Consider the following 115,343-nt stretch of genomic DNA (forward strand, 5'->3'; position numbering starts at 1 on the left):
CAGATGTGGAAGCCCGGTAACGGGTGGAGCTGACTGGTACTAATAGGCCGAGGGCTTGTCCTCAGTTGCTCGCGTCCACTGTGTTAGTTCTGAAGTAACGAACTCGCCAAGTTCCGGCTTGAGTTCAACTTCATAGTGTTTCGGTGGTCATAGCGTTAGGGAAACGCCCGGTTACATTCCGAACCCGGAAGCTAAGCCTTTCAGCGCCGATGGTACTGCAGGGGGGACCCTGTGGGAGAGTAGGACGCCGCCGAACAACCCGCCCTTTTAGCTCAGTCGGTAGAGCGTCTCCATGGTAAGGAGAAGGTCAACGGTTCGATTCCGTTAAAGGGCTCCAGACAAAAAGGCCCCCGCCATCAGGCGGGGGCCTTTTTGCGTTTCCGGGGCCGGTCGTGCACGAGCCGGCGCTTCCGGGCCGCCGCCGAGGCGGCCCGGACACCGGACAGGGGGGCGTCAGGAGCCCTCGCGGGGGTGGGGGACGCGGAAGGCCAGGATGGCCATGTCGTCCGAGGCGGGTTCCGCCGCGAAGCGTTCGACCGCGCGCAGGACGCGGGCGGCCACCGCGCCGGCGGTGAGGCCCGTACAGGTGGTGAGGACGTCGGCCAGGCCGTCGTCGCCGAGCATGCGGGCGCCCTCCCGGCGCTCCGTGACGCCGTCCGTGACACAGAGGAGGACGTCGCCCGGATCCAGCGACAGCGTCTGCTCGTACAGGTCCAGGTCGTCGATCACGCCGAGCAGCGGCTGCGGTTCGGCCGCCGCGGTGACCTCCCCGTCCGGGCGCAGGCGCAGCGGGAGCGGGTGCCCCGCGCAGACCACCTTCATCAGGGCGCCGCCGTCCGACTGCGGATGCAGTTCGCCGTACAGGAGCGTCAGGAAGCGGCTGCGGGCGCCCTCGTCGAGGATGGCCGCGTTCAGCCGCTCCAGGACCGCCGGGCCGCCCAGCCCCTCGCGGGCCAGCAGGCGCAGCGCGTGGCGGGCCAGGCCGGTGACGGCCGCCGCCTCCGGACCCGTACCGCAGACGTCGCCGATGGCGAAGCCGTACGCGCCGTCGCGGATCGGGAAGACGTCGTAGAAGTCGCCGCCCACCTCGTTGCCCTCGCCGGCCGCGCGGTAGATGACCTCGACCTCCATGCCGGGGATCGCGGGGGAGCCGGGCGGCAGGAGGCTGCGCTGGAGGGAGCGGCTGATCGCCGTGCGCTCCGAGTAGAGGCGGGCGTTGTCGAGGGCCAGGGCCGCCCGGCGCGACAGGTCGTCGGCCAGCTCCAGGATCTCCTGGCGGAAGTGCTCCTCGCTGGGCTTGCCCAGGGTCAGCATGCCGATCACCCGGTTGCGCGCCAGGAGGGGCAGGACGACCGTCTCGCCGCCGACCGCCGCGGCCGTGGCCGGCCAGGGGCGGGCACCGGCCTCACGGACCGGCTCGGGCGGCTCCACCCGCGACAGCAGGTCCTTCAGACCGTCGATCCGCTCCTCGTCCTCGTGCAGGACGTAGGCGAGATAGGGGTCCGACGCCTGGTCGGCGATGGTGTAGACGGCGCACCAGGTGGCCAGCGTCGGGACCGTCATCTGGGCCATCAGCGCCAGGGTCTGGTCCCGGTCGAGGGTTCCGGCCAGCAGGTCGGAGGCCTCGACGAGGAAGGACAGGGAGCCGCGGCGCAGCCGCTCCAGCTCGCCGAGGCGCGCGGACTCGACGGCGAGGGCGATGCGGTCCGCGGCGAACTGGAGGCGCAGGGCCTCCTCGTTGGTGTAGCGGCCCGGGTTCTCGGCGGCCACGCCCAGGGAGCCGGTGAGGCGGCCCTCCACCTTCAGGGGGACGGTGACGACGGAGCGCATGCCCGTGGACTCCAGGAGCGGTACGGCCCCGGGGACGGCGGAGAGGTCGTCGTGGACGGCGGGCAGGCGGGCGGAACCGTAGCGGCTGGTGCCGGCCTCGACGGGGACGCGGGCGAAGCGCTGCCGGGTGGAGGGCAGGCCCGTGGTGGCGCGGACCTCCAGCTCGGTCTCGTCGTCGGTGGCGAGCAGCAGGAACGCGGCGTCGGCGTCGAGCATGTCGCGGGCCCGCTCGACGGTGCGCTGGAGCAGGCCGTCGAGGTCGTCGGGGGCGGGGGAGCCGATGAACACCTCGAAGGGGTCCGCGGGGCGCGGCTCGGAGAGCTGGCCGTCGGAGGCGGGGGCCCGTACGGGGGTCTGGAGCAGGGCGCGCTCGTCGTCGTGGACGAGGAGGCAGACGATGGACGGCTCCCCGTGGGCGTCGCGGACGCGCAGGTGGGAGGCGTAGACGGGGATGACGCGGCCGTCGGCGCCGCGGATGCCGTAGCTGCCCTCCCAGCGGGACAGGCGCAGGGCCTCGGCGATGCCGGTGCCGGTGCCGGGGGTCTGGGGCCAGGCGGCGAGTTCGGCGAGGGGGCGGCCGACGACCTTCTCGGCGGCGTAGCCGAAGACGTGCTCGGCGTCCTCGTTCCAGGCGGAGATCGCGTCGGCGGCGTCGATCTGGAGGACGGCGACGCGGACCCGGCTGTCGGCCAGGGGCAGGAACCGGTCCGGGACGACGGGGCCTGCCGAGCGGGTACCGACCGGCCGGTCCGGGAGGTCGAGGCGGAACCACACGTGCTTGCGCGTGCCGGTGTACTCGACGCCCCAGCGGGTGGCGAGGGCGGCGCAGAGCATCAGGCCGCGGCCGCTCTCGCGGTCCGGGTCGGCGTACGGCCGCTCGTCGGGGTGGCGCAGGGGGAGCTCGCGCTCGGGGTACCGGTCGGCGATCTCGACGCGTACGCCGTCCTCGGCGCGCAGGCACAGGACCTCGGCCTCGGTGCCGGCGTGGACGACGGCGTTGGTGACGAGCTCGCTGGTCAGCACCACCGCGTCGTCGACGATGTCCGCGAAGCCCCAGCCCTGGAGGGTGTCGCGCACGAACGCGCGGGCGGCCGCGACCGACCGCCCTTGCGGGGTGAAACTGGCAGCCGCCCGTGCCGTGATCACGAGTCTCCTTCGACGCGGTGGGACATCGGATGCCAGGTTACTTACCTTCGCGGTGGCCGTGAGGCCGTCGTACGGGATTCCACCCGCAGGGTGCGGACGGTGTGCGAAGGTGCCGAAGTGTTATGGCCGCGTTCGGCCGGGGTGAAACACTGGGCAGGCTTGGAGAGCCGGCTCTTGGACAGCCGGACATCCGGTGGAACACAGGTCGACCCTTTCGGGAGGGACACGGTGGAGTCTGGCGCAGCGGTGCGGCGTACGGGAACACGCCCCAAGGGCGGTAGGTCCCGGCGGAGCGGGACGACGGAGGTCGACACCGCCGCACTGAACCGGCTGCTCACGGCCCTGGTGTCGATGCGGGACGGCAACTTCCGCAAGCGGCTGACGGTGTCCGGCGACGGTGTGATGGCGGAGATCGCCGCCGTCTACAACGAGGTCGCCGACCGCAATCTGCACCTGACCGGGGAGCTGTCGCGGGTCCGCAGGATGGTGGGCCGCGAGGGCAAGCTGGGCGAGCGGCTGGAGACGGGGGCCTGCGAGGGCTCCTGGGCGGCCGCGATCGACGCCTCGAACCAGCTGGTGGACGACCTGGCCCGGCCGGTGTCCGAGGTGGGCCGGGTGCTGTCGGCGGTGGCCGAGGGCGACCTGGACCAGCGGATGGACCTGCGGACGCAGACCCAGGACGGGGCCGGGCACCCGCTGCGCGGGGAGTTCCTGAAGGTCGGGCGGACGGTCAACAACCTGGTCGACCAGCTGTCCGCGTTCACCGACGAGGTGACGCGGGTGGCGCTGGAGGTCGGTACCGAGGGCAAGCTGGGCGGTCAGGCCCAGGTGCGCGGGATGTCGGGTTCCTGGAAGGACCTGACCGATTCCGTCAACACGATGGCCTACCGGCTCACCGCTCAGGTGCGTGACATCGCCCTCGTCACCACGGCCGTGGCCAAGGGCGATCTGTCGCGCAAGGTCACGGTGCACGTGGCCGGCGAGATGCTCCAGCTGAAGAACACCGTCAACACGATGGTGGACCAGCTCTCCTCCTTCTCCTCTGAGGTGACGCGGGTCGCCCGCGAGGTGGGCACCGAGGGCGAGCTGGGCGGCCAGGCCAAGGTGCCCGGGGTCGCGGGCGTCTGGAAGGACCTGACCGACTCCGTCAACACGATGGCGGGCAACCTCACCGCCCAGGTGCGCGGGATCGCGCAGGTCACGACGGCCGTGGCGAACGGCGACCTGTCGCAGAAGGTACGGGTCAGCGCGCGCGGCGAGGTGGCGCAGCTGGCCGAAACGATCAACCAGATGACGGAGACCCTGCGGACCTTCGCGGACGAGGTCACGCGCGTGGCCAGCGAGGTCGGTGCGAAGGGCCTGCTGGGCGGTCAGGCGCAGGTGCCGGGTGCGGCGGGGACCTGGAAGGACCTCACCGACTCGGTGAACACGGTCTTCCGCAACCTGACCACGCAGGTGCGGGACATCGCGCAGGTGACGACGGCGGTGGCGAACGGCGACCTGTCGCAGAAGGTCACGGTCGACGTGGCCGGCGAGATGCTGGAGCTGAAGAACACCGTCAACACGATGGTGGACCAGCTCCAGTCGTTCGGTGCGGAAGTGACGCGGGTGGCCCGTGAGGTCGGCGTCGAGGGCGAGCTGGGCGGCCAGGCCCAGGTGCCCGGGGCGGCGGGGACCTGGAAGGACCTCACCGACTCGGTGAACACCGCGTTCCGCAACCTCACCGGCCAGGTGCGCAACATCGCGCAGGTGACGACGGCGGTGGCCAACGGCGACCTGTCGCAGAAGGTCACCGTGGACGTCTCCGGCGAGATGCTCCAGCTGAAGAACACCGTCAACACGATGGTGGACCAGCTGTCCTCGTTCGCCGACCAGGTCACGCGGATGGCGCGGGACGTGGGGACGGAGGGCCGGCTCGGCGGCCAGGCGAGGGTCGAGGGGGTGTCCGGGACCTGGAAGGAGCTGACCGACTCCGTCAACTTCATGGCCGGGAACCTGACCTCCCAGGTGCGTCAGATCGCCCAGGTGACGACGGCGGTGGCGCGCGGCGACCTGTCGCAGAAGATCGACGTGGACGCGCGGGGCGAGATCCTGGAGCTGAAGAACACCATCAACACGATGGTCGACCAGCTCTCCGCCTTCGCGGAGCAGGTGACCCGGGTGGCCCGCGACGTGGGCACGGAGGGCCGGCTCGGCGGCCAGGCGCAGGTGCCCGGGGTGGCCGGCGTGTGGCGCGACCTGACGGACTCGGTGAACGGCATGGCCGGGAACCTGACCTCCCAGGTCCGCAACATCGCCCAGGTCGCGACGGCGGTGGCGCGCGGCGACCTGTCGCAGAAGATCGACGTGGACGCGCGCGGGGAGATCCTGGAGCTGAAGAACACCATCAACACGATGGTCGACCAGCTCTCGAACTTCGCGGAGCAGGTGACCCGGGTGGCCCGCGAGGTGGGCACCGAGGGCATCCTGGGCGGCCAGGCGGAGGTGAAGGGGGTCTCGGGCACCTGGAAGGACCTCACCCAGTCCGTCAACTTCATGGCGAACAACCTGACCTCGCAGGTCCGCAACATCGCCGAGGTGACGACGGCGGTGGCCATGGGCGACCTGTCGAAGAAGATCACCGTCGACGCCAAGGGCGAGATCCTCGAACTGGTCACCACGGTGAACACGATGGTGGACCAGCTGTCCTCGTTCGCCGAGCAGGTGACCCGGGTGGCCCGTGAGGTGGGTACCGAGGGCATCCTGGGCGGCCAGGCCCGGGTGCGCGGGGTGACCGGCATCTGGAAGGACCTGTCGGACAACGTCAACACGATGGCCGGGAACCTGACGGCGCAGGTGCGCGGGATCGCCCAGGTGTCCGCGGCCGTGGCCAACGGCGACCTGACGAAGAAGGTCACCGTCGAGGCGCGCGGCGAGGTCGCGCAGCTCGCCGACACGGTCAACACGATGGTGAAGACCCTGTCCTCCTTCGCGGACGAGGTCACGCGGGTGGCCCGCGAGGTGGGCACGGAGGGCCGCCTCGGCGGTCAGGCGCACGTCCCCGGGGTCTCGGGCACGTGGAAGGACCTCACCGACTCGGTGAACTTCATGGCCTCCAACCTCACCGGCCAGGTGCGGCAGATCGCCATGGTCACGACGGCCATCGCCAAGGGCGACATGACCAAGAAGATCGACATCGATGCGCGCGGGGAGATCCTGGAGCTGAAGACGACCATCAACACGATGGTCGACCAGCTGTCCTCCTTCGCCGACCAGGTGACGCGGGTGGCCCGTGAGGTGGGTACCGAGGGCATCCTCGGCGGGCAGGCGCGGGTGCGCGACGTCGACGGCACCTGGCGGGACCTCACCGAGTCCGTGAACGAGATGGCCGGCAACCTGACCCGCCAGGTGCGCGCCATCGCGGCGGTGGCCACCGCGGTGACCCGCGGGGACCTGAGCCTGAAGGTCGACGTGGACGCGGCGGGCGAGATCCAGGCCCTCCAGGACAACATCAACACGATGATCGTGAACCTGCGCGACACCACCCTGGCCAACAAGGAGCAGGACTGGCTCAAGGGCAACCTCGCCCGGATCTCGGCCCTGATGCAGGGCCGGCGGGACCTGGACGACGTGGCCGGGCTGATCATGAGCGAGCTGACGCCGGTGGTCGCGGCGCAGCACGGCGCGTTCTTCCTCGCGGTGCCGACGGGCGGCAGCCCCGAGATCGGGACGGACGGCGGCGCGGAGGGCTCGTACGAGCTGCGGATGCGCGGGAGCTACGGGTACGCGGGCGGCCAGATGCCGATCTCCTTCCGGCCGGGGGAGGGGCTGATCGGGACGGTCGCCGAGGAGAAGCGGACGATCCTGGTGGAGAACACCCCGCCGGGCTACCTGAAGATCTCCTCGGGGCTGGGCGAGGCGCCGCCGGCGCACGTGATCGTGCTGCCGGTGCTGTTCGAGGGGAAGGTCCTCGGCGTCATCGAGCTGGCCGGCTTCCAGCCCTTCACGCAGATCCAGAAGGACTTCCTCAGCCAGATCGCCGAGATGATCGGCACGAGCGTCAACACCATCTCCGTCAACTCGAAGACGGAGATGCTGCTCAAGCAGTCCCAGGAGATGACCGAGCAGCTGCGCGAGCGTTCCGACGAGCTGGAGAACCGTCAGAAGGCGCTCCAGGCCGCGAACGCGGAGCTGGAGGAGAAGGCGGAGCTGCTGGCCCAGCAGAACCGGGACATCGAGGTGAAGAACACCGAGATCGAGGAGGCCCGGCAGGTCCTGGAGGAGCGCGCCGAGCAGCTCGCGGTCTCGATGCGCTACAAGAGCGAGTTCCTCGCGAACATGTCGCACGAGCTGCGCACCCCGCTCAACTCGCTGCTGATCCTGGCGAAGCTGCTGGCGGACAACGCGGACGAGAACCTCTCGCCGAAGCAGGTGGAGTTCGCGGAGACCATCCACGGGGCGGGCTCGGACCTGCTCCAGCTGATCAACGACATCCTCGACCTGTCGAAGGTCGAGGCCGGGAAGATGGACGTCTCCCCGACGCGGATCGCGCTGGTCCAGCTCGTGGACTACGTGGAGGCCACCTTCCGGCCGCTGACCGCGGAGAAGGGCCTCGACTTCTCGGTGCGGGTCTCGCCGGAGCTGCCCGCGACCCTGCACACCGACGAGCAGCGCCTGCTCCAGGTACTGCGCAACCTGCTGTCGAACGCGGTGAAGTTCACCGACAACGGGGCGGTGGAGCTGGTGATCCGGCCCGCCGGCGCCGACGTGCCGACGGCGATCCGCGAGCAGCTGCTGGAGGCCGGGTCGCTGCGCGACGCGGACGCCGACCTGATCGCCTTCTCGGTGACCGACACCGGCATCGGGATCGCGGCGAGCAAGATGCTGGTGATCTTCGAGGCGTTCAAGCAGGCGGACGGCACGACGAGCCGCAAGTACGGCGGCACGGGCCTGGGCCTCTCCATCAGCCGGGAGATCGCCCGGCTGCTGGGCGGGGAGATCCACGCGGCGAGCGAGCCCGGGCGCGGGTCGACGTTCACCCTGTACCTGCCGCTGCACCCGAGCGAGCTGCCCCCGCAGGGGTACGCGCCGCCCACGCCCGGCGGGGCGCGCGGGGAGTACCGCAGGGCGGCCGAGGAGGCGCTGCCCGCGCCGCAGCCCGTCCCGGTGGCGGCGCTGCCCGCGGTCCCGGGGAACGCGGTCCCGGTGCGGCAGGCCCTGCCGGTGGCGGAGCCCGCCGGACAGGGCTCCCCGTCGCTGTTCCGGCGCCGGCGCAAGCCCGCGGCCGGTCCTCTGCCGCGCACCGGGGTGCCGGGGCAGCCGGACGCGGTGGCGTGGGAGGAGCAGGAGCCGCTGCCGGTGGCGCCGCGCACGTACGGCTTCCACGGCGAGCGGGTGCTCATCGTGGACGACGACGTGCGCAACGTCTTCGCCCTGACCAGCGTGCTGGAGCAGCACGGGCTGGCGGTGCTCTACGCCGAGAACGGCAGGGAGGGCATCGAGGTGCTGGAGCAGCACGACGACGTGGCGGTCGTGCTGATGGACATCATGATGCCGGAGATGGACGGGTACGCGACGACCTCGGCGATCCGGCGGATGCCGCAGTTCGAGGGGCTGCCGATCATCGCGCTGACGGCGAAGGCGATGAAGGGGGACCGGGAGAAGGCCATCGACTCCGGGGCCTCCGACTACGTCACCAAGCCGGTCGAACCCGACTACCTGCTGTCGGTCATGGAACAGCACATGCGCGGGGACTGACCGGCGGCCGGGGCGCGGCGGGCGGGCGGGCGCGGGGGAACCTTCCGCTCTCCCGCCGCGTTTCCGGTTCGTGCACAGTGACATCTTGGTGACAGGGTGTGGCGATCTCGGGACTGGGGCTACGATGACCGGCACAAGGACGGACGGCGCGAAGACGCCGTCCTCTGGGGCGGGCCCCGGCACACAGGCCGGCGCCCGGAGCCGGGGAGGCCCCATGCCGGGGCGAGGAGGACAGGGCATGGTGCAGAAGGCCAAGATCCTCCTGGTCGACGACAGGCCGGAGAATCTGCTGGCGCTGGAGGCCATCCTCTCCGCGCTCGATCAGACACTGGTCCGGGCGTCGTCGGGGGAGGAAGCGCTCAAGGCGCTGCTGACGGACGATTTCGCGGTCATCCTGCTGGATGTGCAGATGCCGGGAATGGACGGGTTCGAAACCGCCGCGCACATCAAGCGGCGCGAACGGACCCGGGACATCCCGATCATCTTCCTCACCGCGATCAACCACGGTCCCCACCACACCTTCCGCGGGTACGCGGCGGGCGCGGTGGACTACATCTCGAAGCCGTTCGACCCGTGGGTGCTGCGCGCCAAGGTCTCGGTCTTCGTCGAGCTCTACACCAAGAACTGCCAACTGCGGGAGCAGGCGGCCCTGCTGCGCCTCCAGCTGGAGGGCGGCGGTTCCAACGGCGACGGCAGCAGGGAGGCGGCCGGACTGCTGGCCGAGCTCTCCGCGCGGCTCGCGGCGGTCGAGGAGCAGGCCGAGGCGCTGACCAAGCAGCTCGGCGAGGACTCCGCCGACGCCGCGGTGGTGGCGACGGCCGCGCACCTGGAGCGCAAGCTGACGGGCCTGCGGCGGGCGCTGGACGCGCTGGAGCCGGGAGCCGGCGGGACCGCGCCGGTCCTGCCCGCCCAGGGCTGAGGGACCGCGCCGGGACCCCGTCCCGGCGCGGGCGCCGTCGCCGGCCGCCCCGGGCGGGCGGCGGAGCGGGGCGGTCCGGGGCCTGATGGGGGACCGTCAGGTCTGCCGGTGCGTCAAAGAGCGTACGGACGGGGCGACACGAACGGGTGAAGGGGTGGGCACGCGTGTCCACCGGCGCGCGCACCGGTAACCTCGGCCCCATGGCCTCACGTACGTCCGGCAAGGGTTCCCAGAGCACCGCGGGCACCGCGAAGGGCCGCCCCGGCCGTACGGCGGCGCCGGCGAAGAAGACGGCCCCCGCGCGCAAGCCCCCCGCGAAGAAGGCCGTGGCGGCCAAGCGCGCCCCGGCGAAGAAGACGGCCGCCAAGGCGGCGCCGTCCCCGACCGGCGGCGTGCTGTGGGTCGTGCGCGGCTGCTGGCTGGGGCTGGCGCACCTCGTCGGCAAGGCCTTCCGGGGCATCGGCCGGGGGGCGAAGAACCTCGACCCCGCCCACCGCAAGGACGGCGTCGCGCTGCTCCTGCTCGCCCTGGCCCTGATCGTCGCCGCCGGGACCTGGTCCAACCTGAGCGGGCCCGTGGGGGACCTGGTCACCATGCTGGTCACCGGGGCCTTCGGGCGCCTGGACCTGCTCGTGCCGATCCTGCTCGGCGTCATGGCGGTGCGCTTCATCCGCCACCCCGAGCAGAGCGACGCCAACGGGCGCATCGGCATCGGCCTGTCCGCCCTGGTCATCGGGGTCCTCGGGCTGGTGCACATCGCCTGCGGGGCCCCCGGCCGCGACGAAGGCACCACCGCCATGCAGAACGCGGGCGGGCTCATCGGCTGGGCCGCCTCCAAGCCGCTGATCTTCACCATGGGCGCGCCGCTGGCCGTGCCCATGCTGGTGCTGCTCACCGTGTTCGGCCTGCTGGTCGTCACCGCGACCCCGGTCAACGCGATCCCGCAGCGGCTGCGCCGGCTGGGGATCCGGCTCGGGATCATCGCCCCGAACGAGTACGACGAGGGGTACGGGCAGGCCGCGGGCGCCGACCGGCACGACGCCGAGCAGTGGCGGGCCCGCACGGAGGGCGCGGCCGGGCCGGGCGACCCCGCGGACGCCGCCGAGGAGGCGGCCCTGGCCAGGCGGCGCCGCCCCCGCCGGGCCGCCGCGCGGCCGGGGGAGCGGGAGATGGACGCGGTCGACGTGGCCGCTGCGGCCGCCGCCGCGCTGGACGGGGTGGTCTTCGGAGGGCTGCCGCCGTCCCCGGTGGTCGCCGACCTGACGCAGGGGATCACCCCCCGGCGGGACGGCGTGGAGGTCACCGCCCCCGTGCCGCCCGCCCGCGAGGAGCGGCCCGCCGCCCCGGCGGTTCCCCCGGCCCCGGCGGAGCCGGAGCCCGCAGACGTGCCGCACGAGCCCACCGCGGCCGCCTCGGGCACGCTGTCGGTGCCGGACCTGACCAAGGCCCCGCCCGAGAACCAGCCCCTGCCGCCCCGGGCCGAGCAGCTCCAGCTGCGCGGGGACATCACGTACTCGCTGCCCTCGCTGGACCTGCTGGAGAAGGGCGGCCCCGGCAAGACCCGCAGCGCCGCCAACGACTCGGTGGTCGCGGCGCTGACGAACGTGTTCACCGAGTTCAAGGTGGACGCGCAGGTCACCGGGTTCACCCGGGGCCCGACGGTCACCCGCTACGAGGTCACGCTCGGCGCCGCCGTGAAGGTCGAGCGGATCACGGCGCTGGCGAAGAACATCGCCTACGCCGTGGCCTCTCCGGACGTGCGCATCATCAGCCCGATCCCGGGCAAGTCGGCGGTCGGCATCGAGATCCCGAACACCGACCGGGAGATGGTCAACCTCGGCGACGTCCTGCGGCTGGCGGACGCCGCCGAGGACGACCACCCGATGCTGGTCGCGCTGGGCAAGGACGTCGAGGGCGGCTACGTCATGGCCAACCTCGCGAAGATGCCGCACGTGCTGGTCGCCGGCGCCACCGGCTCCGGCAAGTCCTCCTGCATCAACTGCCTGATCACCTCGATCATGGTCCGGGCCACCCCGGAGGACGTGCGGATGGTGCTGGTCGACCCCAAGCGGGTCGAGCTGACCGCCTACGAGGGCATCCCGCACCTCATCACGCCGATCATCACCAACCCCAAGCGGGCCGCCGAGGCCCTCCAGTGGGTGGTGCGCGAGATGGACCTGCGCTACGACGACCTGGCCGCCTTCGGGTACCGGCACATCGACGACTTCAACCAGGCGATCCGCGACGGCAAGATCAAGCTGCCGCCCGGCAGCGAGCGGGAGCTGAGCCCGTACCCGTACCTGCTGGTGATCGTCGACGAGCTCGCGGACCTGATGATGGTGGCCCCGCGCGACGTCGAGGACTCCATCGTGCGGATCACCCAGCTGGCCCGCGCGGCCGGCATCCACCTGGTGCTCGCCACCCAGCGGCCCTCGGTGGACGTGGTGACCGGTCTGATCAAGGCGAACGTGCCCTCCCGGCTCGCCTTCGCGACCTCCTCGCTCGCCGACAGCCGGGTCATCCTGGACCAGCCCGGCGCCGAGAAGCTCATCGGCAAGGGTGACGGACTGTTCCTGCCGATGGGTGCGAACAAGCCGGTCCGTCTCCAGGGCGCCTTCGTCACCGAGGACGAGATCGCGGGCATCGTCCGGCACTGCAAGGACCAGATGGCCCCCGTCTTCCGGGACGACGTCACGGTCGGGCAGAAGCAGAAGAAGGAGATCGACGAGGAGATCGGCGACGACCTGGACCTGCTGTGCCAGGCGGCCGAGCTGGTGGTCTCCACCCAGTTCGGCTCCACCTCGATGCTCCAGCGCAAGCTGCGCGTGGGCTTCGCCAAGGCGGGGCGGCTGATGGACCTGATGGAGTCCCGGGGGGTCGTGGGCCCCAGCGAGGGCTCCAAGGCCCGCGACGTCCTCATCAAACCGGACGAACTGGACGCCGTGCTCGCCGTCATCCGGGGCGAGGCTCCCTAGAACGGGCATCCGCCCGCCTCACCCGACCGCAGGGGGTTCGGCGGGCAACCGTTTCCCCTGGGCGCGCGTCAAGTTGAGGGAGGCGGCGGCGGGTGGCGCCCTCGCCATACGGATGGCGTAGGAAGCGGACCCTCCGGTTGCCCGACCCTTTCGTCACCCCCCTAGACTGGACATCCAGCAGGTGGCTACACGCTCGAAAGGCGCCCTTGTGTCCATCGGCAACTCCAACTCCCCCGAAGAAGAGCGGCCTTCGACCGACGACCGGTCCGAGGACCGGCTCGTCGAACGCTCCGTCGAAGGACCGTCCATCGGGACGGCCCTCAAGAAGGCCCGGATCGCCGCCGGGCTCACCGTCGACGAGGTCTCGTCCACCACGCGCGTGCGCATCCCGATCGTGCACGCGATCGAGGAGGACGACTTCACGCGCTGCGGCGGCGACGTCTATGCCCGCGGCCACATCCGTACGCTCGCCCGCGCCGTTCACCTCGACCCGGTACCCCTGGTCGAGATGTACGACGCGGCACACGGCGGCCGGCCGGCCCCCACCCCCGCCGCGCCGATGTTCGACGCCGAGCGCATCCGCCCCGAACGGCAGCGGCCCAACTGGACCGCGGCCATGGTCGCCGCCATCGTCGCCGTGATCGGCTTCGTCGGCTTCACCGCCTTCAGCGGCGGCGACGAGAAGGCCAAGCGGCCGGTGGCGGAAGGTTCCGCCTCCCCGCAGCCCGCGCCCAAGCAGTCGGCGGGCCAGCAGCCCCCGGCGAAGACCCCGCAGGCTCCGCCGGCCTCCAAGCCGGAGCCCTCGGACAGCGCCATCGCGGCCGCGCCCAAGGACCTCGTCACGGTGGTCCTGACGGCCGACGTCGGCGAGAGCTGGATCTCGGCGAAGGACCACAGCGGCCGGCTGCTCTTCGACGGCACCCTCGCGCACGGCGAGTCGAAGACGTTCACCGACAAGGAGTCGGTGGACCTCGTCCTGGGTGACGCCGGGGCCGTCAAGCTGTTCGTGAACGGCAAGGAGATCAAGGACCGGTTCGAGTCGGGCCAGGTGGAACGTCTCACCTACACCAAGGACGACCCCCGCCAGGGCCAGGCCCAGGCGGGCTGACCGGCCCCGATCGGCGGCGAATGGCGCGGAATAAAAAATTCCAGATCCCCGGGACCCGTGCGGCACCTGCCGCCGGCCCCCGGGGATCTTGCTGTGGGGGGACGTGGGGCGGGGGCCGGCGCCGGGACGAAGTAGTCTTGAGTCCATGCCCGAACGCCGTACCGTCGCCCTTGTCACTCTTGGCTGCGCCCGTAACGAGGTGGACTCGGAGGAGCTCGCAGGCCGCTTGGCGGCGGATGGCTGGGAGCTCGTCGAGGACGCCGCCGACGCGGACGTCGCCGTCGTCAACACCTGTGGCTTCGTCGAAGCCGCCAAGAAGGACTCCGTAGACGCCCTGCTGGAAGCCAACGACCTCAAGGACCACGGCCGCACCCAGGCCGTCGTCGCCGTCGGCTGCATGGCCGAGCGCTACGGCAAGGAGCTCGCCGAGGCCCTCCCCGAGGCCGACGGGGTCCTCGGCTTCGACGACTACGCCGACATCTCCAGCCGTCTCCAGACCATCCTCAGCGGCGGCAACGTCGAGGCCCACGCCCCGCGCGACCGGCGCCAGCTGCTGCCGATCAGCCCGGCCGAGCGCCAGAAGGCCTCCGTGGCCCTGCCCGGACACGCCCAGGACGGCGCCGAGGCGCCCGCAGAGGCCCCCGCCGACCTCCCCGAGGGCGTCGCCCCCGCCTCCGGCCCGCGCGCGCCGCTGCGCCGCCGCCTGGACAAGAGCCCGGTCGCCTCGGTGAAGCTGGCCTCCGGCTGCGACCGCCGCTGCTCCTTCTGCGCGATCCCGTCCTTCCGCGGCTCCTTCATCTCCCGCCGCCCCTCCGACGTGCTGGGCGAGACCCGCTGGCTCGCCGAGCAGGGCGTCAAGGAGATCATGCTGGTCTCCGAGAACAACACCTCGTACGGCAAGGACCTCGGCGACATCCGCCTGCTGGAGACCCTGCTGCCCGAGCTGGCCGCCGTCGACGGCATCGAGCGCGTCCGCGTCAGCTACCTCCAGCCCGCCGAGATGCGGCCCGGCCTGATCGACGTGCTCACCTCGACCCCCAAGGTCGCGCCGTACTTCGACCTGTCCTTCCAGCACTCGGCCCCCGACGTGCTGCGCGCCATGCGCCGCTTCGGCGACACCGACCGCTTCCTGGAGCTGCTGGACACCATCCGCTCCAAGGCCCCGCAGGCCGGCGTCCGCTCCAACTTCATCGTCGGCTTCCCCGGCGAGACCGAGGAGGACTTCGCCGAGCTGGAGCGGTTCCTCACCCACGCCCGCCTCGACGCCATCGGCGTCTTCGGCTACTCCGACGAGGACGGCACCGAGGCCGCCACCTACGAGAACAAGCTGGACGAGGAGACCGTCGCCGAGCGCCTCGCGCACATGCAGCGGCTCGCCGAGGAGCTCACCTCCCAGCGTGCGGAGGAGCGGATCGGCGAGACCCTTGAGGTACTCGTCGAGACGGTCGTCCCGTTCGACGAGGCGGAGGAGGGCGAGGGCGCCTACGGGCGCGCCGCCCACCAGGCCCCCGAGACCGACGGCCAGGTCGTCTTCACCGACGGCACCGGCCTGGTGCCGGGGCGCATCGTCACGGCCAAGGTGGTCGGCACGCTGGGCGTGGACCTGGTGGCCGAGCCCCTGGGCACGGAGTTCTCGGACACGCAGGAGGCGGCCGGATGAGCGGAGTCCCGGCATCGGCGGCGGGCGGGACCGGCCGCCGGCCCGCGCCCGGCGCGAAGCTCGGGACTGCGGCCGTCAACCAGGCCAGCCTCTGGAACATCGCCAACATCCTGACGATGGTCCGGCTCGTCCTCGTGCCGGGATTCGTCCTGCTGCTGCTCGCCGACGGGGGCTACGACCCCGTCTGGCGGGCGCTGGCCTGGGCGGCCTTCGCCGTCGCCATGATCACGGACATCTTCGACGGGCACCTGGCCAGGACGTACAACCTGGTCACGGACTTCGGGAAGATCGCCGACCCCATCGCCGACAAGGCGATCATGGGGTCGGCGCTCGTGTGTCTCTCCTGGCTCGGGGACCTGCCCTGGTGGGTGACCGGCGTCATCCTCGGGCGGGAGCTCGGCATCACGCTCATGCGGTTCTGGGTGATCCGCTACGGGGTGATCCCCGCCAGCCGCGGGGGCAAGCTCAAGACGCTGGCCCAGGGGACGGCGGTGGGCATGTACGTGCTCGCGCTGACCGGCCCGCTGGCGACCCTGCGCTTCTGGGTGATGGCGGTGGCCGTCGTGCTGACCGTGGTCACCGGTCTGGACTACGTCCGGCAGGCCCTGGTGCTGCGCCGGGCGGGACTGGCCGCGGAGCGGGCCGCGAAGTGACGGACGGGGCGGGGGAGGCGCCGGAATCCGCGGGAGCGGGGTACGGCGCCGTGCGCGTGGCCGAAGACGTGCTGCGGCTGCTCGCGGAGCGTGACCAGAGCCTGGCCGTGGCGGAGTCGCTGACCGGGGGGATGGTCGCCGCCGAGCTGACGGCGGTGCCGGGGGCATCGCGCTCCTTCCGCGGGTCGGTCACGGCGTACGCCACTGAACTCAAGCACCGCGTCCTCGGGGTGGACGCGGCCCTGCTCGCGGCCGAAGGCGCGGTGAACGCCCAGGTCGCCGCCGAGATGGCCGACGGGGTCCGGCGCGTGATGGGCGCTTCGTGGGGGATCGCGACGACCGGGGTGGCCGGTCCGGACCCCCAGGACGGGCAGCCGGTCGGCACCGTCTTCGTCGCCGTGGCGGGTCCGGGGGGCAGGAAAACGGCCCGGCTGCGGTTGAACGGCTCCCGTACGGAAATCCGTAGGGAGAGTGCACGCACAGTGCTCGAACTGCTCTCGAGCGAACTCCGCGAGAATCTGCGGGGGCAGGATACGGAACAGAACGGGGGGATTTGATGTTTGCAGCCCTGAGTGAACACGACATCGCTCCCCGCACGGCCGCGGCGCGAGGCGGTACGGTGGGGCGTGAAGGTTACGGCTACACGGTCAGAGGAGGGAGCCACCGATGATTCTGCTCCGTCGCCTGCTGGGTGACGTGCTGCGTCGGCAGCGCCAGCGCCAGGGCCGTACTCTGCGCGAAGTCTCCTCGTCCGCCCGAGTTTCGCTCGGCTATCTCTCCGAGGTGGAGCGGGGGCAGAAGGAGGCATCCTCCGAGCTGCTCTCCGCGATCTGCGACGCGTTGGACGTACGGATGTCCGAGCTGATGCGCGAAGTCAGTGACGAGCTGTCGCTGGCCGAGCTCGCGCAGTCGGCAGCCGCAAGCGAACCGGTGCCGGCACCGGTGCGCCCGATGCTCAATTCGGTCTCCGTGGCCTCGGTCACGGGCGGACCCGAACGGGTGACCATCAAGGCACCCGTGGAAGCGGTGAACGTCGTAGCCGCTTGAGCGCGCGAGCTGGACACGTGGGTGTGGCGGAGCCCCGGGTGGTGCGTGGAGCACCGGCCGGGGCTCCTTGCCGTCCACGGCTCCCCCGCCGGCCGTGCGCCCGCCGTTCTGGGTGCGGGGGCCGGGGGTGTGGGGGAGGATGGGCGCGACCGGGAACCGGCCCTCTGGGAGGTGGCCGTGCGGCTGTTACTGCGCATACCTGTGGCTCTGTCCGTCGTGCTGGCCCTGCCCCTCGTGCTCGCGGCGGGCGCGCTGTGGTGGTGGGCGGTGATGAGGCTGGCGGCGGCGCCGGCCGACTCGGGCCCCGTGGAGGGGGCGATAGCCATCGGCGGCTGGGGACTGGGGCTGCTGCCCGTGCACTGCGCGCCGGGCCCCGCGCGCCGGGCCGGGGGCCGGACCCCCGCCGCCGTGGGCGCGGAGCGCGCTACCAGGGCATCGCCACCCCGCCGTTCGGCCGAAGGATCTGTCCCGTCATGAAGGACGAGGCGTCCGAGGCCAGGTAGAGCACCGCGTGGGCGATGTCCTCCGGCTCGCCGACCCGGCGCAGCGGGGACATCCGGACCATGGCGGCCTCCGTCTGCTCTTGGGCCTCGGGAGTGTGGCGGGCGGTCATGGGGGTGCGGACCCACCCCGGGGCGACGGCGTTGACGCGGATGCCGTGCGGGCCGCTCTCGGTGGCCAGGGTCCTGGTCAGCTGCACCACGGCGGCCTTGGCGGCGCTGTAGCAGAGCAGGCCGGGCTGGGCGGCGTCCACGGCGCCGGAGGCCATCGTGACCACCGAGCCGGGGCGGCCGGCGGAGATCATCGATCTGACGGCCTCCTGGCAGGTGCGCAGGACCCCCTTGAAATTGATGTCCAGGATCCGGTCGAGGTCCTCGTCGGTGGTCTCCAGGACGCTGCTGGTGTGCATGACCCCGGCGACGGCGGCGGCGATGTCGAGCGGCCCGGCCGCGGCGACGGCGGCCCGCAGGGCGGCGCGGTCGGTGACGTCGAGGGGGTGGGCGGTGGCGGTTCCGCCGGCCTCGGCGATCAGGGCCGCGGTCTCGGCGAGGCCCTGCTCGTCGCGGTCCGCGCAGTGCACGGCCGCGCCCGCGGCGGCGAGCAGGAGCGCGGTGGCCCGGCCTATGCCGGCGGCGGCTCCGGTGACGAGAGCGGTCCGGCCCGTGAGGTCGTACGCGGTGATGGGTGTGGGCATGGCAGGACCGTACGAGTGGAGCTGACGGGCCGTCAATTGGTGGGGGCGTCCGGGCCGGGACCGGACTGGCAGCGCGGGCACCAGTAGGTGGGGCGGTCGTCCTGCGGGGCCGCGCGCACGGGGGTGCCGCAGCGCAGGCAGGGGCGGCGGGCGCGGCCGTAGACGAACAGCTCCTGGCCGGGGCGGCGGCTGCCGGTGGTGTTGCGGGGGCCGCCGTGGCCGGTGTTGGCGGCGAGCAGGCGCTGGGCGGCGGCCGCGATGCGGACGGCGGTGACCTCGGGGTCGGGGAGCGCGCCGACCGGGGTCCAGGGGGTGGCCGCGGCCAGGAAGCAGAGCTCGCACTTGTAGATGTTGCCGATCCCCGCCAGGTTGCGCTGGTCCAGCAGGGCCTCGCCTAGGGGGCGGCCGGGGGCGGCGAGGAGGTTCGCGGCGGCCCGGTCGGGGTCCCAGTCCGGCCCGAGGAGGTCGGGGCCCAGATGGCCCACCGCCCGGGCCTCGTCGGCGGTGCGCAGCAGTTCCAGGACGGGGAGGCGGTAGCCGACGGCGGTGGCGTCCGCGGCGGCCAGGACGGCCCGGATCTCGTGGTGGGGGCCGCCGCGCCACTTCTCGGCGGGGGCGAAGACGTACCAGGCGCCGTCCATGCCGAGGTGGCTGTGGAGGGTGAGGCCGCCTTCGAGGCGGGTGAGGAGGTGCTTGCCGCGCGGGGTGACGTCCAGGGTGGTGCGGCCGGTGAGGTCGGCCGTGGCGAACCGGGGGACGCGCAGGTCGGCGTGGGTGAGGGGCTTGCCCGCGAGGGCGGCGTGCAGCCGGGCCGCGACGCGGTGGACGCTGTCTCCTTCGGGCATGGGGCCATTGTCACGCCGCCGGGGCGGGGAAACGCGGAACCCCCCGGGCGGGACGGCCGCCGCAGGGGGTTCGCGCGATCAGGAGGTGCGGGGGCCCGGCGGGCCGCTCGTCACTTCCAGGTGAGGCCCTTCTGGGGCGGGCTGCTCAGGTTGTTGTACGGGTCGCCCCAGTACTCGGCGCCGGTGACCTTGGTGCCCGTCGGGGCGAGGGCGATGGCGCAGGAGGTCTGGGTCTGGCCGTTGGTGAAGCCCTTCGGCAGCGAGTCGCTCGGGCACTTCTCGAACTTGCCGATGGTCAGGACGGTGTCGGCCTCGCTGCCGCCGTCCAGCAGGCCCTTCATGTGGCCCACGCTGGTGAACGACAGGTCCGTCGTGCCGGTGTTCTTGATCGTGTAGCGGATGTAGAAGGGGGACTTGCCCTTCGCCTTGTCGCCGAGGTTCAGCGCCGACAGGTCGGCGGGGGTGCCCGCCTCGATGCCGGTGACGGTGAGGGCGATCTGGCCGCCCTTGTTGTTGCCGTAGCTGAACGGGACGGTCGCCGTCTCGCCCATCTTGAACGCCTGGCCGGACTTGGCCACCGCGCCGCCGCCGGCGGCGGGGGCGCCGGAGGCGCCGTCGTAGCCGCCCGCGGCCGGGGAGCTCGGGGCTCCGGCCGGCGGGGTGGCGTAGCCGCCGGGCTGCGAGGGCTGGGCGGCCGGGGCGGACGGGGCCGCCGGGGTGAGCTCCTCGTTGCCGTCCTTGCAGCCCGTCAGGACCAGGGTGCCGGCGACGGCGAGGCCGGCCGCGGCCAGAGTGGTCTTGCGCATGCTGATGCTGCTCACTTCTGTTCTCCCCCATGACTGTGCACCGCCCATGCGGTGCCTGTGATCACCTTTGATAAGGCATGGATAAGCGCCGGTGCCAGCTCAGGAGCGGCTGGCAGCGGTTTCGTGACATGGCCAAGACATACGTGGCTGAGTCGAGACCGGAGCGGGTTCAAACCGTTTCCCGGACGCGGACGGCTACTTGCGCAGCCTCAGCCCCCTCGGGGTGGCGTGGAAGCCGGCCGCCTCCAGGGCCCGGCCGAGCGGGGAGGTGAGGGCCGCCGCGGTGTTGATGCGCTCCACCGTCAGGTCCGGGAGGGTCCCCGCGCGGGAGGCCGCCGCCAGCGCCTCCGTGGCCGCCGCGAGGCGCGGATCGCCCGCCTCGGGCCAGGCCAGCAGGGTCTTGCCGCCGCGCTCCAGGTAGAGGGTGAGCTCGCCGTCGACCAGCACCACCAGGGAGCCCGCCTTGCGGCCCGGCTTGTGGGTGGCTCCGGCCGGTGGCTCCGGCCAGGGCAGGGCCGCCCCGTACGCGTTGGCCGGATCGGCGGCGGCCAGGACCACCGCCGCCAGCGGGGGCGGGTTCTTCTCGGCCGCGCGGAGCCGGTCCACCGCGCCGTCCATCGCGAACTGGGCCGCGCCCAGCCCCTCCACCACGTAACCGCGGCGGGTCTGCCCGCTGTCCTCGAAGGCGGACAGGACCCGGTACACGGCGCTGAAGCCGCCCTCGACGCCCTCCGCCGCCACCGCCCCGCGCGTCACCACCCCGTGCCGGTCGAGCAGGGTGCGGGCCAGCGCGTGGGCGCGGTGGGTCGGATCCTGGGCCGGCGCCGGGAGGAGCGACCAGCGGCCCGAGACCGTGGGCGGACCGGTCCGGGAAGCGGTCGCGCCCAGGCTGCCGTACCGGCCGCGCGGGGCCGTACGGCGGGCCCGGTGGGCGGTGGCGCCCGCCGTGCGGCCCGAGCCCAGCAGGGACCGCAGCGGCGCCAGGGTGTCGTTGGTCAGCCGGCCCGACCAGGCCAGGTCCCACAGGGCCGAGGACAGCTCCAGGTCGCCCGTCTCCGGATGGCGGGCCCGGACCGCTTCCGTGAGCTGGCGGAAGAACAGGCCGTACCCGCCCGAGAGGGCGTCCAGCACCGCCTGGTGAAGGGGGCTCAGCTCCAGGGGATGCGGTGGGGGGAGCAGCAGCGGAGCCGCGTCCGCCAGGTAGAGCGAGATCCAGCCGTCCTTGCCCGGCAGGGCCCCCGCCCCCGCCCACACCACCTCGCCGGTGGTGGTCAGTTCGTCCAGCAGGGACGGCGCGTACCCCGCGACCCGGGACGGCAGGATCAGCCGCTCCAGCGCCGACGCCGGCACCGGCGCGCCCTGGAGCTGCTCCACGGCGCGCGCCAGGCCGTCGATCCCGCGCAGCCCCCCGCCCAGGTGCTGCCACTGCGGCAGGAAGGTGGCCAGCGAGGCCGGCGGGACCGGCTCCAGCTCCTGCCGGAGCGCCGCCAGCGAGCGGCGCCGCAGCCGGCGCAGCACCGCTGCGTCGCACCACTCCTGGCCGATGCCCGCCGGATGGAACTCGCCCTGCACCACCCGGCCCGCCGCCGCGAGACGGTGCAGGGCGCCCTCGGTCACCGCCGCGCCCAGCCCGAAGCGGGCGGCGGCGGCGGTCGTGGTGAACGGGCCGTGCGTACGGGCGTGGCGGGCCAGCAGATCGCCCAGCGGATCCTTGACCGGCTCGGTGAACGCCTCCGGGACCCCCACGGGCAGGGCCGTCCCCAGGGCGTCCCGCAGCCGGCCCGCGTCCTCGACCGCCGCCCAGTGCTCCGCGCCTCCGATCCGCACCCGGATCGCCCGGCGGGCGGCCTCCAGGGCGGGCGCCCAGCCCGGCTCCGCGCCCCGCTCCGCCAGCTCGGCGTCGGTCAACGGGCCCAGCAGGCGCAGCAGATCGGCCACCGACTCGGCGTCCTTCGCCCGCCGGTCCTCCGTCAGCCACTGGAGCTCCCGCTCCAGTTCCTCCAGCACCTCGGCGTCGAGGAGCTCGCGCAGCTCCGCCTGGCCCAGCAGCTCCGCCAGCAGCCGCGAGTCCAGCGACAGCGCCGCCGCCCGCCGCTCGGCCAGCGGCGAGTCGCCCTCGTAGAGGAACTGGGCGACGTACCCGAACAACAGCGAGCGGGCGAACGGGGAGGGCTCGGGCGTGGTGACCTCGACCAGGCGGACCCGGCGCGCCTCCACGTCCCCCATCAGCTCGGTCAGGCCCGGCACGTCGAAGACGTCCTGGAGGCATTCGCGCACGGCCTCCAGAACGATCGGGAAGGAGCCGAACTCGGAGGCCACCTGGAGCAGTTGCGAGGCCCGCTGGCGCTGCTGCCACAGCGGGGTGCGCTTGCCGGGGCTGCGGCGCGGCAGCAGCAGGGCGCGCGCCGCGCACTCGCGGAACCGGGAGGCGAACAGGGCCGAACCGCCGACCTGGTCGGTGACGATCTGCCCGACCTCGCCCCGGTCGAAGGCGACGTCCGCCGCGCCCAGCGGGGCCTGCCCGTCGTCGAAGCCGAAGGACGCGGGCCGGGCGGGATCGTGGTCGAGGAGGTCCAGCTCCATGGAGAGCAGGTCGGCGTCCGGCAGGCGCAGCACGATCCCGTCGTCGGCATGCATCACCTGGGCGTCCATGCCGTACTTCTCGGCGAGCCGGGCACCCAGCGCCAGCGCCCACGGGGCGTGCACCTGGGCGCCGAAGGGGGAGTGCACGACGACCCGCCAGTCGCCCAGCTCGTCGCGGAACCGCTCGACCACGATCGTCCGGTCGTCCGGGACGTGGCCGCAGGCCTCCCGCTGCTCCGCGAGGTACGCCAGGACGTTCTCGGCCGCCCAGGCGTCCAGCCCCGCCGCCAGCAGCCGCAGCCGGGCGTCCTCCTCGGTGAGCCCGCCGAGCTCGCGCAGGAACGCGCCGACGGCGCGGCCCAGTTCGAGGGGGCGGCCCAGCTGGTCGCCCTTCCAGAACGGCAGCCGGCCGGGCACCCCCGGAGCCGGGGTGACCAGGACCCGGTCGCGGGTGATGTCCTCGATCCGCCAGGAGGTCGTGCCCAGGGTGAAGACGTCGCCCACGCGGGACTCGTAGACCATCTCCTCGTCGAGCTCGCCGACCCGGCCGCCGCCCTTCTTCGGATCGGCGCCCGCCAGGAAGACGCCGAACAGCCCGCGGTCGGGAATGGTGCCGCCCGAGGTCACCGCCAGGCGCTGCGCGCCGGGCCGGCCCGTGACCGTCCCGGCGACCCGGTCCCACACCACCCGGGGTCTGAGCTCCGCGAACGCGTCCGACGGGTAGCGGCCCGCCAGCATGTCCAGCACCGAGGTGAACGCCGACTCCGGCAGCGCCGCGAAGGGCGCCGCCCGCCGCACCAGCGCCAGCAGGTCGTCCAGCTGCCAGGTGTCCATCGCGGTCATCGCGACCAGCTGCTGGGCGAGTACGTCGAGCGGGTTGGACGGGATCCGCAGGGACTCGATCGCCCCCGTCCGCATCCGCTCCGTGACCACGGCCGCCTGGACCAGGTCCCCCCGGTACTTGGGGAAGACCACCCCGGTGGAGACCGCCCCCACCTGGTGGCCGGCCCGGCCCACGCGCTGGAGCCCCGAGGCCACCGACGGCGGCGACTCCACCTGCACCACCAGGTCCACGGCGCCCATGTCGATGCCCAGCTCCAGGCTCGACGTCGCGACCACGGCGGGCAGCCGGCCCGCCTTGAGGTCCTCCTCCACCAGCGCCCGCTGCTCCTTGGACACCGAGCCGTGGTGCGCGCGCGCCAGCAGCGGCGGGGCGCCCCGCGCGGCGCCCGCCTGGGCCATGATCTCGGCCGGGGGCGGCGCGCCCTCGCCGAGCGGCTCGCCGGTGGCGCGCTCGTAGGCGATCTCGTTGAGCCGGTTGCACAACCGCTCCGCGAGACGGCGGGAGTTGGCGAACACGATCGTGGAACGGTGGGCCTGCACCAGATCCGCGATCCGCTCCTCCACATGGGGCCAGATCGACGGCTTGTCCCCGCCCTCGCGGCCCTCGGTGGCGGGGGAGCCGCCCAGCTCGCCCATGTCCTCCACCGGAACGACCACCGACAGGTCGAACTCCTTGGCCGACGGCGGCTGCACGATCTCCACCCGGCCGCGCGGGGCCAGGTAGCGGGCCACCTCCTCCACCGGGCGGACCGTCGCCGACAGCCCGATCCGGCGGGCCGGGCGCGGCAGCAGCTCGTCCAGCCGCTCCAGGGAGAGCGCCAGATGGGCGCCGCGCTTGGTCCCGGCGACCGCGTGCACCTCGTCCAGGATCACCGTCTCGACCCCCGACAGGGCCTCGCGGGCCGCCGAGGTCAGCATCAGGAACAGCGACTCCGGAGTGGTGATCAGGATGTCGGGCGGGCGCAGCGCCAGCGCCCGGCGCTCGGCGGCCGGGGTGTCGCCGGAGCGGATCCCGACCCGGACGTCCGGCTCGGGCAGGCCCAGCCGGGCCGACTCCTGCCGGATGCCCGTCAGCGGGCTGCGCAGATTGCGCTCCACGTCCACCGCGAGGGCCTTCAGCGGAGACACGTACAGCACCCGGCAGCGCTTCTTCGGCTCGGCCGGCGCCGGCTGCGAGGCCAGCCGGTCCAGGGCCGCGAGGAAGGCGGCGAGCGTCTTGCCGGAACCGGTCGGCGCCACCACGAGCACGTCGGCCCCCTCCCCGATGGCCCGCCAGGCGCCCTCCTGCGCGGAGGTGGGCGTACGGAAGGCCCCCGTGAACCACGAGCGGGTCGCGGGGGAGAACGAGTCGAGCGCAGCGCCTGCCATGCCCCCATCGTGCACCCGGCCACTGACAACCGGCCGGACCTGGGCGAACGCCCGGCGGCGCGGGGGCGCAGAATGAGGGGATGGGGAAGGACGACACGGGCCGCGAGTGGGCCCGGCACTGGCGCTACCCGCACCTGCCCAGGCTGGACCTGCTGCGCGCCCACTACGTACGCCACACCTTCCCCCGCCACGCCCACGACGGCTACGTCATCGCGGCCGTCACCGGCGGCATCGAGGAGATCGGCATGCCCGGCGGCACCCTGCGGGCCGGGCCGGGCAGCGTGGTGCTGATCAACCCCGAGGTGCCGCACACCGCGCGGGCCGGGGAGCCCGGGGGCTGGGCGTACTCCACGCTCTACCCCTCCCGGGAGCTGATCACCGAGGTCGCCGCCGAGCTCGGCACCCTGCGCGGCACCCCCGGCTTCACCGCCGAGATGGTGCTCGACGCACGGGGCGCGAAGCTGATCACCGAGGTGCACCGGGCCGCCGAGGCGGGGAACGCGCTGGCCGCCGACACCCTGCTGCGCGCCGTCGTGGCCCGGATGCTCGGCCGGCACGCCGCGCCGCTGCCCGCCCGCGCGGTGTCCCGCGCGGGCGCCTCCGACGCGGAGCGGGCACGGGCCGTCCTGGAGGAGCGGATGGCCGGGCCGCCGTCCCTGGAACAGCTCGCGGCGGAGCTGGGGACCAGCCCGTTCGCCCTGCTGCGGGCCTTCCGCGAGCGGTACGGGATGCCGCCCCACACCTGGCTGACGGACGCGCGGGTCCGCCGCGCCCGCAGGCTGCTCGACGCGGGCGGCGCGCCGGCCGAGGTGGCCGTCACCGTCGGCTTCACCGACCAGCCGCACCTGAACCGGCACTTCACACGCATCGTCGGCGTCCCCCCGGGCGCCTACCGGCGGGGGCGCACGGCGTAGGCCCGCCGGCGCGCAAGAACGTACAAGACCCGGCCGGCCGTTCCCGCCTACCTTCGCCGGGTGGGAACAGAACAGATGGTCGTACAAGAAGCCCCCGACGGCGTCGGCGGGCGGACGAGGGCCGCGGTCGTGCGGGACGCCCTCGGCGTCGGGGTCGCCGTCGGGCTCTCCGGGTTCGCGTTCGGGGTGACGGCCGCCGGGGCCGGGATCAGCGTGCTCCAGGCCTGCGTGCTGAGCCTGCTCGTCTTCACGGGCGCCTCCCAGTTCGCCCTGGTCGGAGCGCTCGCCGCCGGCGGCAACCCGTTCACCGCCGCCGCCGGTGCCTTCTTCCTCGGCACCCGCAACGCCTTCTACGGCCTGCGGCTCTCCCAGCTGCTCGCCCTCCCGAAGTCCGTCCGGCCCCTCGCCGCGCACTGGGTCATCGACGAGACCACAGCCGTGGCCCTCGCCCAGCCCGACCGCAGGTCGGCCCGGCTCGGGTTCACCGTCACCGGGCTCAGCCTGTACCTGCTGTGGAACCTCACCACCCTGCTCGGCGCGCTCGGCGCCGAGGCCATCGGCGACACCGCCGCCTGGGGGCTGGACGCCGCCGGGCCCGCCGTCTTCCTCGCCCTCCTCGCACCCATGCTGAAGGGCACCACCGAGCGGGCCGTCGCCGGGCTCGCGCTCGTCCTCGGGCTGGGCTTCCTGCCCGTCCTGCCCGCCGGGGTGCCCGTACTGATCGCCGCGCTGGCCGCACCCGCCGTGCTGTGGCTGAAGGGACGCCGCTCGTGAACGTCTGGATCGCCATCGGGCTCACCGTCGCCGGATGCTACGCCGTCAAGCTCGCCGGACTGCTCGTGCCCGCCGGGGCCCTGGAGCGCCCGGCGGTGCGCAGGCTCTCCGCCCTGCTGCCGGTCGCGCTGCTCGCCGCGCTCACCGCCCAGCAGACCTTCAGCACCGGCCACGAGCTGGTCCTCGACGCCCGCGCCGCCGGGCTGGCGGCCGCCGCCGTCGCGCTGCTGCTGCGCGCCCCGTTCCTCGTGGTGGTCGGGGCGGCCGTGGTGGTCACCGCCGGCGTGCGGGCCCTCGCCGGCTAGGCCGCTAGGCCAGGGGCCGCCCGTACGCCCTCAGGGTCAGCAGGGCCTCGACGGTGGCGATCGGGCGCCGCTCCAGGGTGCTGCCCGGCGCCCAGGCCCGGCGGCGCACCGGCCAGCCCCCGTCCGGCTGCTGCTCCGCCGCGAGGAAGTCCAGCGAGCGGCCCACCTCCTCGTCGGTGAACCAGCCCCGGGCCAGCGACTCCGGCCGCCGCGCGTAGTCGTGCGGGAACAGCCGCTCGCCCGGTGCGTAGCCGGGGGAGATCGGGTACTCCTCGCGCCGGGCCGGGTCGAGCACCGCCAGGCGCCGCTCGCGCACCAGCCGGCCCAGCCGGTCCGCGGCCGCCGCCGCCCGGGCCCGGTCGGGGACCCCGTCGAGGAAGGCCACCGCGCCCTGGACCTCGTACGGATGCGCGTGGCGCAGGGTCTCGACCCGCTCCCAGCAGAACTCCGTGGCCCGGAACAGCCAGGCGTCCCAGATCCGGTTGCGGTGCAGCACCCCGACGACGGGGCCCGTGGTCACCAGCTCGCCCGGCGGGTCGTCGCACACCGGGTGCCAGGGCGCGGCGGGATGGCCGCGCGGGGCCGGGACGGCCAGCGGGAGCGCGCCCTCCGGGGTGGAGATCCGGGTCAGGTGGCGGCAGAGCCGCTGGATGCGCTGCCCGGCGCAGCGGCCGAGGCCGTCGAGGATCCGCAGGGCGTGCGCGGTGTGCAGGGGCTGGCTCAGCGGGCCGCGCAGATCGGGGTCGAGGGCGTGGCCGTAGCCGCCGTCGGCGCCCAGGTAGGAGCCGAGGGCGGTGTCGACGGCGTCGGCGTCCCCGCCGAGGAAGTGGTACGCGAACCGGTGCTGCTCCAGCACCCGGGCCGTGAGCCAGATGAACTGCTCGGCGCGGGCCAGCGGGGCCGGGGCGGCCGCGGGGGCCGGCGCGGGCGCTTCGTCTCCAGGCATGCGAGCCACCGTAGGGCGCGCGGAGGGCGGCGGTGGGCGGCAACGGGAAGGGTGCACTCTCCGGGGCGGGATACTGGGGTCATGCGGTTGACGATTTTCTGGGAGCGGATGGCCGAGCACTTCGGCGCGGCCTACGCGGACTCCTTCGCGCGGGACCACGTCATGTCCGAGCTCGGCGGGCGCACGGTGCACCAGGCGCTGGAGGCGGGCTGGGAGACGAAGGACGTGTGGCGCGCGGTGTGCACGGCGATGGACGTGCCCGCCTCGCTGCGCTGAGGCCCTGCCGCGCACCGGGCGGCCCGGGCGGCTTCGTGGTTCGCGCGGCCCGTGGGACAGACTGGTCGGCGTGGCAGTGACAGACGAGACGACCGACCGGCCCGGGGACCCGCAGGACCCCCCGTTCCCGGGACGGCCCGCGGCAGCGGACCCTCCGGCCCCGGCGGAGCCCCCCGCCCCGGCGCGGGGCGGGCGGGCCGGGCCCGGGATCCCTTCCCCCGGTACCGCCCCGGCAGGGCCCGCGGACGGCGGGCCGGAGGCGCCCGCGCCCCACGGAGCCCCGGCCCGGGCGGACGCGCGGATGCCGCGCTGGCTGCCCCGCGCGGTGATCCTCGTACTGGCGCTCGTCGCCTGCTTCCAGCTCGGCAGCTGGGCCTTCCACCAGCTGATCGGGCTGCTCGTCAACATCCTGATCGCGTTCTTCCTGGCACTGGCGATCGAACCCGCGGTGGCCAGGATGGCGGCCCGTGGCATGCGCCGCGGGCTCGCCACCTTCCTGGTGTTCCTGGGCGTGTTCGTCGCGACCGCCGGCTTCCTCGCCCTGCTCGGCTCGATGCTCGCCGGGCAGATCGTCGACATGGTGGAGGGCTTCCCCCACTACCTCGACATGGTGATCGACTGGATCAACCGGACCCTGCACACCGAGCTGTCCCGGCTGGAGATCCAGGACAGCCTGGTGCACTCCGACTGGCTCCAGAAGTACGTGCAGAACAGCGCCAGCGGGGTGCTCGACGTGTCCGCCACCGTGCTCGGCGGGCTCTTCCGGCTGCTGACGGTCGGCCTGTTCTCCTTCTACTTCGCCGCCGACGGGCCGAGGCTGCGGCGCGCGCTGTGCTCGGTACTGCCGCCCGCGAAGCAGTCGGAGGTGCTGCGGGCCTGGGAGATCGCCGTGGCGAAGACCGGCGGGTACCTCTACTCGCGCGGGCTGATGGCGCTGGTCTCCGGTATCGCGCACTACGTGGTCCTGGCGGTCCTCGGGGTGCCGTACGCGCCCGCGCTCGCGGTGTGGGTGGGGCTGGTCTCCCAGTTCATCCCCACCATCGGCACCTACCTGGCGGGCGCGCTGCCGACGCTGATCGCCTTCACCGTCGATCCCTGGTACGCGGTGTACGTGCTGGGGTTCGTGGTGGTCTACCAGCAGTTCGAGAACTACGTCCTCCAGCCGAAGCTGACCGCCAGGACGGTGGACATCCACCCGGCGGTGGCCTTCGGCTCGGTCATCGCGGGGACCGCCCTGCTGGGCGCGGTCGGGGCGCTCATCGCGATCCCGGCCGTGGCCACGCTGCAGGCCTTCCTCGGCGCCTACGTGAAGCGGTACGAGGTGGCGGGCGAGGCCGGCGGCGCCGGCGGGGCCGCCGCCGCCGGCGGGGAGCCTACTGCTGCCCGTCCGCGCCGAGTACGGCTGCCAGGGCTTCGGTGACGGCCGCCTCGGCGGTGGCCTTGTCCAGGCCGAGTCCGCTGAGGGTGCCCTCGCCGTTCTCCAGTTCCAGCAGGGCGAGCAGGATGTGCTCGGTGCCCACGTAGCCGTGGCCCAGGCGCAGGGCCTCGCGGAAGGTGAGCTCCAGGACCTTCTTGGCGTTGGCGTCGAAGGGCACGAGGGCGGGCATCTCCGCCGCCGCCGGGGGCAGCGTGGCCGTCGCGGCGGCCCGCAGGGCGTCCGCCGAGACGCCCCGGGCGCCGAGGACGAGTCCGGCGAGGCCCTCGGGCTCGGCCAGCAGGCCCAGCACCAGGTGCTCGGTGCGGATCTCCGCGTTGTCGGCGGCGCGGGCCTCGTTCTGCGAGGCGATGACGACGTTGCGGGCGCGGGGGGTGAAGCGGGCGAAGCCGGCTTCGGGGTCGAGGCCGGGGTCGCCCTCCTTGTCGGCCTTGGGGACGAAGCGCTTCTGGGCGGCCTGGCGGGTGACGCCCATGCTGCGGCCGATGTCGGTCCAGGAGGCGCCGGAGCGGCGGGCCTGGTCGACGAAGTGGCCGATGAGGTGGTCCGCCACGTCACCGAGGTGCTCGGCCGCGACGACGGCGCCGCTGAGCTGTTCCAGGGTGTCGACGTGGGACTTCTTGATGGCCTCGATCAGGTCGTCGAGGCGGACGGGGTTGGCGATGCGGACGGGTTCCACGGAAGGGTTCGTCATAGGTGCAACCCTAGGTTGACACCCGAGGGGTGTCAACCATGGGTTGTCACTCATGGGGTGGAGGGGTTGGGGACGCGCCCCCTCCGCCCCGTTCCGCGGGCGGCCGTCAGGCGACCGGCTGGCCCTGGCCCGCCAGCAGGCCGAGCAGCTGGTCCATCTCGCCCCGCCAGATGCGGTGCACGTTCATGCGGGTCGGGCTCGCCTGGCCGGGGAGCTGCATGCGGAACGAGCTCCAGATGGCGTTGCGCTTGACCTCGGTGATGGTGCCGACGGCCTGGTGGGGCGGTATCGCGAAGACGATCTCCTGCGGGCGGTTGCTCATCCGGCTGGCCCGGTGGAGCACCACGGCCTGCTCGGTCACGGTGATGAAGTAGTAGCTGAGGAACGCCTGGCCGATGAGGCCGAGCATGCTCATCAGCCAGACGCTCGGGCCGGCGATGGCCTGGATGGTGACGAGGGGGCGGTCGGCGGGGTTGGCCTGGGCGAGGGCTTCTGCCACCTGCTGCTGGATCGTGGCCTTCTTGACGGCCATGGGTCCTCCTGAGCGGAATCTCACGGCCCCCGTCGTCGGGGGCACCGCAGAGTACCGGCCGTAAAACGGCTGTTTCGCGCCAGCCCGGGGGCGTGGGCCATGCGCCCTGGAATGGGCCGCCCCGTCCGCCTCGCGGGGTGTTGGAGGGGTTAATTCCGTTTACTGCCGCGGGCTTTCGGCCGCCTCGTTCCCCAACTCCCCACGCCCTATTGTGCGTTGATCCCGCTGGGCGAAGAATGCAGTGCACATGTCAACCGAAGGATCTTCGGTCGCATTCGTCACCAGAGGGGAACCCCCACATGAACAAGCCTCTCGCCGGCGCCGTGTTGTCCCTGCTCCTGACCGGAGCGGCGGCCACGCCGGCCGTGGCCCAGGCCCCGGCGCCCCGGCAGGCCGCCGCGGTCACCTACGCGGGCACGGTCGCGCTCAGCAACTGCTCCGGCTCCGTCGTACGCACGCCCGGCTCGCAGCCGGACGACCCCGCGCTCGTCCTCTCCAACGGCCACTGCCTGGAGACCGGCTTCCCTGCGGCCGGCGAGGTCCTCGTCAACCGCGCGTCCAGCCGGAGCTTCTCCCTGCTCAACGCCTCGGGCTCCAAGGTCGCGACCCTGCGCGCGAGCAAGATCGCGTACGGGACGATGACGGACACGGACGTCTCGCTCTACCAGCTGACCAAGACGTACGCGCAGATCCAGAGCCAGTACGGCATCGCCGCGCTCACCCTCAACGACACCCACCCGGTCCAGGGCTCGTCGATCAAGGTGGTCTCCGGCTACTGGAAGCGCACCTACAGCTGCAGCGTCGACGGGTTCGCCTACCGCCTCAAGGAGGGGGAGTGGACCTGGAAGGACTCGGTCCGCTACACCTCCTCCTGCAACACCATCGGCGGCACCTCCGGCTCGCCGGTGATCGACACGACGACCGGCAGGGTCGTCGCCGTCAACAACACCGGCAACGAGGACGGCCAGCGCTGCACGGACAACAACCCGTGCGAGGTGGACCAGGCCGGCAACGTCACGGTGCGCCAGGGCATCAACTACGCCCAGGAGACCTACGTCCTCGTCCCGTGCATCGGCCCCGGCAGCCAGATCGACCTGAACCGCCCCGGCTGCACCCTGCCCAAGCCGTAGCGCCACCGCCCCGGCGGGACCCCCGCGGCCCCGTCGCCACCGGCCCCCGGTGCGCGGCGGGGCCGCTGCGCGTCCCCGCGGCCGGGGATCCGGCCGGGAAGTGTGAGGTGCACCACGGGGCGGTGCCGGGCGGCCGGTCCCCTCGTTGGTCCCCGGGGAGGTCGCGGCCGGGGGCGGTGGGAAGCGTTCCGCCTTTGGCGGGAAGGGGTTGCCGGGGGCGGCGCGGTCGGCTTGACAGGGAAATCGAACATCCATTCTGATGAGTTATCCACAGCCGAAACGGGCGTGGAAGCGCATTGTCAGTGGCAGGCGTTAGCGTCAATGGCGTGAAGCGATCGACTCAAGCAAACCGGGTGGAACCCATGGCAGGCACCGACCGCGAGAAGGCTCTCGACGCCGCGCTCGCACAGATTGAACGGCAATTCGGCAAGGGTGCGGTCATGCGCCTCGGCGACAAGCCGAACGACCCCATCGAGGTCATCCCCACCGGGTCGACCGCCCTGGACATCGCCCTCGGCGTCGGCGGGCTGCCCCGCGGCCGCGTGGTCGAGATCTACGGCCCGGAGTCCTCCGGTAAGACGACCCTGACGCTGCACGCCGTGGCCAACGCGCAGAAGGCCGGCGGCACGGTCGCCTTCGTGGACGCGGAGCACGCGCTCGACCCCGAGTACGCCCGCGCGCTCGGCGTCGACACCGACAACCTCATCCTGTCCCAGCCGGACACGGGTGAGCAGGCCCTCGAGATCGTCGACATGCTGGTCCGCTCCGGCGCCCTCGACCTGATCGTCATCGACTCCGTGGCGGCCCTCGTGCCGAAGGCGGAGATCGAGGGCGAGATGGGCGACTCGCACGTCGGTCTCCAGGCCCGCCTGATGAGCCAGGCGCTCCGCAAGATCACGGGTGCGCTCAACCAGTCCAAGACCACCGCGATCTTCATCAACCAGCTCCGCGAGAAGATCGGCGTGATGTTCGGCTCGCCGGAGACCACGACCGGTGGCCGCGCGCTGAAGTTCTACGCCTCCGTGCGCATCGACATCCGTCGCATCGAGACGCTGAAGGACGGCACGGAGGCGGTCGGCAACCGCACCCGCTGCAAGGTCGTGAAGAACAAGGTCGCGCCCCCCTTCAAGCAGGCCGAGTTCGACATCCTCTACGGCCAGGGCATCAGCCGCGAGGGCGGCCTGATCGACATGGGCGTGGAGCACGGCTTCATCCGCAAGGCCGGCGCCTGGTACACGTACGAGGGCGACCAGCTCGGCCAGGGCAAGGAGAACGCCCGCAACTTCCTGAAGGACAACCCCGACCTCGCCAACGAGATCGAGCGGAAGATCAAGGAGAAGCTGGGCGTCGGCGTGCGCAAGGACGCCGAGGGCGACGACGCGGCCGCGGCCGCCGCGCCGGCCGACGCTTCCGTGCCCGCCCCGGCGTCGAAGGCCAAGCCGGCGGCCAAGGCCGCCGTGGCCAAGAGCTGACCGTGCGCGAGGAGCAGGAGAGGGGCGGCAGAGCGAGGGGCGGCCGTGAGGGCCGCCAGGAGCTGCCGCCCCAGAGTCCCGAGGAGCAGGCGCGGGCGATCTGTCTGCGCCTGCTCACCGGGATGCCGCGCACCCGGCGGCAGCTCGCGGACGCCCTGGCGAAGCGGGGCATCCCCGAGGAGGTCTCCGAGACGGTCCTCTCCCGCTACGAGGAAGTGGGCTTGATCGACGACGCCGCCTTCGCCGGGGCCTGGGTCGAGTCCCGGCACCGCGGCCGGGGCCTGGCCCGGCGGGCGCTCGCGCAGGAGCTGCGGACCAAGGGGGTGCACACCACCCTCGTCCAGGAGGCGCTGGAACAGCTGGACTCCGAGCAGGAGGAGCAGACCGCCCGCGAGCTCGTGGAGCGCAAGCTCCGCTCGACCCGGGGGCTGGAGCGCGACAAGCGGATCCGACGCCTGGCCGGGATGCTCGCGCGCAAGGGGTACCCGGAGGGCATGGCCCTGCGGGTGGTGCGCCGCGCCCTGGAGGCGGAGGGCGAGGACGCCGACGACCTGGGCTACCCCGGCGACTGAAACCCGCCCGGGGGACGGGCGGTGCGGCGGGGGTGGGGGTAGCCCCCCGCCGGGGACGCCGGGGCACTCCAGTGCCGGCGGGGGCGCCCGCCGACAGAGTGGAACGCATGATGCTGCGTTACGCCCTTCGGACCGTCCGGCACCGCACAGCCGGCTTCCTCGGAGCCTTCGTCGCCCTGCTGTGCGCGGCGGCCCTGATCACCGCCTGCGGCACCCTCCTGGAGACCGGGCTCCGCGGGAGGATCGCCACCGAGCGCTACGCGGGCACCCCGGTGCTCGTCTCCGCCGACCAGAACGTCCACGAGACCACGGTCACGGAGAAGAAGGGCACGACCAAGACCAAGCACAAGGCCAAGCCCGTCGCCGAACGAGCCTGGCTGCCGGCCTCCGCCGTGGACACCGTCCGCTCCGTCCCCGGCGTCGAACGTGCCGTCCCCGAACTCACCTTCCAGGCCGTCCCGCTGGTCGGGGCCGCAGGCCCGCCGAAACCCTCGTACGGGCACGCCTGGACCTCTGCCGAGCTCGCGCCCTTCACCCTGGCCACGGGCCGCGCCCCCGGGAGCGCGGACGAGGTCGTCATCGACCGCGACCTGGCCTCCCGTGCGGGTCTCGCGCCCGGAGCCCGGCTCACCGTGCAGGCCACCGGCGACCCGAAGACCTACACCGTCAGCGGTGTGGCGCACACCGCCCACGGCGGCCCCGGCCACCAGAGCGCCCTCTTCTTCACCGACGCCGAGGCCCAGCGGCTCGCCGCCCGCGCCGGCCGGGTCTCGGCCATCGGCGTACTGCCCCGGGCCGGGACGGACCCCGGCGAACTGGCCGCCCGGGTCGCACGGGCCCTCGCGCCCACCACCGCGCAGGTCTCCACCGGCGACGGGCGCGGCCCGGTCGAGTTCCTCGACGCCGCCGGCGCCCGGATCGGCCTGGTCTCCCTGGGCGGGGCGATGGCCGGCACCTCCCTCCTCGTCGCGGTCCTCGTGGTCGCCGGAACCTTCTCCCTGTCCGTCCGGCAGCGCCACCGCGAACTCGCCCTGCTGCGGGCCGTCGCCGCCACCCCGCGGCAGCTGCGGGGGATGCTGGGTCGCGAGGCGCTGCTCGTCGGCCTGGCCGCCGGAGTCGCCGGCGCCCTCGCGGGGCTGCCGCTGGCCGCCTGGCTGTACGGCCGGTTCGTCGCGAGCGGGGCCGTCCCGGCCACCCTGGAGCGCACCGCCGGGATCTTCCCGATGATCGCGGCCGTCGGCGCGAGCCTGCTCGGAGCCTGGGCCGCGGCCCGGATCACCGGCCGGCGGATCACCCGGATCCGCCCCGCCGAGGCCCTGGCCGAAGCCGCCGTCGAGCGGCCCCGCCCCGCCCGGACCCGTATCGCGGCGGGGCTGCTCCTGCTGGCCGGCGGGGCCGTACTGGTCGTCGTGCTCGGCTCCCTGCGCACCGAACCGGCGTCGACGCCGGTGACCTTCCTGGCCGTGGTGGTGCTGGCCGGTGCCGTCTCGCTGCTCGGTCCGCTGCTGGTGCGCGGCGCGGCCGCGCTGCTCGCCGGACCCCTGGCGCTGACGGGCCCGGGCGGCCGGCTGGCCACCGCCAACCTGCGCGGCAACGCCACCCGCATGGCCTCCGCCGTCACCCCCCTCACCCTGCTGATCGGGATGACCTGCACCGTGCTCTTCGCCACCCCGACCCTCGGCCACGCGGCCCGGGCGCAGGCCCGCGAGGGCGTGCGGGCCGCGTGGGTGCTCGGCGGGCGGGGACCGGGAGTGAGTCCGGAGGCGGCCGAACGCGTCCGCCGTACGCCCGGGGTCACGGCCGTGACCGAGGTCGTGCGCACCTCGGTACGGGTCGGCCTGACGAAGTACGCGGCGCAGGGCGTGACCCCGGCCGGACTCGCCCGCACCTGGGACCCGGGGGTCACCGGAGGCAGCCTGGAGGGCTTCGGCGAGGACCGGGCGGCGGTCAGCGAACTCGCCGCCGCACAGCTGGGGCTGAAGCCGGGCAGCCCGCTGCGGCTGACCCTCGGGGACGGGACGCCGGTGACGCTGACCGTCTTCGCCGTGTATGCGCGGGGGCTCGGCTTCGGTGACGTGACCCTGCCGCACGCACTCGTCGCCGCGCACGTGGACGACCCGCTGGCGAGCAGCGTGCTGGTGGCGGCGGAGCCGGGCGTCGGCCGGGAGCGGCTGGCCGCCGCCGCGGGCGTGCCGGTGCTGTCGGCGGCCCAGGCCGACGCGGCCCGGGCGCGGCGGGCGTCGGCTGGGGCGGAGGCCAACCTGCTGGCGATGGGCCTGGTCCTGGCCTTCACCGCGATCGCGGTGGTCAACACCCTGGCGATGTCCACGGCCGAGCGGTTCCGGGAGTTCGCTCTGCTCAGGCTGGCGGGGGCGCAGCGCCGGCAGGTGCTGCGGATGCTGCGCGCCGAGGCGGTGGGGGTGCTGCTGATGGGGGTGGTGCTGGGGTCGGGGATCGCGGCGGCGGTGCTGACGGCCTTCAGCGTCGGGATGACGGGGTCGGCCGCGCCGGCGGTCCTCCCGGCGGTGTGGGCGGGGGTGGTCGGCGCGGCCGCGCTCCTGGCCCTCCCGGCCGTCGCCCTCCCCGGCCGGCTGGCCCTCCGCCTCCGCCCGGTGGACGCGGCGACGTCGTCCTGACCCGGGAGAGGGCGGCGGTGCGGCTGCCGCTACGCGGAGCCGTCTCCCCGCCCCGCCCTTTTTCCGTTCCTCCCCCAGCCACCGCTGGGAGGTGCCCCCAGGGGCTCCGCCCCGGACCCAGGACGTGCGCTTCGCGCCCGTGCGCTCAACCGCACGGGCTGGAATGGCCGCGCGGCGGCGCCGTCCAGCCCCGCCGGCGTTCGAGGCGCGGGGTCAGGGGCGGAGCCCCTGGGAACGGTGGACGGGCGGGTGGGGGACCCCGCCCCGCGCAGCGGCCCGGCACCTCCAGCCTGCGGCCGGACCTCAGCCGGGCCCGCGCGGGCGGCGCGTCAGGAAGCGGTGGTCGTCGGGAGGCCCGCGGCGCGCCAGGCCTGGAAGCCGCCGGTGAGGTCCGTCGCCCGGCGCAGCCCCAGCGCGTGGAGCGACGCCGCCGCCAGCGAGGACGCGTAGCCCTCGTTGCAGATCACCACCACCCGCAGCTCGTGCGAGACGGCCTGCGGGAGGCGGTGCGAGCCCAGTGGGTCCAGCCGCCACTCCAGCTCGTTGCGCTCCACCACGACGGCCCCCGGGATCAGCCCGTCCCGCTCGCGCAGTGCCTGGTAGCGGATGTCCACGAGCAGGGCGTCCCCCTCCTGCCACGCCTCGTACGCGGACCGGGCGTCGACGCGGGTGTAGGTCGCCCGGATCCGTTCCAGGAGGTCGTCGATGCCGACGGGGGCGCTCACTGCCAGTCCGCCGGGCGTTCGACGTGCTCCAGCGTGAGGACCGGTCCGCTGCGGCTGTAGCGGCGGATCAGCGGGAGCGGCGGGTAGTACGCGTGCACCGAGACCGCGTGCTCGGTGGCGGACTCGTTCAGCACCTCGTGGACGTGGTGCTCGCCGAACGCCCGCCCGGTCACCGCGCCGAGGCTGCGGGTGCGGTCGACGTCCGGGGCCAGCTCCAGGTTCCGCCACCCCTCCGAGGGCAGCCGCACGGCCAGGGAGTGCTCGGTGAGCCGGCCCCGGGCGGTGGCGAAGGCCCCCCGGGACTCGGCGTGGTCGTGCCAGCCGGTGCCGGTGCCCGGCGGCCAGCCGATCAGCCAGGCCTCGCTGCCGCCCGGGCCCTCGAGCCGGATCCAGGTCCGGCCCTCCGGGTCGAGGGGCAGCGAGTCGACGACGGCGGGGTCGGCGGCGGTGCGCAGGGCGAAGGCGAGGAGCTCCGCCGCCGTGGGGGCGGCGGAACGGGCAGGGGCGTGCGTGGACACGGAAGCAGACATCGGGGAGTGACCGTCCTGGGGTTCGCGAAAAGGGCGCGCGGGCCCGGAAGGGCAGCGGGGCGCGCGGGGCAGGGGCGAATCAGCAGGAGGGGCGACACACGCAGCCCGCGTAGCGGAGCAGGTCCATGTGAACCCTCCGCCACAGGCGTACGTCGTTGCCGGTCATGTCGGCGAGTGAACCACGAGTGCCCGAGGGCGGTCAATCGATCACAGGGGCGGGTGTGGCGGGGGCGCCGGCCGGGGCACCCGCCCGGACCGCGTCCGCCGCCGCGTACAGCTCGGCCGGCCGGACCCCCGAGAAGGTCGCGGCGAGGTGCCCGTCGGGCCGTACCAGCAGCACGGTGTGCGCCGGAGCCCCCGGATAGCCGTCCGCCACCAGCAGGTCGGCCGGAACGGGCAGCGCGGTCACGGCCGCCGCGAGCCGGGGCATCAGCCCGGCCCCCATCCAGTGCCGCCTGTCCCACACCCCGGTGCCCGGGGCGACCAGCAGCACCAGCAGCCTGCCCCGCCCCAGCAGGTCCCGCAGCGGGACGGTGGACCCGTCGGGCGCGGACACGGGCACGTTCGCCACGGGCCCGCCCGGCTCCGTGTCCGTCGGGACCTCGCGCACGGCCACCGGAGGGGCGTAGACCGGCCGGCCGCCCAGCGGGCCCCGGCCCAGGTGCCCGTCGGTCAGCAGGGCCTCGGCGGACCTCCCCGACCCGGGCAGGAGGGTGCGCAGGCTGCCCCCGCCGCGCAGGGCGGACAGGGCCTGGTCGGCGGCGCGCAGCCGGGCGGCGACGGCGGTGCGCCGCTCGCCCTCGTAGCTGTCGAGCAGGGCCTCGGAGGCGCCCTGGTGCCAGTCCAGCGCCAGCTTCCAGGACAGGTTCTCGGCGTCGCGCAGCCCCTCCTCGACGCCCTGGGTGCCCAGCGCCCCCAACAGGTGCGCGGCGTCGCCGGCGAGGAAGGCCCGGCCGTCGCGCCAGCGCCGTGCGAGGCGGTGGTGCAGGGTGTGCACGCCGGTGTCGATGAGGTCGTACGGGGGAGTGCTGCCCCCGCACCAGAGCGCCAGGGTGTCGCGGACGAGGGTGACGAGGGCGTCGGGGGTGACGAGTTCCCCGCGCGCGGGCAGCAGCCAGTCCAGCCGCCAGACCCCGTCGGGCAGCGGCCGGGCGGTGATCTCCTCGGGCCCGGACGGCGGGTTGCGGTGCAGCAGCGCCTCGCCGGGCCAGGGAAGTTCGGCGCGCAGCGCGGCCACGGCGTGCCGTTCCACGGCGGTCCGGCCGGGGAAGCGGATGCCGAGCAGCTTGCGGACGGTGGAGCGGGCTCCGTCGCAGCCGACCAGGTGGCTGCCGCGCCACCAGGTGGTCTCGGAGCCCCGGGTGTGCGCGGTGACCCCGCGGCCGTCCTGTTCGAGGGAGTCCAGCTTGGCGCCGGCCACCAGCTGGACCAGGGGGTGCGCAGCGGCCGCGGCGCGCAGTCCGCGGGTGAGGGCGTGCTGCGGCAGGTGCAGGGGGGCGGGGTGGTCCTCGAAGGTGATCCGCCGGGATTCCTGACGGCGCCTCATGGTGCGCCAGGCGGCGTATCGCGCGCCCTCGTCGCGCAGGGTGGTGCAGCCCAGGCGGTGGACCATGGCCGCGGTGTCGGAGTGCAGCACGACGCTGCGGGCGGGCCGGGGCTCGTCCTTGCCGGGGCCCTCGTCGAGCAGGACGGAGGGCACGCCGTGGCCGGCCAGGGCGAGGGACAGGGAGAGTCCGACGGGGCCCGAGCCGACGACGATCACCGGGTCCATGATGCGGCTCCCGATGTCCGGTATGTGATCACAGAACGTATGCAACCCACTGGAGGTTCCGGCGTCAAGTGACCCCGGTCCGGACAAAGCCGTGTGGTGCGGCGGAGAGTTCCGCCGCACCACACAGGCTACGCATCACGCAGGGCTGACCGGACGTCAGCCCCCCGGGTCAGGCCGCCGCGCCGGCGCCGGTGGCCATGTCGTCGACCTCGGGGACGACGGCCGCGGCGCCGCTGCCCTTCTTCGACTTCCGCAGCCGGCCCTCCAGCCAGGAGGCGAAGGTGGTGAGGGCGAAGTTCAGCGCGATGTAGAGCAGGGCGATCACCACGAGCGTGGCGATGGTGTTGCTGTAGTTCGCCGAGATCTGCCGGTTGGCCGCCAGCAGATCGCCGACGCCGAGCAGCGAACCGCCGAGCGCGGTGTCCTTGAGGATCACCACCAGCTGGCTGACCAGGGCGGGCAGCATGACGGTGACGGCCTGCGGGAGCAGGACGTGGACCATCGTCTGGCCCTTGCGCATGCCGATCGCCTTGGCGGCGTCGGTCTGGCCGCGCGGCAGCGACATGACGCCCGCGCGGACGATCTCGGCGATGACCGCCGAGTTGTACAGGACCAGGCCGATCACCACGGCGTACAGCGGCCGGAAGTCCGAGGACACGGCGGGGACGAACTTCACGATGAACGCCGAGCCGAAGATCATCAGCATCAGCACCGGGATGGCGCGGAAGAACTCGACCACCGTGCCCACCGGTATGCGCACCCAGGCGTGGTCGGAGAGCCGTCCCATGCCCAGCAGGGCGCCCAGCGGAAGCGCGATCACCATGGCGATCACGCCCGCCTTCAGGGTCTCCAGCAGACCGGGGATCAGGAAGGTGGTCCAGATCCGGTCGTCGGTGACGAAAGGGGTCCACTTGTCGGCGTCCAGCTGGTGCTTGTCCGCCATGACGGACAGGATCCACCAGGCGGCGAGCCCGAACAGGACCAGGAAGACGGCCGTGTAGATCCAGTTGCGGGCCTTGGCCTTGGGGCCGGGGACGTCGTACAGAACCGAGCTCATCGCTTCACCGCCACTCGCTTGGCCACCCAGCCCAGCAGCAGACCGGTGGGCAGGGTCAGCAGGCAGAAGCCGAGGGCGAAGATCCCGAAGACGGCGAAGAGCGCGTCCGCCTCGTTCTCGATCATTTCCTTCATCAGCAGGGCCGCTTCGGCCACGCCGATGGCCGCCGCCACCGTGGTGTTCTTGGTGAGGGCGATCAGTACGTTGGCGAGCGGCGCGATCACCGCCCGGAAGGCCTGGGGGAGCACGATCAGGGTGAGTACCTGGAAGAAGCTCAGCCCCAGCGCGCGAGCGGCCTCGGCCTGGCCCACGGGCACCGTGTTGATGCCCGAGCGCAGCGCCTCGCACACGAAGGTGCCGGTGTAGGCGGTCAGCGCGAGGACGGCGAGCCGGAAGCCCGTCTCCTTGGAGGTGTCGCCGCCCAGGTTGATGGTGAGGGTCTGGTAGAGGCCGAGCGAGCTGCCGATGATCAGCAGCGTCAGCGGCGTGTTGCGGACCAGATTCACGTACGCGGTGCCGAAGGCCCGCATCAGCGGGACCGGGCTGACCCGCATCCCGGCCAGGACGGTGCCCCAGACCAGGGAGCCCACCGCCGAGTAGAGGGTGAGCTGAACCGTCACCCAGAAGGCTCCGAGCAGGTCGTACTGCCCGGAATCAAGAAAGTCGAACACGATGCCCTGCGCTCTCCCCAGGATGGCCGGCGAGGTGCGCCGCCGCCCGCGGACGGGCGGGCGGCGGCGCACCTCACCGGGAAATCAGCTGCCTTCGGTGATCTGCGGGGCAGGCTCGTTCTTGTAGTCGGCCGGGCCGAGGTTCTTCTTCACGGCCGCTTCCCAGCTGCCGTCCGAGACCATCTTCCGGAGCGCGGCGTTGATCTTGGTCTGGAGCTCCTTGTCGCCCTTCTTCAGACCGATGCCGTAGTTCTCGTTGCTCATCTTCAGACCGACGAGCTTGAACTTGCCCTTGTTCTTCTCCTGCGCGGCGTAGCCGGCGAGGATCGAGTCGTCCGTGGTCAGCGCGTCGACGGCCTTGTTCTCCAGACCGGTCAGGCACTCGGAGTAGCCCGGGAACTCCTGGAGGTCGGCGTCCTTGGCCAGGTCCTTCTTGATGTTCTGCGCCGAGGTGGAGCCCGTGACGGAGCAGAGCTTCTTCTTGTTGAGGTCCTCGACCTTGGTGATGCTGCTGTCGTCGGCGCGGACCAGCAGGTCCTGGTGGGCCAGGAAGTACGGGCCCGCGAAGTCGACCTTCGCCTTGCGCTTGTCGTTGATCGAGTAGGTCGCGGCGATGAACTTCACGTCGCCGTTGGAGATCAGGTTCTCGCGCTCGGCGCTGACGGCCTGCTTCCACTCGATCTGGTCCGGCTGGTAGCCGAGCTCCTTGGCGATGTACGTGGCGACGTCGACGTCGAAGCCCTCGTACTTGCCGTCGGGGGTCTTCAGGCCCAGGCCCGGCTGGTCGAACTTGATGCCGATGACGATCTTGTTCGACTTGGCGCCGCCGGAGGCGCCCGCGTCGCCCGCGCCGTCCTTCGAGCCGCTGCCGCCGCCACAGGCGGTCGCCGTCAGCGCGAGAACGACGGCCGTGGCCACTGCCGCGCCGGCCTTGAGAACCTTCATGGTGAACTTCCCTCGGGTGAGACGTTGTTGAACGACGAGCTGGACACGTCGTGTGCGACGGCGGGCGCCGTCGACCGGATCACTACCAGACGCGGGCGTCAGTGGTGCAGGATCTTGGACAGGAAGTCCTTGGCGCGGTCGCTCTTGGGGTTGCTGAAGAACTGCTCGGGGGCGGCCTGTTCGATGATCTTGCCGTCGGCCATGAAGACGACCCGGTTCGCCGCGGAGCGGGCGAAGCCCATCTCGTGCGTGACGACCACCATCGTCATCCCCTCGCGGGCGAGCTGCTGCATGACCTCCAGCACCTCGTTGATCATCTCCGGGTCCAGCGCCGAGGTCGGCTCGTCGAAGAGCATCACCTTCGGGTCCATCGCCAGGGCCCGGGCGATCGCGACGCGCTGCTGCTGGCCGCCGGACAGCTGTGCCGGGTACTTGTCGGCCTGGGAGCCGACGCCGACGCGGTCCAGGAGCGACTTGGCCTTCTCCATCGCCGCTGCCTGGTCCGTCTTGCGGACCTTGAGCTGTCCCAGCATCACGTTCTGCAGCACGGTCTTGTGCGCGAACAGGTTGAACGACTGGAAGACCATGCCCACATCGGCGCGCAGCCGCGCCAACTCCTTGCCCTCGGAAGGCAGTTCCTTCCCGTCGACCGTGATGGTCCCCGAGTCGATGGTCTCCAGCCGGTTGATGGTCCGGCACAGCGTCGACTTGCCCGATCCCGAAGGACCGATCACCACGACGACCTCGCCGCGGGCGATGCTCAGATCGATGTCCTGAAGCACGTGCAGCGCGCCGAAGTGCTTGTTGACGTTGCTCAGTACGACCAGGCCGTCCGCGGCGCCCGCCGCGTCCTGTGCGTCCTCGGCCACTGATACTCCGCTCATCGGCTTCTTGCTCCGTCCTCCGTCGGTTGGCAGGACAGTAGTGACGCGGCGCGCACAGCGTCATCACATCTGAGGGAGAATTGAGGATAACGATACGGCCTCGCACCGATACGCTCCGTGCGCTGCGACCATCTGTGCACGATGTACGCGTACCGGGTGCATAACGGAAGACCCGCCGGGCCGGAACACCCTTGACGTGGGACTCTTCATCGGCGTGGATGCATGGTGGCCATCTGCGCGCAAACCCGAGAGCGAGAGAAGGAGAGGGGGACGACCATGAGACTGCTGCTCGTCGAGGACGACGACCACGTCGCCGCCGCCCTGTCCGCGATCCTCGCCCGGCACGGCTTCCAGGTCACCCATGCCCGCAACGGCGAGGAGGCCCTCCAGGCCCTGCTGCCCGCCGGGGCCAAGCCCGCGGCCTCCCCGTACGGGGTGATCCTGCTCGACCTCGGCCTGCCCGACCAGGACGGCTACGAGGTCTGCGGCAAGATCCGCAAGCGCACCAGTACGCCCGTCATCATGGTGACCGCCCGCGGCGACGTCCGCTCCCGCATCCACGGCCTGAACATGGGCGCCGACGACTACGTGGTCAAGCCGTACGACACCGGCGAGCTGCTGGCCCGCATCCACGCCGTCGCCCGCCGCACCGGCACCGCCGAGGAACCGGCCGCACCCGGCGAGGCCGCCGGACCGGGCCTGGTCCGGCTCGGCCCGGTCGCCGTCGAGCTGCCCACCCGCCGGGTCACCGTGAACGGCGGCGACGTGCCCCTCACCCGCAAGGAATTCGACCTGCTGGCCCTGCTCGCGCAGCGGCCCGGCGTGGTCTTCCGCCGGGAACAGATCATCAGCGAGGTCTGGCGCACCAGCTGGGAGGGGACGGGCCGCACCCTCGAGGTCCACGTCGCCTCGCTGCGCGCCAAGCTCGGCATGCCCGCGCTGATCGAGACCGTCCGCGGGGTGGGCTACCGGCTCGTCACCCCGGCCGCGCCCTAGCGGGTCCGCCGTGCGCGCCCGTCTGCTCCCGCTCCTCGTCATCCTGATGGCGGGCGTGCTGATCGCCCTCGGCTTCCCGCTCGCCGTCAGCCTGGCCGCCGCCCAGCAGCAGCGGGTGGTGGTCGACCGGATCGACGACAGCGCGCGCTTCGCCGCCCTCGCCCAGTTCGTCATCGACGCCGAGGGCTCCGGCGCGACCGGCGCCGACGAGCGGCGCGACACCCTCCAGCTGGAACTCGCCCGCTACCAGGAGCTCTACGGCATCCGCGTCGGCATCTTCTACCGCGACGACAACGCCATGGTCCGCGCCCCCGGCTGGTGGCAGCTGCCGGACTCCGGCGAGGCCCGCCGGTCCTTCGAGGAGGCCCTGGCCGGACGCCGCAGCCACGACCCCGGACAGGTCTGGCCCTGGCAGGTCAACGGCAAACTCCTCGTCGTCTCCCCGGTCGTCCTCGACGGCGACGTGGTGGCCGTCGTCGCCACCGAATCGCCCACCGACCAGATGCGCGCCCGGATCCTGCACGGCTGGCTGCTGATCGCCGCCGGCCTCGCCGCCGCCATGCTCGCCGCCTTCGGCGCCGCGCTGCGCCTGACCGGCTGGGTGCTCAAGCCCGTCCGGACCCTGGACGCGGCCGCCCACGGCATCGCCACCGGACGCATGAACTCCCGCGTCGCGGCCGCCAGCGGCCCCCCGGAACTCAGACGCCTGGCCCGCTCGTTCAACGAGATGGCCGACAACGTCGAAGAGGTACTGGAGCAGCAGCGGGCGTTCGTCGCGGACGCCTCCCACCAGCTGCGCAACCCGCTCGCCGCGCTGCTCCTGCGGATCGAGCTCCTCGCCCTCGAACTCCCCGAGGGCAACGAGGAGATCGCCTCCGTGCGCACCGAGGGCAAACGCCTCGCCCAGGTCCTCGACGACCTCCTCGACCTGGCCCTGGCCGAGCACGCCTCCGCCGAGATCAGCCTGACCGACATCGGCGCCCTGGCCGCCGAGCGGGTCGCCTCCTGGCGGCCCTACGCCGAGGAGAAGGGCGTACGGCTCACCGAGACGGGCCGCTCCGCCGTCACCGGCTGGGCCGACCCCATCGCCCTGTCCAGCGCGCTCGACGCCGTCATCGACAACGCCCTGAAGTTCACCCCGGCCGGAGAGGAGGTCGAGGTCTCCGTCTCCGCGCAGGGCACCAGCGCCCTCGTCGTCGTCGCCGACCGGGGGCCCGGCCTGACCGAGGAGGAGCTGCTGCGCGTCGGCGACCGCTTCTGGCGCAGCGGCCGCCACCAGAACATCAAGGGCTCGGGGCTGGGCCTGTCGATCTCCCGCGCCCTGCTCGCCACCGGCGGCGGCACCCTCTCCTATGCCAAGAACCCGCCGCACGGGCTGCGCGTGACGGTGGCCGTGCCGCGCACCGACCCGCACGGCGCCTGAGCCCTCACCACGCGAATCCGGCCCGGGCCGGGGCCGACGCCGCGTACGTCTCGTCCACCGCCCGCAGCTCCAGCGCCGCCGCCCGCTCCCGGCCGGCGCGGGCCAGCCGGGGCAGGTACAGGGCGGTCCCGCAGGTGCCGGCCAGGAAGCGGCGGGTGCCGTCCGGCAGGAGGCGGTGCAGTTCGTAGTGCCGGACCGGCCCGGCCGCCCGCAGCCAGGACAGGCGGAGCTCGGCCTCCGCGCCCCGGCCGGCCGAGGCGTCGACCGTGAGGCGGGAGGGCGGGGCCGGGTGCCGGACGGCGGTGGCGTCGCGTACCGACAGGGCTCCGAGCCGCCAGGACACCGGCCCCTTCCCGCGCGCGGTGATCCGTACCGCCAGGGCGAACGCCGTCTCCCCGGCCAGCGCCCCGAGCGGGACCCGGGCGGTCCGCCAGCCCCCGGCGCCGCCCGGCCTGCCGGCCCGCAGCCAGGTGTACGGGACCGGGCCGCCCGCAGCGGCCGGCTCGCGCACGGCGACCCCGAGCTCGACGTCCACCGGGACCGGGCCGGCCGTGTGGACCAGCTCCGCCACGGCGGAACGGGTCAGCGGCAGCCGGGTGGAGTGCAGGCCGACGGCGGCGGGCGCGGTGAGTGCACCCGTCACCAGCAGGCTGGAGCCGCCGCGCCAGGCGTCCGCGAAGTCCAGCCGGACGTCGGGGCGTTCCCCGTCGGTGTCCACCACCCAGCGGCGCCCCGGGAGCCGGTCCTGGAGCCCGAGGTGGCTCCAGGGCTCCTCCGAGGCGACGGCCCCGCCCTCGTACCAGCGCAGCCCGTGACCGGTGTTGAAGGAGCAGGCGAACGGGAGCCCGGTGACGGTGGACCGGTCGGCGACGGCCGTGGCGGGCGCCCGCCAGACGGCATCGGGCGCGGGACGGGACGGGTCCAGGGACTCGCCCGTCCAGAACCGGTCGTCGGCCCGGTGGAAGGCGCCGGGGGAGCGGTCGGCGAGGTGGTTGCGGGTCCACTCGGGCCGGTAGAAGCCGAGGCTGACGACGTGGTCGCGGCCGCGCGGCACGATCGCGTCCCAGCGGACCTCGGAGTCCCAGCCCCGGGACTCCACGTCCACGGCCGCCCACAGCTCGTGGCGGGAGCGGCCCAGCCGCTCGGCCAGGGCCCCCGAGGAGGCCAGCGAGGCGGGCGTCCAGCGGAAGTCCACGAACAGCGAGTCCGCGACCCTGCCCGCCCGGTCCTCGAAGAACTCCTGGTTGAGCTCGTCGAGCGCTCCCCGCCAGCCCACCGCGCCGGTGCTGTTCATGGCGTCGTACCAGGTGATCCGCAGCCCGTGCGGCTCCCCGGCGGCCCGCAGCGCCCGCAGGAACCCCCGCATCCGGGTGGCGAGCGCGCTGTCCCCGCCGTCCGTCTCGGCGTTGACGAACCAGCCGTCGAACCCGTACGTCCGGGCCACCTCGGCCAGTTTCTCCGCGAGCGGGAACCGGCCGTCGGCTTCGGACCGGACCAGGTCCCGGGTCCAGCGCAGGTCGCCGCCGTAGGCGACGGGCGGCAGGAAGACGTTGCCCAGGACGCGGACCCCGTTGCGGTGGGCCGCGTCCACGACGGGCGCGTTCGGGGCGAGGACCAGGCCCTCGCCGGCCGAACCGCCCCAGAAGACCAGCTCGTCGAGGTACGCCCAGTGCGTCGGCGCGTAGGAGTCGGCGGTGGCCTGCCCCTGCGACGGGTTGCGGGAGGTGGGCCCGAAGGAGACGAGCGAGACGATCCGGGCCTGGCCGGCGCGGGCGTCCCGGTGCGCCGGGACCGGAGTGAACCGCGGGGCCAGCGGGACGCTCGCGGTGTTGTGGGCCAGGTCCGGATCCGACTGCGGGGTCCACTCCCTGAGGGAGCGCCAGACGATCCCGGGGCCGGGCGCGCCCTCGGGGAGGGAGTCGGGGAACCAGTAGCAGGCGTACGGGGCCAGGCGGGGCCCGGGCGCGGCCGGGGCCGCGGCCCGGGCGGGGCCGGAGGCGGGCAGCAGGACGGCGGTTCCGGCCCCGGCGCCCAGGGCCAGGACGGTACGCCGGGCGGGCCCCGGGGGGACGGCGGTACGGGGGTCGGCGCCGTCGCCGGTTCCGGACATGCGGGCTCCTCGCGGACGGGGGGAGGGCGGTCGGGTCGCATCAGGCCGTGACGTCGTGCACGTGCAGCACCTCGGTGATCCCGCGCGCGGCCAGCCGGTCCGGGTCGCCGGCCTCCTCCGCCCGCACCACCGCCGGACGCAGCCCCTTCGCCGCCAGCACCGCCCAGGCCTCGAAGAACGCACCGCCCGGGGCGCAGGAGGACCGGGCCCCTCCGGCTTCCAGGGCGAGGGCGGTGGAGCGTACGGCCGGGCGGTGCTCCCGGCCCCGCCAGGCCGCGGCGACCCGGGCGACGGCGGCCCCGGCGGGTTTGGTGCGGCCGTCGTTGGTGAGCAGGCCCAGCCCGTACTCCAGCTCGGGGAAGTCCGCCAGCTCCCGGGACACGTCGTGCGAGCACCACCAGGTCACCCCCCACAGGCCGGGGCAGTCCAGCGCCGCCGCCAGGGTGGCCGCGGCGAACTCCGCCGCGTGCTCGGGCGGGACCAGCGGCGCCGGCGCCCCGACCTCCTGGAGCCACACCGGCCGGTGCGGGTCCTCGGCCCAGGCCTTGGACAGCTCGATCAGGTAGGCGGCGTGCTGTTCGGTGGCCGCCCCCGCACGGCCGTGGCGCTGCGCGGTGCCGTCGAACACCCAGGAGTGGACGGCCGTGGCCGCGCCCAGCCGGGCCGCCTGCGCGGGCGTGAAGGGGTGCCCGTCCCGGTACCAGACGGCGTCGTACTCGGCGTGCAGGTGGAACCGGCCCGGCGCGCCCTCCTCGCAGGCGGCCAGCATCCGCTCCAGCCAGGCCTGCGCCTGGGCGGAGGTGATCCGGTCGGGGTCGGGGTGGGGCGCGTCGGAGAACTGGTTGACCTCGTTGCCGACGGTCATGCCCAGGAAGTTCGGCCGGCCGGCGAGGGCCGCGGCCAGGGTGCGCAGGTACTCCTCCTGCCCGGCCACCACCTCCGGATCGGTGAAGATACCGCGCCGGTGCCAGGTCCCCGTCCAGGCCGGCAGGAAGTCGAAGCTGGAAAGGTGCCCCTGGAGGCCGTCCACGTTCACGTCGAGCCCCCGCTCGGCGGCCGCGTCGGCGAGGGCGACGAGCTGTTCGACGGCGCGCGGCCGGATCAGGGTCCGGTTCGGCTGGAAGAGCGGCCACAACGGGAAGACCCGTACGTGGTCCAGGCCGAGCGCGGCGACCGCGTCGAGGTCGGCCCGCACCTCGTCGAGGTCGAAGTCCAGCCAGTGGTGGAACCAGCCCCGGGAAGGGGTGTAGTTCGCGCCGAAGCGCAGCGGGCGGGGGCGGGCGGCGCGGTCCATGAGGGGTCCCGGAGTTCAGGGGGATTCGCCGGACGCCCACAAACTGCCGGGCCGGTCCGCGGGAAGTCAACAGGGCCCCGGCGGGCCCCGTCCGGATTCCGGCGGGCACGGCACTTGTGCGCTTCAGCCGTTCCCGTGACCGGGAGAGGGGGAGCAACGGTCGCCGGAACCCATGCGGTTCGGTACGGGCGCGCGTACACGCGTCCGCGGGGAAAGAAGGAGAGTGGTTCAGGCCGTGCCGGGGGCGGCCGGTGCCCGCCGCCGGTGCTGACCACCGGGGCCGGATCGCGTACGGTCCGGCCCACGGGGTCCACGTCGACCGCGTCGCCGAGGGATGAGGAAGGCACGGCCATGGCCCGCAGACCCACCATCAAGGACATCGCCCGCCGGGCCGGGGTGTCGGAGAGCGCCGTCTCCTTCGCGCTGAACGGGAAGCCGGGCGTCTCCGAGGGCACCCGCGCCCGGATCCGCCGGGTCGCGGAGGAGCTCGGCTGGCGGCCCAACAGCGCCGCCAGGGCCCTGTCGGGGGCACGCTCGGGCGCCGTCGGGCTGGTCCTGGCCCGTCCTGCGCACACCCTCGGCACCGAGTCCTTCTTCCTGCGGCTCGTGTCCGGCATCCAGGAGGTGCTCTCGGCCGCCGGCACCGCCCTGCTCTTCCAGGTGGTGGAGGACGTCGGGGCCGAATGCGCCGTGTACCGCCGGTGGTGGGCCGAGCGGCGCGTCGACGGGGTCCTCGTCGTCGACCCCCGCACCCGGGACCCGCGCCCGCCGCTGCTGTCCCGGCTGGGCCTTCCGGCGGTCGTGATAGGCGGCGGGGCGGGGACGCCCCCCGATCCGTGGCACCCCGAGGACCCGGCACCGCCCGGCGCCGCCCGGCCCGCGGGGGCGGCCGGCACCGGGGCCGGGGAGGACGCCGCCCGCGGTCTCGCGGCGGTACGGGCGGACGACGCCCGGGCCATGACCGAGGTCCTGGACCACCTCCACGGGCTGGGCCACCGCCGCATCGTGCACGTCGCCGGCCTGCCCGGCCTCGCCCACACCGCCCGCCGGGTCGCCGCGCTGCGCGCCGAGGCACGGCGGCTCGGGCTCCCTCCCGGGCAGGTGCGCTCCGTGCCCACGGACTACTCCGACGCCGAGGGCGCCGCCGCCACCCGCCGGGTCCTCGCCGAGCCGCAGCCGCCCACCGCGCTGGTCTACGACAACGACGTGATGGCGGTGGCGGGCAGCGCGGTCGCCGCCGGACTCGGCATCCCGGTGCCCGGCCGGCTCTCGATCGTCGCCTGGGACGACTCGGCCCTGTGCCGGGTCACCCACCCCCCGCTGACCGCCCTCGTCCGGGACACCGCCGGCTTCGGCCGGCTCGCCGCCGAGGAACTGCTCTCCGTCCTGGCCGGCGCCCCGCCCCGGGTCCGCGAGAGCGAGCTGCCCCGGCTGGAACCCCGCGGCAGTACGGCCCCGCCGCCGACCGCATACTGAAGACCGACCCCTTCCAGGAGTGCTCCCGTGACCACCCCCACCCCAGCCTTCCCCACCCCGCGCCCGGTCGCGGCGGCGTACGGCACAGCCGGCGACACCGGCCCGACCGTGGCGATCGACATCGGGGGAACGAAGATCGCCGGGGCACTGGTCCACCCCGACGGAACGATGACCGCGGCCACCCGGCGCCCGACCCCGCGCGGGACGGACCCGGAGGCGGTGATGGCGGCCGTCGCCGAGGTGATCGCCGACCTGTCCGGTGACCCGCTGTGGGAGCGGGCCGTCCGCTGCGGCATCGGCAGCGCGGGCCCCGTCGACACCTCGCGGGGCACGGTCAGCCCGGTCAACATCGGGGCCTGGCGCGGCTTCCCCGTCCGGGCCCGGGTCGAGGCCGAACTGGCCGCGCGCGGCGCCCGGATCCCGGTGGTCCTGGCCGGAGACGGCGTGGCGATGACGGCGGCGGAGCACTGGCTCGGCGCCGCCCGGGGCTACGCGAACGCCCTGTGCATGGTGGTCTCCACCGGCGTCGGGGGCGGCCTGATCCTCGACAACCAGCTCCACGCAGGCCCCACCGGCAACGCCGGCCACATCGGCCACATCAGCGTCGCGTTCGACGGCGAGCCCTGCGCCTGCGGCGGCCGCGGCTGCGTCGAATCCCTCGCCTCCGGCACCGCCATCGCCCGCTGGGCCCTCGCCCAGGGCTGGACCGGCCCCGACCCGACGGCGGCGGGCGTCGCCGCCTCCGCGGCGGCCGGCGACCCGGTCGCACGGGCCGCCTTCGACCGCGCCGGGCGCGCCCTGGCCGCCGCCATCGCGGCCACCGCCACCCTCGTCGAGACCGAGATCGCGGTGATCGGCGGCGGGGTCGCCGCCAGCGGGGACACCCTCTTCGGACCGGTCCGGCGCCACCTGGCCTCGTACGCCACCCTGTCCTTCGTCGAGGACCTCCGGGTGGTGCCGGCCGCGCTCGGCACCCACGCCGGGCTCATCGGCGCGGCGGCCGCCGCGATGATGCTGGCGCCGGCCGGGGGGCTCCCTACGGCTTGACCGAGCGGTAGTACCGCCGGGCCCCCTCGTGCAGGTCCAGGGGATCGGTGTAGATCGCCGTCCGCAGGTCCACCAGCTGCGCCGCGTGCACCTCGTGCCCGATCCGGTCCCGGCTCAGGATCACCGTCTGCGTGAACTGCTCCGTCAGCCGGGCGTCCGTTCCCTCCTTGGTGACCAGGAGGTTGGGGACGGCCAGCGTGGCCACCGACGAGGTGTTGCGGGCCCGCGCGTACGCGTCCTGCGGCATCACCGCCGCACGGTAGTACCGCGCCGGGCTCCCGCTGGCCTGGAGCTGCTCCACCAGGTCGCCGAGCTGGACGAGCCGGATGTCGAAGCGCTCCGACAGCTCGCGCACCGCGTTGGTCGGCAGCCCGCCCGACCAGAAGAAGGCGTCGATCCGTCCCGCCTCCAGCTCCGCGGGCATGGTGTCGATGCCTATGGCGACGGGGGTGATGTCGTGGACCGGGTCCAGCTTGGCCGCCCGCAGCAGCCGGTCCGAGACCAGCCGCACGCCCGAGCCGTCCTGGCCGACCGCGACCCGCTTGCCCCGCAGGTCGCGGGCCGACTGCACCGGCGACCCGGCGGGGACCACCAGCTGGACGTAGTCGTCGTAGAGCCGCGCGCACCCGCGCAGCTGCTCCGCGCCCGGCTTGCCGTCGGCGCGGTACTTGGCGACGGCGTCCGCCGTCGCGATGGTGAAGTCGGCCTCGCCGGAGGCCACCCGCTGGAGGTTCTGCTGTGACCCCTCACTGGTCTCCAGCCGGACCTTCACCCCGGGCATGTCCTGCGCGAGGGCCTGCTCCAGCAACTGGCCGTAGCGGTGGTAGACGCCGGTGCGGACGCCCGTGCTGAAGGTGAGCCGCCCCGTGAGCGCGGGCTCCCCGAAGGGCCGCACCCACCACAGCAGCACCCCGAGCACGGCCAGCACGGCGGCCAGCCCCACGAGGAGGCGGCGCGGGGTGATGCGGGGTGGTACGAGGGGCATGCCCGCGATCCTCCCACCCACCCCGCCGTCCTGTCACGGCCCGCCCGCCCGGCCCCGGGCGCGACCCCGCCGCGGCGGCCTACCCGCGGGGCCGGGGCACCGGCGGCAGGGCGGACCGGAGCCGGGCCAGCAGGCTGCGGGCCGCCGGGCCGGCCGGGCCGTCCGCGCGCCAGGCCAGGGCCACCCGCCCGCTCAGCTCCGGGCCCGTGATCCGCAGCGCCACCAGCCCCGGACCCGCCTGCGCGTGCGCCCCGTCCGGGACCACCGCCACCCCCAGCCCCCGCGCCGCCAGCCGGGCCAGCACCGCCGGCGCGGCCGCCTCGAAGTCCACCCGGGGCGCGAAACCGGCCTCCGCGCAGGCCCGCTCCAGCACCCCGCGCAGCCCCGTCCCGCGCGGCAGGCAGATCAGCGGCCGCCCGCGCAGCGCGGCCAGCGCGACGCTCCCGTCCACGGCCTCCCGTACGAGGGGGTCGTCGGCCCGTACCGCCGCCACCAGGGGTTCGTCGAGCAGGAGCCGCACGGTGACGCCCGGCGGCGGCTCCCCGGCCAGCCCGACCACCGCCAGGTCCAGCCGCCCGCCCCGCAGCGCGGCCAGCATCCGCTCCGAGGTGTCCTCGGTGAGCGACATCTCCACCTGCGGGTGCGCGTCGTGGAAGTCGCCGAGCAGCGACACCAGGTCGAAGGAGTCCACCGGCGCCCCGGCCGCCCCGGGGATCAGCCCGAGCGCGACCCGGCCCCGCAGCAGCCCGGAGAACTCGTCGGCCGTCCGCCGCACCGCCTCCACCGCGGCCAGCGCCGCCCGCGCGTGGACCAGTACCGCCTCGCCCGCGTCCGTCGGCGTCACCCGCCGCCCCGACCGGTCCAGCAGACGCTGCCCCAGCTCCCGCTCCAGCTGCCCGACCTGCGCGCTCACCCCCGGCTGGGACACGTGCAGGCGCCCCGCGGCCCGGGTGAAGCCCCCCTCCTCCACGACCGCCACGAAGTACCTCAGCTGAGCCAGTTCCATGAGCGGTGATGCTAGATCGCGGGCACGTCCGGCTCCCCGGCCGTGCCCCACGGGGGACGGGGGGCTCTCCGGCACCGCCTACCCTTGTTCCATGACCAGCAGCAGCGACCGGAGCCCGGCAGTGGTGGACCCCAAGGGAACTTACGAGGTGCGCACCTACGGGTGCCAGATGAACGTGCACGACTCCGAGCGACTGTCCGGTCTGCTGGAGGACGCCGGCTACGTACGGGCCCCCGAGGGCTCCGACGGGGACGCCGACGTGGTCGTCTTCAACACCTGCGCGGTGCGCGAGAACGCCGACAACAAGCTCTACGGCAACCTCGGCCGGCTCGCCCCGATGAAGACGAAGCGCCCCGGGATGCAGATCGCCGTCGGCGGCTGCCTCGCCCAGAAGGACCGCGACACCATCGTCAAGAAGGCCCCCTGGGTCGACGTGGTCTTCGGCACGCACAACATCGGCAAGCTGCCCGTCCTCCTGGAGCGCGCCCGCGTCCAGGAGGAGGCGCAGATCGAGATCGCCGAGTCGCTGGAGGCCTTCCCCTCCACCCTGCCGACCCGCCGCGAGTCCGCGTACGCCGCCTGGGTGTCCATCTCCGTCGGCTGCAACAACACCTGCACCTTCTGCATCGTCCCCGCGCTGCGCGGCAAGGAGGAGGACCGCCGCCCCGGCGACATCCTCGCCGAGGTGGAGGCCCTGGTCGCCGAGGGCGTCTCGGAGATCACCCTGCTCGGCCAGAACGTCAACGCCTACGGCTCCGACCTCGGCGACCGCGAGGCCTTCAGCAAGCTGCTGCGCGCCTGCGGGCAGATCGAGGGCCTGGAGCGGGTCCGCTTCACCTCCCCGCACCCGAAGGACTTCACCGACGACGTCATCGCCGCCATGGCGTTGACCCCGAACGTGATGCCGCAGCTGCACATGCCGCTCCAGTCCGGCTCGGACCCGATCCTGCGGGCGATGCGCCGGTCCTACCGGCAGGAGCGTTTCCTCGGGATCATCGAGAAGGTCCGCGCCGCCATCCCGCACGCGGCGATCTCCACCGACATCATCGTGGGCTTCCCCGGCGAGACGGAGGAGGACTTCCAGCAGACGATGCACGTGGTCCGCGAGGCCCGCTTCGCCAGCGCCTTCACCTTCCAGTACTCCAAGCGCCCCGGCACCCCGGCCGCCGAGATGGAGGGGCAGATCCCCAAGGAGGTCGTCCAGGACCGCTACATGCGCCTGGTGGCCCTCCAGGAGGAGATCTCCTGGGAGGAGAACAAGAAGCAGGTCGGCCGCACCCTGGAGGTCATGGTCGCCGAGGGCGAGGGCCGCAAGGACGGCGCCACCGCCCGCCTGTCGGGCCGCGCCCCCGACAACCGCCTGGTCCACTTCACCAAGCCGGACGAGGAGGTACGCCCCGGCGACGTGGTGACCGTGGAGATCACCTACGCGGCCCCGCACCACCTGCTCGCCGAGGGCCCGACCACCGCCGTGCGCCGCACCCGGGCCGGCGACGCCTGGGAGAAGCGCAACGCCGCCCCGCCCCAGCCGCAGGGCGTCATGCTCGGCATCCCGACCCTCGGCGTCCCGGCCCCGCTGCCGGTGGCGACCTCGGGCTGCGCGATCGACTGACCCGGGACGGTTCCGCCCGCGGGTTCCGCCCGTGCGTCCCCACGGCCGTCGCCGGGGACGTGCGGGCGGCCCGGGGCCGCCCCGCCGGTCCTCTGGCCCGATCGGCACGGCACCGCCTAGGCTGCGGATCATGCTCGTAGCCGCCGCCGTCTGCCCCGCCCCGCCGCTCCTCGTGCCGGAGGTCGCCGCGGGCGCCGCCGCCGAACTCGACGCGGCCCGTACCGCCTGCTCCGACGCCCTCGCCGTGCTGGCCGCCTCCCGGCCCGACGTGCTGGTCGTCGTCGGCGCGGCCGACGACGACCACCAGGGGCCGTACCCGCAGGGCTCCCGGGGCGGCTTCCACGGTTTCGGGGTCGACGCCGAGGTCCGGCTCGGGGAGGGCGAGGAGGGGCCGCGCCTGCTGCCCGCCTCCCTGGCCGTGGGCGCCTGGCTGCTGGGCCGCGCGCGATGGGGCGCCGCCCCCGTCGAGGGGCTCGCCGTCGCCGCCTCGCTGGAGGCCGCGCGCTGCCTGGAGACCGGCCGGGAGCTCGCCGCGGCCGACGAGCGGGTCGCGCTGCTGGTCATGGGCGACGGCAGCGCCTGCCGCACCCTGAAGGCCCCCGGCTACCTCGACGACCGCGCCGCCGCCTTCGACGCCGCCGCCGGCCGGGCCCTCGGCTCCGCCGACACCGGCGCGCTGGCCGGACTGGACCCCGTACTCGCCGCCGAACTCCAGGTGGCCGGGCGGGCGCCCTGGCAGGTGCTGGCGGGCGCGGCCGAGGGGGCGGGCCTGGGCGGGCGGCTGCTGTACGAGGAGGCCCCGTACGGGGTCGGCTACTTCGTCGCCGCCTGGTCCTGACGGCGGGCAGGCGCGCCGGTGCGTGAGGGCGTACGGCGAAGGGGCGCGGGACCTCCGGTCCCACGCCCCTTGATCCCGCCGGCGCCCCGCGTCAGGAGGCCGCCGGCGGCGTCGGCCCGCCGGGGGCGTCCTTGTGCGCGACCTTGCCCAGGGCGTCCTTCGCCTTGTCCGTACTGCTCGTGATCCGGTCGCTGTACTTGCCGTGGGTCTTGGAGTCCACGGCCTTGGCGACCTTGTCCAGGCCCTGGCCGATCGTGCCCTCGTGCTTCTGCGCGAGGTCGCCGACCTTGTCCTTGGCCGGAGCGAGCTTGGCCTTCAGATTGTCGAGCAGGCCCATGGGTCACCTTCCTGGAGGTCCCCCCGGGCGGAGCCCGGGGAGGCGTTCGCTACCTTCGGGCGCCCTCGCCGGTCTCGCTGTCCGCCGCCACCTCCGCGGACTGCTGCTTCGGGATCTCCACGGCGGCCTCCGCCGCGGGAGCCCCGGCCTCGGCGGCCTCGGCCTCCCCGGCCCCGCCGGCCGGCTCGGTCTCCGCGGCCGTCGTCTCCGCCGTGGCGGCCTCGGCGGCGACCGGCTCGGTCACTACCTCTTCCTTACGGCGAAAAATCCGGTCAAAAACGCCCATGTCTACTCCCATAACGTTACTCGTGCGGGTGAAGTTCCGGCGGGGCCGGACCGGCCTCCACCGGATGTGCGCCTGGCGCACGCCGGGCCGGAACCTCTTCAGGGCAACGACCCCGGCCACACCCCGTCACCTCACCCGATCGGGTACATGCCGCCGGGTTTGCGAGACTGTGTCGGTGAGGAATGCAGCCCCCGCTCCGCGGGTCATCGCCGTCGTCGGTCCCACCGCGGCCGGAAAGTCCGACCTGGGCGTCGCCCTGGCCCGCCACTTCGACGGCGAGGTCGTCAACGCCGACTCCATGCAGCTCTACCGGGGGATGGACATCGGCACCGCCAAGCTGACGATGGAGGAGCGCGGCGGAGTCCCCCACCACCTCCTCGACGTCTGGGACGTCACCGAGACCGCCAGCGTCGCCGAGTACCAGCGCCTCGCCCGCGCCGAGATCGACAGGCTCCTCGCCGAGGGCCGCACCCCGGTCCTCGTCGGCGGCTCCGGCCTCTACGTCCGGGGCGCGCTCGACGCCATGGAGTTCCCCGGCACCGACCCCGAGGTGCGCGCCCGGCTGGAGGCGGAGGCCACCCTGCGCGGCCCCGGCGCCCTGCACGCCCGCCTCGCCGCCGCCGACCCGGCGGCGGCCGCCGCGATCCTGCCCGGCAACACCCGCCGCATCGTCCGGGCGCTGGAAGTGATCGAGATCACCGGCAAGCCCTTCACCGCCAACCTGCCCGGCCACGAGTCCGTCTACGACACCGTCCAGATCGGCGTCGACGTGGCCCGCCCCGAGCTCGACGAGCGCATCGCGACCCGCGTCGACCGCATGTGGGAGGCCGGCCTGGTCGACGAGGTCCGAGCCCTGGAGGCCCGGGGCCTGCGCGAGGGCATCACGGCCTCCCGCGCCCTGGGCTACCAGCAGGTCCTGGCCGCCCTCGCCGGCGAGTGCACCGAGGACGAGGCCAGGGCCGAGACGGTACGGGCCACCAAGCGCTTCGCCCGCCGCCAGGACTCCTGGTTCCGCCGCGACCCCCGCGTCCACTGGCTCAGCGGAGCCGTCGCCGACCGCGGGGAACTCCCCGGACTCGCGCAGTCGTTGGTCGAACGAGCGGTCACAGCCTGATCACGTGATGGCATCGGGAAGCCCCGTGTGCCCGTCGAGGGCCCGCGACCGTGCCATCATCAAACTCCTGAACAGTGGCGTGCGGAGTCCGAAGTGGGGAGGGCGCGTGGCGATGGAGGCCGGCCCTCGACGAGACACCGGGCGGGACGAGACCGAGCGGGAAGCGGAGGCGAGCCTGTCCGCCGCCCCCGCGGCGACCGGTGAGCCCGCCGGCCCCGGCGCGCCGGGCATCCCCGGCGGACCGGACGGCCCCGACGGGCTCGGCCTGCCCGCCGACCCGGCGCGGCTGACCCCCGACGGCCCCGACCTGCCCGAGCCCGGCACGGAGGCCGCCGCCGGCCCCGCCGTCGAGGTCGAACTGCGCCCCCAGCGCAGGCTGCGCATCTGGCAGATCGCCCCGATCGTGATGCTGGCCGCCGCCGGCTCCCTGATGTTCGCCTTCCCGCTGGCCTTCGAGTTCGGCGACGGCGGCGCCGTCGTCGCCATGCTCGGCTTCCTCATCAGCTCCTGCGCCGGCGGCTGGGGCATGATGGCCGCGCGCCGCGTCGGCTACTCCTGGCCGGGGCTCCCGCCGCGCGGCAGCGGCCGCCGCCCCGACTGGCGGATCGCCGGGCTCTACGCGCTGGTCGCGCTGGTCGTCGTCGCCCTGGCCGTCTACCGGGTGGCCCGCCTGCGCTGACCAGCGCCGACGCCGCGCTGACGGCAGCCTGACCGCATGCTGATCCCACCGGCCGGGACGCGGTCCCGCTCGGTACCATGGGCCCGTGACGCACACCGCCCTCCCCTTCCTCAAGGGTCACGGGACCGAGAACGACTTCGTGATCGTTCCCGACCCGGACAACGCCATCGAGCTGCCGCCCACCGCCGTCGCCGCCCTGTGCGACCGCCGGGCCGGCATCGGCGCGGACGGCGTGCTGCACGTGGTGCGGTCGGCCGCCCACCCCGAGGCCGCCCACCTGGCCGACGAGGCCGAGTGGTTCATGGACTACCGCAACAGCGACGGCTCCGTCGCCGAGATGTGCGGCAACGGCGTGCGCGTCTTCGCCCGCTACCTCCACCACGCCGGCCACGTCGAGCCCGGCGACTTCGCGGTGGCCACCCGGGGCGGCGTCAAGCAGGTCCACCTCGCCAAGACGGGCGACGTCACCGTCTCCATGGGCCGCGCCCGGCTCCCCGAAGGAGAGGTCACCGTCTCCGTCGGCGAGCGCTCCTGGCCCGCGCGGAACGTGAACATGGGGAACCCGCACGCCGTCGCGTTCGTCGAAAGCCTCGACCACGCCGGCGACCTGTACAGCCCCCCGCCCTTCAGCCCCGCCTCCGCCTACCCCACCGGGGTCAACGTCGAGTTCGTCGTCGACCGCGGCCCGCGGCACGTCGCCATGCGCGTCCACGAGCGCGGATCCGGCGAGACCCGCTCCTGCGGAACCGGCGCCTGCGCCGTCGCCGTCGCCGCCATCCGGCGTGACGGCGCCGACCCCGCCGTCACGGGTGAGCCCGTCTCGTACACGGTCGACCTGCCCGGCGGTACCCTCGTCATCACCGAACACCCCGACGGTCGCATCGACATGACCGGTCCGGCCGTCATCGTGGCCGCCGGCGAGTTCGAAGCGGACTGGCTCGGCGAAACGGCTTTCGCCTGAAGATTCCCTCTCATGGGTGATCCGTTTCACGCTGAGCGAGAGGCGGACTGCGCCACGTGGTGGGGTCGGTAACATCAGGCACCGGCCCTGAGGGCTCACCCCATGCCCACCACCGCCGGTCGAAGCCGCCGGAGGTGCCCATGAGTGCAGAGGCCACGAACCCCGAAGCACACGCAGAAATGCGCCCTGAGCTGCGCAGACGTGGCCGTAGCCGGCTCGATCTGCGCCGCCTGGGCCGAGCCGCCCTGCTCGGGCCCGCGTCCCGGGACCGCCTCCCGGCCGCCATCGGACACGTAGCAGAAGCGCACCGCGCCCACCACCCGGACGCGGACCTGTCCATCCTGCGCCGTGCGTACCTCCTGGCGGAGTCCTCGCACCGCGGCCAGATGCGCAAGAGCGGCGAGCCGTACATCACGCACCCGCTCGCCGTCACCCTCATCCTGGCCGAACTCGGCGCCGAGACCACCACCCTGACGGCGTCCCTGCTGCACGACACCGTCGAGGACACCGAGGTGACCCTCGATCAGGTCCGCGCCGAGTTCGGCGACGAGGTCGCCTTCATCGTCGACGGCGTCACCAAGGTCGAGAAGATCGACTACGGCGCCGCCGCCGAACCCGAGACCTTCCGCAAGATGCTCGTCGCCACCGGCAACGACGTCCGCGTCATGTCCATCAAACTCGCCGACCGGCTGCACAACATGCGCACCCTCGGCGTGATGCGCCCCGAGAAACAGGCCCGGATCGCCAAGGTCACCCGCGACGTCCTGATCCCGCTCGCCGAACGCCTCGGCGTCCAGGCCCTCAAGACCGAGCTGGAAGACCTCGTCTTCGCGATCCTGCACCCCGAGGAGTACGAGCGCACCCGCGCGCTCATCGCCTCCCACTCCGGCGCCGACGACCCCCTCCTCGCCATCGCCGAGTCCGTACGCACCGTCCTGCGCGAGGCCGGCATCGCCGCCGAGGTGCTCGTCCGCCCCCGGCACTTCGTCTCCGTCCACCGCATCTCCCGCACCCGCGGCGAGCTGCGCGGCCCGGACTTCGGGCGCATCCTCGTCCTCGTCGGCGAGAACGCCGACTGCTACGCCGTCCTCGGCGAGCTCCACACCTGCTTCACCCCGGTCGTCTCGGAGTTCAAGGACTTCATCGCCGTCCCGAAGTTCAACCTCTACCAGTCCCTGCACACCGCCGTCGCCGTCCCCGAGGGGTACGTCGCCGAAGTCATCGTCCGCACCCGGCAGATGCACCGCGTCGCCGAGGCCGGCGTGGTCGCCCTCGGCAACCCGTACGCCACCGCCGAGGGCGCCGACTGCGAGGAGGAGCGCGTCGACCCCACCCGGCCCGGCTGGCTCTCCCGGCTCCTCGACTGGCAGCAGTCCGCGCCCGACCCCGACACCTTCTGGTCCGGGCTGCGCGCCGAACTCGCCCAGGACCGCGAGATCACCGTGTACCGCGCCGACGGCGGCACCCTGGCCCTGCCCGCCGGGGCCAGCTGCATCGACGCCGCCTACGCCCAGCACGGCGAGGCGGCCCACGGCTGTATCGGCGCCCGCGTCAACGGGCGCCTCACCTCCCTCTCAGCCCCGCTCTCCGACGGGGACACCGTCCAGCTGCTGCTCGCCCAGGACTCCTCCTCCGGGCCCGCCGCCGACTGGCTGGAGCACGCCCGGACCCCCGCCGCCCGGATCGCCATCAGCGGCTGGCTCCAGGCCCACCCCGACGGGGCCGTACCCGCCACCGCCGCCCCCCGCGCCCCGCTCTCGGTGCCCGGGCTGCGCGGGGGCGGGGGCAACGCCGTCGCCGACCTCCCCGACGCGCACGTCCGCCTCGCCGGCTGCTGCACCCCCGTACCGCCGGACGCGGTCGCCGGGTTCGTCGTACGGGGCGGGGCCGTCACCGTCCACCGGATCCACTGCCCGGCCGTCGCACAGATGCGCTCCCTGGGCCGCACCTCCGTCGCCGTGCACTGGAGGGCCACCGCCGACTGCCGGGTCACCCTGCTCGCCGAATCGTTCGGCCGCCCGCACCTGCTGGCCGACCTGACCGAGGCCATCGCCCGCCAAGGGGTCGAGGTGGTCTCCGCGACCGTGGAGCCGCCCGTGGAACAGCGGGTCCGGCACAGCTACACGCTCCAGCTCCCCGACGCCTCGGTGCTGCCCGGCCTGATGCGGGCGATGCGGGACGTGCCCGGCGTCTACGACGTCGGCCGGGCCTGAGGCGCCGGGAGCGGACGCCGGAGGCGGGGGGAGGCCGGGAACGGCCGGGGGAGTCTCGTTCGGGTGGATCCGTCGCGCGCCGCGCGCGGGCCCGCGGCGGGCGCTGGTAAGCGGTGGTGGATGCAGCTCTCCTCCCCGCGCCTGCGCGCCGCCCTGCTCGCCGCGGCCTCCCTCACCCTCGTCGCCGCCGTGCTGCCCCCGCCGGAGGCGCTCGGCATCGGCGACCGGCTCTTCCCCGAGCTCGGCAACCCCGGGTACGACGTCCTCTCGTACGACCTCTCCCTCACGTACAAGGACAACCGCAGCCCCCTCGACGCGGTCACCGCCATCGAGGCCCGCGCCCTCGCCCCGCTGGAGCGCATCAACCTGGACTTCACCCACGGGAAGGTGGCCTCCGCCGAGGTCAACGGCGAGCCCGCGCGGTTCGAGAGCGCGGGGGAGGACCTCGTACTGACCCCCGCCCACCCCGTCGCCCCCCACACCCCGCTGCGCATCACCGTCCGGCACACCAGCGACCCGCGCGGCTCGGCCGACGGCGGCTGGGTCACCACCGACGACGGCCTGGCCATGGCCAACCAGGCCGACGCCGCCCACCGCGTCTTCCCCTGCAACGACCACCCCGCCGACAAGGCCTACTTCACCTTCCGGGTCACCGTCCCCGAGGGCTACACGGCCGTGGCCAACGGCCTGCCGGCCGCGCTCCCGGCCGCCCGCGCAGGAGGCGCGGCCCAGTGGACGTACCGGACCCTGCACCCGATGGCCACCGAGCTCGCGCAGGTCTCCATCGGCCGCTCCGCCGTCCTGCAGCGCACCGGGCCGCACGGGCTGCCGCTGCGCGACGTGGTGCCCGCCGCCGACCGGGAGCGGCTGGAACCCTGGCTGCGCAAGACCGCCGGGCACATCGAGTGGATGGAGCAGCGGGTCGGCCGCTACCCCTTCGAGAACTACGGGGTCCTGATCGCGCGCGCCCGCACCGGCTTCGAGCTGGAGACGCAGACCCTCTCGCTCTTCGAGAACAGCCTGTTCGCGGGGGAGGCCGAGGGCTACCCCGAGTGGTACGTCGAGGCGGTCATGGTCCACGAGCTCGCCCACCAGTGGTTCGGTGACAGCGTCACCCCGCGCACCTGGTCCGACCTGTGGCTCAACGAGGGCCACGCCACCTGGTACGAGGCCCTGTACGCGGACGGGCTCGGCAAGTACTCCCTGGAGCGGCGCATGCGCGAGGCGTACCAGCGCTCCGACCAGTGGCGTGCGGCGGGCGGCCCCCCGGCGGCCCCGAAGGCCGCCGCCCCCGGGCAGAAGATCGGACTGTTCCGGCCGGTGGTCTACGACGGGTCGGCGCTGATCCTCTACGCGCTGCGCGAGGAGATCGGCACGGAGGCCTTCGACCGGGTCGAGCGGCGGTGGGTGGCGGAGCACAAGGACGGGACCGCGGGAACCGAGGACTTCGTGCGCCTGGCCTCCCAGGAGGCGGGACGCGACCTCTCGGCCTTCCTGGAGCCCTGGCTCTACGGGGAGAAGACCCCGCCGATGCCCGGCCACCCGGACTGGAGCACCCCCGCCGCCCCCAAGGCCCCGGCGGACGCCGCCGCGAAGACCTCCCCGAAGGGCGCCCCGGCCGCCGCCCACGCCCCGGCCCCGCGAGCGGGCGGGAAAACGGTATGACGGGCCGGGAACGGGCATGACACCATCGTCGAGGCCGACGCCGGGGCGGTCCGGGGAATCACCGGACGGGCTCCCGCGTTGGACGTGACAGTGCCGGTCACTCAGGCCGGTACCTTTGGCCGTAGCCGGCGCGCATGCAATCGAATCGACGTAAGGATCCAATGACCTCCTCTTCATCCCCTTCCCAGGACCCGCGGGACGCGCAGAACGTGCGGGACCCGCAGCGCTTCACCGAGAGCCTTCGGGCCGATGCCCTGATGGAAGAGGACGTCGCCTGGAGCCACGAGATCGACGGAGACCGGGACGGCGACCAGTTCGACCGCTCCGAGCGCGCGGCCCTGCGCCGCGTGGCCGGTCTCTCCACCGAGCTCGAAGACGTCACCGAGGTCGAGTACCGCCAGCTCCGCCTGGAGCGCGTGGTCCTCGTCGGTGTCTGGACCTCCGGCACGGTGGGCGACGCCGAGAACTCCCTCGCGGAGCTCGCTGCCCTCGCCGAGACGGCGGGCGCCCTCGTCCTCGACGGTGTGATCCAGCGCCGCGACAAGCCCGACCCGGCCACCTTCATCGGCTCCGGCAAGGCCCGCGAGCTGCGGGACATCGTGCTGGAGAGCGGCGCCGACACCGTCGTCTGCGACGGTGAGCTCAGCCCCGGCCAGCTCATCGCCCTCGAGGACGTCGTCAAGGTCAAGGTCGTCGACCGGACCGCCCTCATCCTGGACATCTTCGCCCAGCACGCCAAGTCCCGAGAGGGCAAGGCGCAGGTCGCCCTCGCGCAGATGCAGTACATGCTGCCCCGTCTGCGCGGCTGGGGTCAGTCGCTGTCCCGGCAGATGGGCGGCGGCGGCGGTGGCGGCATGGCCACCCGAGGTCCCGGTGAGACCAAGATCGAGACCGACCGGCGCCGCATCCGCGAGAAGATGGCGAAGATGCGCCGGGAGATCGCCGAGATGAAGACCGGCCGCGACATCAAGCGGCAGGAACGGCGCCGCAACAAGGTGCCCTCGGTCGCCATCGCCGGCTACACCAACGCCGGGAAGTCCTCCCTGCTCAACCGGCTCACCGGCGCGGGCGTCCTGGTGGAGAACGCCCTGTTCGCCACCCTCGACCCGACCGTGCGCCGGGCCGAGACCCCGTCCGGCCGCGTCTACACCCTGGCCGACACCGTCGGCTTCGTCCGGCACCTGCCGCACCACCTCGTCGAGGCCTTCCGCTCCACGATGGAAGAGGTCGGCGACTCCGACCTCATCCTGCACATCGTGGACGGCTCCCACCCGGCGCCGGAGGAGCAGCTGGCGGCCGTCCGCGAGGTCATCCGCGAGGTCGGCGCGGTCAACGTGCCCGAGATCGTGGTGGTCAACAAGGCCGATGCCGCGGACCCGCTCGTCCTGCAGCGCCTGCTGCGCATCGAGCGGCACTCCATCGCCGTCTCGGCGCGCACCGGCCAGGGCATCGAGGAACTCCTCGCGCTCATCGACAGCGAGCTGCCCCGGCCCGCCGTCGAGGTGGAGGCCCTCGTGCCGTACACCCGCGGCGCGCTGATCGCCCGGGCGCACGCCGAGGGCGAGGTGATCTCCGAGGAGCACACCCCGGAGGGCACCCTGCTCAAGGCGCGGGTCCACCGGGAGCTGGCGGCCGAACTGACGCCGTACGTCCCCGCCAAGCAGTAGGGCCGGCCGCAGACGCCGACGACCGGGGGCCCTCCGCCTGTGCGGAGGGCCCCCGGTCGTTTCGCGTACGGAGCCGTTGCGCGTGGGAAGTCGTTGCGCGTACGGACGGGACTACGCCCGGTCCGCGCTCACCGCTTGAACTTGGCGCTCACCGCGTCGTAGATCCCCTTGGCCTCGGGCCCCAGCTTCGGGCCGGCCAGCCAGCCCGCCTTCGCCGGACCGATCGAGGTGTTCGACACCAGCGCCGGCTTGCCGTCGGCGCCCGTCGCGATCCAGCCGCCGCCGGAGGAGCCGCCCGTCATGGTGCAGCCGATCCGGTACATCACCGGGTCTTCCTTGTGCAGCGCCAGACGGCCCGGCTTGTCCGTGCACTGGAAGGCCTTCTGGCCGTCGAAGGGAGCCGCCGCCGGGTAGCCCGTCGCCGTCATCCCCGTGATCTTCGGGACCGCCGGGGCGTTGAACTCCACCGGGAGCGCCGTGCCGACCGTCTCCTCCAGGGACTTGCCGTTGCCGCCCTTCTCCGGGGTCACGTGCAGCACCGCGAAGTCGTACGGCGCGCCCGCGCCGCCCGTGGGTCCGCCGGTCGCGATCCACTGGTCGGAGGTCTGCGCCCAGTCGCTCCACCACACGCCGTACGGAGCCACCTGCTCGCGGGGTGCGCCCTTGAGCTCGGCCGCCGGACGGCCCGCGTTGTTGTAGGAGGGCACGAAGGCGATGTTGCGGTACCAGCCGCCGGCCTTGCCCGCGTGCACGCAGTGGCCCGCCGTCCAGACCATGTTGGACTTGCCGGGGTGGGCGGGGTCCTTCACCACGGTCGCCGAGCAGACCATCGAGCCCTCGGGACCGTCGAAGAAGACCTTGCCGGACGCCGGGACGCTGGAGTGGTACGGCGAGACCGCGGCCTTGGCCGTCACCGGGGCCGGGGTCGGGTCGGTGACCCCCTGGTCCTTGCCGGCGTCGGGGTCGACGGCCGGGGTCTGCGGCTGCTCCGCGTCACGCATCCGGTCCGGGTCCCACAGGCCGTCGATGATGGGGTTGACGTAGTCGTTCGCCTCGCGGAGCCAGTCCTCCCGCTTCCAGTTCTTCCAGGCGCCCCCCTTCCACTTCTCCATGTCGAAGCCGTGCTCTTTGAGCTTGTCCTTGAGCTCTTGCGGGATCTTGATCGGGCCGTCCGCGGCGCCGCCGGACGGGAGGCTCGCTGCCACGGTCGGCTTGGCGTCGCCGCCGGCCTCCCCGTCGCCGGGTCCGCAGGCCGCGGCGGTCAGCGCGAGCGCGGCCGCGCAGAGGGCCGCGGTGACCGGTCGGTTCGGTCGCATGTCGTAAGTCCCCCAGGTGCTTCGAGGTGTTGGGACGGTGTCGTCCGGAGTGCTTCGGTTCGCTTGCGCAGCACCCCACTATGCCGCCGCCGTTGAAGACGGCGGCCCCCGGGTCGGCGGTTCCGGTCACGGCCGGGCGTCTTCACCCGCTGTTCACACCGGGAGCGGGCGCGGCGCGGCGGGCTGCTGAGGGACGTTCAGGAGGCCCGGGCCGGCAAGGATCTTCCGCCGACCCGTGATCCGGCGCCGCCGCCGTCGTTGGTACGTACGGGGGACGGTCCAGCAGCGTTCGTGTTCGAGGCGCAGTCCGGAAGAGGAATCCGTGCGGGAGGTCCGACAGTCGTGTCCCTGACCGAACAGGCCGCAGCCGCGGCACAGACTCCGCCCCAGGGCGGCCGCGGGGCCGCCGCGGCCGAAGGCATCCTGCGCAGGCAGGCACTGCGGGAGTCCGCGGCCCGGACGTACGCGCGCTCGCTGCCCATCGTCCCGGTACGCGCGCGCGGGCTGACCATCGAGGGCGCCGACGGGCGGCGCTACCTCGACTGCCTCTCCGGCGCCGGCACCCTCGCCCTCGGGCACAACCACCCCGTCGTCCTGGAGGCCATCCGAGGGGTCCTCGACTCGGGCGCCCCGCTGCACGTGCTCGACCTCGCGACACCGGTCAAGGACGCGTTCACCACGGAGCTCTTCGCCAACCTGCCGGCCGGGCTGGCCGCCGACGCCCGCGTCCAGTTCTGCGGGCCGGCCGGGACGGACGCCGTCGAGGCCGCGCTGAAGCTGGTCCGGGCGGCCACCGGCCGCTCCGGCCTCCTCGCCTTCACCGGGGCCTACCACGGGATGACGGCCGGGGCCCTCTCGGCCTCCGGCGGCGCCACCGACGTCCGCGTGACCCGGCTGCCCTACCCGCAGGACCACCGCTGCCCCTTCGGGGTCGGCGGTGCGGAGGGGGCCCGGCTCTCCGCGGCCTGGACCGAGAGCCTGCTCGACGACCCCAAGGGCGGGGTGCCCGCGCCGGCGGCCATGCTCGTCGAACCCGTCCAGGGCGAGGGCGGGGTCCACCCGGCCCCGGACGACTGGCTGCGCCGGATGCGGGAGATCACCGAGGCCCGGGGCATCCCGCTGATCGCGGACGAGGTCCAGACCGGCGTGGGCCGCACCGGCGCCTTCTGGGGCGTCGACCACTCCGGGGTCGTCCCCGACGTGATGGTCCTGTCCAAGGCGATCGGCGGCAGCCTGCCGCTCGCCGTGATCGTCTACCGCTCGGAGCTGGACGTCTGGGCGCCCGGGGCCCATGCCGGAACGTTCCGCGGCAACCAGCTCGCCATGGCCGCCGGCACCGCCACCCTCGCCTACGTCCGCCGCAACGGCCTCGCCGAGCGCGCGGCGGAGCTGGGCGGACGGATGCTGACGGCCCTGCGCGGGCTGGCGGGCGACCAGCCCTGCATCGGCGACGTCCGGGGCCGGGGCCTCATGCTCGGCATCGAGATCGTCGACCCCGACACCGGGGCCGCCGCCCCCGCCCTCGCCGCCGCCATCCGCCAGGAATGCCTGGACCGCGGCCTGATCGTCGAACTCGGCGGCCGCCACGGCGCCGTGGTCCGCCTGCTGCCCCCGCTCACCCTGACCGACGAGCAGGCCACAGCCGTCCTGGACCGCCTCGCCGACGCCGTCCCCGCAGCCGCCCACTGACCCGAGGACCCCCATGCCCCACCCCGAACCCCCCACCCCACCCCACCCAACCCCCCCGCCCACATCCCCCCACACGGAACCCGGCCCGGCCACCCCGCCCACGGCCGTATCCATCCACGGGGAGCCCGGCCCGGCCACCCCGCCCGCGGCCGTAACCATCCACGGGGAGCCCGGCCCGGCCACCCCGCCCGCCGCCGTCACCTACGCGCAACCGCGCCCGGCGACGCCGCCCACGGCCGTAACCATCCACGGGGAGCCCCGCCCAGCGAGCCCGCCCGCGGCCGCCGCCACCCCCGCGGCACCGCGCCTGGCCGCCCTGCCCGCTGCTGCGGCTGTCCAGGGGGAGCCCCGCCCTGCGGCCCCCGCCGTATGCATCCACGGGGAGCCCCGCCCAGTGACCTCGCCCGCGGCGGCGACCATTCACGCGGCACCGCGCCTGGCCGCCCCGCCTGCTGCCGCGGCTATCCAGGGGGAACCGCGCCCTGCGGCCCCCGCCGTATGCATCCACGGGGAGCCCCGCCCAGTGACCTCGCCCGCGGCCGCGACCATCCACGCGGCACCGCGCCCGGCCACCCCGCCTGCTGCCGCGGCTATCCAGGGGGAGCCCCGCCCTGCGGCCCCCGCCGTATGCATCCACGGCGAGCCCCGCCCAGTGACCTCGCCCGCGGCGGCGACCATTCACGCGGCACCCCGCCCGGCCGCCCCGCCTGCTGCTGCGGCTGTCCAGGGGGAACCGCACCCTGCGGCCCCCGCCGTATGCATCCACGGGGAGCCCCGCCCGGCCGCCCCGCCTGCGGCCGTGACCACCCACACGGCACCGCGCCCGGCCACCCCGCCAGCCGCCGCAACCATCCACACGGCACCGCGCCCGGCAGCGACCGCCTACCCCGAGCCGCGACCGACGTCCCCGACCAGCCCCCGCTCCCACCCCGACACCCGAGCCGCCGCAGAGTCCTCCGCCCCCGCACCCCACACGACGGGCAGGGCCACCCCCGCCACCATCCGCCCGCCCGACGCGGAGGCTCCGGCGGCACTGGGGATCGCCGACCTCGAGGCCCGACCGACCGGGACGACGTGGGCAGGGGACCCGGGCCCGGTCGGGGTGGGGGACGGTGCCCAGCTCACGGAGCCGGCCGCCACCCCGCCCCCGGCCCGGCCCGGGCAGCCGGTCCACGCGGAGCCCGCCGCCGCACCGGCACCCCCGGCAGGTGCCGTGCGACCCGGGCCGCAGGACACACCCCAGCCCCCTCGGCCGGAGGCCGGGCCCGCTCCGGTGCTGCCCTGGGCCGGATCCGCATCCGGTCAGGCGCCCGGGACCCAGCGGGCGGACCGGGAACCGGCCGCTGCCCCCGGGCCGGCCCGGCCCGGGCCCGGCCAGGCCACGGCAGCGGACCGGAGCGAGACCGTGCCCCGGCAGAAGGCCGCGGCCCCCCGCCCCCGGGCGGGCGGGGCCGGACCTGCCGGGCCCGACCCGGCGGTGTTGCCCGACCCGCTGGACCATCCCGACCCGGCCACCGCCGCCGAGGCCGCGACCGTGGAAAACCTGCTGCGGTGCTGGATCCGCGAGAGCGGCATCGGCCGCCCCGACGGGCCCGTCGGGACCCCGCTCCGCATCCCCCTCCCCGCATCCGCCGCCGCGCTGCTCGTCCCCGTCCGCCACTGGTCCGAGGCGGGCTGGCACCGCTTCGCCCCCGCCCGCCTCGAAGGCGCCCCCGCCGACGCTCCCGCCGTGGACGCCGTCACCCTCGCATCCCTGCTCGCCCGCGAGGGCAACGGCCGCAGCGCCGACCTCGTCGGCCGGGTCGCCGACTCGGTACGCCGCACCACCGACTTCATCGCCGACCGGCGCCACCGCCCCACCGCCCCCGCGCCCATCGCGGGCGACCTCTTCCTCACCGCGGAGCAGTCACTCCTCCTCGGCCACCCCCTCCAACCGGACCCCAAGAGCCGCGAAGGACTCTCCGAGGCCGAAGCACACCGCTACTCACCCGAACTCCACGGCTCCTTCCCCCTGCACTGGATCGCGGTCGCACCGACCGTCCTCGCCACCGAATCCGCCTGGACCGAACGCGGCCGCCCGGTCTGCGCCGCCCGGCTCCTCGCCCGGCTGGCCCCCGGGCTCCCGCTGCCCGCCGGTACCACCCCCCTTCCCCTGCACCCCTGGCAGGCCCGCGACCTCCTCCAGCGCCCCGCCGTCGCCGCCCTCCGCGACGCGGGACTCCTGACCGACCTCGGTCCGTACGGAACCCCCTGGTACCCCACCTCCTCCGTCCGCACCGTCCACCGCCCCGGCGCGCCCGCCATGCTCAAGCTCTCCCTGGGCCTGCGCATCACCAACTCCCGTCGCGAGAACCTCCGCAAGGAACTCCACCGCGGCGTCGAGGTGCACCGGCTGCTCCGCACCGGCCTCGCCGAGCAGTGGCAGACCGCCCATCCCGGCTTCGACATCGTCCGCGACCCCGCCTGGGTCGCCGTCGACACACCCGACGGGACCCCCGTGCCCGGCCTCGACGCCCTGCTCCGCCACAACCCCTTCCGCTCCGACGACGACGCCGTCTGCGTCGCCGCACTCACCTCCCCACGCCCGTGGCCGGGCTGCACCACGATGCGCTCCCGGCTCGCCGACACCGTCTCCCGGCTCGCCGCGACCACCGGCCGCCCCGCCTCCGCGGTCGCCACCGAGTGGTTCCTGCGCTACCTGGACCAGGTCGTCCTGCCGGTCCTCGCCTTCGACGCGCTCGCCGGGATCGCCCTCGAAGCCCACCAGCAGAACACCCTGGTGCTCCTCGACCGGGCCGGCTGGCCCGTCGGCGGCCGCTTCCGCGACAACCAGGGGTACTACTTCCGCGACTCCCGGCGCGACGAGCTGGAACACCGGCTCCCCGGCATCGGCCGCGCGAGCGACACCTTCGTGCCCGACGCCGTCACCGACGAACGCTTCGCCTACTACCTCGGCATCAACAACGTGCTCGGCCTCATCGGAGCCTTCGGCTCCCAGCGGCTCGCCGACGAACGCCTACTCCTCGCCGCCTTCCGCCGCTTCCTCGGCAAGGCCGTAGGCCTCGGACCGCTCCCCGCGCAGCTGCTGGACTCACCCACCCTCCGCTGCAAGGCGAACCTGCTCACCCGCCTGGGCGGCCTCGACGAGCTCGTGGGCCCCGTCGACACGCAGTCCGTCTACGTCACCATCACCAACCCCCTCCACGACTGACGCGCGCCCACCGACACGGAGAAGAGCCCGATGCCCGCCGCCGAAACCACCACCAGCACCGTCACCGGCCTCGCCCGCCAGGGGACCGCCCTGCACGAGACCACCGGACACCGCTTCAACGTCGGGCTGCTGCCCCTGCTCGCCGAGGCGGACCTCCTCGACTCACCCGCGGGCTGGGGCTCCTACCCCACACCGGCCGGAGCCTTCCGCCTCGAACCCGTACGGCCGGGCCGGGACCTCCCGCTCCTGACCCGCTGGATGAACGACCCCGACGTGGCCGCCTACTGGGAGCTGGCCGGCGCCTCCGCCGTCACCGCAGCCCACCTGCGGGCCCAGCTCGACGGCGACGGCCGCAGCATCCCCTGCCTCGGCCTGCTCGACGGCGCCCCGATGAGCTACTGGGAGGTCTACCGGGCCGACCTCGACCCGGTCTCCCGCCACTACCCGGCGCGCCCCCACGACACGGGTATCCACCTGCTGATCGGAGACGGCACGAACCGCGGCCGGGGCCTGGGGACCACGCTGCTGCGCGCCGTCACCGAGCTCGTCTTCGACAACCGCCCGCGCTGCACACGGGTCATCGCCGAACCGGACATCCGCAACACCCCCTCCGTATCGGCCTTCCTCGCCGCCGGTTTCCGCTACGCCACGGAGATCGAACTCCCCGGGAAGCGCGCCGCCCTGATGATCCGGGACCGGTCGCTGCGCAATCTCCTCTGATCGCCGCCGCCGACCCGCCGTCCGTCCCCAGACCGTTCCCTCACGCCTCTCCCTTCGAAAACTCCGCGCACCACCGCGGAGTTCCCGATCCTCGAGGAGTCCCGTGCCGACTTTCCCCGCAGCCCCCGACTCCACGGAGCCCGCCTTCCCCCCGTCGCCCCAGCACCCCCGCACGCCCCCCGAGCTCAACCGCCCGACCTGGGACTCCGCCGCCCGCCGGCTGCTCGCCAAGATGCTCTCCGAGTTCGCCTACGAGGAGATCGTCACCCCCGGCCCGGCACCGGCGGCCGCGGGCGACGCCTGGACCCTGACCCTCGACGACGGCAGCAGCCTCGGCTTCCGCGCCCGCCGCCGCGCCTACGACAGCTGGCAGGTCGCGCCGGACACGATCACGCTCACCCCGCCGACCCCCTCCACCGGGTCCCCGACGTCCTTCGGCGACCCGTACGGCTTCCTCGTCCGCGCCCGCACCCTCCTCGGCCTCGACGGCCCCACCCTCGGCCACCTGATCCGCGAGCTCAGCGCCACCCTCGCCGCCGACGCCCGCCTCGACCACCACGCCCTCACCGCCGACGTCCTCGCCGACCTGGACTACGCCGCGCTCGAAGGCCACCAGACGGGCCACCCCTGGCTCGTCGCCAACAAGGGCCGCGTCGGATGGTCCGCCGCGGACGCCGCCGCCTGGGCCCCCGAGGCCCGCACCCCCCAGCGCCTGCCCTGGCTCGCCGCCCACACCTCCCTCGCCGAGTACCGCGGCGCCGCCGGCCTGGAAGATCCCGCACGCCTCTACGCGGCCGAGCTCGACCCCGTCACCCGTGCCGTCTTCGACCGGACCCTCCGCGACCGGGGACTCGACCCCCTCGGCTACCTCTACCTGCCCGTCCACCCCTGGCAGTGGGACGAGGTCGTCCTCCCCCTCTTCGCCCCCGCCCTCGCCTCCGGAGCCCTGGTCCCGCTCCCGGCCGACCCCGACGAACGGCTCCCGCAGCAGTCCGTCCGCACCTTCCTCAACCTCACCCGTCCCGACCGGCACAGCGTCAAACTCCCGCTGTCCGTCCTCAACACCATGGTCTGGCGGGGCCTGCCCGGCGACCTCACCCTGGCCGCCCCCGCCGTCACCGCCTGGATCCACTCCCTGCGCGACGCCGACCCCTTCCTGCGCGACGAATGCGGGGTGATCCTGCTCGGCGAGGTCGCCTCCGTCACCGTCCGCCACCCCGTGTACGGGCGGCTCCCCGAGGTCCCCTACCAGTACAAGGAGCTCCTCGGAGCGATCTGGCGCGAACCCCTGGGCCGCCGGCTCGCCCCCGGCGAGCGCGCCCGCACCCTCGCCTCGCTCCTCCACACCGACCCGCGCGGCCGCTCCTTCACCGCCGAACTCGTCGCCCGCTCCGGCCTCACCCCCACGGCCTGGCTCCAGAGGCTCTTCGCCGCCCTGCTGCCCCCGCTGCTCCACTTCCTCTACCGCTACGGCACCGTCTTCTCCCCCCACGGCGAGAACGCGATCGTGGTCTTCGACGAGCAGGACGTGCCCGTCCGCCTCGCGGTCAAGGACTTCGTGGCCGACGTCGGCATCAGCAGCGCCCGGCTGCCCGAGCAGGATTCCCTGCCCGACGAGGCCCGCGCCGTCCTGCGCTCCGAGCCGCCCGCCTTCCTCACCCAGTTCCTCCACGCCGGCCTGTTCGTCGGGGTCTTCCGCTACCTCGCCGCCCTGTGCGAGGACCGCCTCGCCGTCCCCGAGGAGGACTTCTGGTCCCTCGTACGGGCGGAGATCCTCCGCCACCAGGCCCGCTTCCCCGAGCTCAAGGACCGCTACGAGCTGTTCGACCTGCTCACCGAGCGGATCGACCGGCTCTGCCTCAACCGCAACCGGCTGCACCAGGACGGCTACCGCGACCGCCCGGACCGTCCTCACGCCGTCACCCACGGCACCGTGCCCAACCCCCTGTACCGCCCGTGAGGCCCGAGCGGTACGCCACTGTCGGCGGCGCCCCGTAGGGTTGGTCCTGCTATGACGAAGCCCTCCCTCCCCGACCTGCTGCACGCCGCCGTCTCCGCCGTCGGCGGTACGGAGCGCCCCGGCCAGGTGGCCATGGCCGAAGCCGTCGCCGAAGCGATCGACGACAACTCCCATCGGCTGATCCAGGCCGGCACCGGCACCGGCAAGTCCCTCGGCTACCTGGTGCCGGCCCTCGCGCACGGCGAGCGCGTCGTCGTGGCCACGGCGACGCTGGCGCTCCAGCGCCAGCTCGTCGAGCGCGACCTGCCGCGCACGGTCGAGGCGCTCCACCCGCAGCTGCGCCGACGGCCGCAGTTCGCCATGCTCAAGGGCCGGTCGAACTACCTGTGCCTGCACCGGCTGCACGAGGGCGCCCCGCAGGACGAGGAGGAGGGCCTCTTCGACCAGTTCGAGGCGGCCGCCCCCACCAGCAAACTCGGCAAGGACCTGCTGCGCCTGCGCGACTGGGCGGACGAGACCGAGACCGGCGACCGCGACGACCTCACCCCCGGCGTCTCCGACAAGGCCTGGGGCCAGATCTCGGTCTCCTCCCGGGAGTGCCTGGGCGCCACGAAGTGCGCGTACGGCGCCGAGTGCTTCGCCGAGGCGGCCCGCGAGCGGGCCAAGCTCGCGGACGTGGTCGTCACCAACCACGCGCTGCTCGCCATCGACGCCATCGAGGGCGCCCCCGTACTGCCGCAGCACGAGGTCCTGATCGTGGACGAGGCCCACGAGCTGGTCTCCCGCGTCACCGGCGTCGCCACCGGCGAGCTCACCCCGGGCCAGGTCAACCGGGCGGTGAAGCGTGCCGCCAAGCTGGTCGACGAGAAGAACGCGGACTCCCTGCAGACCGCCGCGGAGACCTTCGAGCGGGTGATGGAGCTGGCGCTCCCCGGCCGCCTGGAGGAGATCCCCGACGACCTCGGCTACGCGCTGGCCGCCCTGCGCGACTCCGCCCGCACCGTGATCTCCGCGATCGGTGCCACCCGCGACAAGTCCGTCCACGACGAGGACGCCATCCGCAAGCAGGCCCTGGCCGCGGTCGAGAACGTCCACACGGTGGCCGAGCGGATCATGCTCGGCTCCGAGTACGACGTCGTCTGGTACGAGCGCCACGACCGCTTCGGCGCCACCCTCCGGGTCGCGCCGCTCTCGGTGTCCGGGCTGCTGCGCGAGAAGCTCTTCGAGGACCGCTCGGTGGTCCTCACCTCCGCCACCCTCAAGCTCGGCGGGGACTTCAACGGGGTCGCGGCCTCGCTCGGCCTCTCCCCGGAAGGGGTCGAGGGGGAGGGCGTCCCGCTCTGGCGGGGCCTGGACGTCGGGTCCCCGTTCGACTACCCGAAGCAGGGCATCCTCTACGTCGCCAAGCACCTGGCCACCCCGGGCCGGGAGGGCACCCGCGGCGACATGACGGACGAGCTGGCGGAGCTGATCGAGGCGGCGGGTGGCCGGACCCTCGGCCTCTTCTCTTCCATGCGCGGCGCCAAGGCCGCCGCCGAGGAACTGCGCGGACGGCTCGACAACCCGATCCTGCTCCAGGGCGAGGAGACGCTGGGTGAGCTGATCAAGGCCTTCGCGGCGGACCCGCGCACCTGCCTGTTCGGCACGCTCTCCCTCTGGCAGGGCGTCGACGTGCCCGGCCCCAGCTGCCAGCTGGTGATCATGGACCGGATCCCGTTCCCGCGCCCCGACGACCCGCTGATGAGCGCGCGGCAGAAGTCCGTGGAGGAGAACGGGGGCAACGGTTTCATGGCGGTCGCCGCCACGCATGCGGCCCTGCTGATGGCCCAGGGTGCCGGCCGGCTCGTTCGGGCCTCCGGTGACCGGGGCGTCGTCGCGGTGCTCGACCCCCGTCTGGCCACGGCCCGGTACGGGAGCTTCCTGCGCGCCTCGCTGCCCGACTTCTGGTACACGACGGACCGCAACCAGGTCCGCCGCTCACTGGCCGCGATCGACGCGAGCGCGAAGGCCGACGGCAAGTAGGGTCAGGCCGGCAGGCGCACGGGGGGCGTACAACAGCTCCGGGACCGGCGCAGAGGGTCCCGGAGCTGGCTGGGGGGCGCGGGGTCAGACGCGGCGCAGTACGGCGACGACCTTGCCGAGGATGGTCGCCTCGTCGCCGGGGATCGGCTGGTAGGCGGCGTTGTGCGGGAGTAGCCACACATGGCCGTCCTCCCGCTTGAAGCGCTTGACCGTGGCTTCGCCGTCCAGCATCGCGGCGACGATGTCGCCGTTCTCCGCGACGGGCTGGCGGCGGACGGTGACCCAGTCGCCGTCGCAGATGGCCGCCTCGATCATCGAGTCGCCCACGACCTTGAGCACGAAGAGCTCGCCGTCACCGACGAGCTGGCGGGGGAGGGGGAAGACGTCCTCGACCGACTCCTCGGCGAGGATCGGGCCGCCGGCCGCGATCCGGCCGACCAGGGGAACGTAGGAGGCGGCGGGCTTGCCGGTGGTGTCGGTGGGCTGCGAGCTGGGCTGGTCGGAGCCGCGCACCTCGTAGGCGCGGGGGCGGTGCGGGTCGCGGCGCAGGAAGCCCTTGCGCTCCAGGGCCATCAGCTGGTGCGCGACGGAGGAGGTGCTGGAGAGGCCGACGGCCTGGCCGATCTCGCGCATGGACGGCGGGTAGCCGCGGCGCTGCACCGAGTCGCGGATGACCTCGATGACCCTCCGCTGCCGGTCCGTGAGTCCGGAGCTGTCGGCGCGGATGCCTGGAGGTCGCCCTGGCAGCGAGCGTGCGGGGCGCACGGCGGCCTCCGCCTCCGGGTTCTGACTGGCGTCATTCATGGCATGCACCGGCTCGAGTCGGCTCTGGGAGCGGTTCTGGGCAGTGATGGTGGCACTGTCTGCGGTGGTGGTCACGTCGGCCCCTCTCGAAATGTTCTCCCTAGCTGGACAACGGTAGTAGCTTTCGAAAGGTTGCGCCAAACACACGTTCGAGTGAAAAATCGCGGATCCCCCACCTGGGTTAGAGCGGTGGGTGTATGGACGGCCGGCGTGGATGACCGGCTCGAACGGCGGTCCTGCGGTGTGCGGCGGACCCGTCGTCCGAACGTGGATTCGGAACCGCGTGTGCTGCTTACGGTACCCTTCCCGGTTGGGTCGCCACCGCTCGGGTCCTTGCCCAGTGTGGCACCGCAAGCACCGGAAACCGGCCATCGGGCCCCGCGACACGCGTAGGGGTGCAAATCCTGCCCAACGCAAGATCTAGTGGTTGGATGAGCGTCACAGCCCACAAGTTGTGGTCGGAGTCTGCTCGGACCTCCCGGATCGCATATGCTTGTGGCTGCTTCACGAGCCCCCGGCGGAGACTCGCTCTCCGTCGTTGAGGGGCTCCGTGGGGTGATTCAGTCGTGCCAAGAGGAGGGTGAGGGAACCATGCACTGCCCCTTCTGCAGGCACCCCGACAGCCGCGTCGTCGACAGCCGCACCACCGACGACGGAACGTCGATCCGCCGGCGCCGTCAGTGCCCCGACTGCTCCCGTCGCTTCACGACGGTGGAGACGGCCTCGCTGATGGTGATCAAGCGAAGCGGGGTCACGGAACCCTTCAGCCGCACCAAGGTCATCTCTGGCGTCCGCAAGGCGTGCCAGGGGCGGCCGGTCACCGAGGACGCCCTCGCCAAGCTCGGCCAGCGGGTCGAGGAGGCGGTGCGCGCCACCGGGAGCGCCGAGCTGACCACCCACGACGTGGGTCTGGCCATACTCGGCCCGTTGCAGGAGCTCGACCTGGTCGCGTACCTGCGGTTCGCGTCCGTTTACAAAGCTTTCGACACCCTTGAAGACTTCGAGACCGCCATCGCGGAACTTCGCGAGCCGCGGCCTCATCCCCATGAGTGCGAGCCCGGAGGGACCCCCTCGGTCGTCCCCGTGCCCGCCTCCGCCGCCGACTGACCGGACAGGGCCGCAGCGCAGTGCGGCCCCGCCGGTCGGCAGGGCGAGATTCGTAGATCCAGGACACAGCATTGTGCCGCGGAATATCGCTGGCACTTTAGGGCGTTTTTGCCCGCATATGGGAGGCAGGCGGCATGACAGAGACGGCGAGCAGCTCGGCACGTGGTTCCCGCGCCAAGGGGACCAAGGCCGCCAAGGGCGGCCTGCGGATCGAGCGCATCCACACCACCCCCGGCGTGCACCCGTACGACGAGGTGAACTGGGAGCTCCGTGACGTCGTCATGACGAACTGGCGCGACGGCTCGGTCAACTTCGAGCAGCGCGGCGTCGAGTTCCCCGACTTCTGGTCGGTGAACGCGGTCAACATCGTCACCAGCAAGTACTTCCGCGGCGCGGTCGGCACCCCGCAGCGCGAGACCGGTCTGAAGCAGCTCATCGACCGCATCGTGAAGACCTACACGAAGGCCGGCGAGGACTACGACTACTTCGCGTCCCCCGCCGACGCGGAGATCTTCGAGCACGAGCTGACCTACGCCCTCCTGCACCAGATCTTCAGCTTCAACTCCCCGGTGTGGTTCAACGTCGGCACGCCCCAGCCGCAGCAGGTCTCCGCCTGCTTCATCCTCTCCGTCGACGACTCCATGGAGTCGATCCTCGACTGGTACAAGGAAGAGGGCATGATCTTCAAGGGCGGCTCCGGCGCCGGCCTGAACCTCTCCCGCATCCGCTCCTCCAAGGAGCTCCTCTCCTCCGGCGGCAACGCCTCCGGCCCGGTCTCCTTCATGCGCGGCGCCGACGCGTCCGCCGGAACGATCAAGTCGGGCGGCGCCACCCGCCGCGCGGCCAAGATGGTCGTCCTGGACGTGGACCACCCGGACGTCGAGGACTTCATCGCCACCAAGGTGAAGGAGGAGGAGAAGATCCGAGCCCTGCGCGACGCGGGCTTCGACATGGACCTGGGCGGCGACGACATCACGTCCGTCCAGTACCAGAACGCCAACAACTCCGTCCGCGTGAACGACGAGTTCATGACGGCCGTCGAGAACGGCACCGAGTTCGGCCTGCGCGCCCGCATGACCGGCGAGGTCATCGAGAAGGTCGACGCCAAGGCGCTGTTCCGCAAGCTCGCCGAGGCCGCGTGGGCCTGCGCCGACCCGGGCATCCAGTACGACGGTGTGATCAACAACTGGCACACCTGCCCCGAGTCCGGCCGCATCACCGCGTCCAACCCCTGCAGCGAGTACATGCACCTGGACAACACGTCCTGCAACCTCGCCTCGCTGAACCTGATGAAGTTCCTGAACGACGACGGCAAGGGCAACCAGTCCTTCGACGCCGAGCGCTTCGCCAAGGTCGTCGAGCTCGTCATCACCGCGATGGACATCTCCATCTGCTTCGCGGACTTCCCGACGCAGAAGATCGGCGAGAACACCCGCGCCTTCCGCCAGCTGGGCATCGGCTACGCCAACCTCGGCGCCCTCCTGATGGCGACCGGCCACGCGTACGACTCGGACGGCGGCCGCACCCTCGCCGCCGCGATCACCTCGCTGATGACCGGCACCGCGTACAAGCGCTCCGCCGAGCTGGCCGCCATCGTCGGCCCGTACGACGGCTACGCCCGCAACGCCGACTCGCACAAGCGCGTCATGAAGCAGCACGCCGACGCCAACGCCGTCGCGCCGCGCACCGAGGACCTGGACAACGCGATCTGGGCCGCCGCCACCGAGGCCTGGCAGGACGTCCTGCGCCTCGGCGAGAAGAACGGCTTCCGCAACTCCCAGGCCTCCGTCCTCGCGCCGACCGGCACCATCGGTCTCGCGATGTCCTGCGACACCACCGGTGTCGAGCCGGACCTGGCGCTGGTCAAGTTCAAGAAGCTCGTCGGCGGCGGCTCGATGCAGATCGTCAACGGCACCGTCCCGCAGGCCCTGCGCCGCCTGGGCTACCAGGAGGAGCAGATCGAGGCGATCGTCTCCCACATCGCCGAGCACGGCAATGTCGTCGACGCCCCGGGTCTGAAGACCGAGCACTACGAGGTCTTCGACTGCGCGATGGGTGAGCGCTCCATCTCCCCGATGGGCCACGTCCGCATGATGGCCGCGATCCAGCCCTGGATCTCCGGCGCGATCTCGAAGACGGTCAACATGCCGGAGACGGCGACCGTCGAGGAGATCGAGGAGATCTACTTCGAGGCGTGGAAGCTGGGCGTCAAGGCGCTCGCGATCTACCGCGACAACTGCAAGGTCGGCCAGCCCCTCTCCGCCAAGAAGAAGGAGGAGGAGAAGGCCGAGATCACCGAGAAGGCCGAGGAGACCATCCGCACGGCGGTCGAGAAGGTCATCGAGTACCGGCCGGTCCGCAAGCGCCTCCCCAAGGGCCGCCCGGGGATCACCACGTCCTTCACGGTCGGTGGCGCCGAGGGCTACATGACGGCCAACTCCTACCCGGACGACGGCCTGGGCGAGGTCTTCCTGAAGATGTCCAAGCAGGGCTCGACCCTCGCGGGCATGATGGACGCCTTCTCGATCGCCGTCTCGGTCGGTCTGCAGTACGGCGTCCCGCTGGAGACGTACGTCGCGAAGTTCACCAACATGCGCTTCGAGCCGGCCGGTATGACGGACGACCCGGACGTGCGGATGGCGCAGTCGATCGTCGACTACATCTTCCGCCGCGTGGCGCTCGACTTCCTGCCCTTCGAGACCCGCTCGGCCCTCGGCATCCACTCCGCCGAGGAGCGCCAGCGCCACCTCGACACCGGCTCGTACGAGCCGCTCGAGGAGGAGATCGACACCGAGTCCCTGGCCCAGTCGGCGCCGGTCGCCCCCGTGGCCAAGCCGGTGGCGGTCGTCCCGGTCCCGGCCCCGAAGACGGCGCACAGCAACGCCGAGCTGGTCGAGATGCAGATGGGCGTCTCCGCCGACGCCCCGCTCTGCTTCTCCTGCGGTACGAAGATGCAGCGCGCCGGCTCCTGCTACATCTGCGAGGGCTGCGGCTCCACCAGCGGCTGCAGCTGACGGCTGACGCCTAGCACCGCGTAAGGAAGAGGGTGCCGACCCGCGGGTCGGCACCCTCTTCGGCGTTTCCGGTGCGGGAGCGGGTGAATACGGTTGGTGCGCGGAGGCGGGGTGGTGATCATGGGGAGGGGCCCGCGGGCACGCGCGGGCCGGCGAACACCACGACCGGGGGAGCGGATGGGCATGTGGAACGGTGACGAGCTGGATCTCGCCGCCTACCTGGCGCGGATCGGGCTGGGCGGCGACGGCCGGGAACTGCGGCCGGACCTCGGGACGTTGTACGCGGTGCACCGGGCCCACACCGCCGCCATCCCCTTCGAAAGCCTGGACGTCCTGTTCGGCCGCCCCGTCGTGCTGGAGGTCGAGGCCCTCGAACAGAAGCTCGTGCACGGCCGCCGCGGCGGCTACTGCTACGAGCAGAACTCGCTGCTGGCCGCTGCTCTGGAGCGGATCGGCTTCGAGGTCTCCGGGCGCGGCGCCCGCAACCGCACCCGGGGCGACACGCTGCTCGCGGTGACGCACGCCGTCCTCGTCGTCACGGTCGACGGTGAACCGTGGCTCTGCGACGCGGGGTTCGGCTACCAGGGCCCGCGCGAGCCCGTTCCGCTCGGGCGGCCCGGGACCGAGGTGCGCCAGGGCCCGTGGACCTTCGCCGTCCAGGAGGAGGAGGGCGGCGTCCTGGCGCTCCGCATCCGCCGCGGGGACGCCTGGCGGGACCTGTACGCCTTCTCCCCGCAGCGCTACCACCCCGTCGACTACGTCGTGCTGAACCACTACAGCTCCACCCACCCCCGCTCCTCCTTCATCGGACGGACCTTCGTGCAGCGCCCGGGCGACACGGTGCGTACGACTCTCGTGGGGCGGGAACTCATGCGCCTGCACCCCGACGGGCGGACCGAGCGGGAGACCGTCGCCCCGGACGGACTACCCGCTCTGCTCGAGCGGGAGTTCGGTCTTCGGCTGCCCGAGCGGGATGCGGCCGAACTGGTACGGATCCACCGCTCCGGGGACTGACCGGGGCCGGTCCCCGGCCCGTACGATGGCGCGGTGCTGGTCAAGTGGATTCGCTGCACGGTGACGGACCGACGCGGGTTCGAGCGCGGGCAGCGCAAGTGGGCGGGGCTGCCCGGCGAACCCGGATTCCGGGGGCAGGGCGGCGGCTGGAGCAGGGGCCGGCAGGGGGTCGCGCATGTCTTCGCGTTCTGGGAGAGCCGTTCCTTCTACGACTCCTTCATGGCCCGCTCGCACGACAGACTGGCGGCCGCGCAGGCCGGCACCTACACCGACGCGCGGGTCACGCTCTTCGAGTACCGCTTCGACGTGAAGACCGGCTTCGAGCCGCGCTTCACCGACGCCGACGTGGTCCGGGTCGCGCACACCCGGGTCCGGGAGGGGCGCGTGGAGCACTTCGCCCTGATGCAGGAGAAGGTCTGGAACCCCGCCATGGCCGGGTCGCCCGGCATGATCCGGGGACTCTTCGGCGAGGCGCCGGGCCGGGAGTTCCTCGTGCTGTCCATGTGGCGTGCGGCCGCCGAGCACGGCAAGTACCGGCAGGAGCGCGTGGAGCGGCTCTCGCTGCGCGCCCAGACCGAGGCGGACGTCGAGGCCCTCACCGGGGACGTCGTGGACCTCGAACCCGGCTGGACGGTATGACCGTACGACGAGCCGCCCCGGCGACCGGCGTGCCCGGGGCGTGCGCGCCCCGGGGGCCGCATAGGGTCGGGGCATGGTTCGACCACGGCGCATCGTCCTCGTCCGGCACGGGGAATCGGAGGGAAACATCGATGACACGGTGTACGAGCGCGAGCCCGACCACGCCCTGCGCCTGACCCCCGCCGGCCGCGAACAGGCCGCCGAGGCCGGGGTCCGGCTGCGCGAGCTCTTCGGCGACGAGCACATCAGCGCCTACGTCTCCCCCTACCGCCGGACCCTCCAGACCTTCCGCGAGCTGCGCCTGGACCCCGCGCGGGTACGGATGCGTGAGGAGCCGCGGCTGCGCGAGCAGGACTGGGGCAACTGGCAGGACCGCGACGACGTGAAGCTCCAGAAGGCCTACCGCGACGCCTACGGGCACTTCTTCTACCGCTTCGCCCAGGGCGAGTCGGGCGCCGACGTCTACGACCGCGTCGGCTCCTTCCTGGAGAGCCTCTACCGCAGCTTCGAGGCGCCCGACCATCCCGAGAACGTCCTGCTGGTGACGCACGGCCTGACGATGCGGCTGTTCTGCATGCGCTGGTTCCACTGGTCGGTGGCGGAGTTCGAGGCCCTTTCCAACCCCGGGAACGGCGAATTCCGTGTGCTGATGCTCGGTCCCGACGGCCGGTACCGGATGGACCGCCCGTTTGAGCGGTGGACCACACCCGAGCCTTATGACCTGGACGGCTAAAGTGGCGCGCGATGACCGCTGATTCCGCTTCCGAACGGCGCTACGCACGCGCCCTGTCCAGCCTCCGCGGGCTGGCCCTGGGGGACGCCCTGGGCTCCCAGTACTTCGTCCCCGTGAACTACCCGCTGCTCAAGCGGCGCGAACTGCCGGCCGGCAGCGAGCCCTGGCAGTGGACCGACGACACCGAGATGGCCTGCTCGGTGGTGGCCGTGCTCGCCGCGCACGGGCGCATCGACCAGGACGCGCTGGCGGCCTCGTTCGCCGGGCACCATGATTTCGACCGCGGCTACGGCCCCGCCGTCAACCGGATGCTGCGCCTGATCCGCGAGGGCGAGGACTGGCGCACCCTGGCCGCCGAGCTCTTCAACGGGCAGGGCTCCTGGGGCAACGGCGCGGCCATGCGGATCGCTCCGCTGGGTGCCTGGTACGCGGAGGACCCCGAGCAGGCCACCCACCAGGCGGAGATCTCCGCCTACACCACCCACCAGCACCGCGAGGCGGTGTGCGGGGCGATGGCCGTCGCCGCCGCCGCCGCGCTGGCGGCGGCCCCGGACGGTCCGCCGACCGCCGAGGACCTGCTGGACGGGGTGATCGCACTGGTGCCGCGCAGCGCCGTGGGCGCCGGCGTGCGCCGGGCGCGGGACATGCTGGACTACGGGGACGCGAACACCGTCGCGGCCGTACTGGGCTGCGGTCGGCGGACGAGCGCCCACGACACGGTGCCGTTCGCACTGTGGTCGGCGGCACGGGCGCTGGACGCGTTCGAGCGGGCGTTCTGGACCACCGCCCAGGTGGGCGGCGACGTGGACACCACCTGCGCGATCGTCGGCGGGATCCTGGGCGCGCGCGGGGACGCCGCGCTGCCGCAGGCCTGGCTGGCGCGGACCGAGGCGCTCCCGGCCTGGCTCCCGGAGGCCCCTGCCTAGACCGTCCCGTTGCGCCGTGGACCCGGGCGTGGGGGAGGTCCCGCACCCGGGTCCACGGCGTACGGCCGTGCGCGCGGACGGCTGCCCGGGCGGCCGCGGCCGGCGAACCTCCGCAGCGGGACGACGGGTTCGGCGGGCCGGGACCCGACCGGCACGGCGGGGCCGAGCAGGCCGACGAGAGCTGCGAAGAAACCTTTGGTCATGCTTCACGATTGCGATCCCGGTCGCGAGATCCCTTTCGCGAGGTGGTCCGGGAGGGGCTGCGTGAGGCGGCCCGTGAGGCGATCCGGGGGCTGGGGATGCCTAGGTCCGAGTGGATGGGGGCCTGATCGGAGGCCGCAATTCCGCTGATCGTCGACATGATTCCGGGGGTGCTGATGTACCCGGCCGGGGTATGCGGAAGCGAATGGCCTGGCTGGAAGATCGCCGAGGCGGTCGTCGGACCGACGGTGCCGGTGCTCCGCTCCCGGGCGTCCTGCGGGCAGGCCGCGGACGTCTCGGGGCGGGTCCGGGAGGGGCCCCGCGCGGGTCGCCCGGCACCCCGTGCGCGCGCTTGCCGCGGGCCGGGGTGTGCAGGCGGCCCGGGGCGGCGTAACCTTGCTGGCGCCATGCCGTACGAAGCACCCACCCACACCGTCGAACGCTCCCTCCGTGCAACCACCGGCGCCAAGGTCATCGCCGGGGTCGACGAGGTCGGACGAGGGGCCTGGGCCGGTCCCGTCACCGTGTGTGCGGCGATCACCGGCCTGCGCCGGCCCCCCGAGGGGCTCACCGACTCGAAACTGCTCACCCCCAGGCGGCGCGACGAACTGTTCGACGTCCTCCAGACCTGGGTCACCGCGCACGCCCTCGGGCACGCCTCCCCGGAGGAGATCGACGAGCTGGGGATGACGGCCGCGCTGCGGCTCGCGGCGGTACGCGCCCTGGAGGCCCTGCCGGTGCGGCCCGACGCGGTGATCCTCGACGGCAAGCACGACTACCTCGGCGCGCCCTGGCGGGTCCGTACGGTGATCAAGGGTGACCAGTCCTGCATCGCCGTCGCCGCGGCCTCGGTGATCGCCAAGGTCCAGCGCGACCGGATGATGGCCGCACTGGGCGAACCGGGCGACGGGACGGCGGACTTCGCCTTCGCCGCCAACGCCGGCTACCCCTCGCCCGTGCACCGCGCCGCGCTGGAGGAGCGCGGTCCCACCGTCTACCACCGGCTCTCGTGGTCGTACCTCGACGGGCTGCCCCAGTGGCGGCACTTGAAGAAGGTGCGCCGCAGCGAGGAGTCGATGGAGCTGGAAAACGGAGGCCAACTCGGCTTCGATTTCTGATCGCACCCACGTGCCACCCACCGGTACGTTTCGTACCGGTGTTTGATAGACATCAACTCATGCCTCTCACCCCCGCCATCGAGGAGCCTCAGATTCACGAGAGTGCCCAGGGTCCCCGCGTCACGCCGGCCGCCAGCCGCACCGCGCAGACCCCCCGCCCCGTACCTGGTCCGCGTCCCGCCGCCGTACCCCGGCCCGGACGCCCCGGTCCCGCCCGCCCCGCCCCGCCCGCGCAGCGCGCGGCGCAGGCCGCTCCCGGGCCCGTTCCCACCGCTTCCGCCGCGCCGTCCGTCTCGGCCGCGGTGCCGCAGGTCCAGCTGATCCCGGCCTCCGCCGAGGGTGCGCTGGACGCGGCCGAGGAGGCCGTGGACCTGCTGCTCGACACCGGGCGCGCGCCCGGCGACATCCTGGTGATCACCACCGGCGACCCGCACCCGTGGGCCGCGCACGAGCTGTCCTTCGGCGAGGCCTCCTACTGGGCCCAGCACGACGCCAGGGACGACGTCTTCTACGCGGACGCGTCGCAGGTGCAGCGTGCCGCCGGACGTCCCGTCGTGGTCTTCGCGGCCAACGGCGGTCCGGCCGGGGCGACCGCGGCCGCCCTGCCGGTCGCGCTCGCGCGGGCGGGTGCGCTGCTCGTCGTCTGCGGTGACGCCAAGGAGATCAACTCGGTGCTGGGCGCGGGCGTCTGACGCCCCGTTCCCGGCACGGGCGAGGGGCGGGGCGGCCGCAGGCCGGCCCCGCTGAGGTCCGGGGCCCGACCAGCTGCACCTCCTGTCCGCGGGAGGGCGGCCGTGCGGGCCTGGGCCGTGTCCCCCGGTCCGGGTACGGCCGCGGACCGGAGACGGTCTAGCGGGCGGCCGCCCGGCGCAGCGGCTCGACCATGCCGCCCGCCGTGCCCAGGGGCAGGGGTGCGACCTCGGTGATGGAGCCGAGCCGCTCCGGCCGGGACTCCGAACTGGGGTGCCTTCCGCCGCGGCCTTCGCCGAGCACCTGCCAGCCCCCGCGGGTCAGGGTGATGTAGGCGCCGCAGCGCAGCCCGTGCAGGGTGCAGGCGTCCCGCAGCCCCCACATCCAGGCCCCGTCCTCCTCGGTCCACCGCTCGTCGCCCTCACGGCAGTACATCAGCACCGCCGTCCGGACCGGGGTCCGCCGCCGCAGGTCGTGCGGGATGACCCGGCGCAGCCGGGACAGCAGGGCGTTGCGGTACTCCCAGCCGTCCGCCGAGGTCGAGCGCTGCACGAACGAGGCGCTGGCGACGAGTTGTTCCTCGGGGCCGAGCACGGCTATGACGGCGGTGGACGGCACCGGGCCGTGCCGGGAGTGCAGGCCGCTGACCACCTCCCGCGGGTTGCGCAGCAGGGGGACTCCCGCGGCGGTCCACTCGGAGGGTTCGAGCAGTCGGCCGTGCCGACTGGCGCCACCGGTGGCCGTGGTCAAGGACGCGGTCGCGGGCGGGGCGAAACCGAAGGTCACGGTCCTCCCTTCGGGTACACGCCCGCGAACGGGCACGGCTGAGGTGTGGGCGCGCCGCAGCGAGGCCCAGGAGCGTGCCGACGAGCCGAGCGGGAGCACTCCGATTCTCGCGTGGCCCGCGACGGTGGGGCAATGAGCATTTGAGCATGCGGACCGGAATTCGCCGGTATGCCGTTCATATCCTTGCCCCGCCACGCCGGTGACGACTCGTTCCGCTACGGCTGAAGTGCGAGCACCAGCGGAAACACCCCCCTCACTCCCGCCCGTCGCAGCAGACGGGCGGCCACTGCGAGGGTCCAGCCGCTCTCGGCGCGGTCGTCGACGAGGAACACCGGACCGGCGACCTCGGTCAGACTCGCCGCCAGGGCTGGCGGCACGGTCAAGGCCTGGTGGAGCCCCCGGACCCGCTGGGCACTGTTCGAGGACGGAAGCCCGAACTCCGGCGCCTGGTCGGTGTACTCCAGAGCTCCGAGCAGCGGAATCCGCCCGACCTCCGCGATCCGCGCGGCCAGCGAGCCGACCAGCTGCGGGCGGCTGCGCGAAGGCAGCGCGACCACTCCCGCGGGGCGTGCCGGAGCGTCCTCGGCACCCGAGGCCCAGCCACCGGGCCCCCGGGCCCAGTCGGCCAGAACCGCCACCACGGCCTGTGCCACATCGTCCGGAACCGGCTGGTCGGGTGCCTGGGCGGCGAGCATGGGGCGCAGCCGGTTCCCCCAGCCGATGTCGGAGAGCCGGCCCAGGGCCCTGCCGGGCGCCGCCTGTTCGCCGGCCGGGATCCGGCCCTTGAGGTCGACACCCACCGCCGCGAGGCCGGTCGGCCACATCCTGCGCGGTTCCAATTCGACCCCCGGGCGTCCCAGTTCCCCCCGGGCGGTGTCGAGGGAGGAGGAGGACACCGCCGCCGTGAAGCGGGCGCCCGCGCAGTTGTCGCAGCGGCCGCAGGGTGCGGCCTCCTCGTCGTCGAGCTGGCGGCGCAAGAACTCCATCCGGCACCCGGTGGCCGCCGCGTAGTCGCGCATGGCCTGCTGCTCGGCGGCCCGCTGCCGGGCCACCCACGCGTACCGCTCGGCGTCGTACACCCAGGGTTCGCCGGTGGCGGTCCAGCCGCCCTTGACCCGGTGCACCGCGCCGTCCACGTCGAGCACCTTGAGCATCGTCTCCAACCGGGTGCGCCGCAGGTCGACCAGCGGCTCCAGGGCGGGCAGCGACAGGGGGCGGCCGGCCTGCGCCAGGGCGTCCAGGGTGCGGCGCACCTGCTCCTCCGGGGGGAAGGCCACGGAGGCGAAGTACTGCCAGATCGCCTCGTCCTCCCGGCCGGGGAGCAGCAGCACCTCGGCGTGCTCGACGCCACGGCCGGCGCGGCCCACCTGCTGGTAGTAGGCGATGGGGGAGGAGGGCGAACCCAGGTGCACCACGAAGCCCAGGTCGGGCTTGTCGAAGCCCATTCCGAGGGCTGACGTGGCCACGAGGGCCTTCACGCGGTTCGCCTGGAGGTCGTTCTCCGCCTGCTCGCGGTCGGCGTTCTCGGTCTTGCCGGTGTAGGAGGAGACCGTGTGCCCGCGGTGGCGCAGGTAGGCGGTGACCTCCTCGGCGGCGGCCACCGTCAGGGTGTAGATGATCCCGGAGCCGGGCAGCTCGCCGAGGTGGTCGGCGAGCCAGGCCAGGCGGTGCGCCGCGTCGGGCAGGGCCAGTACGGCCAGGCTGAGGCTCTCGCGGTCCAGGGGGCCGCGCAGCACCAGGGCGTCCGTGCCCGCCCCGGTGCCGAGCTGTTCGGCGACGTCGGCCGTCACGCGGGCGTTGGCGGTGGCGGTCGTCGCCAGGACCGGTACGCCCGGGGGGAGGTCGGCCAGCATCGTGCGCAGCCGGCGGTAGTCGGGGCGGAAGTCGTGCCCCCAGTCGGAGATGCAGTGGGCCTCGTCGACCACGAGCAGGCCGGTGGCGGCCGACAGCTTGGGCAGGACCTGGTCGCGGAACTCCGGGTTGTTGAGGCGCTCCGGGCTGACGAGCAGGACGTCGACCTCGCCGGCCGCGACCTCGGCCTGGATGCCCTCCCACTCCTCGGGGTTGGCGGAGTTGATGGTGCGGGCGTGGATGCCGGCGCGGGCGGCGGCCTCGACCTGATTGCGCATCAGCGCGAGCAGCGGGGAGACGATCACGGTCGGCCCGGCGCCGTTCGCCCGCAGCAGGGAGGTGGCGACGAAGTAGACCGCGGACTTGCCCCAGCCCGTGCGCTGGACGACCAGGGCCCGCCGCTTGTGCGCGACGAGGGCCTCGATCGCCCGCCACTGGTCCTCGCGCAGCCTCGCGGTGCCCGTGGGGTCGCCGACGAGGCGGGCGAGTACGGAATCGGCGGAGGACCTCAGGTCTGCGTTCATGCCCCCATGCAACCCGATCCCTCTGACATCGCGCCAATGCGGACTCCGACCTGTGGATGTTGAACATTGGACTAGTTATCCACAGGGGTTTCCGGATCGGATCGCGCACGGGACCTTCGAGGCATGACGACGAACAACGAATCGCGCAGTCCGTCCGGCAGGCCCTCCATCAGTCCCGCCGGAGCCTCCGACGCTCCCGAGATCACCCTGCGCAGCCCGGCCGAACTGGCCGACGCGCTGCCCTACATGCTCGGCTTCCACCCCACCGACTCCCTCGTCATGGTCGCCGTGCACGGCGCGTCGGGCCGCTTCGGCGGCCGGCTCCGCGTAGGGATCCCCACCGCCACCGCCGAATGGGAGGACACCGCCCGCCAGGTCGCCGAATGCCTGATCAAGGGCAGTGAACGGCGCGGCGGCAAGCCCGACGGCATCGTGGTCTTCCTCTGCCAGGACCCGGCCGCGGGGGAGAGCGGGCAGCGGGTCATGACCCGGCTGCGGCCGCTCGCCCAGCGGCTCCGGACGGCCTGCGGCGCGCTGGACGTACCGGTCCTGGAGGCGCTGTGCCTCTCCGGCGGCCGCTACTGGTCGTACGTCTGCACCGAGGCCGGCCCCTGCCCCGCCGAGGGGACCCCGCTGGCCCCGCCCGGCACCTCGGTGATGGCCGCCGCGGCCACCTTCGCCGGGCTCCGGGTCCGCGGCTCCCTCAGGGAGATCGAGCGGCGGATGGCGCCGCTCGGCGGAGCCTGGGCCGCCGATCAGGAGGAGGCCCTGGAGCGGGCCGCCGTCTCCCTCGTGCCGAGGATCCTCGACGGGGAGACCCGCGAGGAGGTCGGTGCGCAGACACTCGGCCTGGCCCGCACCCTCATGAGGCGGCTGACCCTCGCCCCACCCGCCGAGGGCGGGCCCCGCGCGGACGACTGGGACGACGCGCTGCTCGGCCACGACGAGGCCGCCGCCGTGATCCTCGGCCTCCAGGACCGGGAGATCCGCGACATCGCCGCCGAGTGGATGGAGGGCGACGAGGCGGCCCCGGCCCTGCGGCTGTGGCGGGCCCTGGCCCGGCGTTGCGTCGGCGCCTACGGCGAGCACGCGGCGGCCCCGCTTACCCTGGCCGGCTGGGTCTCCTGGTCCAGCGGGGACGAGCCGACCGCCCGGATCGCCCTCGGACTGGCCCTCCAGGCGGACGCCGAGTACAGGTTCGCCCAGCTGCTCCACCACGCCTGCAACGAGGGCCTCGACCCCGAGGGGCTGCGGGAGTGCCTGCGCGAGGAGCGCAGGCGCCGCGAACCCCGCCGCAAGCGGACCGCCGCTCCCACCCGTCCGCCCGGCCGGCGGACAGTGCAGCGCCGCCGCCCCTCCCGCCGCCCCGAGGGGAGCGGGAAGTGAGCGCCCGTCAGGCCCCGGCGCCGGGCCGCCCCCTGCGACGGCTGTGGGACGCGACGGGCGGGGCCGAACGGCGCCCGCGCGCCACCCGCTGCGGGCCGCCGCCACCGGGTCCCGTGACCCGGGCGGGGGTGGGGGCGTTCAGCCGGTGGGCGGTGGGAGTCCGGCCGCGCCGCCGCCCAGCCGAACCGGCCGGAGCGCAGACAAGGCGACACATGGCTCCCCCCGCACCCGAAACCGGCCCGCCCGCGACCACCTCCGCTCCCCGTCCACCGGGGCTCCCCTCCGGGACGGCGCCCGCCCCCCGCCCTCCGGGGCTGCCGCCCGCGGCCGCCCCGGCTTCGGGACCACACCCTCCGGGGATGCCCTCCGGGATCGCGCCGGAGCCCCGCGTCCCGGGGCCGGGGGCCCTGCCCGGGGGCGGGTCCGGTCCCGGTGTCCGGCCGTCGGGACCACCGCCCGGGTCCGGCGGCGGGCGGCCCGAGCTGCCGCCGGTGCACGGAGCCCTCATCTGCGTCGCGGCCCCCTGCCTGGTCGTCTCGCCCGAGCACGGCCAGCTGACCGGGCAGGGCATCGAGGGCGTCTACCGGTCCGGACGCCGACTGCTGTCGCGCTGCGTGCTGCGCGTCGCCGGGCGGGACCCGGTGGCCGTGCAGGGGCGCAGCCTCGGGCCCGACCGGGCCGTCTTCGCGGCCACCGTCCGGACGGGCGTCGAACCCGGACCCGACCCCGACATCGGCATCGAGCGCGTCCGGCACGCGGACGGCACCGAGCGCATCACCGTCCGCAGCTTCGCGGTCCGGCCCCTGCGGCTGCCCGTGGAGGTCTCGCTCGGCACGGACCTGGCCGAACTGGCCGCGGTGGCGGCCGGCCGCGCGGGGCCCGAGCTCGCCGCCGGGGTGCACGCGGCGGGGCTGCGCTGGAGTACGGAGGAGGTCTTCGCCGTCACCACCGCCGACCCCGCCCCGGACGACGCCCTCGCCACCGCCGGGCTGCTGCGCTGGCAGCTCGAACTGGGGCCGGGGGAATCCCGCACCATCGAGCTGCGGACCACCCGCGACCGCACCGCCCGGGCCCCCGCCGGACAGGTCGCGAACCCGCTGGCCGGAGCCCGCGCCGAGGGGGACGACCCGAGGGTCGAGGCATGGCTGAGGACCAGCGTCGACGACCTGCGGGCCCTGCTCCTGCGGGACGCCGCGGACCCCGGAGACGCCTTCGCCGCGGCGGGGGTGCCCTGGCGGCTCGGACTGGCCCCGGCGGAGTCGCTGTGGGCCGCCCGGATGGCGCTGCCCCTCGGCACCGGGCTCGCCGCCGCCACGCTGCGGACCCTGGCCCGCAGCCAGGCCGGGGGGCGGGGCCCCGGGGCGGGCCGGATCCCCGGGCCGCTGCGCGCCGCCGGACCGCAGCTGCCGCCGGGCTGCACCGGCACCGAGGCCACCCTCGGCTTCCCGGCCGTGCTCGCCGAGGCGCGGCGGTGGGGGCTGCCCGAGGAGGAGGTGGCCCGCCTCCTCCCGGCCGCCGAGCGCTGCCTGGACTGGCTGCGCGGCGCGCTCGGGGAGGACGGCTTCCTGGCCGACCCCGACCCGGGCCCGCGGCGCTGCGAGACCCAGGCGCATGCCCACCGGGCCGCCCTGCTCGGCGCCGACCTGCTCGACGGGTGCGGGCGGGCCGGAGCCGAGGAGTGGCGGGAGTGGGCGGCTGCCCTGCGGCAGAGATTTCAGGACCGGTTCTGGACCGACGGCCCGGACGGCGGCCGCCCCGCCGCCGCCCTGCATCCCGACGGCCGGCCGCTGGTCCGGCTGACGGCGGCCGCGGCGCACCTGCTGGACACCGGCCTGCTCGGCGGCGGCAGCCTCGCACCCGGCCTGCTGGACCGGGTCCGCTCCGAACAGCTCGCGCGCCTCCTCGGCGCCCCGGCGATGGATTCCGGATGGGGGCTGCGGAGCATGGCGGCCCGGGAGCCGGGACACAACCCCTTCGGCCACCGCTCCGGCGCGGTCCGTCCCCACGAGACCGCCGTCGCGGTGGCCGGACTGGCCCAGGCCGGACACGAGAAGGAAGCCGCGGGCCTGCTGCGGGGCCTGCTGGACGCGGCGGAGGCGTTCGGGTACCGGCTGCCGGAGATGTTCGCCGCCGAACAGCGCACCGCCGGCAGCGCCCCGCTCCCGCACCCGGCGGCCTGCCGGCCGGCGGCGGTGGCCGCCGCCGCCGGGATCCACGCCCTCACCGCGCTCGCGGGCATCCGCCCGGACGCCCCGGCGGGGACGGTCGCCGTGGCCCCCCGGGCGGGTGCCCCCCTCGGCGCCCTGCGCCTGGCCGGACTGCGGGTGGCGGGGGAGCCGTTCACGGTCCGGATCAGCCGTCTCGGCGTCGGCATGGTGGAGGAGGCCGCCGATGGGCTCCAACTGGGAGGGTGAGGCACCTCACGGGTGGTCCGCCCGCCTGGGTACGACGGTGCGGACTGGGTTCCAGATCACCGTCCTCGGGATCACGAAAGCGCTGTTTATCGTCAGGCAGACGACTATGATCGCGGCATGTCGCCCTACGACCCGTCGGCCTTCCCGCCCTTCGCCGTCACCGTCGACCTGGTCGTGCTCACCGTGCGGCGCCACGCGCTCTGCGCGCTGGTCGTACGACGGGGAGAGCAGCCCTTCCAGGGGCGCTGGGCCCTGCCCGGCGGCTTCGTGCGCGGGGACGAGGACCTCGCGGCCGCCGCGGCGCGGGAGCTCGCCGAGGAGACCGGGCTCTGTGCGCACGATCCGGCCGCTCCAGGCGTGGACAACGGGGCGCACCTCGAACAGCTCGCCACCTACGGGGACCCCCAGCGCGATCCGCGCATGCGGGTGGTCAGCGTGGCGCACCTGGTGCTCGCTCCCGACCTCCCCGCGCCCCGGGCGGGCGGCGACGCGAACAGCGCCCGCTGGGCTCCCGTCGACGAGCTCCTGGAAGGCCCCGACCAGACCGTCACGGGCCTCGCCTTCGACCACGCGCGGATCCTCGCCGACGGCGTGGAGCGCGCCCGCTCGAAGATCGAGTACTCCTCGCTGGCCACCGCCTTCTGCCCGCCCGAGTTCACCGTGGGCGAGCTCCGCCGGGTGTACGAGGCGGTGTGGGGCGTGGCCCTCGACCCGCGTAACTTCCACCGCAAGGTCACCGGGACACCCGGGTTCCTGGTGCCCGCCGGGGGAACGACGACCCGTCAGGGCGGCCGGCCGGCGCAGCTGTTCAGGGCCGGCGGGGCGACCCTGCTCAACCCGCCGATGCTGCGGCCGGAGGTCTGACCCGCAGTCTCCGGTCCGGATCCGGCCCGCGCCGTCCGGGCCCGCACCACCCCGGACGGCCGCAATACCGGCCGCGACCCGGAGCGGTTGCGTAGAAAATCGGACATATCGCGTTATCTTGCGTGCGGTACTCACGCTGCCGCAGAGCGGTCTCACACCCCGCGAGAGAAGCGATGCTCCAGGCCATCGGACTCACCAGCACACCCCGTCGAGATCTGCCGCCCCTCGTGGACGACCTCACCTTCGAGGCCCGCCCGGGGTGCGTGACCGCCCTGCTCGGAGAGCCGGGTTCGGGCAAGACCACCGCCCTGCGGCTCATGCTCGAACTCGAGCCGGGTCGCGGCATCACCTACTTCCGCGGCCGCCCGCTGCACCGGATCCCGCATCCCGGCCGCGAGGTCGGGGTACTCCTCGGCGACGTCCCCGGGCATCCGGCCAGGACGGTCCGCGGCCAGCTGCGCATGCTCTGCGCCGCCGTCGGCGTACCGGCCTCCCGGGCGGACGCCATGATGGAGGTCGTCGGCATCGCGGGCCTGCGCGACCAGCGGATCGGGTCGCTCTCGCTCGGCATGGACCGCCGCCTCGGCCTGGCCGCGGCCCTGCTCGCCGACCCCTGCACCCTGCTCCTCGACGAGCCGTCCGCCGACCTCCAGCCCCGGGAACGCGCCTGGCTGCACGGGCTGCTGCGCGGCCACGCCTCCCTCGGCGGGGCCGTGCTGTTCACCACCGCCGACGCGAAGGAGGCCGCCCGCAGCGCCGACCGGGTCGTCTCCATCGCCTCGGGCAGGCTCGTCGCCGACCAGGAGGCCGCGGACTTCGCCCGCACCCGGCTGCGCCCGCGGGTCGCCGTGCGCACTCCGCACGCCGCCCGGCTGGCCGACGTCCTGGGGCGCGAGGCCCGTGCCGCGCACCGCGCCGTGGAGATCGTCGCGGAGAGCGGCAGCCGGCTCTCGGTGTACGGCAGCGACTGCGCCGAGGTCGGTGAGGCGGCGTTCCGCAACGGCGTCCTCGTCCACCAGCTCGCCGACGAGACCGGCGACGCCGGAGCGCCGGTCCCGCCCGTACCGCAGGCCCGCACCGGCGGGCCGCCCAAGGCGGAGGCGCGGGTCGAGGCCGGGGCCCCGGTCCGGGCCGGGGCGGGCGCCGCCACGGGGCCCGACGCCGCCCCCCACGACCCCCGCACGGACCCGCGCCCCGCCCCCGGCGCCGGGTTCCGCGCCGAGGCGGTCCCCGTGGCCGTCTCCTGGGCCACGCCCGGGCCGGAGGCCGGGGAACGCCCCGTCGCCGGCGCGCACCCCCCGGCCGCCCGCTCCGCGCCCCCCGTCTCGGCGGTGCGCCGCGTGGGCGGGCCGCTGCGCCCCCTGCGCTACGAACTGCGCCGCGTCTTCGGCACCGCCACGCCCTTCCTCACCGCCGCACTCGTCGTCGCCGTCTCCGCCCTGACCGCCCTCGTGCTGGCCCGTGCCGGGCACGCCCCCCGCGACCGGGTGCTCGCGGCCTGGCCGGATCTGGTCCCGCTGCCCCCCGCCGCGCTCGGGGCGGGGCTGCTCGGCGCCCTGGCCTTCGGCGAGGAGTACCGCTACCCCGCCCTCGCCGCCGACCGGGGCACCGTCCCGCGCCGCCTCGGGCTGCTCACCGCCAAACTCGGGGTCTGTGCCGTCCTCGCCCTCCTCCTCGGCGCCCTCGCCGTCACCGCCGACGCCGCCGCCCTCCGGCTCGTCTTCGGCCGCGGCCCGCTGGGCACCTGGGCGGAGTGGGCGGCCCCCGCCGCGAGTTGGGCGGGGCTGCTGGTCGGCTGCGCCTGGGCCGGGGTGCTCGGGTCCGCGGTGTTCCGCTCCGCCTCGGCCGGTCTGGCCGCCGTGCTCGCCGTGCCGGTGATGGTCGTACCGCTGGTGCGCAAGGTGCTGGAGGGACCCTCCGCGTACCCTGCGACCGGGTTCGCCACCCGGCTGCGCGGGCTGGCCTCGGCGCCGTGGCCCGCCGACGCGGACCGCTGGGTGCTGGGGGCCTTCCGGGTGATGGTCCAACCCGTCGGAGCCGCATTGGTGTTGTCGCTGATGGTCCTGTTGTGCGCCTATGGGTTCACAGGACTGCGCGGTCGGGTCCGTTGGTGATCGTTCCGGTGCGTCGGCCGACTCCCGGGGGACCGGACAAGTCCGCTTCGCATCGGATCACACGAAGCGGACCACAACTCCCCGCAAAAGGCCCGGTTCTTTACGATAAGTCGTCAATTGCGTAGGTGGCACCGATCACCCTTTCGTGTGCTTTTCACCAAAGACCTCAAGGGCGGTGGGGGCGCGGCCGACAAAGGATTCGTGAGTACCCTTGCGCACACCATGATGACCGCCGCCCGCCATGCCGACACCGGCCTCGCCGGCCCGGGCGAACTCGACCGCTACCCCTATGCGGAGGCCCCCGGGTCCGACCGGGTCGGTCCGCCCCACTGGGACGGCGCCGACGTCGAGTTGAGCCGTGTGGGCCGCCGGGCGGCCGGCAGCCGCGGCCGCGGGCTGCACGGCCAACTCGTCCAGCAGCTCGGCCAGATGATCGTCTCCGGCGACCTCGGCGCGGACCGGCCGCTGGTCCCCGAGGAGATCGGCCAGCGCTTCGAGGTCTCCCGCACCGTCGTCCGCGAATCGCTGCGCGTCCTGGAGGCCAAGGGCCTCGTCAGCGCCCGCCCCAACGTGGGCACCCGGGTCCGGCCGGTCGCCGACTGGAACCTCCTCGACCCCGACATCATCGAGTGGCGCGCCTTCGGCCCCCAGCGCGACGACCAGCGCCGCGAGCTCAACGAGCTCCGCTGGACCATCGAGCCCCTGGCCGCCCGCCTCGCCGCCGGCCACGGCCGCCCGGACGTCCAGCAGCGCCTCTCCGACATGGTCGAGATCATGGGCCACGCCCTCGGGCAGGGCGACGCGATCACCTTCGCCCGCGCCGACAACGAGTTCCACGGGCTGCTGATCCAGGTCGCAGGCAACCGCATGCTGGAGCACCTGTCGGGCATCGTCTCCGCCGCCCTCCAGGTCTCCGGGAGTCCCGTCACCTCCTGCGACCGCCCGAGCGAGACCTGCGTGGCGCACCACGCGCGGATGGTCGAGGCCCTCGCCACCGGTGACGGCGCGGGCGCCGAGAGCGCCATGCGCCAACTCCTGACGGTGCATCCGGAGGTCGAGCGCGTGGTGCCCGCCCCGCGCGAGCACTGACCCCCCGGCGCACGGGGGCGCGGGGGTGCCGCACCGGTCGCCGGGCCCGTTTTCGGGCCCGGCGACACCGGTATGCGGGGGGTGTCGAGACGTCGGTGTGACTTGGGCCACGAAGATTGGGCGTAACGCTCTGCGACGTCACGCGATGACCTAAGCGGTGATGGCCGACGGAGGGAAGACAGCAGCCCTTGGGGTGCTGTGCAGCTCCCCGGCCCCTGCCCGCGCCCCGGCCCATCCCCAGTCGGTGGTCGTCGGCTCCGGTCCAGCACCAGGCCGGGGTCGGAACCCGTTCCCATCGTTCCGAGAGGTTGTTCGTGTCGGCCAGCACATCCCGTACGCTCCCGCCGGAGATCGCCGAATCCGAGTCCGTGATGGCGCTCATCGAGCGGGGCAAGGCCGAGGGGCAGATCGCCGGCGATGACGTGCGTCGGGCCTTCGAGGCTGACCAGATTCCTGCGACCCAGTGGAAGAATGTCCTGCGCAGCCTCAACCAGATCCTCGAGGAAGAGGGTGTGACGCTGATGGTCAGTGCCGCAGAGTCGCCCAAGCGCACCCCACGCAAGAGCGTCGCAGCGAAGACCCCCGCCAAGCGTACGACGACCAGGCCGGTCGCGGCCAAATCGGCGGCCGCCCCGGCCCCCGCCGCGGCCCCGGCGGCGGAAGCCGGTCCGACGGAACCCGACACCGCCGATGCCCTCGCCGGGGAGCCGGCGGCCGAGCCGGCCGCGAAGAAGACGGCGGCGCGCAAGACGGCGGCCAAGAAGGCCGCGCCCGCGAAGAAGGCCGTCGCCAAGAAGACCGCGGCCAAGAAGACCGCCGCCAAGAAGGACCTGGACGAGGGCGACGAGGAGACCGTCGACGAGGGTCCCGACGCGGTGAAGGCCGAGGCCGAGGAAGAGGAGGAGAGCGGGGAGAACAAGGGCTTCGTCATCTCCGACGACGAGGACGACGCCCCCGCCCAGCAGGTCGTCGTGGCGGGCGCCACCGCCGACCCCGTCAAGGACTACCTCAAGCAGATCGGCAAGGTCCCCCTCCTCAACGCCGAGCAGGAGGTCGAGCTCGCCAAGCGCATCGAGGCGGGCCTGTTCGCCGAGGACAAGCTGGCCAACTCCGACAAGCTGGCACCCAAGCTCAAGCGCGAGCTGGAGATCATCGCCGAGGACGGCCGCCGCGCCAAGAACCACCTGCTGGAGGCCAACCTCCGCCTCGTGGTCTCCCTGGCCAAGCGCTACACGGGCCGCGGCATGCTCTTCCTGGACCTGATCCAGGAGGGGAACCTGGGTCTGATCCGCGCGGTCGAGAAGTTCGACTACACCAAGGGCTACAAGTTCTCCACCTACGCGACGTGGTGGATCCGTCAGGCGATCACCCGCGCCATGGCCGACCAGGCCCGCACCATCCGCATCCCGGTGCACATGGTCGAAGTGATCAACAAGCTCGCCCGCGTGCAGCGCCAGATGCTCCAGGACCTGGGCCGCGAGCCCACCCCGGAGGAGCTGGCCAAGGAACTGGACATGACCCCCGAGAAGGTCATCGAGGTCCAGAAGTACGGCCGAGAGCCGATCTCCCTGCACACGCCGCTCGGCGAGGACGGCGACAGCGAGTTCGGCGACCTGATCGAGGACTCCGAGGCGGTCGTCCCGGCCGACGCGGTGAGCTTCACGCTGCTGCAGGAGCAGCTGCACTCGGTGCTCGACACGCTGAGCGAGCGCGAGGCCGGCGTGGTCTCGATGCGCTTCGGACTGACCGACGGCCAGCCCAAGACCCTCGACGAGATCGGCAAGGTATACGGGGTCACCCGTGAGCGCATCCGCCAGATCGAGTCCAAGACCATGTCCAAGCTGCGCCACCCCTCGCGCTCCCAGGTGCTGCGCGACTACCTGGACTGACCGGGCCGGCAGGGGGCGTACGACGGCGGCCGCGCGGGTGCGCGCGGCCACCGGGCATCCCACTCTGGGTGGAGTGATGCACACTCGGAGTCAGGAGGCCCCATGCGTCGTCCCTTCGCCCGTGCCCTGGCGGGCGCACTGACCCTGGTGGCGGGAGCGGCCGTGGTGCCGCTGGCCCAGGCGCCCACGGTGGCGGCGGACAGCGTCGTCATAGGCGGGAAGCCGGTGAAGGTGGCCGACAGCCCATGGGTCGTGGCCCTCGCCAGCCGTGACCGGTTCGGGGGTATCCGCGACGGGCAGTTCTGTGGCGGCGTCCTCGTGGCCCCGACCACGGTGGTGACGGCGGCCCACTGCCTGGGCCGCCAGGTGCTGGGCGGGCCGGTCGACTCCGTCGCCGACTTCCGGGTGATCACGGGCCGGACGGAGCTGCGGGCCGCCGAGGGGCGGGAGATCGCGGTCCGCGCGGCCCGGGTCAATCCGGCGTACGACCCTGGGACCAATGCCGGCGACCTCGCCGTGCTGGAGCTGGCCGAGGCGGTGCCGGCGGAGAACGTGCTCCCCATGGCCGGCGAGGGCCACCCCGGCTACGGGGCGGGCACCGGGGCGGCGGTGTACGGCTGGGGCGACACGAGCGGGTTCGGGGACTACGCGTACGGGCTGCGGGCGGCGCAGGTCACCGTGCTGGACGACGAGGTCTGCCGGCGGGCGTACCCGGGCGGCTCCGACGGTCAGTACCGGGCCGACTCCATGGTGTGCGCGGGCGACCGGTCGGGCGGGAAGGACGCCTGCCAGGGGGACAGCGGCGGCCCGCTGGTGGCCGGGGGCCGGCTGATCGGGCTGGTGTCCTGGGGGCGCGGCTGCGGGCGCGCCGACAGCCCGGGGGTGTACACCCGGATCGCCCCGTTGATCGACTTCGTGAGCGGCCCCCAGGGCGACCGGCGGCGCGGCGGGGTCTGAGGCGTCGCGCGGGGGTCCGCAGGGGCCCCAGTACCCCCGTACGGCCCGGCACGGGGGTACTGGGGTCCCTGGGCGTCCCGGAGCGGGGAAGGGCGCCCCGGACATGAGGACGGGCGGTGTCTCTGGGTCTCAGAGACACCGCCCGTCGACCGGCCTAGCCGGTCCTGGCTCGTCGGATGCGAGGTCAGGCCTTGTGTCAGCGGTCCTCGTGGTCGGCTGCGTGGGCGGCCGGAGCGGACGTCAGCCGCTCGGTCTCATCCTGTATTTCCGCGGCGATCTTCTTGAGTTCCGGCTCGAACTTACGCCCGTGGTGGGCGCAGAAGAGCAGTTCACCACCGCTCAGGAGGACGACGCGCAGATATGCCTGGGCGCCGCAACGGTCGCATCGGTCAGCGGCCGTCAGCGGGGTCGCGGGTGTCAGAACAGTAGTCACGTCGCCTCTTCTCTAGCTCGACGAGCTGTCGTACCAGGGTCAACATCCAACCAGGCCGAAAACGTTCCCGCTCGCGGCTTTTCCTCGAAACTTCCTTCCGAAGCTGGCCGGCTGCTGCCGGTTGGCGGCGAAGGAGCCGTATTGCGTTGCTTTACGGTTTCGCGTTGTCAGTCGTTCGCTTGTAGCAGTTCTCGTCCTCCCCGGCGTGAGTGCCGGTTGTGCATGAGGACGTGCCCGAACCCTAAATGGTTCATGCCTGGAAGGGAACGTGATGTTTGCTTCACCCTCACGGGGGATCGAACACCCGTGCGGATCTGCACTAGGCTGTGGAACGCGCGAGGGTGGCGTTGCATCGGCTCTACCAGGCCTCGGTACCCTTCGACGGGCAACCGAGCCACCCCTGCGCCCCCGTGGGCCAGAAAAGAAATTCAGCGAGGAGCGAACTGCGTGACCGCCGACACGTCCGTGCCTTCCAGCGCGCTGCTGTCCGGAGCAGACCGGGACGGTTCCAACTACACCGCGCGGCACCTGCTCGTCCTCGAAGGCCTCGAGGCCGTCCGCAAGCGCCCCGGCATGTATATCGGCTCCACCGACAGCCGAGGCCTGATGCACTGCCTCTGGGAGATCATCGACAATTCCGTCGACGAGGCCCTGGGCGGCTACTGCGACCACATCGAGGTCGTCCTCCACGAGGACGCCTCGGTCGAGGTCCGCGACAACGGCCGCGGCATCCCGGTCGACGTCGAGCCCAAGACCGGCCTGTCCGGCGTCGAGGTCGTCATGACCAAGCTGCACGCCGGCGGCAAGTTCGGAGGCGGCTCCTACGCGGCCTCCGGCGGCCTCCACGGCGTCGGCGCCTCCGTGGTCAACGCCCTGTCGGCCCGCCTCGACGTCGAGGTCGACCGCGGCAGCTCCACGCACGCCATCAGCTTCCGGCGCGGCGTCCCCGGGCTCTTCACCGAGCAGGGCGCCGACAGCCCGTTCGACCCGGCCGGGGGCCTGCGCAAGATCAAGCGGATCACCAAGGGCAAGACCGGCACCCGGATCCGCTACTGGGCCGACCGCCAGATCTTCCTGAAGGACGCCCGCCTCTCCCTGGAGACGCTCTACCAGCGCGCCCGCCAGACCGCCTTCCTCGTGCCCGGCCTGACCATCGTCGTCCGCGACGAGCGGGCCGTCGACGGCGCCGGCAAGACCGAGGAGACCTTCCGCTACGACGGCGGCATCAGCGAGTTCTGCGACTACCTTGCCCAGGACAAGGCCGTCTGCGACGTGCTGCGCCTGACCGGCGCGGGCACCTTCAAGGAGACCGTCCCGGTCCTCGACGACCGCGGCCACATGACCCCCACCGAGGTCACCCGGGAACTGGGCGTGGACATCGCCCTGCGCTGGGGCACGGGCTACGAGACCGGCGTCAAGTCCTTCGTGAACATCATCGCCACCCCCAAGGGCGGCACCCACGTGGCCGGATTCGAGCGCTCCGTCACCAAGACCGTGAACGAGGTGCTGCGCTCCGCGAAGCTCCTGCGCGTCGCCGAGGACGACGTCGTCAAGGACGACGCCATGGAGGGCATGACGGCGGTCGTCACCGTCCGCCTCGCCGAGCCCCAGTTCGAGGGCCAGACGAAGGAGGTGCTCGGCACCTCCGCGGCCACCCGCATCGTCGCCGCCGTCGTGGCCAAGGAGCTCAAGGCCTTCCTGACCTCGACCCGGCGCGACGACAAGCAGCAGGCCCGCGCCGTGATGGAGAAGATCGTCGCGGCCGCCCGGACCAGGATCGCCGCCCGCCAGCACAAGGAGGCGCAGCGCCGCAAGACCGCGCTGGAGTCCTCCTCGCTGCCGGCCAAGCTGGCCGACTGCCGCAGCGACGACGTGGACCGCAGCGAGCTCTTCATCGTCGAGGGGGACTCGGCCCTCGGTACGGCCAAGCTCGCCCGGAACTCCGAGTTCCAGGCGCTGCTGCCGATCCGCGGCAAGATCCTCAACGTCCAGAAGTCCTCGGTCTCGGACATGCTCAAGAACGCCGAGTGCGGAGCGATCATCCAGGTCATAGGAGCCGGCTCCGGCCGCACCTTCGACATCGACGCCGCCCGGTACGGGAAGGTCATCATGATGACCGACGCCGACGTCGACGGCTCCCACATCCGCACCCTGCTGCTGACCCTGTTCCAGCGGTACATGCGGCCGATGGTCGAGGCGGGCCGGGTCTTCGCGGCCGTCCCGCCGCTGCACCGGATCGAGCTGGTCCAGCCCAAGCGGGGGCAGGACAAGTACGTCTACACGTACTCGGACAACGAGCTGCGCCAGACCCTGCTGGAGTTCCAGCGCAAGAACGTCCGGTACAAGGACGCCATCCAGCGCTACAAGGGCCTCGGCGAGATGGACGCGGACCAGCTCGCGGAGACCACGATGGACCCCCGCCACCGCACCCTGCGGCGGATCAACATCGGCGACCTGGAAGCGGCGGAGCAGGTCTTCGACCTCCTCATGGGCAACGAGGTCGCCCCCCGCAAGGAGTTCATCACCAGCTCGGCCGCGACCCTGGACCGCTCGCGCATCGACGCCTGATCCGGTGTCCCGGCGCTCTTCGCTCCCTCACCTGATGGAGTGAAGAGCGCCAGGACGCCCGTCCGGAAAGAGACCATTCGGCACATCCTTGTGAACACGCCGCCGATGCGGCGACGGACAAGGAGAGTTCGGTGGACAAGCGCGAAGGTCGTGAAGCCGGAACGGTCCGGTTTGACGACCCCTGGTACGACGCCCTGGCCGTGGGCTGGGGCGAGGGCGCGGAGGCCCCGCCGCCGCATCGGCCCACGGCGGACGGGAGCGCCCCGAGCGCTGCCGACATCTACCTGGAGGTGCAGCGCAGCGCCGCCTTCCAGGAGGTCCGCGGCCGCTACCGAAGGTTCGTCGTGCCCGCGACCGCCGGTTTCCTCGTCTGGTACGTCGCCTACGTGATCACGGCCACCGCCGCGCCCGGGCTGATGGCCCGGCCCGTGGTGGGCTCGTTCAACGTGGCCCTGCTGGCCGGCCTCGGCCAGTTCCTCAGCACCTTCCTGCTGACCTGGGCCTACTCCCGGCACGCCCGGCTGCGACGGGACAGTGCCGCGCTCGACCTGCGCTGGACCGTCTTCGAACGGGAACGCGGCCAGGAGCGCACCCGCACGGGGCGGGGGGAGGGGCGGTGACCTCCGAACACCGGACGCTCGCGCTGATCCTGTTCAGCCTGTTCATCGCGGTCACCCTCGGCATCACCACCTGGGTCGGCCGCAGGAGGCACGGCTCGGCGGAGGAGTTCTACGCGGGCGGGCGACTGTTCTCCCCGATGGAGAACGGTTTCGCCATCGCAGGCGACTACATGTCCGCCGCCTCCTTCCTCGGGGTCTCCGGACTGATCTCGCTCTTCGGCTACGACGGCCTGCTGTACCTGATCGGGTTCCTCGTCGCCTGGCTGATGGTGCTGTTCCTGGTCGCCGAACTGGTCCGCAACTGCGGTCGCTTCACCCTCGCCGACGTCGTCGTCGCCCGGATGAGCGAGCGGCCCGTACGGATCGCCGCCGGGACCTCCTCGGTGGTGGTGTCGGTGCTCTACCTGGTCGCGCAGATGGTCGGCGCGGGCAGTCTGGTGGGTCTGCTCCTGTCGGACGCGGGCCCCGGGGCCCGGACCCTGACGGTGATCGGGGTCGGCGCGCTGATGGTGGTCTACGTGGCCTTCGGCGGGATGCGGGCCACCACCTGGATCCAGATCGTCAAGGCCGTCCTGCTGATCGGCGGGGCGATCACCCTGACCGTGCTGGTCCTGCTGCGCTTCCACGGGAACCTCGACCAGCTCCTCGCGTCCGCCGCCGAACGCAGTGGGCACGGGGCCCGGTTCCTGAGCCCCGGACTGCGGTACGGCGGTGGCTGGACGGCGCGGATCGACTTCATGAGCCTGGGCCTTGCCCTGGTCCTGGGCACGGCGGGGCTGCCCCACATCCTGTCGCGCTTCTACACCGTGCCGACCGCGCGGGCCGCCCGCCGGTCGGCGGTGTGGGCGATCGGGCTGATCGGGGGCTTCTACCTGATGACGATCGTGCTCGGCTTCGGGGCGGCCGCGCTGGTCGGGCCCGAGGTGGTGCGGGCGTCCGGCGCCTCCGGGAACACGGCCGTCCCGCTGCTGGCCGGCATGCTCGGCGGGGGCGCCGAATCCACCGGCGGCGCGGTGCTGTTCGCGCTGGTGGCCGCCATCGCCTTCGCGACGATCCTCGCCGTGGTCGCCGGGATCACCCTGGCCTCGTCGGCGTCCGTCGCGCACGACCTGTACGCCTCCCTCAGGCGGCGGCGGGCCCGGCAGCGCAGCGAGGTGGCCGTGGCCAGGACCGCGGCCGTGGGGATCGGGGCGGTGGCCATCGGCCTCGGGCTGCTCGCCCAGGACATGAACGTGGCCTTCCTGGTGGGGCTGGCCTTCGCCGTGGCGGCCTCGGCGAACCTGCCGGTGCTGCTGTACTCGCTGTTCTGGCGGGGCTTCACCACCCGGGGAGCCGTGTGGTCGGTGTACGGGGGGCTGGTCCCGGCGCTGGTGCTGGTGGTCCTGTCGCCGGTGGTGTCCGGGAGTCCCGGGTCCCTCTTCCCCGGGCTGGACTTCCAGTACTTCCCGCTGCAGAACCCCGGGATCGTGTCGGTCCCGCTCGGCTTCCTCGCGGGCTGGCTGGGCACGGTCACCTCGGCGGAGGAGCCGGACGAGCGCAAGTACGCCCAGACGGAGGTCCGTTCCCTGACGGGGGCCGGCGCGGTATGAGGTCCGCGGGGCGGCGGTTCAGGCGCCGGCCGACGGGAGCCAGGTGTAGAGGTGTTCCGGGCGGCCGGTCTCGCCGTAGCGCAGGGCCAGGGAGACGCGTCCGGCGCGGTCCAGGAGCTTCAGGTAGCGCTGGGCGGTCTGGCGGCTGATGCCGGCCCGGTCGGCGATCTGCTGCGTGGACAGGGGGCCCTCGGCCGTGCGCAGCACCCGGCGGACCAGGTCCGCGGTGGTGGGGGAGTGCCCCTTGGGGAGGTCGTTGGGGGTGCCGGCCGTGGCGAGGGCCCCGAAGATCCGGTCCACCTCGGCCTGTTCGGCCTCTCCGCCGCCGGACAGGGAGCGGCGCAGGCCCGCGTAGGCCTCCAGCTTGGCGCGCAGGCCGGCGAAGGTGAACGGTTTGACCAGGTACTGGAGGGCGCCGAGCCGCATGGCCGCCTGGACGGTGGCCAGGTCCCGGGCGGCCGTGACCATGATCACGTCGGTGTGCCGGCCCGGCTCGCGCAGCCGCCGCACCAGGTCGAGGCCCGTTCCGTCGGGGAGGTAGTGGTCGAGGAGGACCAGGTCCACCGGGTGGGCCGTGAGGAACTCCAGTGCCCCGGCTGCCGAATGGGCCCGGCCCACGACCTTGAACCCGGGAACCTTCGCCACGTACGCCGCGTTGATACGGGCAACACGCATGTCGTCGTCGACGACCAATACGTGGATCGGGGACTCGTTCACCGCAGGGCCTCCGGAAGTACGACGGAGAACTCCGCCCCTCCGTCCTCTGCTTCACCGGCCCGGGCGCTGCCGCCCTGCCGCTCCGCGAGGCGGCGTACCAGGGCGAGGCCCAGCCCGCGCTCGCGGTGGGCCGAGGGCTGCTTGGTCGACCAGCCCTCCGTGAAGATCTCCTCGCGCCGTCCGGCGGGGATCCCGGGGCCGCTGTCGCGCACCCGCAGGACGGCGGTGCGCCCCTGCGCGCGGATGTCGACCTCCACGAGGGGAGCGCTGGAGCCGGCCGCCGCGTCCAGGGCGTTGTCGACGAGGTTGCCGAGGATCGTGACGAGGCCGCCCGGGTCCACCAGGCGGTCGGGGAGGAGGGAGCCGGGGGCGAGGCGCAGCGGGACGCCGCGCTCGGCCGCGACGGTGGCCTTGCCCACCAGCAGCGCCGCCAGCAGGGGGTCGTGGACCTTCTCGGTGACCTGCTCGGCCGTGGTCCGGTGGACGCCCACGACCTCGGTCACGAACGCGGCGGCTTCCTCGTGCAGGCCCAGTTCGAGGAGGCCGAGGAGGGTGTGCAGGCGGTTGGCGTGCTCGTGGTCCTGGGCGCGCAGGGCGTCGATCAGGCCCTTGGTGGAGTCGAGCTCGCGGCTCAGGTGCTCCAGTTCGGTGCGGTCGCGCAGCGTGGCCACGGCGCCGCCGTCGGCGGTGGGCATCCGGTTGGCGACCAGGACGCGCGGGCCCTGGACGGTCAGCAGGTCGCGGCCGGTGACGCGGCCGGCGAGGACGTCGCTGGTGCGGCCCGCGCCGAGGACCTCGTCCAGGGGCCGGCCGGCCAGGGTGTCCGCGCGGTCCTGGTCGAGGCCCAGCAGCCGGGCGGCCTCGTCGTTGACGAGGCGTACCCGGTCGTCGCGGTCGAGGGCGATCACGCCCTCGCGGATGGAGTGCAGCATCGCCTCGCGTTCCGCGAGGAGGCCGGCGATGTCGGAGAAGGCCAGGTCCCGGGTCTGCCGTTGGATGCGGCGGGAGAGGAGGTAGGCGGCGAGCGCCCCGGCGGCCAGGGCCCCGCCGGCGTAGGCGAGGAGGCCGGGGATGGCGCCGAGGAGCCGGTCGCGCACGCTGTCGTAGGCGATGCCGACGGAGACGGCCCCCACGATCTCCCCGTCGGCGGCGACGAGGGGGACCTTGCCGCGGGCGGAGCGGCCGAGGGTGCCCTGGTCGATCTCCATCACCTCGTGTCCGGCGAGCACGTCGCCGGGGTCGGTGGAGACGGGCCGTCCGATGCGGTCGGGGCTGGGGTGGGAGCGGCGGATCCCCTCCAGGTCGAGCACGACGACGTACTCGGCGCCGGTCGCGCTGCGGATCCGCTCGGCGGCGGCCTGGACGGGGCTGTCGGCCGTGGGCCGCGACCACAGGAGGTCGGCCGCCAGGGAGGGGTCCGCCGCCGCGCTCTGGGCGATGGCCAGCGCGCGCCGCATCGCCTGGTCGTCCAGCTGGTGGCCCAGGGGTGCCAGGAAGAGCCCCGTGGCCAGGACGAGGACCCCGGCGGCGATGGCCAGCTGGGTGAAGAGGATCTGCGAGACGGCGCGTCGGGGCAGCCCGAGACGCCGCGAGCGCGGGGGGAGGAACCGCATGACCAGTAACCGTAGGTCGGCGGGCGCCGAAGCGGAACGCCCGTCGCGCAGGCCCGCCTGCCTGGTGACCGAGCGTGACCGGGGTGCGGCCCGGTCACCGCCGGGCCGCACCCCGGGGCTCGCTGCGGGTGAACCAGGTGTCGTAGAGCTCCTGGACCTCCAGCAGGCTCCAGCAGGGACTCGCGCGGCACCTTCCCGCGGGCGATGCGCTCCAGGCGGCGGAAGCACCCGAACCGTTCGACGCCAGGGGCGACGACGATCAGGATCCCGGCGTTCCCGCCGGGGGCGGCGGCGAAGGCGTGACCGAGGCCGGGCGCGACGACGACGAGGTCGCCGCGGCCGGCCGTCACCACCCGGGGCGAGCTTCGGCGCGGGCTCATGCGAGGCTATTGGAACCCTCTTGGAGACGGAGTGCGGAGAGGGGCCGAAGGGTGTGCCCTCTGCCTTTTGGCAGAGGAGCGGATCGGCCGTGAGGCGCATGCCGTCGCCGGATTCGGTATCGATACTGGTCAGCGTGGTGAGCACTCGTCCCTTCCGTCTTCGTCGTCCGCTCCGGGGACCCGTGCGCGCGGTGGCGGAGGCGGCCTGGGTGCTGCTCGCCGGGCTGGGCGTGTGGGTGGCGGTCGCGTACACCGGGATGCTCCCGCGCCCGTACCTCCAGCTGCCCGCCCTGGCGCTCGGCGCGGCCCTCTTCCCGCTGCGCCGCCGCTTCCCCGCGGCCGTCCTCCTGGTCCTGGCCGCGCTGACCGGCCTGGCCGCCTGCGTCGGCCCGGCCACCGCGGCGACGGCGTACACGGTGGCCCGGCGGACGGTCCGGGCGCGGCGGCGGGCCCGGCTGCTGGCGGCTGCGGCCGCCCTGCTGGTGGTGTGCGCGACGGTGGCCGCGCCCTGGCTCGGTCCGGGACCGCTGCCGTACGGCCCGGCGCTCGGGCTGGTCCTGACGCCTACCGCCGTACTCGTCCCGGGCCTGGTCGGCACCTCGTACGGGCAGCAGCGGCGCCTCGTGCGGGCGCTGCGCGAGCGCGGCGACGCGGCGGAGCGGGCGCGCCGGTTCGCCGACAGCGAGGCCCGCATCCACGAGCGCTCCCGGATCGCCGCCGAGATGCACGACCTGGTGGGGCACCGGCTGAGCCTGATCTCCCTGCACGCCGGAGGCCTGGAACTGGCCCTGGAGCACGCCGACCCCGAACTGCGCGAGGAAGCCGTCCTGGTGCGGCGGACCACCCGCGACGCCATGCGCGAGCTGCGCCAGGCCCTCGGGGTGCTCGGCCCGCTGGGCCGCGACACAGGGCCGGAGGCCCTCACCGACGCCACCGGCACCCGCGCCGACGTCGAGGCGCTGGTGGCGGAGTCCCGGGACGGCGGGGTCGCCGTACGCCTCGACTGGACGGGACCGGACCTCGACACCCGTCCGACACCCGTCCGGCGGGCGGTGCACCGGGTGGTGCGGGAGGCACTGACCAACGTGCACCGGTACGCGCGCGCGGCGCACGTCGCCGTCACCGTCGAGCACGGTGAGGAGTCGGTACGCGTCACCGTCCGCAACGGCGCCCCGCCCACGGCCCCCGCACCGGCGGGCGGCCTGGGCACCGGACGCGGGCTCACCGGCCTGCGGGAGCGGGTGGAACTGCTCGGCGGCGGCTTCACCGCAGCTCCGCTGCCGTCCGGCGGCTTCGGGGTGGAGGCGGTGCTCCCGGCCGAACCCGGTGACGCCCCCGCGCCCCGGCGGGAGGTCGCGGAAGGGGACCCGGACGCCGCCGCCGACCGGGCCCTTGGCGGGGCCGTCCCGGTGCGCGGAGCCGGCGACCCGGCATCCGCCGCGGCCGCCCGGACCGGCGACCCGGCACCCGCCGCGGCCGCCCGGACCGGCGACCCGGCCGAACGCGGCACCGCGCAGGCGCTGACGCTCGCCCTCGGGTTGGCGGCGCTGTGCGTGCTGATGGCCCTCGGCACCCTCTTCGTGTACGCCACCGCCCCGCACCGGGACGCCGGACCGCGCCCGCTGCCCCGGGTCGGCATGACCTACGGCGACGTGATGGGCGCCGGCGTCACCGACAACGCGGCGGTCCGGGCCGCGGCCGCCGGCCGGGAACCGCCGCGCCCGCCCGGCGCGGCCGGCTGCGTCTACCCGTTCAACGGGGCCACCGAGTCCCGCCCCGGCTCCCTGACCATCGCCCGCTACTGCTTCGACACGGGGCAGCGCCTCGTCGCCGTCGACCGATTCACCGTCCCGTCGGTCCGGGACGCCACACCCTGGGAGATCCCGTGACCGCGCCCGCCCACCCGATCCGCGTCCTGCTCGCCGACGACGAGGCCATGATCCGCGCCGGGGTGCGCCTGATCCTCCGGCACGCCGACGGCATCGAGGTGGCCGCCGAGGCCCCCGACGGACGGCAGGCCGTCGAACTGGCCGCCGCGCACCACCCGGACGTCGTCCTGCTGGACATCCGGATGCCGGTCTGCGACGGGCTGGCCTCGATCGCCCCGCTGCTCGCCCTCGATCCCGCGCCGCGCGTGGTGATGCTGACGACCTTCGGCGACGACGAGAACGTCCTGCGGGCGCTACGGGAGGGCGCCGCCGGGTTCCTGCTGAAGGACGAGGGCCCGCAGGAGCTGATCAGCGCGGTACGGGCGGCCGCAGCCGGGGACGCCGTGCTCTCCCCGGGGGTGACCGGCGCGGTCATCTCCCGGATGCTGACCGCCGCCCCGCCGCGCGGCGCCGACGGCCCGGAGGCGGACGACCGGATCGCCAGGCTGACCGGCCGGGAGCGGGAGGTCCTGGCCATGCTCGGTGAGGGCCTGTCGAACCAGGACATCGCCGCCCGGCTCGGCATCGGGACCGGCACCGTGAAGAGCCACGTGGGCGCCGTCCTCGACAAGACCGGATCGACGAGCCGGGTCCAGGCGGCGCTGCTGGCCCACCGGACCGGCCTGGCCCCCTGAGCTCCCACACCCCTCCCGGGACGGGTGTCCGCCGCCGCGACCTCTGTCTTCCGGCAGAGGGAAGCCGGCCGGACCCCGACCTACGGCAGAGCGCAACTCCCGCCTCCAGGACGATGTCTGTGCAGGTCAGCGGCTTGACGATGGATGCATGTCGCAGACCTTCCCCCCTTCCCCCTCCGGCGCCGACGTCACGGAGCCGGCCGCCCGCGCCCGCGGCCTGACCAAGACGTACGGAAAGGGCGAGACCCGCGTCACCGCACTGGACGCGGTGTCCGTGGACTTCGCCCGCGGCCGGTTCACCGCCGTCATGGGCCCCTCCGGCTCCGGCAAGTCCACGCTGATGCACTGCATGGCCGGCCTGGACCCCGTCACCTCGGGGTCGGCCCGTATCGGCGGTGTCGAGCTGTCCTCCCTCGACGACCGCCGGCTGACGCGGCTGCGGCGCGAGAAGGTCGGGTTCGTCTTCCAGGGCTTCAACCTGATGCCCACCCTCACCGCGCTGGAGAACATCACCCTGCCGCTGAGGCTGGCCGGCCGGCGGCCCGATGCGGCCTGGCTGGACACGGTCGTCGCCACGGTCGGACTCGGGGGCCGGCTCGCGCACCGCCCCGCCGAGCTCTCCGGCGGCCAGCAGCAGCGCGTGGCGGTGGCCCGCGCACTGGCGTCCCGGCCGGAGATCGTGTTCGCCGACGAGCCGACCGGCAACCTCGACTCCCGCTCCGGCGCGGAGGTCCTCGGCTTCCTCCGCGACTCGGTGCGGGAGCTGGGCCGGACCGTGGTGATGGTCACCCACGACCCGGTGGCCGCCGCCCACGCCGACCGGGTCGTGTTCCTCGCCGACGGCCGCCTGGTGGACGAGCTGCACGGGCCGACCTCCGGCGCCGTGCTCGACCGGATGCTCGCCTTCGAGGCCCGGGGCCGCGCCTCCTGACCACCCCTGCCGCGCCCTCCCGTCCGCCGCGCCACACCTCCTGAAAGCCCGCCATGCTGCGAACAGCCCTGCGCAACGTCCTCGCGCACAAGGCCCGTCTGGCCATGACCGTCCTCGCGGTCTGCCTCGGGGTCGCCTTCATCTCCGGCTCGCTCGTCTTCGCCGACTCCACCGCCGCCGCCTACCGCGCCTCGCTGGCCCGCAGCCACGCCGGGACCGCGGTCTCCGTGGATCCCGCGTACCCCCTCGGCGCCCCCGCCGACCAGCGCGAGTCCGTCCTCGACGACGCGCTCGTGGCCAGGCTGGCGGCCGTCCCCGGCGTCGCCGCGGCCCGGCCGGCCGTCGACGGCTCGGCCACCCTCTCCGCCAAGGACGGCAGCCCGCTGCGCGCGGGCAACACGATGGGGAAGCTGGCCGCCGCCTACGTCCCCGGCCCCGACGGCACGGACGGCCGCCACCCGCTGACCGCCGGCCGCGCCCCGCGCACCGCGGGCGAGGTGGCCCTCGACCGGGGCACCGCCGCCGCCGGCGGATACTCCCTCGGCGACACCGTCGCACTGGCCACCGACGGCCCCGTCCTGCGGCTGCGGCTGGTCGGCATCGTCTCGACCACCGACCCCCGGGTCACCGCCGGCGGTACCCTCGCCGTCCTCGACAGGGCCACCGCCCAGGGGCTGTTCGCCACCCCGGGCCGCTACACCGGCATCGACCTGTCCGCCGCGCCCGGCACCGACCCGGACGAGCTCGCCCGGCGCGTCTCCGCGCTGCTGCCGGCCGGCCGGGCCGAGGCGACCACCGCGAAGGCGCTGGCCGAACGGCAGTCGGTCTTCATCGACACCCGGACCCGCAGCTACTCCCGGCTGCCCCTGGTCTTCGCCGTGGTCTCGCTGTTCATCGGCTCCTTCCTCATCGTCAACACCTTCACCATGCTCGTCACCCGGCGCTCCCGGGAGACCGCGCTGCTGCGCGCGATCGGTGCCACCCGCCGACAGGTGGTCGCCTCCGTGCTCGCCGAGGCGGCCCTTATCGGGCTCGTCGCGTCCGTGCTCGGCTTCGCCCTCGGACTCGGCGTCGCCACCGTCCTGCCCGATGTCCTCGGCGGCGCGGACGAACCGCTGCCGCGGGGGCCGCTGGTGGTCGGCCCCGCCCCGGTGCTCGCCTCCCTGGCCGTCGGCGTCGGCGTCACGGTCCTCGCCGCCTGGCTGCCCTCCCGCCGGGCGGCCCGGACCGCGCCCGTCGAGGCCCTGCGCACCGCCGAGCAGCCGCCCTCCGCGGCCCTGTCCCGGATCCGGGGCGCGGCCGGCGCGGCCGGCCTCCTCATTGGTGCCGGGCTGCTGCTCTCGCTGGACGGAGCCGAGGACGCCTCGGAGGGGAACCTGCGGACGGCGATGGCCGGCTGCGGGATCCTCGTCACCGGGCTGCTCCTGCTGGCCCCGCTGCTGGCGGGCCCGGTGATCCGCCTCCTCGGCCGCCTCAGCGCCCGCTTCGGGGTCGCGGGCGACCTGGCCCGGGACAACGCCCTGCGCGACCCCCGCCGTACGGCGGCCACCGCCGCCGCCCTGACGATCAGCACCGCGCTGGTCTGCGGACTCGCCGTCATCGAGCACTCCTCCAGCCGGGCCCTGGACTCCCAGGCCGCGGCCGGCCTCAGCGCCGACTACGTCATCAGCACCCGGGGCACCACCACGGCCATCGACGCGGCCGCCGTCCGGCGGGTCGCCGCGCTGCCCGGGGTGTCGACGGCCTCGGCCGTCGCGGACTCCACCTTCTCGGCCGGAGCCCTCGCCCGGGAGGTCTCCGGCGTCGACCCGAAGACCGTGGGGGAGGTCATGGAACTCCGCTTCACCAGCGGATCCGCCGCCGCCATCGGGCCGGGCCGGATCGCCGTCTCCCGCAGCTTCGCCCGGGAGAACCGGCTCGCCACCGGCGGGCGGATCGAGGGCGGCATCGGCCCCGGGCAGGGCGAGCGCGACCGTACCTTCACCGTCGTCGGGATCTACGAGGACAACCCCACCGCCCGGGACGTCCTCGCCCACCGGGACGACGTCCAGGCGCACGGCTTCCTGCGCGACTCCGTCCAGCGCGTCCTCGTACGCACCGGACCGGGCGCGGCGGACATGGAGAAGCGGCTGCGCGGCGCCGTCGACAACAGCCCCCTGCTGAAGGTGCAGGACCGCGACCGGCTCGTCCGCGAACAGGCCGGTGTCGCCGGCGACCTGATGGGCATGGTCTTCGGGCTGCTCGCCATCGGCGTGGTCATCTCCGCCCTCGGCATGGTCAACACCCTCGCCATGTCGGTCGCCGAACGCACCCGGGAGATCGGCGTCCTGCGCGCGCTCGGCATGGACCGCGGCGCGGTCCGCCGGATGATCGTGCTCGAAGCGCTCGCCGTCGCCGCCTACGGCACCCTGCTGGGCCTGGCCGGCGGCCTGTTCGGGGCGTGGAAGGTGAGCGGACTCGCCAACGGGGCCATTCCGCAGTACGCGTTCTCCGTCCCCTGGGGGACCCTCGCCCTGGTCGTCGTCCTCTCGCTCGGGGCCGGCGCCGCGGCGGCGGCGCTCCCGGCCCGGCGGGCGGCCGCGCTCGGCCCGCTGCGCGCGGTGTCCGGCGGCTGAACCCTCCTCCCGTCGCGCCCGGGCGCGGGAGATCGCCGGGCGGTGGCGCCGCCCCCGGGGAGCCGAGGGTCAGGGGACCGGGCGGGGCGGGCGCGGGCCCGTGTACTGGCCGCTCGGGCGCATCCGCAGCGGCGGTTCCTGGTACTCCTCCAGCGCGTGCGCGATCCAGCCCGCCGTACGGGCCACCGCGAAGACGGTCTCCCCGGCCTCGGCGGCCATCCCGCAGGACAGCGTCAGCGCCGCGAGCGCCAGGTCCACGTTCGGGTGCAGGCCGTGGCGGGCCATCACCCCCGCCACCTCCCGCGCCGCGCCCAGGGCGGCGCCCGCGCGGGGGAGCCCCTCCAGCCGCCCGGACAGCGCCCGGGACCGGGGGTCCTCGCCCTGGTACAGGCGGTGGCCGAAGCCCGGCACCCGCCGGCCCGCCCGCAGGTACTCCGCCACGACCGGCGCGGCCCCGCCCCGCTCCAGGACCTCCGCCAGCATCCGGTGCGCGAGCCGGCCCGCCGCCCCGTGCAGGGGGCCTTCGAGGGCGCCGAGCCCCGCCGAGACCGCCGCGTAGGGGTGGGCCCGGGCCGAGGCGGCGACCCGTACGGCCAGGGTGGAGGCGGCCAGGTCGTGGTCGACCAGCAGGCCCAGTGCCAGGTCCAGCGCGTCCACCGCCGCGGGCTCCGGTTCCTGCGCGGTCAGCCGGGACCACAGCCGCCGGGCGAGCCGCCCGTCGCCCGGGTCCTGCGGGGACACCTCGGGCAGGGCGCCGACCAGCGTGGGGACCAGGCAGCGCGCCGAACCGAGGACGGCCGCCCCGGACAGGTCGAAGCGCAGCGGGTCCGCGACCGCGGCGGCGGCCACCGCGACCCGCAGGAGGTCCAGGGGGCCGCTGTGCTCGGGCAGCGCGGCCACCGCGCGCCGGGCGGCGGCGAGCGGCTCCGGTGGAGCGGTGAACCGGGCCCCGCGCACCAGGGTCCCCGTCCAGAGCCACTCGGCGACCTCCTCGTAGGAGTACCGGGAGGCCAGTTCCACGGCGTCGACGCCGCGGAACCAGTACCGGTCCGCCCCGGGCTCGATGAGGGTCAGCGCCGTGCGCACGGCCGGCTCCGGGGCGGCGGGCCCCGCCGCCTCGCGGCGGCTGCGCCGGGCCAGGGCCTCCACCTCGGCGGCGTCGAAGGTGCTGCCCCGCCCGACCGCGTCGCGGCGGCTGTCGAGCTGGCCCCGGCTGACGTAGGCGTACACGGTCGCCGGCTTCACCCCGAGGAGCCGGGCGGCCTCCTGCGTGGTGATCCGGCGGGGGACGTCCTCCACGGGGGCGCCGGAGGAGGAGCCGGGCGGATGGTCACTCATGACGGTCAGCATACATATGTTGATTGAATCAATATTGACATGGATCCAATCAAAGATGGATGGTCGATCCATGAACACCACCGTCGAAGTACCCCGCGGTCTCGCGGGAGTCGTGGTCACCGAGACCGGACTCGGTGACGTCCGCGGACGCGAAGGCTTCTACCACTACCGCCAGTACTCGGCCGTGGAACTCGCCGCGTCCCGCACCTTCGAGGACGTCTGGCACCTGATGTTCCGCGGCGCCCT

The 115,343-nt window shown here is 73.9% G+C and carries 87 protein-coding genes, 1 tRNA gene, 1 rRNA gene and 2 pseudogenes (1 of these 91 running past the window's edge); 60 read left to right on the forward strand and 31 right to left on the reverse strand.

Annotated features, from left to right (window positions below):
• Nucleotides 1-139: 139 nt before the first annotated feature.
• Both rrf and AB0469_RS10835 read left to right on the forward strand, forming a co-directional pair.
• Nucleotides 140-256 (forward strand): 5S ribosomal RNA (rrf, locus tag AB0469_RS10830).
• 5 nt (nt 257-261) lie between these two features.
• A tRNA-Thr gene (locus AB0469_RS10835) sits at nt 262-337 on the forward strand.
• Nucleotides 338-453: 116 nt separating this feature from the next.
• On the opposite strand, the gene AB0469_RS10840 is transcribed toward AB0469_RS10835, so the two are convergent.
• A complete protein-coding gene (locus AB0469_RS10840; RefSeq protein WP_366451009.1) occupies nt 454-2,976 on the reverse strand; it encodes a SpoIIE family protein phosphatase in 2,523 nt (840 codons plus the stop codon).
• Nucleotides 2,977-3,204: 228 nt separating this feature from the next.
• On the opposite strand from AB0469_RS10840, the gene AB0469_RS10845 reads away from it, so the two are divergent.
• From AB0469_RS10845 to AB0469_RS10885, 9 genes are all read left to right on the forward strand, one after another.
• A complete protein-coding gene (locus tag AB0469_RS10845) occupies nt 3,205-8,712 on the forward strand; it encodes a HAMP domain-containing protein (protein ID WP_366451010.1) in 5,508 nt (1,835 codons plus the stop codon).
• 238 nt (nt 8,713-8,950) lie between these two features.
• Nucleotides 8,951-9,631: a response regulator gene (locus AB0469_RS10850; protein WP_366451011.1), complete on the forward strand. Its 681-nt coding sequence runs from the start codon at nt 8,951-8,953 to the stop codon at nt 9,629-9,631.
• A 200-nt stretch (nt 9,632-9,831) separates the two neighbouring features.
• Complete coding sequence (locus AB0469_RS10855) at nt 9,832-12,606, forward strand: DNA translocase FtsK (protein WP_366451012.1); 2,775 nt, start codon at nt 9,832-9,834, stop codon at nt 12,604-12,606.
• Between the two features lie 208 nt (nt 12,607-12,814).
• Nucleotides 12,815-13,714 carry a RodZ domain-containing protein gene (locus AB0469_RS10860; protein WP_366451013.1) on the forward strand — a complete coding sequence of 300 codons (900 nt, stop codon included), beginning with the start codon at nt 12,815-12,817 and terminating at the stop codon, nt 13,712-13,714.
• Between the two features lie 145 nt (nt 13,715-13,859).
• Nucleotides 13,860-15,374: a 30S ribosomal protein S12 methylthiotransferase RimO gene (gene rimO, locus AB0469_RS10865; RefSeq protein WP_366451014.1), complete on the forward strand. Its 1,515-nt coding sequence runs from the start codon at nt 13,860-13,862 to the stop codon at nt 15,372-15,374.
• Nucleotides 15,371-16,027, forward strand: coding sequence for a CDP-diacylglycerol--glycerol-3-phosphate 3-phosphatidyltransferase (gene pgsA / locus AB0469_RS10870; protein ID WP_042820365.1), 657 nt, complete (start codon nt 15,371-15,373; stop codon nt 16,025-16,027). Before rimO ends, pgsA begins: the two co-directional genes overlap by 4 nt.
• A gap of 56 nt (nt 16,028-16,083) precedes the next feature.
• A complete protein-coding gene (locus AB0469_RS10875; protein WP_366451015.1) occupies nt 16,084-16,584 on the forward strand; it encodes a CinA family protein in 501 nt (166 codons plus the stop codon).
• A 109-nt stretch (nt 16,585-16,693) separates the two neighbouring features.
• Nucleotides 16,694-17,074, forward strand: coding sequence for a helix-turn-helix transcriptional regulator (locus AB0469_RS10880; RefSeq protein ID WP_007266936.1), 381 nt, complete (start codon nt 16,694-16,696; stop codon nt 17,072-17,074).
• Between the two features lie 270 nt (nt 17,075-17,344).
• Nucleotides 17,345-17,551: a hypothetical protein gene (locus AB0469_RS10885; RefSeq protein ID WP_366451172.1), complete on the forward strand. Its 207-nt coding sequence runs from the start codon at nt 17,345-17,347 to the stop codon at nt 17,549-17,551.
• Here the strand turns inward: AB0469_RS10885 and AB0469_RS10890 are convergent.
• The 4 genes from AB0469_RS10890 to AB0469_RS10905 form a co-directional block, all read right to left on the reverse strand.
• Entirely contained in the window at nt 17,499-18,305 is an 807-nt protein-coding gene (locus AB0469_RS10890) for an SDR family NAD(P)-dependent oxidoreductase (RefSeq protein ID WP_366451016.1), read from the reverse strand. The genes AB0469_RS10885 and AB0469_RS10890 overlap by 53 nt on opposite strands.
• A complete protein-coding gene (locus tag AB0469_RS10895; protein ID WP_366451017.1) occupies nt 18,302-19,114 on the reverse strand; it encodes a DNA-formamidopyrimidine glycosylase family protein in 813 nt (270 codons plus the stop codon). The genes AB0469_RS10890 and AB0469_RS10895 overlap by 4 nt, the downstream gene beginning before the upstream one ends.
• A gap of 110 nt (nt 19,115-19,224) precedes the next feature.
• On the reverse strand, nt 19,225-19,935 hold the full coding sequence (locus AB0469_RS10900) for a hypothetical protein (protein WP_366451018.1): 711 nt from the start codon (nt 19,933-19,935) through the stop codon (nt 19,225-19,227).
• Between the two features lie 180 nt (nt 19,936-20,115).
• Nucleotides 20,116-24,714 carry an ATP-dependent helicase gene (locus tag AB0469_RS10905; protein ID WP_366451019.1) on the reverse strand — a complete coding sequence of 1,533 codons (4,599 nt, stop codon included), beginning with the start codon at nt 24,712-24,714 and terminating at the stop codon, nt 20,116-20,118.
• 80 nt (nt 24,715-24,794) lie between these two features.
• On the opposite strand from AB0469_RS10905, the gene AB0469_RS10910 reads away from it, so the two are divergent.
• From AB0469_RS10910 to AB0469_RS10920, 3 genes are all read left to right on the forward strand, one after another.
• Nucleotides 24,795-25,628 (forward strand): AraC family transcriptional regulator, encoded by an 834-nt coding sequence (locus tag AB0469_RS10910; protein ID WP_366451020.1) that lies wholly within the window; start codon nt 24,795-24,797, stop codon nt 25,626-25,628.
• A 75-nt stretch (nt 25,629-25,703) separates the two neighbouring features.
• Nucleotides 25,704-26,402, forward strand: coding sequence for an AzlC family ABC transporter permease (locus AB0469_RS10915; protein ID WP_366451173.1), 699 nt, complete (start codon nt 25,704-25,706; stop codon nt 26,400-26,402).
• Nucleotides 26,399-26,707, forward strand: a complete 309-nt coding sequence (locus tag AB0469_RS10920) for an AzlD domain-containing protein (RefSeq protein WP_366451021.1) — start codon at nt 26,399-26,401, stop codon at nt 26,705-26,707. Before AB0469_RS10915 ends, AB0469_RS10920 begins: the two co-directional genes overlap by 4 nt.
• Nucleotides 26,708-26,711: 4 nt before the next feature.
• Here the strand turns inward: AB0469_RS10920 and AB0469_RS10925 are convergent, their stop codons facing one another.
• Nucleotides 26,712-27,653, reverse strand: a complete 942-nt coding sequence (locus AB0469_RS10925; RefSeq protein WP_366451022.1) for a hypothetical protein — start codon at nt 27,651-27,653, stop codon at nt 26,712-26,714.
• A gap of 81 nt (nt 27,654-27,734) precedes the next feature.
• Between AB0469_RS10925 and AB0469_RS10930 the strand changes: the two genes are divergently transcribed.
• Together AB0469_RS10930 and AB0469_RS10935 are read left to right on the forward strand one after the other, a co-directional pair.
• The gene (locus tag AB0469_RS10930; RefSeq protein WP_366451023.1) at nt 27,735-27,929 is read left to right on the forward strand and encodes a DUF3046 domain-containing protein; all 195 of its coding nucleotides are present in this window, start codon (nt 27,735-27,737) and stop codon (nt 27,927-27,929) included.
• Between the two features lie 301 nt (nt 27,930-28,230).
• Nucleotides 28,231-29,349 carry an AI-2E family transporter gene (locus tag AB0469_RS10935; protein WP_366451024.1) on the forward strand — a complete coding sequence of 373 codons (1,119 nt, stop codon included), beginning with the start codon at nt 28,231-28,233 and terminating at the stop codon, nt 29,347-29,349.
• Here the strand turns inward: AB0469_RS10935 and AB0469_RS10940 are convergent.
• Together AB0469_RS10940 and AB0469_RS10945 are read right to left on the reverse strand one after the other, a co-directional pair.
• Nucleotides 29,303-30,058 (reverse strand): Clp protease N-terminal domain-containing protein, encoded by a 756-nt coding sequence (locus tag AB0469_RS10940; RefSeq protein WP_366451025.1) that lies wholly within the window; start codon nt 30,056-30,058, stop codon nt 29,303-29,305. The two genes, AB0469_RS10935 and AB0469_RS10940, sit on opposite strands and share 47 nt — an antisense overlap.
• Before the next feature lie 106 nt (nt 30,059-30,164).
• On the reverse strand, nt 30,165-30,590 hold the full coding sequence (locus AB0469_RS10945; protein WP_366451026.1) for a hypothetical protein: 426 nt from the start codon (nt 30,588-30,590) through the stop codon (nt 30,165-30,167).
• A gap of 299 nt (nt 30,591-30,889) precedes the next feature.
• On the opposite strand from AB0469_RS10945, the gene AB0469_RS10950 reads away from it, so the two are divergent.
• The 4 genes and pseudogenes from AB0469_RS10950 to AB0469_RS10965 all read left to right on the forward strand — a co-directional run bounded on the left by AB0469_RS10950 (nt 30,890) and on the right by AB0469_RS10965 (nt 36,400).
• On the forward strand, nt 30,890-31,720 hold the full coding sequence (locus AB0469_RS10950; RefSeq protein ID WP_366451027.1) for a serine protease: 831 nt from the start codon (nt 30,890-30,892) through the stop codon (nt 31,718-31,720).
• 362 nt (nt 31,721-32,082) lie between these two features.
• Nucleotides 32,083-33,192 (forward strand): recombinase RecA, encoded by a 1,110-nt coding sequence (gene recA, locus AB0469_RS10955; RefSeq protein ID WP_366451028.1) that lies wholly within the window; start codon nt 32,083-32,085, stop codon nt 33,190-33,192.
• A pseudogene (gene recX / locus AB0469_RS10960) lies at nt 33,102-33,764 on the forward strand (recombination regulator RecX); the annotation flags it as partial. The gene recA and the pseudogene recX, both read left to right, overlap by 91 nt.
• A gap of 107 nt (nt 33,765-33,871) precedes the next feature.
• On the forward strand, nt 33,872-36,400 hold the full coding sequence (locus AB0469_RS10965) for an ABC transporter permease (RefSeq protein WP_366451029.1): 2,529 nt from the start codon (nt 33,872-33,874) through the stop codon (nt 36,398-36,400).
• Between the two features lie 329 nt (nt 36,401-36,729).
• Here AB0469_RS10965 and AB0469_RS10970 read toward each other — a convergent pair whose 3' ends face one another.
• The 8 genes from AB0469_RS10970 to AB0469_RS11005 all read right to left on the reverse strand — a co-directional run bounded on the left by AB0469_RS10970 (nt 36,730) and on the right by AB0469_RS11005 (nt 42,983).
• On the reverse strand, nt 36,730-37,125 hold the full coding sequence (locus AB0469_RS10970) for a rhodanese-like domain-containing protein (protein ID WP_366451030.1): 396 nt from the start codon (nt 37,123-37,125) through the stop codon (nt 36,730-36,732).
• On the reverse strand, nt 37,122-37,655 hold the full coding sequence (locus AB0469_RS10975) for a cysteine dioxygenase (RefSeq protein WP_366451031.1): 534 nt from the start codon (nt 37,653-37,655) through the stop codon (nt 37,122-37,124). Before AB0469_RS10975 ends, AB0469_RS10970 begins: the two co-directional genes overlap by 4 nt.
• A 79-nt stretch (nt 37,656-37,734) precedes the next feature.
• Nucleotides 37,735-37,821: a putative leader peptide gene (locus AB0469_RS10980; RefSeq protein ID WP_311318651.1), complete on the reverse strand. Its 87-nt coding sequence runs from the start codon at nt 37,819-37,821 to the stop codon at nt 37,735-37,737.
• A gap of 33 nt (nt 37,822-37,854) precedes the next feature.
• Nucleotides 37,855-39,426: an FAD-dependent monooxygenase gene (locus AB0469_RS10985; protein WP_366451032.1), complete on the reverse strand. Its 1,572-nt coding sequence runs from the start codon at nt 39,424-39,426 to the stop codon at nt 37,855-37,857.
• A gap of 169 nt (nt 39,427-39,595) precedes the next feature.
• A complete protein-coding gene (locus AB0469_RS10990; protein ID WP_366451033.1) occupies nt 39,596-40,483 on the reverse strand; it encodes an amino acid ABC transporter permease in 888 nt (295 codons plus the stop codon).
• Nucleotides 40,480-41,154 carry an ABC transporter permease subunit gene (locus AB0469_RS10995; RefSeq protein WP_042817844.1) on the reverse strand — a complete coding sequence of 225 codons (675 nt, stop codon included), beginning with the start codon at nt 41,152-41,154 and terminating at the stop codon, nt 40,480-40,482. Before AB0469_RS10995 ends, AB0469_RS10990 begins: the two co-directional genes overlap by 4 nt.
• A gap of 84 nt (nt 41,155-41,238) precedes the next feature.
• Entirely contained in the window at nt 41,239-42,099 is an 861-nt protein-coding gene (locus AB0469_RS11000) for a glutamate ABC transporter substrate-binding protein (protein WP_366451034.1), read from the reverse strand.
• A gap of 98 nt (nt 42,100-42,197) precedes the next feature.
• A complete protein-coding gene (locus AB0469_RS11005; RefSeq protein WP_366451035.1) occupies nt 42,198-42,983 on the reverse strand; it encodes an amino acid ABC transporter ATP-binding protein in 786 nt (261 codons plus the stop codon).
• Nucleotides 42,984-43,259: 276 nt separating this feature from the next.
• Between AB0469_RS11005 and AB0469_RS11010 the strand changes: the two genes are divergently transcribed.
• The gene (locus AB0469_RS11010; protein ID WP_366451036.1) at nt 43,260-43,979 is read left to right on the forward strand and encodes a response regulator transcription factor; all 720 of its coding nucleotides are present in this window, start codon (nt 43,260-43,262) and stop codon (nt 43,977-43,979) included.
• A gap of 10 nt (nt 43,980-43,989) precedes the next feature.
• Nucleotides 43,990-45,402: a HAMP domain-containing sensor histidine kinase gene (locus AB0469_RS11015; protein ID WP_366451037.1), complete on the forward strand. Its 1,413-nt coding sequence runs from the start codon at nt 43,990-43,992 to the stop codon at nt 45,400-45,402.
• Between the two features lie 4 nt (nt 45,403-45,406).
• Here AB0469_RS11015 and AB0469_RS11020 read toward each other — a convergent pair whose 3' ends face one another.
• Both AB0469_RS11020 and AB0469_RS11025 read right to left on the reverse strand, forming a co-directional pair.
• The gene (locus tag AB0469_RS11020; protein ID WP_366451038.1) at nt 45,407-47,512 is read right to left on the reverse strand and encodes an endo-beta-N-acetylglucosaminidase; all 2,106 of its coding nucleotides are present in this window, start codon (nt 47,510-47,512) and stop codon (nt 45,407-45,409) included.
• A 40-nt stretch (nt 47,513-47,552) separates the two neighbouring features.
• Nucleotides 47,553-48,806 carry a glycosyl hydrolase gene (locus AB0469_RS11025; protein WP_366451039.1) on the reverse strand — a complete coding sequence of 418 codons (1,254 nt, stop codon included), beginning with the start codon at nt 48,804-48,806 and terminating at the stop codon, nt 47,553-47,555.
• Nucleotides 48,807-49,157: 351 nt separating this feature from the next.
• Between AB0469_RS11025 and AB0469_RS11030 the strand changes: the two genes are divergently transcribed.
• Nucleotides 49,158-50,282 (forward strand): LacI family DNA-binding transcriptional regulator, encoded by a 1,125-nt coding sequence (locus AB0469_RS11030; protein ID WP_366451040.1) that lies wholly within the window; start codon nt 49,158-49,160, stop codon nt 50,280-50,282.
• Nucleotides 50,283-50,390: 108 nt separating this feature from the next.
• A complete protein-coding gene (locus AB0469_RS11035; RefSeq protein WP_366451174.1) occupies nt 50,391-51,329 on the forward strand; it encodes an ROK family protein in 939 nt (312 codons plus the stop codon).
• Here the strand turns inward: AB0469_RS11035 and AB0469_RS11040 are convergent.
• Both AB0469_RS11040 and AB0469_RS11045 read right to left on the reverse strand, forming a co-directional pair.
• A complete protein-coding gene (locus AB0469_RS11040; protein ID WP_366451041.1) occupies nt 51,319-52,314 on the reverse strand; it encodes a TAXI family TRAP transporter solute-binding subunit in 996 nt (331 codons plus the stop codon). The genes AB0469_RS11035 and AB0469_RS11040 overlap by 11 nt on opposite strands.
• 79 nt (nt 52,315-52,393) lie before the next feature.
• A complete protein-coding gene (locus tag AB0469_RS11045; RefSeq protein ID WP_366451042.1) occupies nt 52,394-53,320 on the reverse strand; it encodes a LysR family transcriptional regulator in 927 nt (308 codons plus the stop codon).
• A gap of 91 nt (nt 53,321-53,411) precedes the next feature.
• On the opposite strand from AB0469_RS11045, the gene miaB reads away from it, so the two are divergent.
• A complete protein-coding gene (gene miaB, locus AB0469_RS11050) occupies nt 53,412-54,932 on the forward strand; it encodes a tRNA (N6-isopentenyl adenosine(37)-C2)-methylthiotransferase MiaB (protein ID WP_366451043.1) in 1,521 nt (506 codons plus the stop codon).
• A 130-nt stretch (nt 54,933-55,062) separates the two neighbouring features.
• Nucleotides 55,063-55,770 carry a class III extradiol dioxygenase subunit B-like domain-containing protein gene (locus AB0469_RS11055; protein ID WP_366451044.1) on the forward strand — a complete coding sequence of 236 codons (708 nt, stop codon included), beginning with the start codon at nt 55,063-55,065 and terminating at the stop codon, nt 55,768-55,770.
• Between the two features lie 91 nt (nt 55,771-55,861).
• Here AB0469_RS11055 and AB0469_RS11060 read toward each other — a convergent pair whose 3' ends face one another.
• Together AB0469_RS11060 and AB0469_RS11065 are read right to left on the reverse strand one after the other, a co-directional pair.
• Nucleotides 55,862-56,107: an antitoxin gene (locus AB0469_RS11060; RefSeq protein WP_366451045.1), complete on the reverse strand. Its 246-nt coding sequence runs from the start codon at nt 56,105-56,107 to the stop codon at nt 55,862-55,864.
• Between the two features lie 49 nt (nt 56,108-56,156).
• Nucleotides 56,157-56,393: a hypothetical protein gene (locus tag AB0469_RS11065; protein ID WP_366451046.1), complete on the reverse strand. Its 237-nt coding sequence runs from the start codon at nt 56,391-56,393 to the stop codon at nt 56,157-56,159.
• A 175-nt stretch (nt 56,394-56,568) separates the two neighbouring features.
• Between AB0469_RS11065 and miaA the strand changes: the two genes are divergently transcribed.
• The 6 genes from miaA to hflX all read left to right on the forward strand — a co-directional run bounded on the left by miaA (nt 56,569) and on the right by hflX (nt 64,692).
• Nucleotides 56,569-57,507 (forward strand): tRNA (adenosine(37)-N6)-dimethylallyltransferase MiaA, encoded by a 939-nt coding sequence (gene miaA, locus AB0469_RS11070; RefSeq protein WP_366451047.1) that lies wholly within the window; start codon nt 56,569-56,571, stop codon nt 57,505-57,507.
• Between the two features lie 112 nt (nt 57,508-57,619).
• On the forward strand, nt 57,620-58,186 hold the full coding sequence (locus AB0469_RS11075; protein WP_366451175.1) for a hypothetical protein: 567 nt from the start codon (nt 57,620-57,622) through the stop codon (nt 58,184-58,186).
• Between the two features lie 85 nt (nt 58,187-58,271).
• Nucleotides 58,272-59,147, forward strand: coding sequence for a diaminopimelate epimerase (gene dapF, locus AB0469_RS11080; RefSeq protein ID WP_366451048.1), 876 nt, complete (start codon nt 58,272-58,274; stop codon nt 59,145-59,147).
• A 140-nt stretch (nt 59,148-59,287) separates the two neighbouring features.
• A complete protein-coding gene (locus tag AB0469_RS11085) occupies nt 59,288-61,360 on the forward strand; it encodes an HD domain-containing protein (protein ID WP_366451049.1) in 2,073 nt (690 codons plus the stop codon).
• A 120-nt stretch (nt 61,361-61,480) separates the two neighbouring features.
• On the forward strand, nt 61,481-63,025 hold the full coding sequence (locus tag AB0469_RS11090; RefSeq protein ID WP_366451050.1) for a M1 family metallopeptidase: 1,545 nt from the start codon (nt 61,481-61,483) through the stop codon (nt 63,023-63,025).
• A gap of 161 nt (nt 63,026-63,186) precedes the next feature.
• Nucleotides 63,187-64,692: a GTPase HflX gene (hflX, locus tag AB0469_RS11095; protein WP_366451051.1), complete on the forward strand. Its 1,506-nt coding sequence runs from the start codon at nt 63,187-63,189 to the stop codon at nt 64,690-64,692.
• Nucleotides 64,693-64,820: 128 nt separating this feature from the next.
• Here the strand turns inward: hflX and AB0469_RS11100 are convergent, their stop codons facing one another.
• Nucleotides 64,821-66,008: a hypothetical protein gene (locus AB0469_RS11100; RefSeq protein WP_366451052.1), complete on the reverse strand. Its 1,188-nt coding sequence runs from the start codon at nt 66,006-66,008 to the stop codon at nt 64,821-64,823.
• Between the two features lie 420 nt (nt 66,009-66,428).
• Here AB0469_RS11100 and AB0469_RS11105 point away from each other — a divergent pair, with 420 nt between their 5' ends.
• From AB0469_RS11105 to AB0469_RS11125, 5 genes are all read left to right on the forward strand, one after another.
• Nucleotides 66,429-67,697: a diaminobutyrate--2-oxoglutarate transaminase family protein gene (locus AB0469_RS11105; RefSeq protein ID WP_366451176.1), complete on the forward strand. Its 1,269-nt coding sequence runs from the start codon at nt 66,429-66,431 to the stop codon at nt 67,695-67,697.
• Nucleotides 67,698-68,910: 1,213 nt separating this feature from the next.
• Nucleotides 68,911-70,908: an IucA/IucC family protein gene (locus AB0469_RS11110; RefSeq protein ID WP_366451053.1), complete on the forward strand. Its 1,998-nt coding sequence runs from the start codon at nt 68,911-68,913 to the stop codon at nt 70,906-70,908.
• A gap of 30 nt (nt 70,909-70,938) precedes the next feature.
• Nucleotides 70,939-71,628: a GNAT family N-acetyltransferase gene (locus AB0469_RS11115; protein ID WP_366451054.1), complete on the forward strand. Its 690-nt coding sequence runs from the start codon at nt 70,939-70,941 to the stop codon at nt 71,626-71,628.
• Nucleotides 71,629-71,731: 103 nt separating this feature from the next.
• On the forward strand, nt 71,732-73,588 hold the full coding sequence (locus tag AB0469_RS11120; protein ID WP_366451055.1) for an IucA/IucC family protein: 1,857 nt from the start codon (nt 71,732-71,734) through the stop codon (nt 73,586-73,588).
• Nucleotides 73,589-73,639: 51 nt separating this feature from the next.
• A complete protein-coding gene (locus AB0469_RS11125) occupies nt 73,640-75,610 on the forward strand; it encodes an ATP-dependent DNA helicase (protein WP_366451056.1) in 1,971 nt (656 codons plus the stop codon).
• A gap of 84 nt (nt 75,611-75,694) precedes the next feature.
• Here the strand turns inward: AB0469_RS11125 and lexA are convergent, their stop codons facing one another.
• Nucleotides 75,695-76,489, reverse strand: coding sequence for a transcriptional repressor LexA (gene lexA / locus AB0469_RS11130; protein WP_042810077.1), 795 nt, complete (start codon nt 76,487-76,489; stop codon nt 75,695-75,697).
• 516 nt (nt 76,490-77,005) lie between these two features.
• Here lexA and nrdR point away from each other — a divergent pair.
• From nrdR to AB0469_RS11170, 8 genes are all read left to right on the forward strand, one after another.
• Nucleotides 77,006-77,521, forward strand: coding sequence for a transcriptional regulator NrdR (nrdR, locus tag AB0469_RS11135; protein WP_042810078.1), 516 nt, complete (start codon nt 77,006-77,008; stop codon nt 77,519-77,521).
• 134 nt (nt 77,522-77,655) lie between these two features.
• Nucleotides 77,656-80,535, forward strand: coding sequence for a vitamin B12-dependent ribonucleotide reductase (locus AB0469_RS11140; protein WP_366451057.1), 2,880 nt, complete (start codon nt 77,656-77,658; stop codon nt 80,533-80,535).
• Nucleotides 80,536-80,718: 183 nt separating this feature from the next.
• Complete coding sequence (locus AB0469_RS11145) at nt 80,719-81,549, forward strand: arylamine N-acetyltransferase (protein WP_366451058.1); 831 nt, start codon at nt 80,719-80,721, stop codon at nt 81,547-81,549.
• A gap of 33 nt (nt 81,550-81,582) precedes the next feature.
• A complete protein-coding gene (locus tag AB0469_RS11150) occupies nt 81,583-82,188 on the forward strand; it encodes a YdbC family protein (protein ID WP_366451059.1) in 606 nt (201 codons plus the stop codon).
• A 73-nt stretch (nt 82,189-82,261) separates the two neighbouring features.
• Nucleotides 82,262-82,921, forward strand: a complete 660-nt coding sequence (locus AB0469_RS11155) for a histidine phosphatase family protein (RefSeq protein ID WP_366451060.1) — start codon at nt 82,262-82,264, stop codon at nt 82,919-82,921.
• A gap of 11 nt (nt 82,922-82,932) precedes the next feature.
• Nucleotides 82,933-83,847 (forward strand): ADP-ribosylglycohydrolase family protein, encoded by a 915-nt coding sequence (locus AB0469_RS11160; RefSeq protein WP_366451061.1) that lies wholly within the window; start codon nt 82,933-82,935, stop codon nt 83,845-83,847.
• A 608-nt stretch (nt 83,848-84,455) separates the two neighbouring features.
• Nucleotides 84,456-85,166, forward strand: a complete 711-nt coding sequence (locus AB0469_RS11165; protein WP_366451062.1) for a ribonuclease HII — start codon at nt 84,456-84,458, stop codon at nt 85,164-85,166.
• 59 nt (nt 85,167-85,225) lie between these two features.
• Nucleotides 85,226-85,858 carry a hypothetical protein gene (locus tag AB0469_RS11170; RefSeq protein WP_366451063.1) on the forward strand — a complete coding sequence of 211 codons (633 nt, stop codon included), beginning with the start codon at nt 85,226-85,228 and terminating at the stop codon, nt 85,856-85,858.
• A 157-nt stretch (nt 85,859-86,015) separates the two neighbouring features.
• On the opposite strand, the gene AB0469_RS11175 is transcribed toward AB0469_RS11170, so the two are convergent.
• Both AB0469_RS11175 and AB0469_RS11180 read right to left on the reverse strand, forming a co-directional pair.
• A complete protein-coding gene (locus tag AB0469_RS11175) occupies nt 86,016-86,642 on the reverse strand; it encodes a hypothetical protein (RefSeq protein WP_366451064.1) in 627 nt (208 codons plus the stop codon).
• Nucleotides 86,643-86,857: 215 nt separating this feature from the next.
• Entirely contained in the window at nt 86,858-89,017 is a 2,160-nt protein-coding gene (locus AB0469_RS11180; RefSeq protein WP_366451065.1) for a RecQ family ATP-dependent DNA helicase, read from the reverse strand.
• A gap of 123 nt (nt 89,018-89,140) precedes the next feature.
• Here AB0469_RS11180 and AB0469_RS11185 point away from each other — a divergent pair, with 123 nt between their 5' ends.
• The 7 genes from AB0469_RS11185 (at nt 89,141) to AB0469_RS11215 (ending at nt 99,730) form a co-directional block, all read left to right on the forward strand.
• A complete protein-coding gene (locus tag AB0469_RS11185) occupies nt 89,141-90,403 on the forward strand; it encodes a DUF4192 domain-containing protein (protein WP_366451066.1) in 1,263 nt (420 codons plus the stop codon).
• Between the two features lie 212 nt (nt 90,404-90,615).
• Complete coding sequence (locus tag AB0469_RS11190; RefSeq protein WP_366451067.1) at nt 90,616-92,817, forward strand: glycogen debranching N-terminal domain-containing protein; 2,202 nt, start codon at nt 90,616-90,618, stop codon at nt 92,815-92,817.
• A gap of 117 nt (nt 92,818-92,934) precedes the next feature.
• The gene (locus AB0469_RS11195; protein ID WP_366451068.1) at nt 92,935-93,681 is read left to right on the forward strand and encodes an NUDIX domain-containing protein; all 747 of its coding nucleotides are present in this window, start codon (nt 92,935-92,937) and stop codon (nt 93,679-93,681) included.
• 173 nt (nt 93,682-93,854) lie between these two features.
• On the forward strand, nt 93,855-95,795 hold the full coding sequence (locus tag AB0469_RS11200; protein WP_366451069.1) for an ATP-binding cassette domain-containing protein: 1,941 nt from the start codon (nt 93,855-93,857) through the stop codon (nt 95,793-95,795).
• Nucleotides 95,796-95,996: 201 nt separating this feature from the next.
• Nucleotides 95,997-96,884, forward strand: coding sequence for a FadR/GntR family transcriptional regulator (locus tag AB0469_RS11205; RefSeq protein ID WP_366451070.1), 888 nt, complete (start codon nt 95,997-95,999; stop codon nt 96,882-96,884).
• Nucleotides 96,885-97,198: 314 nt separating this feature from the next.
• Nucleotides 97,199-98,773, forward strand: coding sequence for an RNA polymerase sigma factor (locus AB0469_RS11210; protein WP_366451071.1), 1,575 nt, complete (start codon nt 97,199-97,201; stop codon nt 98,771-98,773).
• A gap of 102 nt (nt 98,774-98,875) precedes the next feature.
• Complete coding sequence (locus tag AB0469_RS11215) at nt 98,876-99,730, forward strand: serine protease (RefSeq protein WP_366451072.1); 855 nt, start codon at nt 98,876-98,878, stop codon at nt 99,728-99,730.
• A gap of 196 nt (nt 99,731-99,926) precedes the next feature.
• Here AB0469_RS11215 and AB0469_RS11220 read toward each other — a convergent pair whose 3' ends face one another.
• Nucleotides 99,927-100,163 (reverse strand): hypothetical protein, encoded by a 237-nt coding sequence (locus AB0469_RS11220; protein WP_042813742.1) that lies wholly within the window; start codon nt 100,161-100,163, stop codon nt 99,927-99,929.
• Nucleotides 100,164-100,610: 447 nt separating this feature from the next.
• On the opposite strand from AB0469_RS11220, the gene AB0469_RS11225 reads away from it, so the two are divergent.
• The 3 genes from AB0469_RS11225 (at nt 100,611) to AB0469_RS11235 (ending at nt 104,940) form a co-directional block, all read left to right on the forward strand.
• Nucleotides 100,611-102,731 (forward strand): DNA topoisomerase IV subunit B, encoded by a 2,121-nt coding sequence (locus AB0469_RS11225; RefSeq protein WP_366451073.1) that lies wholly within the window; start codon nt 100,611-100,613, stop codon nt 102,729-102,731.
• Between the two features lie 131 nt (nt 102,732-102,862).
• Nucleotides 102,863-103,351, forward strand: a complete 489-nt coding sequence (locus tag AB0469_RS11230; protein ID WP_366451074.1) for a DUF485 domain-containing protein — start codon at nt 102,863-102,865, stop codon at nt 103,349-103,351.
• Nucleotides 103,348-104,940, forward strand: coding sequence for a cation acetate symporter (locus tag AB0469_RS11235; protein WP_366451075.1), 1,593 nt, complete (start codon nt 103,348-103,350; stop codon nt 104,938-104,940). Before AB0469_RS11230 ends, AB0469_RS11235 begins: the two co-directional genes overlap by 4 nt.
• Before the next feature lie 18 nt (nt 104,941-104,958).
• Here AB0469_RS11235 and AB0469_RS11240 read toward each other — a convergent pair whose 3' ends face one another.
• The 3 genes and pseudogenes from AB0469_RS11240 to AB0469_RS11250 form a co-directional block, all read right to left on the reverse strand.
• Nucleotides 104,959-105,657: a response regulator gene (locus AB0469_RS11240; RefSeq protein ID WP_366451076.1), complete on the reverse strand. Its 699-nt coding sequence runs from the start codon at nt 105,655-105,657 to the stop codon at nt 104,959-104,961.
• On the reverse strand, nt 105,654-107,270 hold the full coding sequence (locus AB0469_RS11245) for a sensor histidine kinase (protein WP_366451077.1): 1,617 nt from the start codon (nt 107,268-107,270) through the stop codon (nt 105,654-105,656). Before AB0469_RS11245 ends, AB0469_RS11240 begins: the two co-directional genes overlap by 4 nt.
• 94 nt (nt 107,271-107,364) lie before the next feature.
• Nucleotides 107,365-107,626, reverse strand: a pseudogene (locus AB0469_RS11250) (cupin); the annotation flags it as partial.
• Between the two features lie 158 nt (nt 107,627-107,784).
• Here AB0469_RS11250 and AB0469_RS11255 point away from each other — a divergent pair.
• From AB0469_RS11255 to AB0469_RS11270, 4 genes are all read left to right on the forward strand, one after another.
• Nucleotides 107,785-109,539, forward strand: a complete 1,755-nt coding sequence (locus AB0469_RS11255; RefSeq protein WP_366451078.1) for a histidine kinase — start codon at nt 107,785-107,787, stop codon at nt 109,537-109,539.
• Complete coding sequence (locus AB0469_RS11260; RefSeq protein ID WP_366451079.1) at nt 109,536-110,213, forward strand: response regulator transcription factor; 678 nt, start codon at nt 109,536-109,538, stop codon at nt 110,211-110,213. Before AB0469_RS11255 ends, AB0469_RS11260 begins: the two co-directional genes overlap by 4 nt.
• Before the next feature lie 148 nt (nt 110,214-110,361).
• On the forward strand, nt 110,362-111,144 hold the full coding sequence (locus AB0469_RS11265) for an ABC transporter ATP-binding protein (protein WP_366451080.1): 783 nt from the start codon (nt 110,362-110,364) through the stop codon (nt 111,142-111,144).
• A 53-nt stretch (nt 111,145-111,197) separates the two neighbouring features.
• Entirely contained in the window at nt 111,198-113,759 is a 2,562-nt protein-coding gene (locus AB0469_RS11270) for an FtsX-like permease family protein (protein WP_366451081.1), read from the forward strand.
• A 69-nt stretch (nt 113,760-113,828) separates the two neighbouring features.
• On the opposite strand, the gene AB0469_RS11275 is transcribed toward AB0469_RS11270, so the two are convergent.
• Complete coding sequence (locus AB0469_RS11275) at nt 113,829-115,097, reverse strand: citrate synthase (protein WP_366451082.1); 1,269 nt, start codon at nt 115,095-115,097, stop codon at nt 113,829-113,831.
• Nucleotides 115,098-115,152: 55 nt separating this feature from the next.
• Here AB0469_RS11275 and AB0469_RS11280 point away from each other — a divergent pair, with 55 nt between their 5' ends.
• Nucleotides 115,153-115,343, forward strand: the start of a protein-coding gene (locus AB0469_RS11280; RefSeq protein ID WP_366451083.1) for a citrate synthase/methylcitrate synthase. 976 nt of this gene lie beyond the right edge of the window; 191 of the gene's 1,167 nt are visible here — the first part of the coding sequence; its start codon is at nt 115,153-115,155; its stop codon lies beyond the right edge, outside the window.

The sequence above is a fragment of the Streptomyces sp. NPDC093801 genome (genome assembly GCF_040701585.1).
Taxonomy (GTDB): Bacteria; Actinomycetota; Actinomycetes; order Streptomycetales; family Streptomycetaceae; genus Streptomyces.

Bases quoted from the DNA above. Each gene is read 5' to 3' on its own strand.
- AB0469_RS10855 (WP_366451012.1), top strand. From the start codon at position 9,832: ATGGCCTCACGTACGTCCGGCAAGGGTTCCCAGAGCACCGCGGGCACC.
- AB0469_RS11040 (WP_366451041.1), bottom strand. From the start codon at position 52,314: ATGCCCCTCGTACCACCCCGCATCACCCCGCGCCGCCTCCTCGTGGGG.
- AB0469_RS11155 (WP_366451060.1), top strand. From the start codon at position 82,262: ATGGTTCGACCACGGCGCATCGTCCTCGTCCGGCACGGGGAATCGGAG.
- AB0469_RS10880 (WP_007266936.1), top strand. From the start codon at position 16,694: ATGATTCTGCTCCGTCGCCTGCTGGGTGACGTGCTGCGTCGGCAGCGC.
- AB0469_RS10965 (WP_366451029.1), top strand. From the start codon at position 33,872: ATGATGCTGCGTTACGCCCTTCGGACCGTCCGGCACCGCACAGCCGGC.
- AB0469_RS11085 (WP_366451049.1), top strand. From the start codon at position 59,288: ATGAGTGCAGAGGCCACGAACCCCGAAGCACACGCAGAAATGCGCCCT.
- AB0469_RS10925 (WP_366451022.1), bottom strand. From the start codon at position 27,653: ATGCCTGGAGACGAAGCGCCCGCGCCGGCCCCCGCGGCCGCCCCGGCC.
- AB0469_RS10985 (WP_366451032.1), bottom strand. From the start codon at position 39,426: ATGGACCCGGTGATCGTCGTCGGCTCGGGCCCCGTCGGACTCTCCCTG.
- AB0469_RS11140 (WP_366451057.1), top strand. From the start codon at position 77,656: ATGACAGAGACGGCGAGCAGCTCGGCACGTGGTTCCCGCGCCAAGGGG.
- hflX (WP_366451051.1), top strand. From the start codon at position 63,187: ATGACCTCCTCTTCATCCCCTTCCCAGGACCCGCGGGACGCGCAGAAC.
- AB0469_RS10975 (WP_366451031.1), bottom strand. From the start codon at position 37,655: ATGTCTGCTTCCGTGTCCACGCACGCCCCTGCCCGTTCCGCCGCCCCC.
- pgsA (WP_042820365.1), top strand. From the start codon at position 15,371: ATGAGCGGAGTCCCGGCATCGGCGGCGGGCGGGACCGGCCGCCGGCCC.
- AB0469_RS10945 (WP_366451026.1), bottom strand. From the start codon at position 30,590: ATGGCCGTCAAGAAGGCCACGATCCAGCAGCAGGTGGCAGAAGCCCTC.
- AB0469_RS11090 (WP_366451050.1), top strand. From the start codon at position 61,481: ATGCAGCTCTCCTCCCCGCGCCTGCGCGCCGCCCTGCTCGCCGCGGCC.
- nrdR (WP_042810078.1), top strand. From the start codon at position 77,006: ATGCACTGCCCCTTCTGCAGGCACCCCGACAGCCGCGTCGTCGACAGC.
- AB0469_RS10910 (WP_366451020.1), top strand. From the start codon at position 24,795: ATGGGGAAGGACGACACGGGCCGCGAGTGGGCCCGGCACTGGCGCTAC.
- AB0469_RS11065 (WP_366451046.1), bottom strand. From the start codon at position 56,393: ATGGGCGTTTTTGACCGGATTTTTCGCCGTAAGGAAGAGGTAGTGACC.
- AB0469_RS10990 (WP_366451033.1), bottom strand. From the start codon at position 40,483: ATGAGCTCGGTTCTGTACGACGTCCCCGGCCCCAAGGCCAAGGCCCGC.
- AB0469_RS11045 (WP_366451042.1), bottom strand. From the start codon at position 53,320: ATGGAACTGGCTCAGCTGAGGTACTTCGTGGCGGTCGTGGAGGAGGGG.
- AB0469_RS11245 (WP_366451077.1), bottom strand. From the start codon at position 107,270: ATGCGGTTCCTCCCCCCGCGCTCGCGGCGTCTCGGGCTGCCCCGACGC.
- AB0469_RS11115 (WP_366451054.1), top strand. From the start codon at position 70,939: ATGCCCGCCGCCGAAACCACCACCAGCACCGTCACCGGCCTCGCCCGC.
- rimO (WP_366451014.1), top strand. From the start codon at position 13,860: ATGCCCGAACGCCGTACCGTCGCCCTTGTCACTCTTGGCTGCGCCCGT.
- AB0469_RS11125 (WP_366451056.1), top strand. From the start codon at position 73,640: ATGACGAAGCCCTCCCTCCCCGACCTGCTGCACGCCGCCGTCTCCGCC.
- recA (WP_366451028.1), top strand. From the start codon at position 32,083: ATGGCAGGCACCGACCGCGAGAAGGCTCTCGACGCCGCGCTCGCACAG.
- AB0469_RS11190 (WP_366451067.1), top strand. From the start codon at position 90,616: ATGGCTCCCCCCGCACCCGAAACCGGCCCGCCCGCGACCACCTCCGCT.
- AB0469_RS11020 (WP_366451038.1), bottom strand. From the start codon at position 47,512: ATGTCCGGAACCGGCGACGGCGCCGACCCCCGTACCGCCGTCCCCCCG.
- AB0469_RS10905 (WP_366451019.1), bottom strand. From the start codon at position 24,714: ATGGCAGGCGCTGCGCTCGACTCGTTCTCCCCCGCGACCCGCTCGTGG.
- AB0469_RS11165 (WP_366451062.1), top strand. From the start codon at position 84,456: ATGCCGTACGAAGCACCCACCCACACCGTCGAACGCTCCCTCCGTGCA.
- AB0469_RS11275 (WP_366451082.1), bottom strand. From the start codon at position 115,097: ATGAGTGACCATCCGCCCGGCTCCTCCTCCGGCGCCCCCGTGGAGGAC.
- AB0469_RS11270 (WP_366451081.1), top strand. From the start codon at position 111,198: ATGCTGCGAACAGCCCTGCGCAACGTCCTCGCGCACAAGGCCCGTCTG.
- AB0469_RS11265 (WP_366451080.1), top strand. From the start codon at position 110,362: ATGTCGCAGACCTTCCCCCCTTCCCCCTCCGGCGCCGACGTCACGGAG.
- AB0469_RS11195 (WP_366451068.1), top strand. From the start codon at position 92,935: ATGTCGCCCTACGACCCGTCGGCCTTCCCGCCCTTCGCCGTCACCGTC.
- AB0469_RS11060 (WP_366451045.1), bottom strand. From the start codon at position 56,107: ATGGGCCTGCTCGACAATCTGAAGGCCAAGCTCGCTCCGGCCAAGGAC.
- AB0469_RS11025 (WP_366451039.1), bottom strand. From the start codon at position 48,806: ATGGACCGCGCCGCCCGCCCCCGCCCGCTGCGCTTCGGCGCGAACTAC.
- AB0469_RS10885 (WP_366451172.1), top strand. From the start codon at position 17,345: ATGAGGCTGGCGGCGGCGCCGGCCGACTCGGGCCCCGTGGAGGGGGCG.
- AB0469_RS11215 (WP_366451072.1), top strand. From the start codon at position 98,876: ATGCGTCGTCCCTTCGCCCGTGCCCTGGCGGGCGCACTGACCCTGGTG.
- AB0469_RS10950 (WP_366451027.1), top strand. From the start codon at position 30,890: ATGAACAAGCCTCTCGCCGGCGCCGTGTTGTCCCTGCTCCTGACCGGA.
- AB0469_RS11055 (WP_366451044.1), top strand. From the start codon at position 55,063: ATGCTCGTAGCCGCCGCCGTCTGCCCCGCCCCGCCGCTCCTCGTGCCG.
- AB0469_RS10940 (WP_366451025.1), bottom strand. From the start codon at position 30,058: ATGACGAACCCTTCCGTGGAACCCGTCCGCATCGCCAACCCCGTCCGC.
- AB0469_RS11160 (WP_366451061.1), top strand. From the start codon at position 82,933: ATGACCGCTGATTCCGCTTCCGAACGGCGCTACGCACGCGCCCTGTCC.
- AB0469_RS11180 (WP_366451065.1), bottom strand. From the start codon at position 89,017: ATGAACGCAGACCTGAGGTCCTCCGCCGATTCCGTACTCGCCCGCCTC.
- AB0469_RS11075 (WP_366451175.1), top strand. From the start codon at position 57,620: ATGGAGGCCGGCCCTCGACGAGACACCGGGCGGGACGAGACCGAGCGG.
- miaB (WP_366451043.1), top strand. From the start codon at position 53,412: ATGACCAGCAGCAGCGACCGGAGCCCGGCAGTGGTGGACCCCAAGGGA.
- AB0469_RS10935 (WP_366451024.1), top strand. From the start codon at position 28,231: ATGCCGCGCTGGCTGCCCCGCGCGGTGATCCTCGTACTGGCGCTCGTC.
- AB0469_RS11185 (WP_366451066.1), top strand. From the start codon at position 89,141: ATGACGACGAACAACGAATCGCGCAGTCCGTCCGGCAGGCCCTCCATC.
- AB0469_RS11030 (WP_366451040.1), top strand. From the start codon at position 49,158: ATGGCCCGCAGACCCACCATCAAGGACATCGCCCGCCGGGCCGGGGTG.
- AB0469_RS11000 (WP_366451034.1), bottom strand. From the start codon at position 42,099: ATGAAGGTTCTCAAGGCCGGCGCGGCAGTGGCCACGGCCGTCGTTCTC.
- AB0469_RS10850 (WP_366451011.1), top strand. From the start codon at position 8,951: ATGGTGCAGAAGGCCAAGATCCTCCTGGTCGACGACAGGCCGGAGAAT.
- AB0469_RS10895 (WP_366451017.1), bottom strand. From the start codon at position 19,114: ATGCCCGAAGGAGACAGCGTCCACCGCGTCGCGGCCCGGCTGCACGCC.
- AB0469_RS10980 (WP_311318651.1), bottom strand. From the start codon at position 37,821: ATGACCGGCAACGACGTACGCCTGTGGCGGAGGGTTCACATGGACCTG.
- AB0469_RS10930 (WP_366451023.1), top strand. From the start codon at position 27,735: ATGCGGTTGACGATTTTCTGGGAGCGGATGGCCGAGCACTTCGGCGCG.
- AB0469_RS11200 (WP_366451069.1), top strand. From the start codon at position 93,855: ATGCTCCAGGCCATCGGACTCACCAGCACACCCCGTCGAGATCTGCCG.
- AB0469_RS10915 (WP_366451173.1), top strand. From the start codon at position 25,704: ATGGTCGTACAAGAAGCCCCCGACGGCGTCGGCGGGCGGACGAGGGCC.
- AB0469_RS11170 (WP_366451063.1), top strand. From the start codon at position 85,226: ATGCCTCTCACCCCCGCCATCGAGGAGCCTCAGATTCACGAGAGTGCC.
- AB0469_RS11005 (WP_366451035.1), bottom strand. From the start codon at position 42,983: ATGAGCGGAGTATCAGTGGCCGAGGACGCACAGGACGCGGCGGGCGCC.
- AB0469_RS11010 (WP_366451036.1), top strand. From the start codon at position 43,260: ATGAGACTGCTGCTCGTCGAGGACGACGACCACGTCGCCGCCGCCCTG.
- AB0469_RS11145 (WP_366451058.1), top strand. From the start codon at position 80,719: ATGTGGAACGGTGACGAGCTGGATCTCGCCGCCTACCTGGCGCGGATC.
- AB0469_RS11100 (WP_366451052.1), bottom strand. From the start codon at position 66,008: ATGCGACCGAACCGACCGGTCACCGCGGCCCTCTGCGCGGCCGCGCTC.